108 protein-coding genes and 1 tRNA gene (2 of these 109 cut by a window edge) are annotated in these 111135 nt (G+C 68.1%); 59 read left to right on the top strand and 50 right to left on the bottom strand.

The genetic code is table 11. The features are described 5' to 3' along the window. The 7 genes in view from paaD to ACAM57_RS25330 are tightly spaced (at most 38 nt apart) and all read right to left on the bottom strand, a layout consistent with a single transcriptional unit that may run on beyond the window. On the bottom strand, window positions 1-205 hold the 5' portion of the coding sequence (gene paaD, locus ACAM57_RS25360; RefSeq protein ID WP_369659380.1) for a 1,2-phenylacetyl-CoA epoxidase subunit PaaD. Its footprint begins 323 nt before the window's first position; only the first 205 of its 528 coding nucleotides appear in the window; it begins with the start codon at window positions 203-205; its stop codon lies off the left edge, out of view. Further along, complete coding sequence (gene paaC / locus ACAM57_RS25355) at window positions 199-978, bottom strand: 1,2-phenylacetyl-CoA epoxidase subunit PaaC (RefSeq protein WP_369659379.1); 780 nt, start codon at window positions 976-978, stop codon at window positions 199-201. Before paaC ends, paaD begins: the two co-directional genes overlap by 7 nt. Window positions 979-988: 10 nt before the next feature. After that, window positions 989-1285: a 1,2-phenylacetyl-CoA epoxidase subunit PaaB gene (gene paaB / locus ACAM57_RS25350; protein ID WP_126023084.1), complete on the bottom strand. Its 297-nt coding sequence runs from the start codon at window positions 1283-1285 to the stop codon at window positions 989-991. Next, on the bottom strand, window positions 1282-2292 hold the full coding sequence (paaA, locus tag ACAM57_RS25345) for a 1,2-phenylacetyl-CoA epoxidase subunit PaaA (protein WP_369659378.1): 1011 nt from the start codon (window positions 2290-2292) through the stop codon (window positions 1282-1284). Before paaA ends, paaB begins: the two co-directional genes overlap by 4 nt. Before the next feature lie 38 nt (window positions 2293-2330). Next, window positions 2331-3641: a phenylacetate--CoA ligase PaaK gene (gene paaK, locus ACAM57_RS25340; RefSeq protein WP_184635255.1), complete on the bottom strand. Its 1311-nt coding sequence runs from the start codon at window positions 3639-3641 to the stop codon at window positions 2331-2333. Between the two features lie 13 nt (window positions 3642-3654). Continuing rightward, a complete protein-coding gene (paaI, locus tag ACAM57_RS25335; RefSeq protein ID WP_184635257.1) occupies window positions 3655-4119 on the bottom strand; it encodes a hydroxyphenylacetyl-CoA thioesterase PaaI in 465 nt (154 codons plus the stop codon). A gap of 4 nt (window positions 4120-4123) precedes the next feature. After that, window positions 4124-4927, bottom strand: a complete 804-nt coding sequence (locus ACAM57_RS25330; protein WP_369659377.1) for an enoyl-CoA hydratase-related protein — start codon at window positions 4925-4927, stop codon at window positions 4124-4126. Window positions 4928-5095: 168 nt separating this feature from the next. On the opposite strand from ACAM57_RS25330, the gene ACAM57_RS25325 reads away from it, so the two are divergent. Beyond that, window positions 5096-5698 carry a phenylacetic acid degradation protein PaaY gene (locus tag ACAM57_RS25325; RefSeq protein ID WP_369659376.1) on the top strand — a complete coding sequence of 201 codons (603 nt, stop codon included), beginning with the start codon at window positions 5096-5098 and terminating at the stop codon, window positions 5696-5698. Window positions 5699-5771: 73 nt separating this feature from the next. After that, on the top strand, window positions 5772-6410 hold the full coding sequence (locus ACAM57_RS25320; RefSeq protein WP_126023090.1) for a TetR/AcrR family transcriptional regulator: 639 nt from the start codon (window positions 5772-5774) through the stop codon (window positions 6408-6410). Here ACAM57_RS25320 and ACAM57_RS25315 read toward each other — a convergent pair. The 4 genes from ACAM57_RS25315 to ACAM57_RS25300 are packed head-to-tail and all read right to left on the bottom strand — an operon-like array spanning window position 6394 to window position 10472. Next, a complete protein-coding gene (locus ACAM57_RS25315) occupies window positions 6394-7431 on the bottom strand; it encodes a VWA domain-containing protein (RefSeq protein ID WP_126023091.1) in 1038 nt (345 codons plus the stop codon). The genes ACAM57_RS25320 and ACAM57_RS25315 overlap by 17 nt on opposite strands. Then, window positions 7428-8417, bottom strand: coding sequence for a DUF58 domain-containing protein (locus tag ACAM57_RS25310; protein ID WP_369659375.1), 990 nt, complete (start codon window positions 8415-8417; stop codon window positions 7428-7430). The genes ACAM57_RS25315 and ACAM57_RS25310 overlap by 4 nt, the downstream gene beginning before the upstream one ends. Further along, window positions 8398-9417, bottom strand: coding sequence for a MoxR family ATPase (locus ACAM57_RS25305; RefSeq protein WP_126023093.1), 1020 nt, complete (start codon window positions 9415-9417; stop codon window positions 8398-8400). Before ACAM57_RS25305 ends, ACAM57_RS25310 begins: the two co-directional genes overlap by 20 nt. A 44-nt stretch (window positions 9418-9461) precedes the next feature. Next, a complete protein-coding gene (locus tag ACAM57_RS25300) occupies window positions 9462-10472 on the bottom strand; it encodes a S1C family serine protease (protein WP_184635263.1) in 1011 nt (336 codons plus the stop codon). Between the two features lie 97 nt (window positions 10473-10569). On the opposite strand from ACAM57_RS25300, the gene ACAM57_RS25295 reads away from it, so the two are divergent. The 7 genes from ACAM57_RS25295 to ACAM57_RS25265 all read left to right on the top strand — a co-directional run bounded on the left by ACAM57_RS25295 (window position 10570) and on the right by ACAM57_RS25265 (window position 17374). Continuing rightward, window positions 10570-11430 (top strand): TatD family hydrolase, encoded by an 861-nt coding sequence (locus tag ACAM57_RS25295; protein WP_369659374.1) that lies wholly within the window; start codon window positions 10570-10572, stop codon window positions 11428-11430. A gap of 132 nt (window positions 11431-11562) precedes the next feature. Continuing rightward, window positions 11563-11982, top strand: coding sequence for a hypothetical protein (locus tag ACAM57_RS25290; RefSeq protein ID WP_126023096.1), 420 nt, complete (start codon window positions 11563-11565; stop codon window positions 11980-11982). 100 nt (window positions 11983-12082) lie between these two features. Then, the gene (locus tag ACAM57_RS25285) at window positions 12083-12616 is read left to right on the top strand and encodes a DNA-deoxyinosine glycosylase (protein WP_126023097.1); all 534 of its coding nucleotides are present in this window, start codon (window positions 12083-12085) and stop codon (window positions 12614-12616) included. Window positions 12617-12628: 12 nt separating this feature from the next. After that, window positions 12629-13405, top strand: coding sequence for a spermidine synthase (locus ACAM57_RS25280; protein ID WP_369659373.1), 777 nt, complete (start codon window positions 12629-12631; stop codon window positions 13403-13405). A 16-nt stretch (window positions 13406-13421) separates the two neighbouring features. Further along, window positions 13422-15218: a GspE/PulE family protein gene (locus tag ACAM57_RS25275; protein ID WP_126023099.1), complete on the top strand. Its 1797-nt coding sequence runs from the start codon at window positions 13422-13424 to the stop codon at window positions 15216-15218. Window positions 15219-15354: 136 nt separating this feature from the next. Then, window positions 15355-15843, top strand: coding sequence for a tripartite tricarboxylate transporter TctB family protein (locus ACAM57_RS25270; protein ID WP_019654302.1), 489 nt, complete (start codon window positions 15355-15357; stop codon window positions 15841-15843). Window positions 15844-15862: 19 nt separating this feature from the next. After that, complete coding sequence (locus tag ACAM57_RS25265) at window positions 15863-17374, top strand: tripartite tricarboxylate transporter permease (RefSeq protein WP_126023100.1); 1512 nt, start codon at window positions 15863-15865, stop codon at window positions 17372-17374. A 193-nt stretch (window positions 17375-17567) separates the two neighbouring features. Here ACAM57_RS25265 and ACAM57_RS25260 read toward each other — a convergent pair whose 3' ends face one another. Next, window positions 17568-18494 (bottom strand): LysR family transcriptional regulator, encoded by a 927-nt coding sequence (locus tag ACAM57_RS25260; RefSeq protein WP_369659372.1) that lies wholly within the window; start codon window positions 18492-18494, stop codon window positions 17568-17570. A gap of 99 nt (window positions 18495-18593) precedes the next feature. Here ACAM57_RS25260 and ACAM57_RS25255 point away from each other — a divergent pair, with 99 nt between their 5' ends. The 5 genes from ACAM57_RS25255 to ACAM57_RS25235 are packed head-to-tail and all read left to right on the top strand — an operon-like array spanning window position 18594 to window position 24812. Then, entirely contained in the window at window positions 18594-19565 is a 972-nt protein-coding gene (locus ACAM57_RS25255; protein ID WP_184635268.1) for a tripartite tricarboxylate transporter substrate binding protein, read from the top strand. A gap of 16 nt (window positions 19566-19581) precedes the next feature. Further along, complete coding sequence (locus tag ACAM57_RS25250) at window positions 19582-21195, top strand: gamma-glutamyltransferase family protein (RefSeq protein WP_369659371.1); 1614 nt, start codon at window positions 19582-19584, stop codon at window positions 21193-21195. A 40-nt stretch (window positions 21196-21235) separates the two neighbouring features. Next, window positions 21236-22192: a DMT family transporter gene (locus ACAM57_RS25245; protein WP_369659370.1), complete on the top strand. Its 957-nt coding sequence runs from the start codon at window positions 21236-21238 to the stop codon at window positions 22190-22192. Between the two features lie 41 nt (window positions 22193-22233). Continuing rightward, window positions 22234-23025, top strand: coding sequence for an SDR family oxidoreductase (locus ACAM57_RS25240; RefSeq protein WP_369659369.1), 792 nt, complete (start codon window positions 22234-22236; stop codon window positions 23023-23025). A 32-nt stretch (window positions 23026-23057) separates the two neighbouring features. Next, on the top strand, window positions 23058-24812 hold the full coding sequence (locus ACAM57_RS25235) for a DUF5672 family protein (protein ID WP_369659368.1): 1755 nt from the start codon (window positions 23058-23060) through the stop codon (window positions 24810-24812). Between the two features lie 9 nt (window positions 24813-24821). Here the strand turns inward: ACAM57_RS25235 and ACAM57_RS25230 are convergent, their stop codons facing one another. Further along, window positions 24822-25730, bottom strand: coding sequence for a DMT family transporter (locus ACAM57_RS25230; RefSeq protein ID WP_369659367.1), 909 nt, complete (start codon window positions 25728-25730; stop codon window positions 24822-24824). A gap of 118 nt (window positions 25731-25848) precedes the next feature. On the opposite strand from ACAM57_RS25230, the gene ACAM57_RS25225 reads away from it, so the two are divergent. From ACAM57_RS25225 to ACAM57_RS25215, 3 genes are all read left to right on the top strand, one after another. After that, on the top strand, window positions 25849-26835 hold the full coding sequence (locus ACAM57_RS25225; protein WP_126023107.1) for a quinone oxidoreductase: 987 nt from the start codon (window positions 25849-25851) through the stop codon (window positions 26833-26835). Window positions 26836-26951: 116 nt separating this feature from the next. Beyond that, on the top strand, window positions 26952-27353 hold the full coding sequence (locus ACAM57_RS25220; RefSeq protein ID WP_126023108.1) for a response regulator: 402 nt from the start codon (window positions 26952-26954) through the stop codon (window positions 27351-27353). A 192-nt stretch (window positions 27354-27545) separates the two neighbouring features. Beyond that, on the top strand, window positions 27546-28556 hold the full coding sequence (locus ACAM57_RS25215) for a bile acid:sodium symporter family protein (protein ID WP_184635278.1): 1011 nt from the start codon (window positions 27546-27548) through the stop codon (window positions 28554-28556). A gap of 27 nt (window positions 28557-28583) precedes the next feature. Here the strand turns inward: ACAM57_RS25215 and ACAM57_RS25210 are convergent, their stop codons facing one another. The 10 genes from ACAM57_RS25210 to ACAM57_RS25165 all read right to left on the bottom strand — a co-directional run bounded on the left by ACAM57_RS25210 (window position 28584) and on the right by ACAM57_RS25165 (window position 40662). Beyond that, window positions 28584-30245, bottom strand: a complete 1662-nt coding sequence (locus ACAM57_RS25210) for a Na/Pi cotransporter family protein (RefSeq protein ID WP_184635280.1) — start codon at window positions 30243-30245, stop codon at window positions 28584-28586. Window positions 30246-30318: 73 nt separating this feature from the next. Beyond that, window positions 30319-31173: a phosphodiesterase gene (locus tag ACAM57_RS25205; RefSeq protein WP_369659366.1), complete on the bottom strand. Its 855-nt coding sequence runs from the start codon at window positions 31171-31173 to the stop codon at window positions 30319-30321. Then, the gene (locus tag ACAM57_RS25200) at window positions 31170-32231 is read right to left on the bottom strand and encodes an ABC transporter ATP-binding protein (protein ID WP_369659365.1); all 1062 of its coding nucleotides are present in this window, start codon (window positions 32229-32231) and stop codon (window positions 31170-31172) included. The genes ACAM57_RS25205 and ACAM57_RS25200 overlap by 4 nt, the downstream gene beginning before the upstream one ends. Next, window positions 32221-33021, bottom strand: a complete 801-nt coding sequence (locus ACAM57_RS25195; protein ID WP_369659364.1) for an ABC transporter permease — start codon at window positions 33019-33021, stop codon at window positions 32221-32223. Before ACAM57_RS25195 ends, ACAM57_RS25200 begins: the two co-directional genes overlap by 11 nt. A 10-nt stretch (window positions 33022-33031) precedes the next feature. Next, on the bottom strand, window positions 33032-33871 hold the full coding sequence (locus ACAM57_RS25190) for an iron ABC transporter permease (protein WP_126023114.1): 840 nt from the start codon (window positions 33869-33871) through the stop codon (window positions 33032-33034). Between the two features lie 16 nt (window positions 33872-33887). After that, entirely contained in the window at window positions 33888-34898 is a 1011-nt protein-coding gene (locus tag ACAM57_RS25185; RefSeq protein ID WP_369659363.1) for an ABC transporter substrate-binding protein, read from the bottom strand. A gap of 50 nt (window positions 34899-34948) precedes the next feature. Then, on the bottom strand, window positions 34949-35983 hold the full coding sequence (locus ACAM57_RS25180; RefSeq protein WP_369659362.1) for a LacI family DNA-binding transcriptional regulator: 1035 nt from the start codon (window positions 35981-35983) through the stop codon (window positions 34949-34951). A gap of 145 nt (window positions 35984-36128) precedes the next feature. Continuing rightward, window positions 36129-36644 (bottom strand): signal peptidase II, encoded by a 516-nt coding sequence (gene lspA, locus ACAM57_RS25175; protein ID WP_019654284.1) that lies wholly within the window; start codon window positions 36642-36644, stop codon window positions 36129-36131. Continuing rightward, window positions 36644-39493 (bottom strand): isoleucine--tRNA ligase, encoded by a 2850-nt coding sequence (gene ileS, locus ACAM57_RS25170; RefSeq protein WP_184635292.1) that lies wholly within the window; start codon window positions 39491-39493, stop codon window positions 36644-36646. Before ileS ends, lspA begins: the two co-directional genes overlap by 1 nt. 131 nt (window positions 39494-39624) lie before the next feature. Further along, on the bottom strand, window positions 39625-40662 hold the full coding sequence (locus tag ACAM57_RS25165) for a bifunctional riboflavin kinase/FAD synthetase (protein WP_126470244.1): 1038 nt from the start codon (window positions 40660-40662) through the stop codon (window positions 39625-39627). Window positions 40663-40828: 166 nt separating this feature from the next. Here ACAM57_RS25165 and ACAM57_RS25160 point away from each other — a divergent pair, with 166 nt between their 5' ends. Next, a complete protein-coding gene (locus ACAM57_RS25160; protein ID WP_126023119.1) occupies window positions 40829-41389 on the top strand; it encodes an HNH endonuclease in 561 nt (186 codons plus the stop codon). A gap of 13 nt (window positions 41390-41402) precedes the next feature. Here ACAM57_RS25160 and ACAM57_RS25155 read toward each other — a convergent pair whose 3' ends face one another. From ACAM57_RS25155 to ACAM57_RS25140, 4 genes are all read right to left on the bottom strand, one after another. Beyond that, window positions 41403-42194 (bottom strand): enoyl-CoA hydratase, encoded by a 792-nt coding sequence (locus ACAM57_RS25155; protein ID WP_369659361.1) that lies wholly within the window; start codon window positions 42192-42194, stop codon window positions 41403-41405. 18 nt (window positions 42195-42212) lie between these two features. Further along, window positions 42213-43571: an alpha/beta fold hydrolase gene (locus ACAM57_RS25150; protein ID WP_369659360.1), complete on the bottom strand. Its 1359-nt coding sequence runs from the start codon at window positions 43569-43571 to the stop codon at window positions 42213-42215. A 92-nt stretch (window positions 43572-43663) separates the two neighbouring features. Beyond that, window positions 43664-44779, bottom strand: coding sequence for an acyl-CoA dehydrogenase family protein (locus ACAM57_RS25145; protein ID WP_369659359.1), 1116 nt, complete (start codon window positions 44777-44779; stop codon window positions 43664-43666). 13 nt (window positions 44780-44792) lie between these two features. Further along, the gene (locus ACAM57_RS25140) at window positions 44793-45974 is read right to left on the bottom strand and encodes an acyl-CoA dehydrogenase family protein (protein ID WP_184635302.1); all 1182 of its coding nucleotides are present in this window, start codon (window positions 45972-45974) and stop codon (window positions 44793-44795) included. A 132-nt stretch (window positions 45975-46106) separates the two neighbouring features. Here ACAM57_RS25140 and purN point away from each other — a divergent pair, with 132 nt between their 5' ends. Beyond that, window positions 46107-46703: a phosphoribosylglycinamide formyltransferase gene (gene purN, locus ACAM57_RS25135; protein WP_369659358.1), complete on the top strand. Its 597-nt coding sequence runs from the start codon at window positions 46107-46109 to the stop codon at window positions 46701-46703. A 37-nt stretch (window positions 46704-46740) separates the two neighbouring features. After that, window positions 46741-47061: an I78 family peptidase inhibitor gene (locus tag ACAM57_RS25130; RefSeq protein WP_184635304.1), complete on the top strand. Its 321-nt coding sequence runs from the start codon at window positions 46741-46743 to the stop codon at window positions 47059-47061. Window positions 47062-47131: 70 nt separating this feature from the next. On the opposite strand, the gene ACAM57_RS25125 is transcribed toward ACAM57_RS25130, so the two are convergent. Next, window positions 47132-47365, bottom strand: coding sequence for a DUF1653 domain-containing protein (locus ACAM57_RS25125; RefSeq protein ID WP_126023126.1), 234 nt, complete (start codon window positions 47363-47365; stop codon window positions 47132-47134). 53 nt (window positions 47366-47418) lie between these two features. On the opposite strand from ACAM57_RS25125, the gene ACAM57_RS25120 reads away from it, so the two are divergent. The 3 genes from ACAM57_RS25120 to ACAM57_RS25110 all read left to right on the top strand — a co-directional run bounded on the left by ACAM57_RS25120 (window position 47419) and on the right by ACAM57_RS25110 (window position 51935). Beyond that, a complete protein-coding gene (locus ACAM57_RS25120; protein ID WP_126023127.1) occupies window positions 47419-49272 on the top strand; it encodes a M48 family metallopeptidase in 1854 nt (617 codons plus the stop codon). Between the two features lie 40 nt (window positions 49273-49312). Next, window positions 49313-50584, top strand: a complete 1272-nt coding sequence (locus ACAM57_RS25115; protein ID WP_369659357.1) for an RsmB/NOP family class I SAM-dependent RNA methyltransferase — start codon at window positions 49313-49315, stop codon at window positions 50582-50584. Between the two features lie 136 nt (window positions 50585-50720). After that, window positions 50721-51935, top strand: a complete 1215-nt coding sequence (locus tag ACAM57_RS25110) for a fatty acid desaturase (protein WP_126023129.1) — start codon at window positions 50721-50723, stop codon at window positions 51933-51935. 182 nt (window positions 51936-52117) lie between these two features. Here the strand turns inward: ACAM57_RS25110 and rpmG are convergent, their stop codons facing one another. The 3 genes from rpmG to trxB form a co-directional block, all read right to left on the bottom strand. Further along, window positions 52118-52291, bottom strand: a complete 174-nt coding sequence (gene rpmG, locus ACAM57_RS25105; RefSeq protein WP_007830291.1) for a 50S ribosomal protein L33 — start codon at window positions 52289-52291, stop codon at window positions 52118-52120. Between the two features lie 11 nt (window positions 52292-52302). Then, on the bottom strand, window positions 52303-52536 hold the full coding sequence (gene rpmB / locus ACAM57_RS25100; protein WP_019654270.1) for a 50S ribosomal protein L28: 234 nt from the start codon (window positions 52534-52536) through the stop codon (window positions 52303-52305). 171 nt (window positions 52537-52707) lie between these two features. After that, complete coding sequence (trxB, locus tag ACAM57_RS25095) at window positions 52708-53667, bottom strand: thioredoxin-disulfide reductase (RefSeq protein ID WP_369659356.1); 960 nt, start codon at window positions 53665-53667, stop codon at window positions 52708-52710. A gap of 183 nt (window positions 53668-53850) precedes the next feature. Here trxB and ACAM57_RS25090 point away from each other — a divergent pair, with 183 nt between their 5' ends. The 8 genes from ACAM57_RS25090 (at window position 53851) to ACAM57_RS25055 (ending at window position 63165) form a co-directional block, all read left to right on the top strand. Continuing rightward, window positions 53851-54525, top strand: a complete 675-nt coding sequence (locus tag ACAM57_RS25090) for a Crp/Fnr family transcriptional regulator (protein WP_126023131.1) — start codon at window positions 53851-53853, stop codon at window positions 54523-54525. Window positions 54526-54625: 100 nt separating this feature from the next. Next, window positions 54626-57082 (top strand): DNA translocase FtsK, encoded by a 2457-nt coding sequence (locus tag ACAM57_RS25085; RefSeq protein WP_369662474.1) that lies wholly within the window; start codon window positions 54626-54628, stop codon window positions 57080-57082. Window positions 57083-57239: 157 nt separating this feature from the next. Further along, window positions 57240-57872 (top strand): outer membrane lipoprotein chaperone LolA, encoded by a 633-nt coding sequence (gene lolA, locus ACAM57_RS25080; protein WP_369659355.1) that lies wholly within the window; start codon window positions 57240-57242, stop codon window positions 57870-57872. A gap of 25 nt (window positions 57873-57897) precedes the next feature. Continuing rightward, window positions 57898-59190, top strand: a complete 1293-nt coding sequence (locus ACAM57_RS25075; RefSeq protein ID WP_369659354.1) for a replication-associated recombination protein A — start codon at window positions 57898-57900, stop codon at window positions 59188-59190. A gap of 251 nt (window positions 59191-59441) precedes the next feature. After that, the gene (locus ACAM57_RS25070) at window positions 59442-60371 is read left to right on the top strand and encodes a branched-chain amino acid ABC transporter permease (protein ID WP_019654264.1); all 930 of its coding nucleotides are present in this window, start codon (window positions 59442-59444) and stop codon (window positions 60369-60371) included. 13 nt (window positions 60372-60384) lie between these two features. Next, on the top strand, window positions 60385-61593 hold the full coding sequence (locus ACAM57_RS25065) for a branched-chain amino acid ABC transporter permease (RefSeq protein ID WP_126023134.1): 1209 nt from the start codon (window positions 60385-60387) through the stop codon (window positions 61591-61593). 20 nt (window positions 61594-61613) lie between these two features. Further along, complete coding sequence (locus ACAM57_RS25060) at window positions 61614-62387, top strand: ABC transporter ATP-binding protein (protein WP_126023135.1); 774 nt, start codon at window positions 61614-61616, stop codon at window positions 62385-62387. A gap of 16 nt (window positions 62388-62403) precedes the next feature. Then, window positions 62404-63165: an ABC transporter ATP-binding protein gene (locus ACAM57_RS25055; RefSeq protein WP_369662473.1), complete on the top strand. Its 762-nt coding sequence runs from the start codon at window positions 62404-62406 to the stop codon at window positions 63163-63165. A 23-nt stretch (window positions 63166-63188) separates the two neighbouring features. Here ACAM57_RS25055 and ACAM57_RS25050 read toward each other — a convergent pair whose 3' ends face one another. Next, a complete protein-coding gene (locus ACAM57_RS25050) occupies window positions 63189-63647 on the bottom strand; it encodes a (2Fe-2S)-binding protein (protein WP_184635311.1) in 459 nt (152 codons plus the stop codon). A gap of 11 nt (window positions 63648-63658) precedes the next feature. Beyond that, window positions 63659-65845 carry a molybdopterin cofactor-binding domain-containing protein gene (locus tag ACAM57_RS25045; protein ID WP_369659353.1) on the bottom strand — a complete coding sequence of 729 codons (2187 nt, stop codon included), beginning with the start codon at window positions 65843-65845 and terminating at the stop codon, window positions 63659-63661. 144 nt (window positions 65846-65989) lie between these two features. On the opposite strand from ACAM57_RS25045, the gene ACAM57_RS25040 reads away from it, so the two are divergent. Next, window positions 65990-66748, top strand: a complete 759-nt coding sequence (locus ACAM57_RS25040) for a Crp/Fnr family transcriptional regulator (protein WP_126023138.1) — start codon at window positions 65990-65992, stop codon at window positions 66746-66748. Here the strand turns inward: ACAM57_RS25040 and ACAM57_RS25035 are convergent. Further along, window positions 66720-67700, bottom strand: coding sequence for a Bug family tripartite tricarboxylate transporter substrate binding protein (locus ACAM57_RS25035; protein WP_369659352.1), 981 nt, complete (start codon window positions 67698-67700; stop codon window positions 66720-66722). The two genes, ACAM57_RS25040 and ACAM57_RS25035, sit on opposite strands and share 29 nt — an antisense overlap. Window positions 67701-67734: 34 nt before the next feature. Beyond that, a complete protein-coding gene (locus ACAM57_RS25030; protein WP_126023140.1) occupies window positions 67735-68799 on the bottom strand; it encodes a CDP-6-deoxy-delta-3,4-glucoseen reductase in 1065 nt (354 codons plus the stop codon). An 85-nt stretch (window positions 68800-68884) separates the two neighbouring features. Here ACAM57_RS25030 and ACAM57_RS25025 point away from each other — a divergent pair, with 85 nt between their 5' ends. Continuing rightward, window positions 68885-69826, top strand: a complete 942-nt coding sequence (locus tag ACAM57_RS25025; protein ID WP_369659351.1) for an NAD-dependent epimerase/dehydratase family protein — start codon at window positions 68885-68887, stop codon at window positions 69824-69826. 122 nt (window positions 69827-69948) lie between these two features. Here the strand turns inward: ACAM57_RS25025 and ACAM57_RS25020 are convergent. Further along, window positions 69949-70033: transfer RNA gene (locus tag ACAM57_RS25020), tRNA-Leu, on the bottom strand. A gap of 42 nt (window positions 70034-70075) precedes the next feature. On the opposite strand from ACAM57_RS25020, the gene cysM reads away from it, so the two are divergent. The 3 genes from cysM (at window position 70076) to ACAM57_RS25005 (ending at window position 71836) form a co-directional block, all read left to right on the top strand. Then, window positions 70076-70978 (top strand): cysteine synthase CysM, encoded by a 903-nt coding sequence (gene cysM, locus ACAM57_RS25015; protein WP_126023198.1) that lies wholly within the window; start codon window positions 70076-70078, stop codon window positions 70976-70978. Window positions 70979-71043: 65 nt separating this feature from the next. After that, entirely contained in the window at window positions 71044-71619 is a 576-nt protein-coding gene (locus tag ACAM57_RS25010) for an NUDIX domain-containing protein (protein ID WP_019654253.1), read from the top strand. Continuing rightward, window positions 71609-71836 carry a sulfurtransferase TusA family protein gene (locus ACAM57_RS25005; RefSeq protein ID WP_106937528.1) on the top strand — a complete coding sequence of 76 codons (228 nt, stop codon included), beginning with the start codon at window positions 71609-71611 and terminating at the stop codon, window positions 71834-71836. Before ACAM57_RS25010 ends, ACAM57_RS25005 begins: the two co-directional genes overlap by 11 nt. Before the next feature lie 68 nt (window positions 71837-71904). On the opposite strand, the gene galU is transcribed toward ACAM57_RS25005, so the two are convergent. Further along, complete coding sequence (gene galU / locus ACAM57_RS25000) at window positions 71905-72795, bottom strand: UTP--glucose-1-phosphate uridylyltransferase GalU (RefSeq protein WP_369659350.1); 891 nt, start codon at window positions 72793-72795, stop codon at window positions 71905-71907. A 99-nt stretch (window positions 72796-72894) separates the two neighbouring features. Next, window positions 72895-75774: a valine--tRNA ligase gene (locus ACAM57_RS24995; protein ID WP_369659349.1), complete on the bottom strand. Its 2880-nt coding sequence runs from the start codon at window positions 75772-75774 to the stop codon at window positions 72895-72897. 104 nt (window positions 75775-75878) lie between these two features. On the opposite strand from ACAM57_RS24995, the gene yaaA reads away from it, so the two are divergent. The 11 genes from yaaA to ACAM57_RS24940 all read left to right on the top strand — a co-directional run bounded on the left by yaaA (window position 75879) and on the right by ACAM57_RS24940 (window position 85921). Beyond that, window positions 75879-76664, top strand: a complete 786-nt coding sequence (gene yaaA / locus ACAM57_RS24990) for a peroxide stress protein YaaA (protein WP_369659348.1) — start codon at window positions 75879-75881, stop codon at window positions 76662-76664. A 157-nt stretch (window positions 76665-76821) separates the two neighbouring features. Beyond that, window positions 76822-77664: a 2OG-Fe(II) oxygenase gene (locus tag ACAM57_RS24985; protein ID WP_184635326.1), complete on the top strand. Its 843-nt coding sequence runs from the start codon at window positions 76822-76824 to the stop codon at window positions 77662-77664. A gap of 14 nt (window positions 77665-77678) precedes the next feature. After that, window positions 77679-78584 (top strand): alpha/beta fold hydrolase, encoded by a 906-nt coding sequence (locus ACAM57_RS24980; RefSeq protein WP_369659347.1) that lies wholly within the window; start codon window positions 77679-77681, stop codon window positions 78582-78584. Then, window positions 78581-79459 (top strand): NADPH-dependent 7-cyano-7-deazaguanine reductase QueF, encoded by an 879-nt coding sequence (queF, locus tag ACAM57_RS24975; protein ID WP_369659346.1) that lies wholly within the window; start codon window positions 78581-78583, stop codon window positions 79457-79459. Before ACAM57_RS24980 ends, queF begins: the two co-directional genes overlap by 4 nt. A 46-nt stretch (window positions 79460-79505) precedes the next feature. Continuing rightward, window positions 79506-79772, top strand: coding sequence for a hypothetical protein (locus ACAM57_RS24970; protein WP_369659345.1), 267 nt, complete (start codon window positions 79506-79508; stop codon window positions 79770-79772). Between the two features lie 134 nt (window positions 79773-79906). After that, window positions 79907-80812: an SDR family NAD(P)-dependent oxidoreductase gene (locus tag ACAM57_RS24965; protein ID WP_369659344.1), complete on the top strand. Its 906-nt coding sequence runs from the start codon at window positions 79907-79909 to the stop codon at window positions 80810-80812. 80 nt (window positions 80813-80892) lie between these two features. After that, a complete protein-coding gene (locus ACAM57_RS24960) occupies window positions 80893-81783 on the top strand; it encodes a LysR substrate-binding domain-containing protein (protein WP_184635335.1) in 891 nt (296 codons plus the stop codon). Between the two features lie 172 nt (window positions 81784-81955). Continuing rightward, on the top strand, window positions 81956-82843 hold the full coding sequence (locus ACAM57_RS24955; RefSeq protein ID WP_126023208.1) for a LysR family transcriptional regulator: 888 nt from the start codon (window positions 81956-81958) through the stop codon (window positions 82841-82843). A gap of 113 nt (window positions 82844-82956) precedes the next feature. Further along, on the top strand, window positions 82957-84111 hold the full coding sequence (locus ACAM57_RS24950) for a mandelate racemase/muconate lactonizing enzyme family protein (protein WP_369659343.1): 1155 nt from the start codon (window positions 82957-82959) through the stop codon (window positions 84109-84111). Window positions 84112-84182: 71 nt separating this feature from the next. Further along, window positions 84183-85196 carry a Bug family tripartite tricarboxylate transporter substrate binding protein gene (locus ACAM57_RS24945; protein WP_369659342.1) on the top strand — a complete coding sequence of 338 codons (1014 nt, stop codon included), beginning with the start codon at window positions 84183-84185 and terminating at the stop codon, window positions 85194-85196. Window positions 85197-85198: 2 nt separating this feature from the next. Next, complete coding sequence (locus tag ACAM57_RS24940; protein WP_369659341.1) at window positions 85199-85921, top strand: arylmalonate decarboxylase; 723 nt, start codon at window positions 85199-85201, stop codon at window positions 85919-85921. Window positions 85922-85927: 6 nt separating this feature from the next. Here ACAM57_RS24940 and ACAM57_RS24935 read toward each other — a convergent pair whose 3' ends face one another. The 3 genes from ACAM57_RS24935 to ACAM57_RS24925 are packed head-to-tail and all read right to left on the bottom strand — an operon-like array spanning window position 85928 to window position 89271. Next, entirely contained in the window at window positions 85928-87289 is a 1362-nt protein-coding gene (locus tag ACAM57_RS24935; protein ID WP_369659340.1) for an MmgE/PrpD family protein, read from the bottom strand. Window positions 87290-87311: 22 nt separating this feature from the next. Then, window positions 87312-88475 carry an acyl-CoA dehydrogenase family protein gene (locus ACAM57_RS24930; protein WP_369659339.1) on the bottom strand — a complete coding sequence of 388 codons (1164 nt, stop codon included), beginning with the start codon at window positions 88473-88475 and terminating at the stop codon, window positions 87312-87314. A 10-nt stretch (window positions 88476-88485) separates the two neighbouring features. Then, window positions 88486-89271, bottom strand: coding sequence for a citryl-CoA lyase (locus ACAM57_RS24925; RefSeq protein ID WP_369659338.1), 786 nt, complete (start codon window positions 89269-89271; stop codon window positions 88486-88488). Between the two features lie 106 nt (window positions 89272-89377). Here ACAM57_RS24925 and ACAM57_RS24920 point away from each other — a divergent pair, with 106 nt between their 5' ends. Genes ACAM57_RS24920 through ACAM57_RS24910 form a run of 3 tightly spaced genes read left to right on the top strand, consistent with a single transcriptional unit; the run spans window position 89378 to window position 94239 of the window. After that, entirely contained in the window at window positions 89378-91705 is a 2328-nt protein-coding gene (locus tag ACAM57_RS24920; RefSeq protein ID WP_369659337.1) for an acyl-CoA dehydrogenase, read from the top strand. A 42-nt stretch (window positions 91706-91747) separates the two neighbouring features. After that, on the top strand, window positions 91748-92734 hold the full coding sequence (locus ACAM57_RS24915) for a Bug family tripartite tricarboxylate transporter substrate binding protein (protein ID WP_369659336.1): 987 nt from the start codon (window positions 91748-91750) through the stop codon (window positions 92732-92734). A 2-nt stretch (window positions 92735-92736) separates the two neighbouring features. After that, complete coding sequence (locus ACAM57_RS24910; RefSeq protein WP_369659335.1) at window positions 92737-94239, top strand: class I adenylate-forming enzyme family protein; 1503 nt, start codon at window positions 92737-92739, stop codon at window positions 94237-94239. A gap of 5 nt (window positions 94240-94244) precedes the next feature. Here ACAM57_RS24910 and ACAM57_RS24905 read toward each other — a convergent pair whose 3' ends face one another. Further along, window positions 94245-94661: a nuclear transport factor 2 family protein gene (locus tag ACAM57_RS24905; protein WP_126023218.1), complete on the bottom strand. Its 417-nt coding sequence runs from the start codon at window positions 94659-94661 to the stop codon at window positions 94245-94247. Between the two features lie 191 nt (window positions 94662-94852). On the opposite strand from ACAM57_RS24905, the gene ACAM57_RS24900 reads away from it, so the two are divergent. Next, window positions 94853-95032: a DUF3606 domain-containing protein gene (locus ACAM57_RS24900; RefSeq protein WP_126023219.1), complete on the top strand. Its 180-nt coding sequence runs from the start codon at window positions 94853-94855 to the stop codon at window positions 95030-95032. A gap of 191 nt (window positions 95033-95223) precedes the next feature. After that, entirely contained in the window at window positions 95224-95904 is a 681-nt protein-coding gene (locus ACAM57_RS24895) for a hypothetical protein (protein ID WP_126023220.1), read from the top strand. On the opposite strand, the gene ACAM57_RS24890 is transcribed toward ACAM57_RS24895, so the two are convergent. Further along, complete coding sequence (locus tag ACAM57_RS24890; RefSeq protein WP_369659334.1) at window positions 95847-97085, bottom strand: DNA topoisomerase IB; 1239 nt, start codon at window positions 97083-97085, stop codon at window positions 95847-95849. The two genes, ACAM57_RS24895 and ACAM57_RS24890, sit on opposite strands and share 58 nt — an antisense overlap. 149 nt (window positions 97086-97234) lie before the next feature. Between ACAM57_RS24890 and ACAM57_RS24885 the strand changes: the two genes are divergently transcribed. After that, the gene (locus ACAM57_RS24885; protein ID WP_369659333.1) at window positions 97235-98293 is read left to right on the top strand and encodes a purine nucleoside permease; all 1059 of its coding nucleotides are present in this window, start codon (window positions 97235-97237) and stop codon (window positions 98291-98293) included. Between the two features lie 2 nt (window positions 98294-98295). Further along, a complete protein-coding gene (locus ACAM57_RS24880) occupies window positions 98296-98841 on the top strand; it encodes a hypothetical protein (protein WP_369659332.1) in 546 nt (181 codons plus the stop codon). A 3-nt stretch (window positions 98842-98844) separates the two neighbouring features. On the opposite strand, the gene ACAM57_RS24875 is transcribed toward ACAM57_RS24880, so the two are convergent. Further along, window positions 98845-99540, bottom strand: coding sequence for a TIGR02117 family protein (locus ACAM57_RS24875; protein ID WP_369659331.1), 696 nt, complete (start codon window positions 99538-99540; stop codon window positions 98845-98847). Between the two features lie 7 nt (window positions 99541-99547). Further along, a complete protein-coding gene (gene dinB / locus ACAM57_RS24870; protein WP_126023224.1) occupies window positions 99548-100795 on the bottom strand; it encodes a DNA polymerase IV in 1248 nt (415 codons plus the stop codon). Window positions 100796-100933: 138 nt separating this feature from the next. Here dinB and ACAM57_RS24865 point away from each other — a divergent pair, with 138 nt between their 5' ends. Continuing rightward, window positions 100934-101506, top strand: coding sequence for a putative glycolipid-binding domain-containing protein (locus ACAM57_RS24865; RefSeq protein ID WP_369659330.1), 573 nt, complete (start codon window positions 100934-100936; stop codon window positions 101504-101506). 10 nt (window positions 101507-101516) lie between these two features. On the opposite strand, the gene ACAM57_RS24860 is transcribed toward ACAM57_RS24865, so the two are convergent. After that, complete coding sequence (locus tag ACAM57_RS24860) at window positions 101517-102512, bottom strand: Bug family tripartite tricarboxylate transporter substrate binding protein (RefSeq protein WP_369659329.1); 996 nt, start codon at window positions 102510-102512, stop codon at window positions 101517-101519. Beyond that, a complete protein-coding gene (locus ACAM57_RS24855) occupies window positions 102509-103429 on the bottom strand; it encodes a LysR substrate-binding domain-containing protein (protein WP_369659328.1) in 921 nt (306 codons plus the stop codon). The genes ACAM57_RS24860 and ACAM57_RS24855 overlap by 4 nt, the downstream gene beginning before the upstream one ends. Before the next feature lie 121 nt (window positions 103430-103550). On the opposite strand from ACAM57_RS24855, the gene ACAM57_RS24850 reads away from it, so the two are divergent. The 3 genes from ACAM57_RS24850 to ACAM57_RS24840 are packed head-to-tail and all read left to right on the top strand — an operon-like array spanning window position 103551 to window position 108660. Continuing rightward, window positions 103551-106286 carry a tannase/feruloyl esterase family alpha/beta hydrolase gene (locus tag ACAM57_RS24850; protein WP_369659327.1) on the top strand — a complete coding sequence of 912 codons (2736 nt, stop codon included), beginning with the start codon at window positions 103551-103553 and terminating at the stop codon, window positions 106284-106286. Further along, window positions 106283-107650 (top strand): hypothetical protein, encoded by a 1368-nt coding sequence (locus ACAM57_RS24845; RefSeq protein ID WP_369659326.1) that lies wholly within the window; start codon window positions 106283-106285, stop codon window positions 107648-107650. Before ACAM57_RS24850 ends, ACAM57_RS24845 begins: the two co-directional genes overlap by 4 nt. A 32-nt stretch (window positions 107651-107682) precedes the next feature. Next, window positions 107683-108660: a tripartite tricarboxylate transporter substrate-binding protein gene (locus tag ACAM57_RS24840; protein ID WP_369659325.1), complete on the top strand. Its 978-nt coding sequence runs from the start codon at window positions 107683-107685 to the stop codon at window positions 108658-108660. Between the two features lie 10 nt (window positions 108661-108670). Here the strand turns inward: ACAM57_RS24840 and ACAM57_RS24835 are convergent, their stop codons facing one another. Genes ACAM57_RS24835 through ACAM57_RS24825 form a run of 3 tightly spaced genes read right to left on the bottom strand, consistent with a single transcriptional unit; the run spans window position 108671 to window position 110657 of the window. Then, window positions 108671-109093: a hypothetical protein gene (locus ACAM57_RS24835; protein ID WP_126023232.1), complete on the bottom strand. Its 423-nt coding sequence runs from the start codon at window positions 109091-109093 to the stop codon at window positions 108671-108673. 54 nt (window positions 109094-109147) lie between these two features. Beyond that, window positions 109148-109684, bottom strand: a complete 537-nt coding sequence (locus tag ACAM57_RS24830) for a GrpB family protein (protein WP_369659324.1) — start codon at window positions 109682-109684, stop codon at window positions 109148-109150. 19 nt (window positions 109685-109703) lie between these two features. Continuing rightward, window positions 109704-110657, bottom strand: a complete 954-nt coding sequence (locus ACAM57_RS24825; protein ID WP_184636701.1) for a GlxA family transcriptional regulator — start codon at window positions 110655-110657, stop codon at window positions 109704-109706. A 108-nt stretch (window positions 110658-110765) separates the two neighbouring features. On the opposite strand from ACAM57_RS24825, the gene ACAM57_RS24820 reads away from it, so the two are divergent. Beyond that, window positions 110766-111135: the 5' end (the start) of an SLAC1 anion channel family protein gene (locus tag ACAM57_RS24820; protein ID WP_369659323.1), read on the top strand. It continues 644 nt past the right edge of the window; the window shows 370 of its 1014 coding nt (coding positions 1-370); it begins with the start codon at window positions 110766-110768; the stop codon falls past the right edge of the window.

The following is a 111135-nucleotide window of genomic DNA, read 5'->3' as shown; positions in this document are numbered from 1 at the left end:
CGGCCAGCACGTCGTGCTCGATGGCCTCGGTGGCGGGGCAGCCGGAGTAGGTGGGCGTGAGCACGATCTCCAGGCCGTCGTCGTGCTCGATCACGTCGCGCACGATGCCGAGGTCGCAGACCGACACGGCCGGCACCTCGGGGTCGGGCACGGTGTGCAGCACCGCCCATGCGGCATCGACGCGCGAGGCCAGGGCGTTCACCACACGCCTCCGGGGAAGGTGCGCTGCAGGTGCTGCATCTCCGCGAGGATGTAGCCCATGTGCTCGCTGTGCACGCCGTGCTTGCCGGTGCTGCGGAAGGCGGCTTCCTTGGGCATGGCGAGGCCGGCGGCGTCCAGCACCTGCTGCATCTCGGCGAGCCAGGGCTCGCGCAGCTCGCTCCACGCCGGGCCGAGGCCGCTCGCGCTGGCGGCGGCATCCACTTCGTCGCTGAAGAACAGCTCGGGCATGTAGAGCCACAGTTGCTTCAGCGCCTTCTCGGTGCGGCGGCGCGATTCCTCGGTGCCGTCGCCCAGCCGCACCACCCAGTCGCCCGAGTGCTGCTGGTGGTAGCGCGCTTCCTTCAGCGCCTTGCCGGCGATGGCGGCCACCTCGGGGTCGTTCGATGCGGCCAGGCGCTGCCACAGCAGCTTCAGCAGCGTGGACACCATGGTGTTGCGCACCACGGCGAAGGCGAAGTCGCCGCGCGGCAGTTCGGCGATGGTGAGGTTGAAGTAGTCGCGCTCGTCGCGCAGGTAGGCGAGCTGGTCCTCGTCGTGCTCGCGGCCCTCGCCCTCGAGCTTGCCGGCGTGCGTGAGCAGCGCGCGGGCCTGGCCGACGAGGTCGAGCGCGATGTTGGCCATCGCGATGTCTTCCTCCAGCACGGGCGCGTGGCCGCACCATTCGCCCAGGCGCTGCGCGAGCACCAGGCAGGTGTCTCCGATGCGCAGCAGGTATTGCACGGCGGGCGTGCGGTTCAGTTCGATCGATGCTTGCATGGGGCGGCGCTCACATGTGGTCGACCGACTTGGGCAGCGCGTAGAAGGTCGGGTGGCGGTACACCTTGTCCTCGGCCGGATCGAAGAACATGTCCTTGTCGCCCGGGTCGCTGGCCACGATCTGGTCGGAGCGCACCACCCAGATGCTGCTGCCTTCCTGGCGGCGGGTGTACACGTCGCGCGCCATCTGGATCGCCATCTTCGGGTCGGCGGCGTGCAGGCTGCCGCAGTGCTTGTGGTCCAGGCCGGCCTTGCTGCGCACGAACACTTCCCACAGGGGCCACTCTTGCTTCTGTTCGACGGTCATGCCGCCTCCTTCATAGGTTGTTTGTTGGCGTGGGCCAGCGCGGCTTCGCGCACCCATGCGCCGTCTTCCCAGGCGTCGACGCGGGCCTGCAGGCGTTCGCGGTTGCAGGGGCCGTCGCCGCCGATCACGCGCCAGAACTCGCTCCAGTCGATGGCGCCGAAGTCGTGCGCCTGGCGCTCTTCGTTCCACTTGAGGTCGGGGTCGGGCAGGGTCACGCCGAGGATGCGGGCCTGCTCCACGGTGGCGTCGACGAACTTCTGGCGCAGCTCGTCGTTGCTGAAGCGCTTGATGCCCCAGCGCATCGACTGCGCGCTGTTGGGCGACTGGTCGTCCGGCGGGCCGAACATCATGATCGAGGGCCACCACCAGCGGTTGACCGCGTCCTGCACCATGGCCTTCTGCGCCTCGGTGCCGTGGGTCATCATGGTCAGCAGCGACTCGTAGCCCTGGCGCTGGTGGAAGCTCTCCTCGCGGCAGATGCGGATCATGGCGCGCGCATACGGCGCGTACGAGCAGCGGCAGATCGGCACCTGGTTCATGATGGCCGCGCCGTCCACCAGCCAGCCGATGGTGCCCATGTCGGCCCAGGTCAGCGTGGGGTAGTTGAAGATCGAGCTGTACTTGGCCTTGCCGCTGTGCAGCGCCTCGAACATCTGGTCGCGCGAGGTGCCCAGCGTCTCGGCCGCGGCATACAGGTAGAGGCCGTGGCCGCCCTCGTCCTGCACCTTGGCCAGCAGGATGGCCTTGCGCTTGAGCGTGGGCGCGCGGCTGATCCAGTTGCCCTCGGGCAGCATGCCGACGATTTCCGAGTGCGCGTGCTGGCTGATCTGGCGCACCAGCGTCTTGCGGTAGTGCTCGGGCATCCAGTCCTTCGCCTCGATGAAGTCGCCGGCGTCGATGTGCGCGTCGAAGCGCTCCTCGAGCTGCATCTCCTCTGCGGAGCGCACGGCCTTCTGCTTGCCGTCGCCCGCGTCCTTGCCCATGGTGTCCATTGCCTGGGTGTACATGTGCGTGTCCTTTCGGTCGGTGTTGGAAGTGGCTTGTGTCAGCGCGGGCGTGTGTCGATCACGCGGCGCGCCTTGCCGGTCTGGGTGCGTTCCATCTCGTCGGGGCCGTGCACCACCACGCGGGTGGAGATGCCGATGAGCGTCTTCACGCGGTGCTGCAGCCAGTCGCCGATGGCGGCGCGGTCGGCCGATGCGACATCCGCGGGCTTGAGCTCGCAGTGGATCTCGACCTGGTCGAGCTTGTCGGCGCGGCTCACGTGCACCTGGTAGAGGCCCGAGAGCGCCTGGTGCGCGAGCACGATCTCCTCCACCTGCGTGGGGAAGACGTTGACGCCGCGGATGATCATCATGTCGTCGCTGCGCCCGACGATCTTGCCCATGCGGCGGAACGAGCGCGAGGTGGGCGGCAACAGGCGCGTGAGGTCGCGCGTGCGGTAGCGCACGATGGGCATGGCCTCCTTGCTCAGCGAGGTGAAGACGAGCTCGCCTTCCTCGCCGTCGGCCTTCAGCTCGCCGGTCTCGGGGTCGATGATCTCGGGGTAGAAGTGGTCTTCCCAGATCACGGGGCCGTCCTTGCTCTCCACGCATTCGCTGGCCACGCCCGGGCCCATCACTTCGCTGAGGCCGTAGATGTCGACCGCGTCGATGCCGGCCCTGGCCTCGATGTCGCGGCGCATGGCTTCGGTCCACGGCTCGGCGCCGAAGATGCCTACCTTGAGCGAGCTCTCCTTCGCGTCGAGCCCCTGGCGCTCGAACTGCTCGATGATCACCTGCATGTAGCTGGGCGTGACCATGATGATGTTCGGCTTGAAGTCCTGGATGAGCTGCACCTGCTTCTCGGTCTGGCCGCCCGACATGGGGATGACGGTGCAGCCCGCGCGCTCGGCGCCGTAGTGCGCGCCCAGGCCGCCGGTGAACAGGCCGTAGCCGTACGACACGTGCACCATGTCGCCGGGACGGCCGCCCGCGGCGCGGATGGAGCGGGCGACGAGGTCGGCCCAAGTGTCGATGTCCTGCAGCGTGTAGCCCACCACGGTCGGCTTGCCGGTGGTACCGGAAGAGGCGTGGATGCGCGCGACCTTCTCGCGCGGCACGGCGAACATGCCGAAGGGGTAGTTGTCGCGCAGGTCGCTCTTCACCGTGAACGGGAACTTCGACAGGTCGGCCAGCGACTTCAGGTCGTCGGGGTGCACGCCCTTGGCGTCGAAGGCGCGGCGGTAGTGCGGCACGTTGTCGTAGGCGCGCTGCAGCGTGGTGCGCAGGCGGGCGAGCTGCAGCGCGGCGATCTCGTCGCGGCTGGCGGTTTCGATGGGCTCGAGCTCGCCGGGGGCGGGGCGTTTGACTGTCATGGGTGTTGTCTCCTCAGGCGGCTGCTGCGGCGGGCGGAACGGCCGGGCGGCCCTTGGCGGTGTAGGAGCGGCCGCGGAAGATCGCGACGCGCTCGCCGCGCTGGTTGGTGATTTCGGTGTCGTACACGCCGGTGCGCCCGGCCTTCGATACCTCGTGGCAGCGCGCGGTGAGCACGTCGCCCTCGCGCGCGGGGGCGATGAAGTCGATGGCAAAGCCCGAGGCCACGGTCAGCTCGTCGTACGAGTTGCAGGCGAAGGCGAAGGTCGAATCAGCAAGCGTGGCCATGAAGCCGCCGTGGCAGATGGCGTGGCCGTTGAGCATGTCGGGGCGCACGCGCATCTCGATGGTGGCCTGGCCGGGGCCGACCTCCACGATGCGCATGCCCAGGCCCTTGCTGGCGTTGTCGTTGGCGAACATGCCGTCGCGGACGTACTCGGCCGTCTGCTGGGGCGTGCGTTGCTGGTTGTTGTCGGTCATGGCTTCAGCGGTCCTTGAAGACGGGCGCGCGCTTGGCGCGGAAGGCTTCCACGCCTTCGCGGTAGTCATTGGCGTTGCCCATCTCGCGCTGGATGCGGGCTTCCTCGGCCAGCGCCGCGCCCAGGTCCATGTGCTGCGCGGCGGCCATGGCCTCGCGGGTGGCGACGAGGGCGCGCGTGGGCATGCCGGCGAGCTTCGATGCGAGGGCGGCCGCCGTTTCGGCGAGCGCTGCGTCGTCCACGCACTGCCAGATCAGGCCGATGCGCGCGGCTTCCTCGGCGGGCAGCTTGTCGCCGAGCATCGCGATGCCCAGCGCGCGTGCCGAGCCCACGAGGCGCGGCAGCAGCCAGGTGCCGCCGGTGTCGGGCACGAGGCCGATCTTGGTGAAGGCCTGGATGAAGCTGGCGGAACGCGCGGCCACCACGATGTCGCAGCACAGCGCCAGGTTGGCGCCCGCGCCGGCGGCCACGCCGTTGACGGCGGCGACGACCGGCACCGGCATCGAACGCAGGCGCGCGACGAGCGGGGCGTACCAGGTGGAGATGACATGGCCCAAATCCTTGGGCGCGGCGCCGGGCGTGGTGTCGGGCGCAACAGACGGGTCGGCCAGGTCCTGCCCCGCGCAGAAGGCGCGGCCTGCACCCGTGAGCACCACGCAGCGCACGCTCTCGTCGGATGCCGCGGCTTCCAGCTCGGCCATCAGCGCCTCATGCAATTGCGTCGTGAAGCTGTTGAGAGCAGCCGGCCGGTTCAGGCTCAGCGTGCGGACGGCACCGGCGTTGCTGGTGAGTACCAAAGGCTCAGTCATCGCTTGTCTCTTTCATCCTTATGGGTACGGGCCGGCGTGCAAACACTATTGACCGACCGTTCGGTTGATTTTAGGATCGACCTCGATGGCGGCACAAGGCGGCTCGATCAGGGCAAACCCTGAGAGCGCGCCGAAAGCCAGCCAAGGCAAGACAAGGAGACAGAGCGAATGCCCAGCTATTCCATCGACGGCGTGATCCCGGTCGTCGATCCAAGCGCCTACGTGCATCCCACGGCCGTGCTGATCGGCGACGTGATCGTCGGCGCCAACTGCTACGTGGGCCCGTGTGCCAGCCTGCGCGGCGACTTCGGCCGCATCGTGCTGGAGGAGGGCTCCAACGTGCAGGACCACTGCTGCATCCACGGCTTTCCCGACAACGACACGGTCGTCGAGGTCAACGGCCACATCGGGCACGGCGCGATCCTGCACAGCTGCATCGTGCGGCGCGACGCGCTGGTGGGCATGAACGCGGTGGTGATGGACGAGGCCGAGATCGGCGAGAAAGCCATCGTCGCCGCGTGCGCCTTCGTGCCGGCCGGCATGAAGGTGCCGGCGCGCACGCTGAGCGCCGGCATTCCGGCAAAGGTCAAGCGCGAGCTGAGCGAGGAAGAGATCGCCTGGAAGCTCGAAGGCACCCAGACCTACCAGGCGCTCACGGTGCGCAGCCTCGCGAGCCTGCGCGAGGTGGAGCCGCTTTCCAGCGTGGAGAAGAACCGCCCGAGCCTGCCGGCCACCGACGTGCGTTCGCTCATCGCGACGAAGCGCGGCTGAACCTCGCCGAGCTTCGGGCAAGATCGCGCGTTGCCTTCAACCCCAACACCGAAGAACCCAGGAACACGAACCGATGCCGCGTGGAAGATCCGCCACCTACGAGGACCAGCGTGAATTCATCCTCGCGCAGGCCGCCCAGCTGTTCGCGCGCAGCGGCTACCCTGCCACCTCGATGAACCAGGTGGCCGAGGCCTGCGGCCTCTCGAAGGCCACGCTCTACCACTACTACAAGGACAAGAGCAGTCTGCTCATCAGCATCGCGGAAACGCACGTGTCCAAGCTCGCGGCGCTGGTGGCCGAGGAAGAAGCCTCGACGCACACCGACGAGGAGCGCCTGCGCCGCTTCATCTACCGCATCGTCGAGGAATACGCCGGCGCCCAGGACGCGCACCGCGTGCTGACCGACGACGTGCGCTTTCTCGAAGAGGCCGACCGCGAGCGCGTGCTCGACAAGGAACGCGAGGTGGTCGCGGGCTTCGCGCGCGCGGTGTCGGCGCTGCGCCCCGGCGCGCCCAGCGACGACCTCGCCAAGCCGCTGACCATGCTGCTCTTCGGCATGATCAACTGGATGTTCACCTGGATGAAGCCCGACGGCCGGCTCGACCACGCGGCCATCGCGCCGATCGTGGCCGACCTGTTCCTCGGCGGCATCGGGGCGGTGAAGTCGCCCGAGGCGCCGGCGGCCCCCCGCGGCGCTAGAGAATCCGGTTGAACCAGAGCAGCGAGAGCCCGGCCGACAGCAGCGTAAGCACGGCCGCGCCCAGCGCGAAGAGCGCGGAAATTTCGGTTTCCTTCTTCTCCACCGTGAGCTTGGAGCTCAGCGTCTCGTAGACCTTCTTCAGGTCGTTCGCGGTGCCGGCGTAGAAGTATTCGGCGTTGGTCTTGTTGGCGATGGCCTTGAGCGTGTCCTCGTCGAGCCGCACGCGCATCGACCAGCCTTCGAAGCCGATGGTCTCGCCGTCCACCGTGCCCACGCCCACCGTGTAGATGCGCACGCCGCGGTCGGCGGCCGCCTTGGCCGCATCGAGCGGGTCGACGCCGGTGGTGCGCTGGCCGTCGGTCAGCATGATGACCGCGGCCGAGGTGAACGAGCCCGGCGCCACCGGCGTGAACTCCTTGAGCTTCTTCTCGTTCTGGTCGATGGCCGCACCGCGCTGGCGGCTGGGCGAGCTGAACTGCTCGACGTCGATGCCCGCGTCGGGGAACAGCGTGGCCAGCGACACCACGATGGCGTTGCCGGTGGCGGTGGCGCGCTGCAGCTGGAAGCTGTCGATGGCGGTCACCAGGTCTTCATGGTTGGTGGTGGGCAACTGCGCCACCTGCGCGCTGCCCGCGAAGGCGACGATGCCCACCTTCACGGTGCGCGGCAGGTCCTTGATGAAGCTCTTGGCCGCCTCCTGCGCCGCCACCAGCCGGTTGGGCTGCACGTCGGCCGCGCGCATGCTGCCCGATACGTCCATCGCCAGGATGATGGTCTGCTGGTTCGACGGCAGCACCACCACCGCCATGGGCCGCGCCGCGGCCACGAGCATCGCGGCCATGGCCAGCAGGAACAGCAGGGGCGGCAGGTGCCGCCGCACGCTCTGCCCGGCGCCCATGGCCTCGCGCACGATCGACAGGCTGGCGTAGCGCACCGCCAGCTTCTTCTTGCGCCGCAGCAGCCAGAGGTAGAGCAGGATCAGCAGCGGCAGCGCCGCCAGCAGCCAGAGGAATTGAGGCCAGAGAAAAGTCATGCTGCCACCGCCTTCAGGCCAGCCTGGCCGATGCGCGCGCGGCGCTTGCGCAAATCGGCGAAACGGACGATGGCTTCCACAAGGTCGTCATCGGTCGAGAGTTCGAGCGCGTCGACACCGGCCCGGGCCAGCGCCTCGCGCAATGTGTTCTCGCGCTCGGCCGCCAGCCGGGCGAAGCGCTTGCGGAAGCCCGCGTCGTGGGTATCGACCCACAGCTGCTCGCCGGTCTCGGCGTCGCGCAGCGGCACCAGGCCGAGGTCGGGCAACTCCAACTCGAGCGGATCGAACAGGCGCACCGCGACCACCTCGTGGCGCTGCACCAATTGGCCCAGCGGGCGTTCCCAGCCGGGTTCGCTCAGGAAGTCGGACACCACGAACACGGTGGAGCGCCGCGGCATCAGGGTGGCGGCCGACTTGAGCAGGTCGGCCAGCCGCGTCATGCCTTTCTGTGCGGGCTCGGCGCCGGCCTTTCCGGCGCGCTTTTCCATCGCGTGCAGCAGGTGCAGCACATGGCGCCGCCCGCTGCGCGGTGGGATCACCGCTTCGAGATCGCTGCCGTAGACCAGCGCGCCCACCCGGTTGCCGTGCCGCGTGAGCAGCCGCGCCAGCACGCCGACGAAGCCCGCCGAGATCTCGCGCTTGGCTTTCAGGCCCGAGCCGAAGTCGACCGAGCGGCTCAGGTCGAGCACGAACCACGCGGCCATCTCGCGGTCTTCGGTGAACACGCGCACATGCGGCGTCTGCAGCCGCGCCGTGACGTTCCAGTCGATGTGGCGCACGTCGTCGTGGTGCTGGTATTCGCGCAGGTCGGCCAGGTCGAGCCCGGTGCCGCGCATCAGCGTGCGGTAGTCGCCCTGCAGCAGGCCGTCGAGGCGGCGGATCACGGTCCACTCGAGCCGGCGCAGCGCGCGTTCCGCCCCGCCGGCTTCGATGGCGAGCCGGTCGTCGTTGGCGGCCGCGGAGGCCTTACGCCACCAGCTTTTCATGTTCGAGCGGCTTGGGAGGAGCGGGTACTGCGCGCATGATCTTCTCGACCAGGCTGTCCGGCGTCAGGCCTTCGGACAAGCCTTCGTAGGAAAGCGTCACGCGATGGCGAAGCACGTCGGGCACCAGCGCCGTCATGTCTTCCGGCAGCGCGTAGCTGCGGCCGCGCAGCAGCGCCAGGGCGCGCGCGCCCTCGGTCAGGCTGATGCTGGCGCGCGGGCTGGCGCCGAAGGTGATGAAGCGATGCAGGTCCTTCAGTCCGTGCTTCTCGGGCGTGCGCGTGGCGGACACCAGCTTCACCGCATATTGGATGAGCGACGGGTCGACATACACGCGCCGCGCCTCGGCCTGCAACGCCGCGAGCTGCTCGGTGGTGGCGACCGGCGTGGCGCTGACCGGCGGGCCGATCACGCGCTGGACGATGACGAATTCTTCCTCGTCGCTCGGGTAGTCGACCAGCACCTTCATCATGAAGCGGTCGACCTGCGCCTCGGGCAGCGGGTAGGTGCCCTCGGTCTCGATGGGGTTCTGCGTGGCCATCACCAGGAAGGGGCGCGGCACGCGGTGCGTCTCGCCGGCAATGGTGACCTGGCGCTCCTGCATCACCTCGAGCAGCGCGCTCTGCACCTTGGCCGGCGCGCGGTTGATTTCGTCTGCCAGCAGCAGGTTGGCGAACACCGGGCCCAGCGAGGTGCTGAAGTCGCCGGTCTTCTGGTTGTAGATGCGCGTGCCCACCAGGTCGGCGGGCACGAGGTCGGGCGTGAACTGGATGCGCTTGAACTGGCCGCGCACCGTGTCGGCCAGCGTCTTCACCGTGAGCGTTTTCGCCAGACCCGGCACGCCTTCGACCAGCAGGTGCCCGCCTGCGAGCATGGCGACCATCACGCGCTCCAGGAAGCGGTCCTGCCCGACGACCACGCGCTTCACCTCGTAGAGGATCTGCTCCATCAGTTCGGCCGTCCCGGCCGGCGTGGGGTTGGCGGTGGTCTCTGCTGTGCTCATGCGAAGGGCTTTCGAGAGGAAGGGAAGAGAAGAAAGAAGATCGTTCAGAACGGCGGTGAACCCGCGGCCGAGGCCGCGTTCTCGATGGGCACCGCGAAGCCGATGCCGATGAAGGTGCGCTGCTGCGTCGGATTGAGGATGGCGGTGACGATGCCGAGCACCTCGCCATCCATGTTGATCAGCGGTCCGCCCGAATTGCCGGGGTTGGCGGCCGCGTCGAACTGGATCAGGTTGCCCAGTTCCTGCTTGCCCTCGGGCGAGCGGAACGAGCGCTTCAGCCCCGACACCACGCCGGCCGACACCGAGGGCCCGATGCCGAAGGGAAAGCCCACGGCCGCCACCTGGTCGCCGGGGCGCAGGTCGGCGGTGGAGCGCATGGTGGCGGGGATCAGGTCGTCGGGAATCTTCTGCGCCTGCAGCACCGCGAGGTCGTTCTCGGGCTGCACGCCGGTGATGGTGGCGGGCGCCTCCAGGCCGTCGTAGAAGGTGACCTTGATCTTGTCGGCGCCGGCGACCACGTGCAGGTTGGTGAGGATCACGCCCTTGTCGACGATCACCACCCCCGTGCCCACGCCGCGCTCGAACTCGCCCGGCGCGCCGCCGTCGTTGGGCGCCTCGGGCGGCTTGCCCTTGGCCATGTTGCGCCCGCGCTTCTGGGTCTTGGCCTCGGGCGTGTTCTTCTCCTCGCCGTAGCTCACCACCCGCACCACCGAGGGCCGGATGATGTCGGCCGCCTTGGCCGCGGGCGAGGGCAGGGTGTTGGTCTGCAGCGTGCGCAGCACGGCCGCGTCGATGTCTTTCTGGGTGAGAACCTTGGTGCCAGGGCGCGGCGCCCAGAGCACGGCGCCGGCGACCATCGCGGCCGAGAGCATGACGAGCAGCGCGAAGCTGCGGCGTCCGGGCTGCCAGCCTGCTTTCCTGACAGGAGTTTCGGGAGGTAGGGAGCCCGCGCCGGCCGTCTCGGGCGATGCCGGCGCATCCGCCCGTTCGGCCGCCTCGTCTGCGGCCGGTGGCTGCGTGCGGGGCGAACGGCTGTAGAAAGCGGGCCTGCGCATCGGAGTACCTCCGGCTTAAAAAATCGCAATCGCGTGTAGAGGAGTTCACAGTAGCACGCTTTCCGCGCCTGCGCATCCCATCGGGCATCATCGCGCGATGGCTACCTTCATCGATACCCACTGTCATCTGGACGCGCCCGAATTCGGTGCGGAGATGCCGGTGCTGCGCGCCCATGCCGCCGAGCGGGGGGTGGCGATGTGCGTGATCCCGGCCGTGGCCGTCTTCAACTTCGCCACCGTGCGCGAGCTGGCCCACGCGCAGGGCGATGCCTATGCGCTGGGCATCCACCCGCTGTGCACCGGCGAGGCGAAGGACGAGGACCTGGAAGCGCTCGACGCCGAACTGACCGCCCGGCGCGACGACCCGAGGCTGGTGGCGGTCGGCGAGATCGGCCTGGACTACTTCGTCGAAGGGCTCGACGGCGAAAAGCAGGAGCGGTTTTTTCACACTCAGTTGCAACTGGCACGCAAGCACGGGTTACCCGTGCTCATCCACGTGCGGCGCTCGGTCGACAAGGTGCTCAAGCACCTGCGGCAGACGGCGGGCGGGCGGCCGTGGCAGGGCATCGCGCACGCTTTCAACGGCAGCGGGCAGCAGGCCGGCGCGTGCATCGAGCTCGGGCTCAAGCTCGGCTTCGGCGGCGCGGTGACCTTCGAGCGCGCCCTGCAGCTTCGGCGGCTGGCCTCCACGCTGCCGATGGAATCGATCGTGATGGAGACCGACGCGCCCGACATCCAGCCGCACTGGATCTACCGCACGCAGGCCCAGCGCGATGCCGGCGAGCCGCAGGGGCGCAACGAGCCGGCCGAGCTGCCGCGCATCGCCGAGGTGGTGGCCGATCTGCGGGGCATCGGCATCGATGCGCTGGCCGAAGCGACCACTCGCAACGCGGTCGCGGCGCTGCCGAAGCTCCAAAGTCTGCTGTCCGTGTCGGATGGCCGGAAACCCCTCGCGTAGGCCGATGCCCCGAGTTGCGTCCGGGCGTGCCAAGGGCCCGTTTTTGCTGTCATCCTTGAAGTTCGAAGTGGCGTTGGTTGTGCAGTGGCACATCCGTCACTCCCATACTTCACTCAAAAAAGGAGTTCTTTCATGACCAAGTCCTTTGTTCGTACCGTTCCCGTCGTCGTCGCCCTGGCGCTGGCATCCATCGGCCTGTCGGCCGTTGCGCAGACCGCAGCCACCACCGAGCCATCCACCACCGAGAAGGTGAAGGAAGCCGGCAAGGATGCGGTGAACGCCACCGAGCGCGGCGCGGAGAAGGCCTGGGACGCGACCAAGAGCACCACCAAGAAGGCCGTGAACGCTACCGAGCGCGGCTCCAAGAAGGCCTGGAACGCGACCAAGCGCACCACCAAGAAGGCAACCAACGCCACCAAGAACGCCGCCGCGAAGACCGGCGATGCCGTCGAGAACGCCGGCCACAAGACGGCCGACGGCATGCGTTCCACCGGCAAGGCGATCGGCGAGAAGATCCCCGGCACGGCCGAGAACGAAGCCGCCAAGAAGTAAACAGTTCCGGAACCTTCCGGATTTCGCGAAAGAACCCGCTTCGGCGGGTTTTTTCATGGGCGCACGGGGCACTCGCCCGACAGTGGCACGATTGCCGACCATGAACCCCTCCGCCGCATCCACGGCCGCCGCGAGCCCGTTGCTCACCGGGCTCGCGCCCATCGTCTCGCCGGCCACCGTCGTCCTGATCCTGGGCAGCTTTCCGGGAGTGAAGTCGCTCGAGCGGCAGCAGTACTATGCACACCCCCAAAACCAGTTCTGGAAGATCCTGCAAGCCGTGTGGCCCGACATCCCCTTGCCCTCGGGCGCCGACAGCTACGGGCCGCGCTGCCGGTGGCTGCTCGACCGCGGCCTGGGCGTGTGGGACGTGTATGCGTCCTGCGAGCGCGAGGGCAGCCTCGACTCGGCCATCCGCGCGCCCGTGGCCAACGACATCGCCGGCCTGCACCTGCCGAAGCTCGCGGCCATCGCGCACAACGGCGGCGAGAGCTTCAAGCATGCGCGCCACACGCGCGCGCTGGGCGTGCCGGTCTACCAGCTGCCTTCCACCAGCCCCGCCAATGCGTCGTGGAGCTTCGAGCGCAAGCTCGCGGCCTGGCGCGAAGTGCTGGCTGCCCACAAACTAGTCGCCTGACCCGCTGCATCGATGGCATCGAGCAAAACTCCTGTTTCCCTCCCTGAAGTCAACTTTTCCGACTGGGGCGACATCCGCTATCTGCACCTGGGCACCGAATGGGTCCAGGGCTCGATGAAGCTCGATGCGCCCTTCGAGATCGAGCTCGAGTACGTGCAGCGCATGATGGCCTGGCTGCTCTTCGCCGACCCCAAGAGCGTGGCCGGCCGCCATGCCATGCAGCTCGGCCTGGGCGCGGCCACGCTGACCAAGTTCAGCCGCAAGATCCTGCGCATGCGCACCACCGCGATCGAGCTCAATCCGCAGGTGGTGTCGGCCTGCCGCGGCTGGTTCAAGCTGCCGCCGGACGATCTGAAGCTGCGCGTGGTGATCGCCGATGCCGCGGCCGAGATCCGCAAGCCCGAGTGGCATGGCACGGTCGACGCGCTGCAGGTCGACCTGTACGACCACGAGGCCGCCGCGCCGGTGCTCGACAGCGAAGACTTCTATGCCGACTGCCGCGCGCTGCTCACGGAAGACGGCTGCATGACGGTCAATCTCTTCGGCCGCTCGTCGAGCTACGAGCGCAGCCTCGAGAAGATTTCCTCCGCCTTCGGCGCCGATGCCGTCTGGGCCTTCAAGCCGACGCGCGAAGGCAACACGGTGGTCCTCGCGCAGCGCACGCCGAGCCGCCCGAAGCGCGAGGCGCTTGCCGAGCGCGCCCAAACGATCCAGACTCGCTGGGGCTTGCCCGCACCCAAATGGCTGCGGGTCTTCAAGCCGCAGAATCCGACACTCACCCGAACCTGAACCCGACCCACGGCACATGAGCGCTGTACCCGCTGCTTCCGCCCCCGCCCCGCTGGCCGCGCGCCACGAAGGCCCGCTCGACCTGCGCCGCCTGATCGAATGGCTCGCCGCCGATGGCGTGATTTCCCCGCACGAGGCCAAGCGCACCATCGCCCGCTGCGCACAGGCCGAGAGCCGCCAGGCGCCGCTGGTGCGGCTGGCCAACGTCGCCATGACGCGCGAGAGCGACAACAAGCCGCTCGACCTCGAAATGCTCACGCAATGGCTCGCGGGCCGCGCGGGCCTCTCCTACCTGCGCATCGATCCGCTCAAGGTCGACGTGGGCAAGGTGGCCGACACCATGAGCGCCGCATATGCCGAGCGCCACAAGGTGCTGCCGGTGCAGGTGCTGCCCAACGAGGTGGTGGTGGCCACGGCCGAGCCCTTCCTCACCGACTGGATCGCCGAGGTCGAGCGGCAGGCGCGTCGCTCGGTGCGGCGCGTGGTCGCCAACCCGGCCGACATCCAGCGCTACACGGCCGAGTTCTTCGCGCTCGCGAAATCGGTGCGCGCCGCCCAGAAGGCCGGCGGCAATGCCAGCACCACGAGCTTCGAGCAGCTGGTGGAGCTCGGCAAGAGCAACAAGCAGCTCGACGCCAACGACCAGAGCGTGGTGCAGGTGGTCGACTGGCTGTGGCAGTACGCCTTCGACCAGCGCGCAAGCGACATCCACCTGGAGCCGCGCCGCGAGCAGGGCGTGATCCGTTTCCGCATCGACGGCATCCTGCATCCGGCCTACCAGATGCCCATGGGCGTGATGAACGCGATGGTCGCGCGCATCAAGCTGCTGGGCCGCATGGACGTGGTCGAGAAGCGCCGTCCGCTGGACGGCCGCATCAAGACCCGCAACATGCGCGGCGACGAGATCGAAATGCGCCTGTCGACGCTGCCGACCGCCTTCGGCGAGAAGATGGTGATGCGGATCTTCGACCCCGACACCGCGGTGAAGGACCTCGACGCGCTGGGCTTCGCGCAGCACGACGCGCAGCGCTGGGAACAGCTCGTCACGCGCCCCAACGGCATCATCCTGGTGACCGGGCCCACGGGCTCGGGCAAGACCACCACGCTGTACTCCACCCTCAAGCGCGTGGCGACGGAAGAGGTCAACGTGAGCACGGTGGAGGACCCGATCGAAATGATCGAGACCTCCTTCAACCAGACGCAGGTGCAGCCGCAGCTCGACTTCGGCTTCACCGAGGGCCTGCGCGCGCTGATGCGGCAGGACCCGGACATCATCATGGTCGGCGAGATCCGCGACCTCGCCACCGCCGAGATGGCGGTGCAGGCCGCGCTCACCGGCCACCTCGTGTTCAGCACGCTGCACACCAACGACGCGCCGAGCGCCATCACGCGGCTGATGGAACTGGGCGTGCCCTCGTACCTCATCAACGCCGTGATGCTGGGCGTGCTCGCCCAGCGCCTCGTGCGCACGCTGTGCCCCAACTGCAAGCAGCCCGACGACACCGTCACCCGCGAGAAGCTCGAGGCCATCGTCAAGCCCTGGCAGATCACCGGCTCGGTGCGCGCCTACAAGCCGGTGGGCTGCGTCGACTGCCGCATGACCGGCTACATGGGCCGCATGGGGCTGTACGAACTGCTGAGCGTCAGCGAGCCGTTCAAGAGCCAGGTCACGAAGGAGCCCAACCTCGCCGGGCTGCGCCGCCAGGCCGTGATCGACGGCATGCGGCCGCTGCGGCTGGCCGGCGCGCTGCGCGTGGCCGAGGGCGTGACCACCATCGAAGAGGTGCTGAGCGCCACGCCTCCGCTGGAATGATCCGCCCCGGTTCCAGCCCCGGGAGCGACTGATGCTCCCGGGTTATCCCTAAGACTTTGGTTAGTGGAATCCACATCGGCCTGACCGGAAGCTGACTCGACAATCCCGCATCGAAATTTGTTCGAGGAGACTGTTCGTGAAGATCAAGAGTCAGAAAGACTTTTTCTCGGGTCTGATGTTCACGGTGGTGGGCGTGGCGTTCGCATGGGGCGCCACCACCTACACCGTGGGCACCGGGGCCCGGATGGGACCGGGTTACTTCCCGTTGATGCTCGGCATCCTGATGGCCCTCATCGGCCTCGGGATCATGTTCACCGGGCTCAGCGTCGAGACCACCGACGGCGAGAAGATCGGCAAGTGGGCCTGGAAGCAGGTGGTGTTCATTCTCGGCGCCAACCTCGCCTTCGGCGTGCTGCTCGGCGGCCTGCCGAGCATCGGCGTTCCGGCCATGGGCATGATCATCGCCATCTACGCGCTGGTGATCATCTCCAGCCTCGCGGGCCACGAGTTCAAGCTGCCCAGCGTGCTGATCCTGGCCACCGTGCTGGCCGTCGGCAGCTACGTTGCCTTCATCTGGGCGCTCAAGCTCCAGATCCAGGTCTGGCCGACCTTCATCACCGGTTGAGAAGAAAGCCGACCACATCATGGAATTGTTTGAACACCTCTCGATGGGTTTTGGCGTTGCCTTTACCTTCACCAACCTGCTGTACTGCCTGATCGGCTGCATCCTGGGCACGCTGATCGGCGTGCTCCCGGGCATCGGCCCGGTCGCGACCATCGCGATGCTGCTGCCGGCCACGTACGCGCTGCCGCCCGTGTCGGCGCTGATCATGCTGGCCGGCATCTACTACGGCGCCCAGTACGGCGGCTCCACCACGGCCATTCTGGTCAACCTGCCGGGCGAATCCTCGTCGGTGGTGACCGTGATCGACGGCTACCAGATGGCGCGCAAGGGCCGTGCGGGTCCGGCGCTCGCCGCCGCCGGCCTGGGTTCGTTCTTCGCTGGCTGCGTCGGTACGCTGATCCTGGCCGCCTTCGCGCCGCCGCTGACCGAGCTGGCCTTCAAGTTCGGCCCCGCCGAATACTTCTCGCTGATGATCCTGGGCCTGATCGGCGCCGTGGTGCTGGCTTCGGGCTCGCTGCTGAAGGCCATCGCGATGATCGTGCTGGGCCTGCTGATGGGCCTGGTCGGCACCGACGTGAATTCGGGCGTCGCGCGCTACAGCTTCGACATTCCGGAGCTCACCGACGGCATCGGCTTCGTGGCCATCGCCATGGGCGTGTTCGGCTACGGCGAAATCATCGCGAACCTCTCGCGCCCGGACGACGAGCGTGAAGTGTTCACCGCCAAGGTTTCGGGCCTGTTCCCGACCAAGGACGACTTCAAGCGCATGATTCCCGCGGTGCTGCGCGGCACTGCGCTGGGCTCGGCACTGGGCATCCTGCCCGGCGGCGGTGCGCTGCTGGCTGCCTTCGCTGCCTACACGATCGAGAAGAAGACCAAGCTGAAGGCGGGCGAAGTTCCCTTCGGCAAGGGCAACATCCGCGGCGTGGCTGCTCCCGAGTCGGCCAACAACGCCGGCGCGCAGACCTCCTTCATCCCGCTGCTGACGCTTGGCATTCCGCCCAACGCGGTGATGGCGCTGATGGTGGGTGCGATGACCATCCACAACATCCAGCCCGGTCCGCAGGTGATGACCAGCAACCCCGAGCTGTTCTGGGGCCTGATCGCCTCGATGTGGCTGGGCAACGCGATGCTGATCATCCTGAACCTGCCGCTGATCGGCATGTGGATCAAGCTGCTGTCGGTGCCCTACAAGTACCTGTTCCCGGCCATCGTGCTGTTCTGCGCGATCGGGGTTTACTCGACCAACAACAACACCTTCGACATCTGGATGGTGGGCATCTTCGGCCTGGTGGGCTACACCTTCTTCAAGCTGGGTTGCGAGCCTGCTCCGCTGCTGCTGGGCTTCATCCTGGGCCCGATGATGGAAGAGAACCTGCGTCGCTCGCTGCTGCTGTCGCGCGGCGACTGGAGCGTGTTCGTCACGCGCCCGATCTCGGCGAGCCTGCTGGCTGCCGCGGCCCTGCTGCTGATCATCGTGCTGCTGCCGGCCGTGAAGTCGAAGCGCGAAGAGGCCTTCGTCGAAGACTGATCCTTTACGCTCTGCACGACGGCGCCTTCGGGCGCCGTTTTTGTTTTGGGGGAGAGGATTCGGACAGCCGAACGCAGAAGTCGCGAAAGTTTCGCAGAGGTCGCAGAAGGAAGATCGAAGAAGTTTTCATGGTTTCCTCCGCGACCTTCGCGTGATTTTTGTATTTCTTCTGCGTTCGGCTGTCCGCTCCCCTTCAGAGCTTGTCCGCGCGCGGCGGCTTCATGTGCTGGCGCGCCATGGACAGGAAGGCCATCGCCGCCGGGCTCAGCGGATGCTTGGCCAGCCGGATGGCGACCACCGGGTACTCCAGCACGGGCCGCGTCACGCCCACGGCGCGCAGGTTGCCGGGCATCAGCACTTCCACATAGCGCGGCGCCAGCGCCACGCCCGCGCCGGCCTGTATGAGGCCGAAGGCGGTGGACAGCATCGAGACGTGGTGCACCACCTGCGGATACACGTTGGCCACGCTCGCCAGCTGGCGGCTCACGGCGCGCCACACGTTGGCGTCGGGGTTCACGTGAATGAAGGGCAGCCCCTCAAGCTGTCTGGCCTCGACCGATTCGTGCTGGGCCAGCGGATGGTCGTCGCGCACGAAAAGGGCCATGCGCTCGGTGAAGAGCGGCTCGGTCGCCAGCTCGGAATGCTTCTGGCCGATGTCCGAGCCGAAGCCCAGGTCGGCCTCCTGCGAGAGCACGCGCGAAATCATCTGCTCGGCCGTGCTGTCGAGCAGCGTGGCCGCGAGCGTGGGGTGCTTCTGCGAGAAGCGGCCCAGCAGCGGCGGCAGCAGGGCGCCCGCGGTCAGGTGGCCCACGGCCAGCACGATGCGGCCTTCGCGCAGCTGCGACTGGGAGCGGCAGGCGCCGACCGAATCGTCGATCAGCCGCAGCGCGCGCACGGCGGTGTCGACCATCATCTGGCCCGCGTTGGTCATGCGGATGCGGCGGCCGCGCACCACCAGCGGCTGCGCCAGTTCTTCCTCGAGCCGCTTGATCAGGTGGCTGATGGCGGGCTGGGTGAGCTGCAGGGCCTCGGCCGCCAGCGTGAAGCTGCCGGTTTCGGCCACCGCCGCCAGCGCCCGCAGCTGCTGCAGCGAGATCTCTTCGGCTGGGGCTCGTGTCATAAACGGCATTGATAGTTGAATAAGCCGAATTATCTGGCTTGATGCGCCAGCGGTGCATAGCATGCTCGGTTCCCACTGGCACAGAATTCTTTCCCGCACATGAAACGCCTCCAGTTCATCCAGGTGCTCGCCGTCGCGCTCGGCATGGCCGCCTCGTCCGCCAGCCTGGCGCAGGGCTATCCGAACAAGCCGATCCGGCTGATCGTTCCGTTCCCGGCCGCGGGCGCCACTGATCTCTTCGCCCGCACGCTGGGGCAGAAGATGGGCGACAAGCTGGGCACCACGCTGGTGGTGGACAACAAGCCCGGCGCCGGCGGCGCCATCGGCTCCGACCAGGCCGCCAAGGCCGCGCCCGACGGCTACACCATCCTGCTGGCCACCACGAGCACGCACGCCATCGGCCCCGCGATCAGCAAGCTGCCTTACGACACGGTGCGCGACTTCACGCCGATCGCGCACGTGGGCGACGCGGCCAGCATCATGCTGGTGCCGGTCAATTCGCCCGCGAAGACGGTGCGCGAGTGGATCGACTACGCGAAGAAGAACCCCGGCAAGCTCAACTACGCATCGAGCGGCAACGGCACCATCGTGCAGCTCACGGCGGAGCTCTTCAAGGCGCAGGCCGGCGTGTTCGTCACGCACATTCCCTACAAGGGCACGGCGCTGGCCATCCCTGACCTGATCAGCGGCAAGGTCGACGTGCTGTTCGACTCGCTGCCTACCGGTATGCCGCACGTGCGCGACGGCCGCCTGCGCGCGCTGGGCGTCACCTCGCTCAAGCGCAGCCCGCTGGCGCCAGAGCTGCCCCCCATCGCCGACACGCTGCCGGGCTACGAGTCGAACACCTGGTTCGGCTTCTACGGCCCTAAGAACCTGCCGGCGGACATCGTCGCGAAGATCAACAAGGCCGCCAACGACGCGCTGGCCGACCCCGAGGTCAAGGAAAAGCTCGCGCGCCTGGGCATCGAGCCCGCAGTGCCGGGCACGCCGGACCAGTTCGCGAAGATGGTCGCGACCGATGCGGCCAAATGGAAAAAGATCGTCGTAGATCGCAAGATCACCAACGAATAAGGAAGAGCACGCCGAAATGAACTTCGATTTCAGCAACCCGTACCTCTCCACGCGCATCCCGATCTTCGCGCGCAACGTGGTCTCGACCTCGCACCCGCTGGCCTCGCAGGCAGGCCTGCGCATCCTGCAGCAGGGCGGCAACGCGGTCGACGCGGCCATTGCCACCGCCGCCGTGATGACGCTGGTCGAGCCCGTGAGCAACGGCCTGGGCAGCGATGCCTTCTGCATCCTGTGGGACGGCAAGCAACTGCACGGCCTCAACGCCTCGGGTCCCGCGCCCAAGGCCTGGACGCCCGAGTACTTCAAGAACAAGTACGGCGCCGATGCCGCCACGCCGCCGATGCGCGGCATCGACTCGGTCACGGTGCCGGGCGCGGTGCGCGGCTGGGTGGCGCTGAGCGAGCGCTTCGGCAAGCTGCCCTTTGCCGACCTGCTGGCGCCGGCCATCGACATCGCCGAGCGCGGCTACCTCGTGCCGCCGGTGGTGCAGGGCAAGTGGGCCGCGGCCACGCCGATCCTGCAGTCGCAGCCGGGCTTCGCCCAGACCTTCCTGCCCTGGGGCCGCGCGCCCGAAGTGGGCGAGATGTTCCGCTTCACGGCCGCCGCACGTGCACTGAAGGCCATCGCCCGCACCAAGGGCGAGGCCTACTACAACGGCGAGATCGCCGAGGCGCTGGCCAGGTTCTCCGCCGAGCAGGGCGGCGCGCTCACCGTGGCCGACCTCGCGGCCTACCAGCCCGAGTGGGTCAAGCCCATCTCGCGCGACTACCGCGGCCACACGCTGCACGAGATCCCGCCGAACGGCCAGGGCATCGCGGCGCTGATCGCGCTGGGCATCCTGGAGAAGTTCGACATCGCCTCGCTGCCGGTCGACTCGGTGCAGTCGCAGCACCTGCAGATCGAGGCCATGAAGCTGGCCTTCGCCGACGTGTACCGCTACGTCTCGGAGCGCAGGACCATGGAGGTGACCACCGAGCAGATGCTCGACGACGCCTACCTGGCCTCGCGCGCCCGCCTCATCGACCCGAAGAAGGCACAGGACTTCAAGGCCGGCAACCCCGTGAAGGGCGGCACCATCTACCTCACGGCCGCCGACGAGAGCGGCATGATGGTCAGCTTCATCCAGAGCAACTACATGGGCTTCGGCTCGGGCTGCGTGGAGCCCGAATACGGCATCAGCCTGCAGAACCGCGGCCACGGCTTCAGCCTCAAGGCCGAGAGCCCGAACGTGGTGGCGCCGGGCAAGCGGCCGTTCCACACCATCATCCCGGCCTTCCTCACCAAGGACGGCCAGCCGGTCATGAGCTTCGGCGTGATGGGCGGCAACATGCAGCCGCAGGGCCACATGCAGACGCTGGTGCGCATGCTCGACTACAAGCAGAACCCGCAGGCCGCCTGCGACGCGCCGCGCTGGCGCTTCAACGCGGGGCTGGAGATCAACGTCGAGGCCGCGATGAACCCGGCCACGGTGCAGGGCCTGCGCGAGCTGGGCCATCACCTGGAAGTGATCGAAGACTCGTACCAGGACTTCGGCGCCGGCCAGTTCATCTGGCGCGCGGGCGAACCCTCGGTGGAAGGCTACGTGGCCGCCAGCGACCCGCGCCGCGACGGCGTGGCGGCGGGGTACTGAGCGCAAGCCAGGGGTTTGCGCTTGCCGCGATGATCGGGGGATGAACAAGACAGCCGCGTCGGCAGGCATCTCCCCCGCACCTCCCCGCGATGCCGCCAGGAAAGGCATCGCCACCGGCCTGGTGCTGGCCACGCTGGGCGCCATCGCGTTCAGCGGCAAGGCCATCATCGTCAAGCTCGCGTACCGCTACGGCGTGGACGCGGTCACGCTCATCATGCTGCGCATGCTGTTCGCGCTACCGCTCTTCGCGCTGATGGCTTGGTGGGCGGGGCGCGGCAAGCCAGCGCTCACGGGGCGCGACTGGATCGGCGTGATCGGCCTGGGCTTCTCGGGCTACTACCTCGCGAGCTTCCTCGACTTTGCCGGGCTGGCCTACATCTCGGCCAGCTTCGAGCGGCTGATCCTCTACCTCAACCCCACGCTGGTGCTGTTCTTCGGCTGGCTGCTCTATCGTCGCCACCCGACGCGCCCCCAGGTGCTGGGCATGGTCGTGAGCTATGCCGGCGTGCTGCTGGTGTTCGGCCACGAACTCTGGACCGGTGGCGGCGGCAAGGGCGGCGGCGCGGCGGCCTGGGGCGCCTTCCTGGTGTTCCTGAGCGCGGTGAGCTACGCGGGCTACCTCGTCTACAGCGGCGAGTTCGTCAAGCGACTGGGTTCGCTCAGGCTCGTGGGCCTGGCCACCACGGTGGCCTGCGTGCTGTGCATATTGCAATTCGTGCTGACGCGGCCGATGAGCGCGGCGATGGCGGTGGCGCCCGAGGTGATCTGGCTCTCGGTACTCAACGCCACGCTGTGCACGGCGGTGCCGGTGCTGATGGTGATGATGGCCATCGAGCGCATCGGCCCCGCGATGGCGGCCCAGACCGGCATGATCGGGCCGCTGTCGACCATCCTCATGGGGGTGGTCATACTCGGCGAGCCGTTCACGCCGTGGATCGCGGCGGGCACCGTGCTCGTGATCGCGGGCATTTTCGTTTTCACGCGCAAGGGGCGCTGAAGCCCCGGGCGCTTCTGCTTCTGTTTCACTGGAGAAAGAACATGGATCTGGGTATTGCAGGCAAGACCGCGCTGGTGTGCGGCGCGAGCAAGGGGTTGGGCTACGGCTGCGCCGAGGCGCTGGTGCGCGAGGGCGTGAACGTGGTGATCGTGGCGCGCGGCGCCGAGGCGCTGGGAGCCGCCGCGAAGAAGCTGGCCGAGGCGGCTGGTGCCTCGGGTCCCTTCGTCAAACACGTGGCCGCCGACATCACCACCGAGGCCGGCCGCGCCGCGGTGTTCGCGCTGGGCCATGACTTCGACATCGTCGTCACCAACGCCGGCGGCCCCCCGCCCGGCGACTTCCGCAACTGGGACCGCGAGGCCTGGATCAAGGCGGTCGACGCCAACATGCTCACGCCCATCGAGCTCATCAAGGCCACGGTGGACGGCATGGCGAAGCGCGGCTACGGCCGCATCGTGAACATCACGTCGAGCTCGGTGAAGTCGCCCATCGACATCCTGGGCCTGTCGAACGGCGCGCGCAGCGGCCTCACCGGCTTCGTGGCCGGCGTGGCGCGCACGGCGGTGGCGGCGCAGGGCGTGACCATCAACAACCTGCTGCCGGGTTCCTTCGACACCGACCGCCTCAAGGGCACGATGGCCGGCGCCGCGCAGAAGTCGGGCCAGGACTTCGACACCGTGTGGGAAGCCCGAAAGAAGAACATCCCGGCCAAGCGCTTCGGCACGCCCGCCGAGTTCGGTGCCATCTGCGCGTTCCTGTGCAGCATGCAGGCCGGCTACATGACCGGCCAGAACATCCTGGCCGACGGCGGCGCCTACCCCGGCACCTACTGAGCGCGGTTCACGAGAGCGGCGGGAGGCGCATCGTGAGCAGGGAGTCATTCGAAGAAATAACGCTGGTCTCGGTCACCGGCCTGCCCGACGCGCGCGGCGCGGCGCTGGCGCTGCGGCACAGCCAGGCGCAGATGCCCGGCGCCCGCGCGCTGCTGTGCAGCCCGAAGGCGCCCGACGACCTGCCGCCCGGCATCGAGCATCTGCCGATCGAACCGCTGAACTACCACGAGTACAGCTGGTTCATGATGTTCGCGCTCTGGCGCGTGGTGCAGACCGAGTTCGCGCTCGTGGTGCAGGAAGACGGCTGGGTCGTCAACGCCGCCAACTGGAGCGACGAGTTCCTGGACTGCGACTACATCGGCGCGCCCATCCACCTCGCGAAGATCGACGCCCCCCAAGGCCCCTACTGGCGCAACCGTTTCGAGTGGGCCGACGAGCTCGGCAAGCCCGGCCACGTCGTCACGCCGATACAGAACGGCGGCTTCAGCCTGCGCAGCCGGCGCTTCATGCGCGCGCTGGTGGACCATCCGCACATCCGCGTGGAGATCCCGCCGCCCGACGTGGTCGGCGGCGAGCCGCTGGGGATGCACTGGAACCACAACGCGCTGCTGGAGGACGTGCAACTCAGCGGCGTGCTGCGTCCCGCGCTCGAAGCCGCAGGCATGCGCTTCGCGCCGCTGGAACTGGCGCGCGGCTTCGCCATCGAGCACGCGGGGCCGCAGCTGCACCATGGCTACAACGCGATGCTGCTCTTCGGGCATCACGCGAAAGTGCGGCAGCTCGCGAGCCTGTCGCCGCTCACGCTGCGCTCGCTGATTCCGCTGTCGCAGCTCGACGGCTGGTATGGCGAGCGCGACATCCTTCAGATGTTCGAGCGCAACGGCTACCGCATCGAGTTCGCGCAGGAGCCCGAGGCGACGGTGGCAGCAGTGCCCGCTCGCAGGGTCTACGACTGCATCACCTACAACGGCGAGGCCGACATCCTCGCGGCGCGGCTGCACGAGCTGTCGGAGGTGGTCGATTGCTTCGTGATCGTCGAGGCCGACCGCACCTTCAGCGGCGAGCCGAAGGCCCTGCGCTTCGACGCCGCCGACCCGCGCATCGCGGCCTTGCTGCCGCGCATCCGCTACATCGCGGTGCACGACATGCCGGTGGTCGACGAGGCAGCCGATGCCGCGGCGGTGGTGGGCGACTGGCATTCCGACACGCCGAAGTCCGGCTTCTGGATACGCGAGAAATTCCAGCGCAATCAGGTCATGCGAGGCCTGCACGATGCGGCGGCGCACGACCTCGTGATGGTTTCTGACGCGGACGAGATCCCGCGCGCCGAGATCGTCCGCGCGATGCGCGACGACCGGCGGCACGATGTGTTCGGCCTGTGCCTGGCCTTCTACTATTTCTACGCGAACTACCGCAACGTCGAGGGGCCCGAGGCGTCTTCGGTGTGGACGGTGGCGGCCACGCGCGCAACGCTGGACAGGCTCACGCCCGACCAGCTTCGCATGCGCGTGCGCAGCGGCGCGCAGCCGGCGCTGATCCTGGCGGATGCCGGCTGGCACTTCTCGTACCTTGCGATGAGCGAGGACGCGGTGCGCGCCAAGATCCGGGGCTTCGCGCACCAGGAATACAACTCCCAGGCCTTTCTCGACGCCATCGACATTCCCGCGCTGCTGGCCTCGGGGCGCGATCTCTACGACCGCCCGGGCTATGCCTGGCGCGTGGTGGACAAGGCCCAGGCGCCGCGCTGGATGCGCGAGCAGGCCGACCTGGCGCGGCTCTTCGCCTGAGGGCTGCGCTCAGCGCCGCGACGCGACCACGATCCCGCCCACGATCAGCAGGAACGCCGCGCCGTGATACCAGTGCGGCGGCTCCCGCAGGAAGGCCGCCGACAGCACCGCCGCGAACAGCGGCGTGAGGTTCATGAAGATGCTCGCCGCCTGCGGCCCCGCGCGCTGCACGCCGGTGCCCCAGCAGCGGTACGCCACCACGGCCGGGCCGACGCCGATGAACAGCATCGCCGCGACCAGCGGCCAGCCGAGCTCGATGTGCGCGGGCGTCAGCGTCCATTCGCCGGCGGCCAGCGCGCCCGACCACGCGAGGCCGAACACCAGCTGCGCCATCAGGAACGCGGCCCAGTCCTTGCGCACGGCCGCGGGCTCGTGCGTGCGCGCCAGCAGCCAGCTGTAGAAGGCCCACGAGATGGTGCCCAGGATCATGTACAGATCGCCCGGCACCAGCCGCAGCCCGAGCAGTTGTTGCCATTCGCCGCGGCTGAGCACCAGCAGCACGCCCGCCATCGACAACAGGGCGCCGCCGATCTCGCGGCCGCTGATGCGCGCGCGGAAGAAGAGGGCGCCCACCGCCAGCATCCACAGCGGCAGGCTCGAGCCGACCAGAGTCACGTTGATGGGCGTGGAGGTCTGCAGCGCCAGGTACTGGAAGGCGTTGTACAGGCCGATGCCAAGCAGCCCGAGCACGGCGTAGCGCTTCCAGTGCGCCCACAGCGGGCTGTCGCGGCGCAGCACCTGCGCGGCCAGCGGCAGCAGGAGCACGAAGGCGATGACCCAGCGCACGAAGTTCAGCGTGAGCGGCGAGACCAGCTCCCGCACCAGCCGGCCGACCACGGCATTGCCGGCCCAGAGCAGCGGAGGAACGACGAGAAGGAAGACGGTGAGGGGAGCGAGGCGCTGCGGCTGTGTCTGCATGGCCGCCGACTCTACCGGGCAATGATTCCCCGCGCCGTCGCCGGAAGCTCAAACATGGCAGGATGCCTTCCCCTTCTCTTTCCCCTTCTTTCCTTTCCAGAGCGTGGAGACCGCAACGATGAAGAGCAAAGCCGTCCGTATCGACCGCCATGGCGGTCCCGAAGAACTCAAGATCGTCGAGGTGGATGTCGGCGAGCCCGGCCCGGGCGAGATCCGCATCCGCCACAAGGCCGTGGGCCTGAACTTCATCGACACCTACCAGCGCAGCGGGCTCTACCCCTTCCAGATGCCGCTGCAGCTCGGCATGGAGGCCTCGGGTGTGGTCGAGGCGGTGGGCGAGGGCGTCACGCACCTGAAGGCGGGCGACCGCGCCGCCTATGCCAGCCAGCCGCCCGGCGCCTACAGCGAGCTGCGCGTGATGCCGGCGAAGAACGTCTGCAAGCTGCCCGACGACATTTCCTTCGAGACCGGCGCGGCCATGATGCTCAAGGGCCTGACCACGCAGTACCTGCTGAAGAAGACGCTGCCGGCCGAAGGCCTGCAGGCCGGCGACTTCATCGTGTTCCACGCGGCTGCGGGCGGGGTCGGGCTGATCGCCTGCCAGTGGGCCAAGGCGCTGGGCCTGCAGCTGATCGGCACGGCCGGCAGCGACGCCAAGTGCAAGCTCGCGCTGGAGCACGGCGCGGCCCACGCCATCAACTACAGCACCGAGAACTTCGCGGCGCGCGTGAAGGAGATCACCGGCGGCAAGGGCGTGAAGGTGGTGTACGACTCGGTGGGCAAGGACACCTTCGAGGGTTCCATCGACTGCCTGCGCCCGTTCGGCCTGCTGGCCATCTTCGGTAACGGCTCGGGCCCGGTGCCGCCGGTCAATCTCGGCGTGCTGGCCTCCAAGGGCTCGCTCTACATCACCCGGCCCACGCTCTTCACCCACATGGCTACGCGCGAGAGCACGCAGGCGATGGCCGACGACCTGTTCGCGGTGGTGCGCAGCGGTGCGGTGAAGATTCCGATCGACCAGCGCTACCCGCTGGCCGACGTGCAGCAGGCGCACCGCGACCTGGAAGCGCGCAAGACCACGGGCTGCACGATCCTCACGCTCTGACTCCGGGGCAGCAGGGCGCGCCGGTCTTGTCCTACCGGCGCAGGGGTGTCATGCCTTCGACTTGTGCCACGAGCAATTTGTAGCCTGTGGATACAGCACAGAGGCAAGCACTCCCAATGACCACCGTTCGCACCTTCATCGTCGAGGACAACCCCACCATCCGCCGCAACCTCGCGGGCACGCTGCGGGAGGTGGCGAGGGTCGAGCCGGTGGGCGAGGCGGAAACCGAGGCCGAGGGTTCGCGATGGCTCTCGGGCAACCTTTCGCAATGGGACCTGGCCATCGTCGACCTGTTCCTGAAGGACGGTACCGGCTTTCGCGTGCTGGAAGCCTGCCGCAACCGCAGCCCCGCGCAGAAGATCGTGGTGCTCAGCAACTACGCTACGCCCGACATGCGGCGCAAGTGCGTCCACCTGGGCGCCGACGCGGTGTTCGACAAGGCCACCGAGATCGACGACCTGATCGACTACTGCCAGCGCCGCCGTCAGGCGCAGTTCAGTTCGAGCGCGGCACACTGAAGTGCCGTGGTGGGGCATTCCCGGGCTTCCCGGCAGCGATGCCGGAACTGACCGAAAATCACCCCTTGAAGGTGCGAGGAGCACGCGCCGGGCTCCGCAAAGTGGCGACCAGATTCATGCGCGGAAATCACAAATTCCCCTGCTGAGTCGGCCTGCGCGCCTGCAACGCGCGGCGTTCGTCCAGGTTGCAACATGTCCCGCCCCCGTTTTCTTCCCGACAACTTCACCCTCGCGCTTCTCTCGGTCGTGACCCTCGCCAGCCTGCTGCCGGCCAGCGGGCAGCTCGCGCACTTCTTCGAGGGGCTGACCACCGTGGCCATCGGCCTGCTGTTCTTCCTGCACGGGGCCAAGCTGTCGCGCGAGGCGATCGTCAACGGGCTCATGCACTGGCGGCTGCACCTGCTGGTGTTCGGCAGCACCTTCGTGCTGTTCCCGGTGCTCGGGCTGGTGCTCAAGCCCTTCCTGCTGCCGCTGGTGACGCCGGAGCTCTACACCGGCGTGCTGTACCTGTGCGTGCTGCCGGCCACCGTGCAGTCGGCCATAGCCTTCACCGCGATGGCCCGGGGCAACATGCCCGCGGCCATCTGCAGCGCATCGGCCTCCACCCTGCTGGGCGTTTTCATCACGCCGGTGCTGGTCAACCTGGTGGTGGTCCCCAGCGGCGGCCATGCGGCTTCTTCCTCGCTGGATTCCATCGGCCGCATCCTGCTGCAACTGATGGTGCCCTTCGCGGCGGGCCACCTGCTGCGCCCGCTGATCGGCAAGTGGATCCAGCGCCGCGCTGCGGTGCTGAAGTTCGTCGACCAGGGCTCGATCCTGCTGGTGGTCTACACCGCCTTCAGCGCGGCCGTCATCGAGGGGCTGTGGAAGCAGGTGCCGGCGCATGCGCTGGTCGGCCTGCTGGTGGTGTGCGCGGTGGTGCTGGGCCTGGCGCTGAGCCTCACGACCCTGCTGGCGCGCAAGCTGGGCTTCGACACGGAAGACGAGATCACCATCGTCTTCTGCGGCTCCAAGAAGAGCCTGGCCAGCGGCATCCCGATGGCGAAGGTGCTCTTCGCCTCGCACGCGGTGGGCGCGATCGTGCTGCCGCTGATGCTGTTCCACCAGATGCAGCTGATGGTCTGCGCGGTGCTGGCGCAGCGCTATGCGCGGCGCGGGCGTGACGAGACCGCGGTGCTGAAGACGGCCGAGCAGGCCAAGTAAGAAAGCAGCCGGGAGTCGGGAGGGCGCTCAGCCCTCGATCTTCCCCAGCCGCGATTCCCTCAGCCGGCTGGGTGCCAGCGCCCCGGCCGACTCCAGGATCGGATACGCGATCGAGCAGATGTGCGAGTTGATGCGCTTCAGGTCGCTGATCAGGTCGATGTGCAGCGAGCTGGTCTCGATGCTCAGCGTGGTGCGGTCCGACAGCCGGTCGAGGTGCGTGGTGGCGTAGGCCCGTTCCAGGTCGCGAAAGCGCGCCTTTTCTTCCAGCAGCTTCTGCGCGTCGCGCACGTTGCCGTTGAGGAACACGCTCATGCTCAGCCGCAGGTTGGCCACCAGCCGCCCGTGCAGCTCCACGATCTCGGCCATGCCGGCCTCGGAGAAGTTGCGCTGCGGTTTGATCTTCTTGTCTTCCACGTCGATGATCACGCGCTCGATGATGTCGCCGATCTGCTCCATGTTGATCGTGAAGCTGATGATGTCGGTCCAGCGGCGGCTTTCCTCCTCGCCCAGCGCCTCGCGCGAGATGCGTGTCATGTAGTACTTGATCGCCGAGTAGAGCTGGTCCACCGTATCGTCGAGCTGGCGCAGTTCCTGCGCCAGCCGCAGGTCGTTGTGGCGGATCACGTCCAGGATGCCGATCAGCATGGTCTCCACCACGTCGGCCTGGTGCAGTGCCTCGCGCGCGGCGTTCGAAATGGCGAGCGAGGGCGTCGACAGCGCCGAGGGGTCCAGGTGATGTGGCCGCGTGGAGCCCGCCGGTTGCTGCGGCTGGGGCAGCATGTGCGTCACCAGTCTTGCGACCAGCTGGGTGAGGCCGATGAAGCCCACGCTGATCACGATGTTGAATGCCAGGTGGAACAGCACTACGCCGTGCGTCTGGTTCGGCAACTCGGGCTGCACGTAGCGGATCCACAGGCCGACGAAGGGCGCCACGATGGCCACGCCCAGCGCTTTGAAGAGCAGGTTGCCGATGGTCACCTGCCGCACCGATACCGCCGACTTGGCCGTGGTCAGCACCGCCAGCAGGCCGCTGCCCAGGTTGGCGCCGAGCACCAGCCCGAGCGCCACGTCCAGCGGCACCACGTTCGAGGTGGCCATGGCCGCTACCAGCAGCACCACCGCCAGGCTCGAATAGGCCACGATGGCCAGCACCGAGCCGATGGTGATCTCCAGCAGCACGTCGCTGTTGATCGACGCGAGCAACGCGCGGATGGCCGGCGAGGAGAAGAGCGGTTCGGTGGCTTCCACCACCAGTTGCAGCGCCAGCAGCATCAGGCCCAGCCCGATCAGCACCCGGCCGACGCGCCCCGCCACGGTGGCCGAGCGCGTGATGAAAAGCACCACCCCCACGAAGATGAACATCGGCGAGAGCCACGAAAGGTCTGCCGAGAACAGCACCGAGATCAGCGCCGTGCCCACGTCTGCGCCCCGCATCACCGCCAGCGCGGCCGGCAGCGTGACCAGGCCCTGTCCGACGAAGGACGAGGTCATGAGCGAGGTGGCGGTGCTCGACTGCACCAGCGCCGTCACGCCAATGCCCGAGAGGGCGGCCGTGAAGCGGTTGCGCATGCTCTGCACGAGGATCTTGCGCAGGTTGGCGCCGAACACGCGAAGAACACCGGTTCGGACCAGGTGCGTGCCCCAGACCAGCAGGGCCACCGCCGCCAGCAGATTCAGGAGGTGCTTCATGGAGGTCGGGTTCTATCCTTTCTTTTCGTTTTGGTTCGTTTCGACCCCATTTTCCACAAGTGAGCGCTCAGGGCTAGTCGATGAGTGCTCCGTTGTCGTGGAACGGGTAGGGCCCCTCGAAACTTCCGGAGGCGGCCAGATGGGTAACGAGTCTGCGCCCGCGCGCGGACCAGGCGTGCACCCGGAACGAGGGCGGCTCCAGCGTCCAGGCCGAGTCGGCGTCGGGCGCCAGGTCGAGGCAGACCTGATGGGCCTGTGCCGGAGAGGTCGAGGCGATGGTGCCGCCGAAACGCACGTCGATGGCCCGGTGCAGGTGGCCACAGATGATGCGCTCGACGTTCGGATAGCGCGAGACCAGGGTTTCGAGCGCTTCGGCGCCTTCCAGCAGGCCGATCTCGTCCATGTGGCCGATCAGCGTCTCGAAGGGCGGATGGTGCATGGCGATGACGACCGGCTCGCCGCGGCAGGCGTCGAGCTGCGCCTCCAGCCAGGCCAGGCGTTTCTCGCACAGCGCGCCGTGGCTGGCGTGGGGCACGCAGGTGTCGAGCGTGAGCAGCCGCAGCGCGCCGATGCGCACCGAATACTGGATGAAGCCGCCGTCTTCCGCGCCCAGGTAGGTGTGGCCAGGAAAGCTGCGGCGCAGCTGGTCGCGGTCGTCGTGGTTGCCGGGCATCAGGTAGACCGGCATGGCCAGCGGAGCCAGCAGGCGGGCGAGGTGCTCGTACTCGGCGGCGCGGCCGAAGTCGGTGAGGTCGCCGGTGACGACCACCGCGTCGGGCTGCTGGCGCAGCGCGAGCACCGACTGCACCGCGCGCTCCAGATACGGGGCCGTGTCGATGCGGCCGTAGGCCAGCCGGCCCGGCTCGCGGATGTGCAGGTCGGTGAGCTGGACCAGGATGGTGTTGTTGCGGGTTTCTGCTGTCGTCATGCGCTGGCTTCCTGCGACGTCATCAGGCGTTCCGGCTGGATGCGAAGCCCCACCGTGTCGCCTGGTCCGAAAGGATTGTCGCGCCCCACGTCGGCCACCAGCACGGGCTGGTCCTGCGCGCGCAGATGGAGCTGCACGCGGTCGCCGAGGAAGGTGCGGCGCTCGACAACGGCGGCGCCCCAGTCCAGCTGGGGCATGCCGACCTCGATGTCCTCGGGCCGCACCAGCAGGGTCGCATGGCTGCGCCACGCCTGCGGGCAGGGCAGGGTCGTTCCTCCGAGTCGGACAACGCCCTGCGCGATGGCGTCCTGCCCGCGCTCCAGCCGGTTGACCCGGCCCAGGAACTCGGCCACGAAGGGATGCGAGGGCGCGCGGTACAGGTCTTCTCCACGGCCCACCTGCACGATGCGGCCGGCGCGCATCACCGCGAGCCGGTCGGCGATGGCGAGCGCCTCCTGCTGGTCGTGCGTGACGTGGATGGCCGTGATGTGCAGGCGGCGCAGCAGCTCGGCGAGTTCGTCGCGCAGCGATTCCTTGAGCTTGGCGTCGAGCGCGGCCAGCGGTTCGTCGAGCAGCAGCACGCGTGGGCGCACCGCCACGGCGCGCGCCAGGGCCACGCGCTGGCGCTGGCCGCCGGAGAGCTCGGCGGGGCGCTTGTTCTCCAGGCCGCCCAGGCGCACCAGGTCGACCAGCTCGCCGACGCTGCGCTTCTCTTCATCGGGCGACACGCCCCGGATGCGCAGGCCGTAGCCGATGTTGGCCGCCACGGTCATCTGCGGAAAGAGCGCATAGCTCTGGAACACCATGCCCACGCCGCGATGCTCCACGGGGCGCTGCGTCACGTCCTGGTCGCCGAACACGATGCGGCTGCCCGCGTCGGGCGATTCCAGCCCGGCGATCAGCCGCAGCAGCGTGGTCTTGCCGCAGCCCGAGGGGCCGAGCAGCGCCAGCACCTCGCCGGCCTCCACGCGCAGGCTGGTGGGCTGCAGGCCGCGCGTGCCGTCGGCATAGGTCTTCGCGCAGTTGGCGATGTCGATGGGGATTCGTTCAAGTTCCATGGCGCTTCTGAATCAGGTTGGCAAGGTACTGCAGGCCCCACAGCACCGGGAGGATGACGGCGAAGAAGACCAGCGTGTAGGCCGATCCGATCTCGATGCGCATCGAGGCGTAACTGTCGGCCAGGCCCACGGGCAGCGTGCGGGTGAGCGGCGTGTGCAGCATCCAGGTGAGGTTGAATTCGCCCACCGAGAGCGTGAACACCATCAGGCTGCCGGCCACGATGGCCGGGAACACGGCGGGCACCAGGATGCCCATGAAGCGCTGGCGGAAGTTCGCGCCCAGCGAGCGCGCGGCTTCTTCGAGCGCGAGCAGCTCGTCGCGCTGGAAGGCCGAGCTCACGGTGCGCACCATGAAGGGCAGCGTGAAGACGATGTGGCCCACGAGGATGAAGGCGAAGCTCTGGCGGAAGGCCGTGAGCTGGCCGTAAGCGAGGATCAGCGCGAGCGCCGTGGCCAGCCCCGGCACCGCGACCGGCAGCGTCAGCAGTTCCTCGAAGATGCGCGCCGCGCGCGAGCGGCTGCGCGCCAGCGCGTAGGCGCAGGGCACGCCCAGCAGCACCGTGCCGGCGACGCAGGCAGCGGCCAGCGCGAGCGACCACCCCACGGTGCCGCCGTAGTTCTCCCATACCTCGGACAGCCAGCGCAGCGTGAGGCCGCTCTTGAGGCCAGCGCTGTAGTTGTTGACCAGCCCGGCCATCACCGACAGCAGCATCGGCGCGATCATGAAGAGGCTCACGATCAGCGTCACCGCGAACAGGAACGGAGCCTTCGGTTGAGTGTTCTTGCGCATGGTGCGGGCCTCAGCGTGCGACGGGGTTCGCACCGAAGCGGCGCGCCACGAACAGCACCAGCCAGGTCACGACGCCCAGCGCGATCGACAGCGACGCGGCCAGCGCGAAGTTGGCGTAGTTGGTGAACTCGTTGTAGATGGTGATCGGGATCACCTCGAACTTGCTCGCCAGCGTGAAAGCGGTGCCGAAGGCGCCCATCGAGGTGGCGAACAGGATCGCGCCACAGGCCAGCGTGGTGGGCGCCAGCTCGGGCATCCACACGTCGCGTGCCACGCGCAGCCGCGAGGCGCCCAGCGAACGCGCGGCCTCTTCCAGCTGCGTGTTCATCGATTCGGCCGCCGCCGCGTAGGTGGCGATGGCGCGCGGCAGCGAGAAATACAGGTACGCCAGGAACAGCCCGAGCAGGCCGTAGGCGAAGGTGATGCGCTCGCCGAAGAGGCTGTCGCTGATGCTGGCGACCACGCCCTGTCGCCCGCCGAGCAGGATCACGAAGAAACCGATGATCACGCCCGGGAACGACAGCGGCAGCGTGAGCAGCGACAGCAGCACGCGCTTGCCCACGAAGGCGCGGCGCGCGAGGTAGATGCCCACGGCCGCGCCCAGCACCAGCGTGGCCAGCGTCACGGCGACCGAGAGCACGACGGTGTTGACCATGCTCGCGAGGTAGCGCGCGTCGGTCAGCACCGCGAAGTAGGTGGCCCAGCCCTTGCCGGCGGGCAATGCCATCAGGCGCACCACCGGCAGCAGCCAGAAGGCCGCGAAGAAGGCGGCCGCGGGCGCGACGCAGGCCAGCAGGCGCCAGCGCGGGTTCCAGGCGCTGGATGCGTTGGAGAGAGTGGCTTGCGTCATCGCACGCGGCGTCCGCTCAGCGGACTTCCTTCAGGTACTCGTCGGAGAAGGCCTTCTGCGCGGCGGCCATGCGGCCGTAGTCCACGCTCTTGGCGCGGGCGTACTCGCTGGCGGGCAGGAACTGGGCCTCGATGTCCTTGGGCATGGCGCTGGCGCGCACCGGGCGCAGGTAGGCCTTGGCCCAGATCGCCTGGCCTTCGTCGGACAGGGTGAAGTCGAGCACCTTCTTCGCGTCGGCCGCGTGCGGGGCCTTGGCGACCAGGCTCATCACGTAGGGCACGGCCAGCGTGCCTTCGCTCGGAATGACGAAGGCGACGTTGGCCTTGTCCTTGTACTTGGCGCGGTAGGCATTGAAGTCGTAGTCGAGCAGGATCGCGATCTCGCCCGAGAGCACGCGCGCATAGGAGGTCTGCTTCGGCACGATGGGCTCGTTCTTCTGCAGCGCCTTGAAGTAGTCGATGGCCGGCTTGAAGTTGTCGAGCGTGCCGCCGCGCGCTTCGTTCACCGCGACCGCGCCGACGTAGCCGACGAAGGCCGAGGCCGGGTCGAGATAGCCGATCAGGCCCTTGTACTCGGGCTTGAGCAGGTCGGCCCACGACTTCGGCACCGGCTTGCCCTTGAGCGCGTCGACGTTGACCATGAAGCCCAGGGTGCCCGAGTGGATGGTGAACCAGTTGCCGGCCGGGTCCTTCAGGCCGTCGGGAATGTCTTTCCATGCGGCGGGCTTGTAGGGCTCGACCAGGCCGTCCTTGGCGGCCTGCACGGCGAAGGTCACGCCGAGGTAGGTGACGTCGGCCACGGGGCTGGCCTTCTCGGCTGCCAGCTGCGCGAGCGACTGGCCCGAGTTCTTGTTGTCGGGCGGCACGGTGACGCCGGTCTTGGCCTTGATGGCCTTGAGCTGCGTGCCCCAGTCGGCCCATTCGGTCGGGCAGTTGTAGCAGATGGCGGTCTGCGCCATGGCGCTGCCGGCGACGAGCGTGGCGGCGAGCAGGCCGAGGCGGGCCAGGCGGTGGATGCGTAGGGACATGATCGGAAGCTCCTTGGATGGATGTAGGTGCAGGCAGGGAACGGGGAAGGTCAGGAAATCGCGGCGTTGTTGTCGTCGTTGTTTTCGTTCTCGTGCACCGAGGCGCACGACTCGCCGTCTCGGAATGAATGGGCAAGCAGCAGGCTCGCGTCGGCCTGCAGCGCGGCGCCGCTGGCCATGGCCTGGATCAGCAGCTCGACGCTGTGGCGGCCGATGTCGCTGTTGGGCTGGGCAATGGTGGTGAGCGCGGGCGTGAGGTCCTCGCCGAGCGCGATGCCGTCGAAGCCGACCACGCTGAGGTCGCCCGGTACCGACAGGCCGCTGAGGTGCGCGGCGCGGATGCTGCGGATGGCCAGCAGGTCGTTGGAGCAGATCAGCGCGGTGGGCCGGTTGCGTGCCTGCAGCTGCTTCGAGAGCGCATCGACGGCCGTTTCGACGAACGGCACCTCGACGAGCGCGGGCGCCGGCAGGCCGGCTTCGGCCATGCCCCTGCGGTAGCCGCGATAGCGCTGCTGCGCGCGGTCGGAGGCGGCGAGCGTGCCGCTGACCATCGCGATGCGGCGGTGGCCCAGCAGCACGAGCCGCGCCACCGCGTCGGCCACGGCGCTTTCGCTGTCGACCGACACGCAGGGGTGCTCGGGATGACGGTTGTAGGCCAGCACGTAGGGCACGCCGGCCGCCTGCAGGCGGGGCAGGGCGGCCGAGGTCGAGGGGTTCGACACCACGAGGATCAGGCCGTCGACGCTGCCGGCCAGCAGCAGGTGCACGGCGCGCTCTTCCTCGTCGAGCTGGTAGCCGGTGGTGACCGGGATGATCGCGTAGCCCCCTGCGATGGCCGCGCGCGCGATGCCCTGCAGGCACTCGGCGAAGGTCGGGTTCAGCAGGGTGGGAAGCACCACGCCGAGCACGCGGCTGCGCTGGGTGCGCAGGGTGCGAGCGCTGGCGTTGGGCACGTAGTTGAGCTCGCGCGCCACGCGTTCCACCAGCTCGCGCGTGGCGGGCGTCACCTTCTTCGGAAAGTTGAAGGCGCGCGAGACGGTGGCCACCGAGACCCCGGCTTTGGCTGCAACGGCTTGGATGCTCATCGTGCGGTGTTCATGTAATCGATTACATTGAACCGCGGCAGTATGACTTTGTTATGACATCGGGAGAAAGCGGGAAAAACCCTCGGCCTTGGCGCGAGCGAAGGCCCAAATAAGAAGGGGCCCGGCGGGCCCCTTCGAGAGAACGTTACTTGCCCCTGCGGACCCGCCGGATCTCGTCCACGATCAGGCAGATCGCCCCGAGCGTGATGGCGCTGTCCGCCGCGTTGAAGGCCGGGAAGTACCAGTTGCCTGCGTGGAAGCTCAGGAAGTCGACCACGTAGCCGTGCATCATCCGGTCGACCACGTTGCCGATGGCGCCGCCCAGGATGCAGGCCATGGAGAACGAAAACAGTTTCTGCCCCGCGTGCGACTTCAGCATCCACACGATGAACACCGCCGCGCCCACGCCGATGGCGGTGAACAGCCAGCGCTGCCAGCCCGAGTGGTCGGCGAGGAACGAGAAGGCCGCGCCCGTGTTGTGCGCGCGCACGACGTTGAAGAAGCTGGTGACGTAGGTCGCGTCGCCCAGCTTGTAGTAGCCCAGGATCAGCGTCTTGGTGAACTGGTCGATGATCACGATGATCACCGCCAGCCCCAGCCACGGCCAGATGCTGCCGCCGCGCGAACGCGAGGCCGAGGACATGGAACGGGCGGCGGCCATCAGGCAACGCTCCGCGATTCGCCGGCGCCGAACAGGTTGCTGGTGCAGCGTCCGCACAGCGTCGGGTGGGCCGCATCGTGGCCCACGTCGTCGCGGTAGTGCCAGCAGCGCTCGCACTTCTGCGCGGTGCTCGGCGTCACCACCGTGGAAAGCGTCTCGCCGGCGGCCAGCGCGATCGCCGAGGTGATGAAGACGAACTTCAGGTCGTCGCCCAGCGAGCCCAGCAGCGCGAAGTCGTCGGCCGGTGCCGTCAGCTGCAGGTCGGCCTGCAGCGAGGAGCCGACCTTGCCTTCGGCGCGCACGGCCTCGATGTCCTTGTTGACCACGTCGCGAATCTCGCGGATGCGGTTCCACTTGGCCAGCAGGGCCTCGTCGGGCGCGTCGAACTTGCTGTAGGTCTGCGTGAAGATCGAATCGCCCGGCTTGCCGGTACCCACGATCTTCCAGGCTTCCTCGGCGGTGAAGCTCAGGAAGGGCGCCATCCAGCGCAGCATCGCCTGCGAGATGTGCCACAGCGCCGTCTGCGCGCTGCGGCGAGCCAGCGAACCCGGGGCCGTCGTGTAGAGGCGGTCCTTCAGGATGTCGAGGTAGAAGCCGCCCAGGTCTTCCGAGCAGTAGATCTGCAGCTTGGCCACCACCGGGTGGAACTCGTACACCTTGTAGTGCGCGAGGATCTCGGCCTGGAACTGCGCGGCGCGCGACAGCGCGTAGCGGTCGATCTCGAACAGCTGGTCGAGCGGCACGCCATCTTTCTCGATGTCGAAGTCGCTGGTGTTCGCCAGCAGGAAGCGCAGCGTGTTGCGGATGCGGCGGTAGGCGTCGACCACGCGCGCCAGGATCTTGTCGTCGCCCGCGATGTCACCCGAGTAGTCGCTCGCGGCCACCCACAGGCGGATGATTTCCGAGCCCAGCTTGTTGCTGATTTCCTGCGGGTCGATGCCGTTCTTGAGCGACTTGCTCATCTTGATGCCCTTGGCATCGACCGTGAAGCCGTGCGTCAGCAGGCCGCGGTACGGTGCGCGGTCTTCCAGCATGCAGGCGATCAGCAGCGACGAGTGGAACCAGCCGCGATGCTGGTCATGCCCCTCGAGGTACAGATCGGCTTCCGGCCCCGTGTCGTGGTGCACCGTGGGGTGCGTGCCGCGCAGCACGTGCGAGAAGGTCGAGCCCGAGTCGAACCACACCTCGAGGATGTCGGTGCTCTTCGTGTAGTGCGGCGCGTCCTCGGCGCCCAGGATTTCCTCGACGGTGACGCGGCTCCAGGCCTCGATGCCACCCTTCTCGACGATGTCGGCGGCCTGGTCGAGGATTTCCATGGTGCGCGGGTGCAGCTCGCCCGAGTCCTTGTGCAGGAAGAACGGGATCGGCACGCCCCAGCTGCGCTGGCGGCTGATGCACCAGTCAGGCCGGCCGGCGATCATGTCGTGCAGTCGCGCCTTGCCGTTCTCGGGGTAGAAGCTGGTCTGCTCGATGGCGTCGAGCGCGGTCTGGCGCAGCGTCTTGGGCGCCTTGTCCTTGGTGAATACGCCTTCGCCCTCGTCCATGCGCACGAACCACTGCGCCGCGGCGCGGTAGATCACCGGCGTCTTGTGCCGCCAGCAGTGCGGGTAGCTGTGCGTGATGGTCTCGGTGGTCAGCAGGCGGTTGGCGTCGCGCAGCGCGGCGATGATTTCCGGCACGGCCTTCCAGATGTTCTGCCCGCCGAAGAGCGGGAAGTCGGGCGCGTAGCTGCCGTTGCCCTGCACCGGGTTCAGGATGTCGTCGTAAGCGACGCCATGAGCGATGCAGGAGTTGAAGTCGTCCAGGCCGTAGGCGGGCGAGGAGTGCACCAGGCCCGTGCCGTCGGTGGCGGTGGCGTAGTCGGCCAGGTACACGGGCGACAGGCGCCGGTAGCCGGCGTCCGCGTCGTACAGCGGATGCTCGAATTCCAGGCCGCCGAGCTTCTCGCCCTTGACCGTGGCCAGCACCTTGCCGTCGAGCGCATAGCGCGTCATGCACATCTCGACCAACGAGTTGGCCAGGATCAGCAGGCCGCGCTCGGTGTCGACCAGCGAGTACTCGAGCTCGGGGTTGAGATTGATCGCCTGGTTGGCGGGAATGGTCCAGGCGGTGGTGGTCCAGATCACGGCGAAGATGTCGCCGAGGATCGTGTGGTCGGTGCCGAAGGCCTTGAGCACCTTCTCGCGCTCATGCGCCTTGAAGGCCACGTCGATGGTCTGGCTCTTCTTGTCGGCGTACTCGATCTCGAACTCGGCTAGCGACGAGCCGCAGTCGAAGCACCAGTACACGGGCTTCAGGCCGCGGTAGACGAAGCCGCGCTCGATCACGCGCTTGAACGCGCGCAGCTCGCCGGCTTCGTTGGCGAAGTCCATGGTCTTGTAGGGATGGTCCCATTCGCCCAGCACGCCCAAGCGCTGGAAGTCGGCCATCTGCTGGGCGATCTGGCCGGTGGCGAAGGCGCGGCTCTTGGCCTGCATCTCGTCGCGGCTCAGGTTGCGGCCGTACTGCTTTTCGATGGCGTTCTCGATCGGCAGGCCGTGGCAGTCCCAGCCGGGCACGTACAGGGCGTCGTAGCCCTCGAGCTGGCGCGCCTTGGTGATCATGTCCTTCAGGATCTTGTTCACCGCATGGCCCATGTGGATCTGGCCGTTGGCGTAGGGCGGGCCGTCGTGCAGGATGAACTTGGGCGCGCCGTGGCGGGCGTCGCGCAGGCGGTGGTAGCGGCCTTCGTCGTTCCATTCCTTCACCCAGCCCGGTTCGCGCTTGGGCAGGTCGCCGCGCATCGGGAAGGGGGTGTCGGGCAGGTTCAGCGTGGAACGGTAGTCTTTGGGAGAAGCGGCGTCAGACATGTTGGGGTACGAAACAGGGGGCTTCGACAGGCTCGGCCCGAACTGCCCGGGAAAAAAGGAGCGCGTCGGTGCGGAAGGTAAAGCCGTTCGCCCTGAGCTTGTCGAAGGGCGGCAGCACGGTGCGTGCAGGGCTAAATTCGATCGCGCGTGGTCTGGCGATGGGTTTCTGCGTGGGTCGAGGCAAAGAACGCGCGGGCGTCGCGGCCATCCTTCGCGATGCCCGCGGTGAGGGCTTCGAGGCTGGTGTAGCGCAATTCGTCGTGCAGTTTGTGCAGGAGTTCCACGCGGACGATTTTACCGTAGGCCCCTTCGGCGCCCAGATGGGAGGGCCACTCCAGGCAATGGGTTTCGAGCAGCACCCGCCCGGCGTTGACGTCGTTGGCGTCCAGCGAGGGGCGAACGCCCAGGTTGGCCACGCCCGGCAGCGGCTGTTCGGACAGGCCGTGCACCAGCACCGCGAAGATGCCGCTGGCCGCCGGCTTCCAGTGCTTGAAGCGCAGGTTGAGGGTGCGGAAGCCATCGTCCTTGCCCGGCGCCGAGGCGCCCAGCGCCCGGCCCAGCTTGCGGCCATGGACCACGTGGCCCGAGATGGTGTACGGGCGCCCCAGCAGGGTGTGGGCATCGGCCATGCGGCCTTCGGCCAAGGCCTCGCGCACGGCGGAGCTGGACACCCGCAGGCCGTGCACCTCGTAGCTGTTCATGCGGGCCACGTCGAAGCCGTGGGCGTCGCCGGCCGCGTCGAGCATGGCGTAGTCGCCGGCCCGCTTGGCGCCGAAGCGGAAGTCGTCGCCCACCAGCACGTAGCGCGCGCCCAGGCCGTCGATCAGCACGTTCTGGATGAATTCCTCGGGCGACTGCGAGGCCAGCCGGGCGTCGAAGGGCAGCACGATGGTCTGCGCCACGCCGCAGGCGGCCAGCTCGCTGAGCTTGTCGCGCAGGGTGCCGATGCGCGCCGGCGCCAGGTCGGGTTTCTTGGTGACGGCGGCGAAATAGTCGCGCGGATGGGGCTCGAAGGTGAGCACGCAGCTCGGCAGCCCGCGCTGGCGGGCCTCGGTCTGCAAAAGCGCGAGCATGGCCTGGTGGCCACGGTGCACGCCGTCGAAATTGCCAATGGTCAGGGCGCAGGCGGGGGCTACGCCAGGATGCCGGAAGCCACGAAAAACCTGCATCGGTGAGTATCTTTTTGATAGCGCCTTCCGCCCGTCTAATGGGCGAATCAGGCCGATTTGTCACAAAGCCGGTATATTGTGACGCAGCGCGTCGATCGGCGTGGGCCCGCAACGCGCTCCGTGTCCCTGGTCTTTCCGTGTTCTCTCCCTTTTCGAGGAGGCGTGTGTGAAGGTCTTGAAGCTGTCGGCCCAAGGGCTGCCCCAGTCATGGATTTCGCTGGAACAGGCGGTGATCCACTACGCCGCGGACGAAGTCCGCTGGGAAGTGGGCGCGCAGGTGGCGGTGTTCCGTGGCGGCCACAATGCGATCACCGGCGAGCAGTCGCAGATCGCGATCAACAGCATCATCGGCACCAAGGGCGTGCCCCGAATCAACCCCTTCGCGCTGCGCCCCGGACTCACCAACAGCAAGCTCTTCGCGCGCGATCGCAACGTCTGCGCTTACTGCGGCGGCCACTTCCACGAAGACGAGCTCACGCGCGAGCACATCATCCCGTTCGCCCAGAAGGGCATCGACACCTGGATGAACGTGGTCACGGCCTGCAGGCCCTGCAACCACCGCAAGAGCAGCCGCACGCCCGAGCAGGCCGGCATGCCGCTGCTGTATGCCCCCTACGTGCCCAGCCTCTGGGAAGACTTCATCCTGCGAAACAGGCGCATCCTGGCCGACCAGATGGAGTTCCTGATGGCGCACCTGCCGCAGAGCTCGCGGCTGCACGATTCCTAGCCGACCGGCGCTCTCAGCGTTTCCAGGCCGGCGGGCGCTTCTCGATGAAGGCCTGCACGCCCTCCAGCGCGCTCTCGTCCATCATGTTGCAGGCCATGGTCTGGCTGGCGTCGGCCAGTGCGGCCTCGATGCCGGTTTCGAGCTGGCGGTAGAACAGGGCCTTGCCCAGCGCGAGGGCCGTGCGGGGCTTGGCGACGATGCTGGCGACCAGCGATTCGACCGCCGCATCCAGCTCTTCCGGCGGCGCCACGCGGTTGATCAGGCCCTTCTCGCGCGCCTCCTGCGCGCTGATGAATTCACCCGTCACCAGCATCTCGAAAGCTTCCTTGCGCCCGAGGTTGCGCGAGAGCGTGACGCTCGGCGTGGCGCAGAAGAGGCCTACGTTCACCCCGCTGACCGCGAAGCGCGCGTCGCTCGAAGCCACCGCCAGGTCGCAGACCGCGACCAGCTGGCAGCCCGCCGCCGTCGCGATGCCGTGCACGCGCGCGATCACCGGCACGGGCAGCTTCTGGATCGACAGCATCATCGCGCCGCAGCGCTCGAACAGCTGTTCGTAATAGTCGAGCGAAGGGGCTGCGCGCATTTCCTTCAGGTCGTGGCCGGCGCAGAAGGCCTTGCCGGCCCCGGCGATGACCACCGCGCGCACGCTGCCGTCGGCCGCGACCCCGCCCAGCGCCTGCTCGAGCGCGCCGAGCATGCCTTCGGAGAGCGCGTTGAACGCGGCCGGCCGGTTCAGCGTCAGCGTGACCACGCCGCGCTCGTCGCGCGACTGCAGGATGAAAGGGGAGTCGGTGCTGTCGGTCATGACCTGCCCTTGCCTCGCTCAGTAAGTCAGTTCGAGCACCGTGACGTGCTCCTTCGCCGCCGGCCAGGTCAGGCCGGTGAGGCGCTCGCCGTTGAACTCGCCCGTCACCGGGCGCTGCGGCTCGGCGGCCGCGACGCGCAGCCGCGAACTCGACACGCCCGAGCCTTTGGGCGGCACGCCCGCCGGCGGGCTCTGGCCGTCGAAGCGCATGGTGTCGCGCTGCGCGTCGAAGTAGCCGCGCGGCCGCGTGAAGACGACGACCGCGCCGGCGCTGCCGTCGGCCGGCGTGACGCGCTCGGGCCTCAGGTTCACCACGCCGCTGCTGCGCGGGAAGGGGCTGCGGTAGATGTGGGTGGTGCCGTAGCTGGGCGTGGCCAGCACGAATTCGTAGGCCGCGTCGCCGCGTGCCTTGAAGGGGCCCCAGCGGCCGTCGGCGCCGATCGACTTGGTGAAGACCGCCTCGCCGAGCCGTGCGCCGGTGGCGGGGTCGACCGCGTACACGGTCACCGTCGCGCCGTTCAACGCGAGGTTCTCGGCGCCGAGCGCGCGGCCGTTGAGCACGACATTCGCCTCCGGAGCCACCTCGGTGGTGCGCGGCGCCTGTCCGGTCAGGAACTGCCAGGTCGCGGCGAAGGCGGCGCGCGAGAACGAAGTCTCGCGGTGGTCGACGCGCGGCAGCACGATGTTGGTCGCGCCCTTGAGCGCCGGTCCGTCGAAGCCGATGTTGGTCGGCTTGCCGGGCGCGCCGATCCACACGCCGTCGGGCTGGGCGTACTTGTCGTTGTTGTCGGAGCGCAGCGTCAGCCATTTCACGCCGGGCGTGACCTCCTCGCCATTCGGGCCCTTCGGCGCATTGAGCTGCTGCATGAAGCCCGAGAGTCCCGAGAACTCGTTGTTCTCGCGCAAGCCCTTCACCGCCCAGATGCCGTGCGCGGGGTTGCCGCCCAGCACCACGTGGCTCACGACCGCAGCGCCGCCGCCGTTCTGCACATAGTTGCGGATGGTGTTGCCGCCGCGCGAGTTGCCGATTAGCACCACCTTGCTCGCGCCGGTGGCCTTCAGCACCTTGTCGACCTCGGCCTTGAGGAACACGGCCGATTCGCCGGTCGAGCTGCGCCCGGGTTGCGCCACGGCGTCGTCGTCGCGCGCGACCGGGTTGGGCTGATCGACCGCGAACAGCCGCTCGCGCGGCCAGCCGTTCGATTCGAAGCGCCAGATCGTCGTCTGCCAGAGCGCGGCCGAGTCGCCGTTGCCGTGCATGAACACGATGGGCGGGCGCTCGGTGTAGGAAGGCGTGGGGGATGTGGCGCAGGCGGTCAGCATCGCGGTGGTGGTTCCTGCGGCCATGGCGACCAGAAGAGAGCGGCGGGTCTGCATGTTTCGTTCCTGGGGTCCTGGAGTGAGGGGCCAAGTGAAAACGCCCGCCAGCGTGAAGCAGGCGGGCGTTGGATGCTAGGTGAAAACCGCGGTCAGGCGAAGACGCCGGCGGTGTCCTGCATGCGGGCGGAGACCTCGCCCAGGTGGTGCAGCGTGTCGCCGAAGGTCATTTCCATCTGCGTGAGCTTGCGGAAGTAGTGGCTGCCGATGTATTCGTCGGTCACGCCGATGCCGCCGTGCAGCTGCACCGAGTTGGCGGCGATGTAGCGCATCGACACGCCGAGCTGGTACTTGGCGCGGGCCAGCGCCTGGCGGCGCTCGTCGGCCGGGGCGTTGAGCTTGAGCGTGGCGTAGTAGCTCATCGAGCGGGCCAGCTCGAGCTGCATCTTCATGTCGGCGACGCGGTGGCGCAGCGCCTGGAAGCTGGAGATGACCACGCCGAACTGCTTGCGCTGGTTCAGGTACTCGACGGTGAGGTCCACGGTCTTGTCCATCACGCCCACGCCTTCGGCGCAGGTGGCGGCGATGCCGACGTCCACCGCGTATTCGAGGGCGGCAAGGCCGTCGAGCGCCACCAGCGTGGCGTCTGCCTTGTCGAACACGACCTCGGCGGCGCGGGAGCCGTCCTGCGTGCCGTAGCCGCGCGCTTCCACGCCGCTGGCGCTGCGCTCGACCAGGAAGAGGGCGATCTTGCCGTCGACCTTGGCCGGCACCAGGAAGGCATCGGCTTCGTCGCCCACGGGCACCACGCTCTTGGCGCCGGTCAGCGACCAGCCGCTGCCAGCCTTGGCAGCATGGGCCTCGCACACGTCGAGGCGATAGCGCGCCTTTCGTTCCTGGTAGGCCAGCACCACGATGGCCTGGCCGCCCGCGATGCGCGGCAGCCAGCTTTCCTTGGTGTCGGCGCCCGCGTAGCCGCTGAGCACCGCCCCGGCGATCAGCGTCTGCGCGAAGGGCTCCAGCACGATGCCGCGGCCCAGTTCTTCCATGACGACCATGCCCGCGACCGGGCCCATGCCCAGGCCACCGTCGTCCTCGCTGATGTAGAGGCCGCCCAGGCCGAGCTCGGCCAGTTCGTCCCAGGCCTCGCGCGAGAAGCCGCCCTTGGCCTCGATGCCGCGGCGGCGCTCGAAGTCGTAGCCCTTGTCGACCCACTTGCGCACTGCGTCGCGCAGCTGTTCCTGGTCGTCGGTGAAATTGAAGTCCATGCTCGTTGTCTCCTCAGCCCAGAACCGTCTGCGCGACGATGTTGCGTTGCACTTCGTTGCTGCCACCGTAGATGGTGGTCTTGCGCATGTTGAAGAAGGTCGACGCCAGCGGCGCGAGCGCCGGGTTGCCGCCCGGGAAGTTGCCTTGCCAGCCGGCTTCCATCGCCTCGCGGATCAGCGGCAGCGAGTAGGCGCCGCCGGCCAGCATCATCAGTTCGCTGTAGCGCTGCTGGATCTCGCTGCCGCGGATCTTGAGCAGGCCCGCCACGTCCAGCGAGTTCTTGCCCGAGGTGGCGGCCGAGAGCACGCGCAGCACCATCATCTCGAGGGCGACGATGTCGACTTCGAGCTTGGCGATCTCGTCGCGGAAGCGCTGGTCTTCGTAGACGCCTTCCGATTTCGCGATGCGCTTGAGGCGCTCGAGTTCGCGCTTGGCGCGGTTCACGTCGGCGATGTTGGTGCGCTCGTGCGAGAGCAGGTGCTTGGCGTAGGTCCAGCCCTTGTTCTCCTCGCCGATCAGGTTCTCGGCGGGCACTTCGACGTTGTCGAAGAACACTTCGTTGACTTCATGGCCGCCGTCGAGCAGCTTGATCGGGCGCACGGTGACGCCGGGCGACTTCATGTCCAGCAGCAGGAAGCTGATGCCGGTCTGGGGCTTGCCCTCGCTGCTGGTGCGCACGAGGTTGAACATCCAGTCGCCGTACTGGCCGAGGGTGGTCCAGGTCTTCTGGCCGTTGACGATGTACTTGTCGCCCTTTCGCTCGGCCTTGGTCTTCAGCGATGCCAGGTCGGAGCCCGAACCCGGTTCGCTGTAGCCCTGGCTCCACCACACTTCGCCGCTGGCGATGCCGGGCAGGAAGCGCTTCTGCTGCTCGGCGTTGCCGAAGGCCATGATGACCGGGGCCACCATCACCGGGCCGAACGGCACGATGCGCGGCGCGCCGGCCAGTGCGGTTTCTTCCTCGAACAGGTGGCGCTGGACGGCGGTCCAGCCTGGGCCGCCGAATTCCTTCGGCCAGCCGTAGCCCAGCCAGCCCTTCTTGCCGAGGATCTTGGCCCAGCCTTGCAGATCGTCGCGCGTCAGCTCGAGCGCGTTGTGCACCTTGTGCGAAATCTCCTTGGGGAGGTTGTCCTTGACCCATGCGCGAACTTCTTCGCGGAACTTCTGTTCTTCGGGTGTGAAGCTCAAATCCATGCGTGCCTCGCTGTGTTGATCGGTCCACCGCAGACGCGGTGTGTCTCCGGAACCACGAGTTTTAGCACGGTCGTGCTGTGATGCGGTGTCCGCGCGGCGACAAGTGGCGCGCCACGGATAATCCCGCCTCCAATGAAGAACATCGTGATCCTGATCTCCGGCGGCGGCTCCAACATGGAGGCCATCGTGCGCGCCGCCGGGCGCGACCGCTGGGCCGAGCGCTACGGCGCGCGCATTGCCGCCGTCGTGAGCAACAAGGCAGAGGCCGGCGGCCTGGCCATCGCCAGGGCCCAGGGCATCGACACCGCGGTGGTCCAGCACAAGGATTTCGCCACCCGCGAGGCCTTCGACGAGGCGCTGGCGAAGGTGGTCGACGGTTACGCACCGGCGCTGGTGGTGCTGGCGGGCTTCATGCGCATCCTGACGCCGGGCTTCGTCGGCCGCTATGCGGGCCGTCTGGTGAACATCCATCCCTCGCTGCTGCCGGCGTTTCCGGGCCTGAATACGCACCAGCGCGCCATCGAGGCGGGCTGCAAGGTGGCCGGCGTGACGGTGCACCAGGTTACAAATGAACTCGATCACGGGCCGATCCTGGCCCAGGCCGCGGTGCCGGTGCTGCCGGACGACACGGCCGCCACGCTGGCCGCACGGGTGCTCGCGCAGGAGCATCTGTTGTATCCGCGAGCCATCGCCGGCTGGCTGTCGGATACATCGCGTCACAATGAGTAAAGTTGTTTATATTCGCGGGTTTTCGGGAGTCCAGAAAGTGAAGAACCAATCGTTGCTGCTGGCGCTTGCCGGCGCCGCCCTGATGGCGGGCTGTGCAGCTCCGGCGCCCGCGCCAGCCCCCGCCGCACCTCCGGCTCCGCCGCCGGAGCCGGTGTACCAGTGCAATGCGGACGGCGCCCGCTTTGCCATCGGACAGCCGGTGACGCCCCAGCTCGAGGCCGCAGCACGCGTGCGTTCGGGCGCCGGCACCGTGAGAGTGCTGAAGCCGGGCGAAGTGACCACGATGGAACTCAACGGCGGGCGGCTCAATCTGGACGTCGATGCCCGCAACCGCGTGACGGACGTCCGCTGCGGCTGACCCTCATCCGGGTTGCTGCGAAAAAGGTAGCAACCCGTCCAGGCAGGATGGGCTTGCGCGGCCTGACTGGTTAGATCGGTGTGAATCTTCTGCGGGCGACGCCGTCTATCTCGATGGTTTCGCCGAACATTGCGGCCGGCCGGACCCAGAGGCCGTGCGCGCCGTACAGGGCCCGGTAGAGCGTCATCGGCTCCAGCGTCTCGCTGTGGCGCACGGTGCCGATCACTTCGTATTCGCCGCCCTTGTAGTGGCGGTAGCGGCCGGGAGGCGTTTCGATCAGGGGAGGGAGGTCTTCGTCGTTCAACGGCGGCTTGCCTTTCTTCAAAAAACTGGCGGGCTTGATTTGACTGGAGTCGGATGGATCGCGCTGATTTTGTTCACCTGGTTCGACTGAGCGAGCATGCCAGTGCGGACGACAGCGCGCGCTACCGGCGCAGCGTCGCGGCCTTTGCCGCGCTCGGCTACCTCTGGGTGCTGGGCTGCCTCGGGCTGTCGGTGGGCATCATCGCCTGGGTGCTTGCCTCCATCGGGGAGGTGCGCTTCAACTTCACGCGAGGCTGGCTGTTGCTGTTTGCGCTGGGACTTCTGTGGGCGACGCTGCGCGCGCTCTGGGTGCGCTTCGACGAGCCGGAAGGCATCGAACTCCATCGCGAAGATGCCCCGGCGCTCTTCGAGGCACTTGACCGCATCCGCGCCCGGATCAAGGGGCCGCCGGTCCATCACGTCTACCTCGACGACGACTTCAACGCCAGCATCCGGCAGGTGCCGCGCTTCGGACTCTTCGGTGGCGCTGTCAATTCGCTGAGCATCGGACTGCCGCTGCTGATGATGCTCGATCGGCGGCGGCTGCTGTCGGTACTGGCCCACGAGTACGGCCACCTGCGCGGCAACCACGGGCGGCTGAGCGCCTGGATCTACCGCACGCGGCTGTCTTGGCTCAAGCTGGACGCCAGCCTGCAGCGCAACGAGGGCGTGATGGCGCTGTTCTCTCAGGCGTTCTTCCGCTGGTACTTTCCACGCTTCGCGGCCAAGACCTTCGCACTGGCCCGCCAGGACGAATACGAGGCCGACCGCATCTCGGGCCGCCTGCTGGGGGCGCCGGTGGCGGGAGCTGCGCTGACCGAGATCGCCATCAAGGCCAACTGGTACGCCAACGAGTTCTGGCCCTGGCACTGGGCCCGTGCCGAGCACGAGCCGATGCCGCCGGGGCCCTTCGAAGCACTGCGCAAGCGCGTGCGCACGCCGCCCGACGACGACTTCGCCCGCCAGGCGCTGCGCGAGGCGATGCGCCGTGTAAGCGACCTGGAGGACACCCATCCGGTCTTGCGCGACCGGCTGGAGGCGCTGGGGCAGAAGGCGGCCATGCCCGAGTGGTCGATGCGCCCGGCGCTCGAAATGCTGGTCGACCGCAAGAAATGGATCGCGCATTTCGACAGCCAGTGGCGTCGCGCACACGCTGCCGACTGGAAGCAGCATCACGCGCACCGCTCGCGCATCCGCGAGCGCATCGCGGTGCTGGCCGCGCGCGGCGAGCGAAACACGCCGGACGAAATGGTCGAATGGGCCGATTCCGAGCGGCGGCTCGACCCGTCCGCCCCCGTGCGCGTGCGTTACGAAAGCGCGCTGCGGATCGCCCCCGAGCACCCCGGCGCGCTGCGAGGACTGGCCCAGATGCTGCCGGCCAGCGACCGCGAGGCGCGGCTCGCGGTGCTCGAGCGGCTGCACGGCTCCGGCGCGGCCAGCCGCTGGTGGGCCGCCAAGAGCGCCGTGGCCTCTCTCGAAGACCCGGACGCGGGTCCGCACGACGAAGAAGCGCTGAAGCTGTGGCGCGGCCGCCTCAAGGAGGCGGAGGAGGCCGAGACGCGCGCATGGGAGGAGATCACCGGTACGCCGTTCTTCAGCCAGATCTCGCGGCACGACCTCAACGACTATGAACTGGGCGAACTGCGTGCCGACCTGGTGCGCTGCCTGCCCGCCTCCCGTGCCTGGCTGGTGCGCAAGAACCTTCGCGAATTTCCGTGGCGCCGCGCCTACATCGTGTTCGTCGAGCTGCCGGGGCTCGATGACGAGGACCGCTGGAACCTCTGCCGCCAGCTGGAGCAGACGCTCACGCTGCCGGGCGCCGCGCTGGTGCTGTGGGCTGGCCATTCGCCGAAGCTGGAAGACATCGAGCGCGAGGCTTTCGGGGCGGTCTGGGTGCGCGACGCCTAGGCTTTCGGGCCGGGTTCCCCGCGGCTGAGACAATCGGGGGATGCATCCCAAAGCCCTGTTGGAGGCCGCCGCCGATCTGGTCGGCCTCGTCCTGAAGTTCGATCACCCCGCCGACCAGGTCGTGTCCCGGTTCTTCCGCGACCACCGCGAGTTCGGCCCGCGCGAGCGCGCGACGCTCGCCGAAACCGTCTACACCGTGCTTCGCAAGAAGCTGCTTTTCGATCACCTCTCGCCCTCGGGCAGCGGCTCGAAGGAGCGCCGGATGGCGATCCTGGGCTTCCACGGCCCGCGCGACTTCCTGAAGAGCGCGCTCAACGACACCGAGAAGCGCTGGCTCGACAACTGCGACGCCGTCAGGCCCGACGACCTGCTGGAGCGTCATCGCCACAACCTCCCCGAATGGCTGGTGGCGCCGCTGAAGGCGCAGCTCGGCGACGGCTTCTGGCCGCTGGTCGAGGCCCTGCAGCAGCCCGCCCCGCTCGATCTGCGCGTCAATGCGTTGACCGACAAGCGCGCGGATGTAAAGGCGGAGCTTGCGCTGGCTGCTATCAAATCGGAAGCGACACCTTTTTCGCCATGGGGTCTGCGCATCGATGGCAAGCCGGCGCTGACCAAGCTGGACGCCTTTGCCCGGGGCGCCGTCGAAGTGCAGGACGAGGGCTCCCAGCTGCTGGCCCTGCTGCTGGACGCCAAGCGCGGCGAGATGGTGGTCGATTTCTGCGCCGGCGCCGGCGGCAAGACGCTGGCCATCGGCGCGACGATGCGCAACACCGGCCGGCTGTACGCCTTCGACGTCTCTGCGCACCGGCTGGACGCGCTCAAGCCGCGGCTGGCGCGCAGCAAGCTGTCGAACGTGCATCCGGCCGCCATCGCCCACGAGCGCGACGACCGGATCAAGCGGCTGGCGGGCAAGATCGACCGCGTGCTGGTCGACGCGCCCTGTTCGGGGCTGGGAACGCTGCGGCGCAATCCGGACCTGAAATGGCGACAGTCGCCCAAGTCGGTAGAGGAGTTGACGGTCAAGCAGGCTGCCATCCTGCAGAGCGCCGCGCGGCTGGTGAAGTCGGGCGGGCGTCTCGTTTACGCCACCTGCAGCGTGCTGCCGGAGGAAAACGAAGCCATCGCCGAGGCTTTCAGCGCCGCCAATCCCGACTTCGCGCCCGTGGATGTGGCGGAATTGCTGCAGGGGCTCAAGGTCGAGGGTTTCGAGGCGCTGTGCGCAGGCGGGGAGGGCGCCAGGCGCTATCTGCGGCTCTGGCCGCACCTGCATTCGACCGACGGTTTCTTCGCCGCGGCCTGGAACCGCAAATAGAGGGCAGACTCCAAACTAGGGTTAATCTGCGCTTTTCGTGAAGGTTTAAAGGGCTTGTTCTAGGCCCTCGGACCTTAAAATCGTGGGTTATCTGAAGGCTGCACCTTCGTGCGGCCATGATGGAGTACCTGACTCAATGTTGCTTCCTGACTCCGCCGTCCTCAACGCGGCCATCGAATGGCTCGGACACGGCCTTTGGGATCTCACCTGGTGGCAGATCGTGCTTTACACGCTCGCCACCACGCACATCACGATCGCCGCGGTCACGATCTTCCTGCACCGCACGCAAACGCACCGGGCCATGGATCTGGGCCCGATCCCGTCGCATTTCTTCCGCTTCTGGCTCTGGATCGGCACCGGCATGGTGACGAAGGAGTGGGTCGCGATCCACCGCAAGCACCACGCCAAGTGCGAAACCCAGGACGACCCGCACAGCCCGCAGGTCAAGGGTATCGAAGAGGTGCTGTGGCGTGGCGCCGAGCTGTATCGCGCCGAGTCGAAGAACAAGGAAACGATGGAGCGCTACGGTCACGGCACGCCCGATGACTGGATCGAACGCAACCTGTATTCCCGCTACAGCTGGCAGGGCGTGGGCCTGATGCTGGTCCTGAACCTCGCGCTGTTCGGCGCGCTCGGCATGGCGGTGTGGGCTGTGCAGATGCTCTGGATCCCGATCACCGCCGCCGGCGTGATCAACGGCATCGGCCACTACTGGGGCTACCGCAACTTCGAGGCGCCCGACGCCAGCCGCAACATCATGCCCTGGGGGCTGATCATCGGCGGCGAAGAGCTGCACAACAACCACCACACATACCCCACCTCGGCCAAGTTCTCGGTCAAGAAGTACGAGTTCGACATCGGCTGGATCTACATCCAGGCTCTGCAGAAGCTGGGCTGGGCCAAGGTCAAGAAGGTGCCGCCGAAGATGCTCATGGGCGACATCCAGCCCGTGGCCAACGAGAAGACGCTCGAGGCCGTCATCGCCAACCGCTACGAAGTCATGGCCGGCTATGCGCGCGAAATGCGCCGCGCCACCAGCCAGGAACTGGCTGCCCTGAAGAACAAGGGCGCCGACCTGTCGGTGCTCAAGGCCGCCAAGCGCTGGCTGCATCGCGACGACGACAAGGTGCCTGCATCGGCTCGCACCCATGTCTCGCAGGCTCGCGCCGCCCACCCGGTGCTCGACAAGATGGTCACGATGCGCGAAGAGCTGCGTCAGCTGTGGCTCAACACTTCGCAGTCGCGCGAGCAGCTGGCGGCTGATCTGGCTGCCTGGTGCCATCGTGCGGAAGCCAGCGGCATCGCCGGTCTGCGCGACTTCTCGACCCGTCTGCGCGCTGCTCGCGCCTGACGCGAACTGGAGCTTTCCCCGAACAAAAGCCGGCCTGAGGGCCGGCTTTTTCATGTCCGTCGAATTCTTGAGGATGCCAAATCCCCAATGAAAAAGAAGGCAAGGCGAAATACGAAATAGACGGGCAATAAAAAACCCGCTGTGTTTGCAGCGGGTTTTCTATTTGGAGAAACCGGGCCGAATTACTTCAGCTTGATTTCCTTGTATTCGACGTGCTTGCGCGCCTTGGGGTCGAACTTCATGATCGACATCTTTTCAGGCATCGTCTTCTTGTTCTTGCTGGTCGTGTAGAAGTGGCCGGTACCCGCGGTGGATTCCAGCTTGATCTTTTCGCGTCCGCCTTTGCTCGTTGCCATGATTCAGCTCCTTAGGCTTGGCCGCGTGCGCGCAGGTCTGCGAGCACGGAGTCGATACCGTTCTTGTCGATCAGGCGCAGCGCGGCGCTCGAAACACGCAGGCGAACCCAGCGGTTTTCACTTTCGACCCAGAAACGGCGGTATTGCAGGTTCGGCAGGAACCGGCGCTTGGTTTTGTTGTTGGCGTGGGAAACGTTGTTTCCGACCATCGGGCCCTTGCCCGTTACGTCGCATACGCGTGCCATGAGGACACTCTTTCTTGAACAGCTGGCACCGGTGCAATCAGGGCGATCGCAGGTGTTTTGCAGCTTGACCTCGCCAGAAAACGGGTGGCGGTACCCCGACTTTGCCGCGGCTCGTGGAAGAGCCCTGTTTCGGCAAAGCCTTGGATTATAGCCCTTTTGGAGGCTCGGTGGTTACAGCGTGCCGTCCTGTTCCAGGAAGCGCTGTGCGTCGAGCGCGGCCATGCAGCCGGTGCCGGCGCTGGTGATGGCCTGGCGGTAGACGTTGTCCTGCACGTCGCCGGCGGCGAAAACGCCCGGAATGCTGGTCATCGTGGCGAAGCCCTGCAGGCCGGAGCGGGTCAGGATGTAGTTGTCCTTCATTTCCAACTGGCCCTGGAAGATGTCGGTATTGGGGTGGTGCCCGATGGCGATGAAGCAGCCCTTGAGGTCGATCTGCTCGGTGGCGCCGGTCTGCGTGTTCTTGATGCGGATGCCCGTCACGCCCGTGTCGTCGCCCAGCACCTGGTCGAGCTCGTTGTGCAGCTTCAGCTCGATCTTGCCCTCGGCGACCTTCTCCATGACCTTGTCGATCAGGATCGGCTCGGCGCGGAATTTGTCGCGGCGGTGCACCAGGGTGACCTTGTTCGCGATGTTGGCGAGGTAGAGCGCTTCCTCGACGGCCGTGTTGCCACCTCCGATCACGCAGACCTCCTGTTCGCGGTAGAAGAAACCATCGCACGTCGCGCACGCGGAAACGCCGCGGCCCATGAACTTCTGTTCGGAGTCGAGGCCCAGGTACTTCGCGGAAGCGCCGGTGGCGATGATCAGCGCGTCGCAGGTGTAGGTGCCGCTGTCGCCCGTGAGGGTGAAGGGGCGCTTGCTCAGGTCGACCTTGTTGATGTGGTCGAAAACGATCTGCGTCTTGAAGCGCTCCGCATGCTCCAGGAAGCGCTGCATCAGGTCGGGGCCCTGCACGCCGTGGACGTCGGCCGGCCAGTTGTCGACCTCGGTGGTGGTCATCAGCTGTCCGCCCTGGGCGATGCCGGTGATGAGCAGTGGCTGCAGATTTGCGCGTGCCGCATAGACGGCGGCGGTATAGCCGGCAGGGCCGGAGCCCAGAATCAAAACCTTGGCGTGTTTGGGAGCGGACATGAGTAGAAAACCTAGGATGGACGCTGCTTCAGCGTGTACATTTTCAGGGTGGTAGCGATATATATGGAGTATCACTGCCCGGTTCAACACCGGGTAAACGGTGTTTTCAATGCGCGCGATTGTAGTAATCCATCGGCTTGCTGCTTTCTGGATTGCTCCGCCCGCTGTCTCAGGGATTGATAAATGTCGATGCTGTCCAACCTCGAATTGCTTCGGCGCGTTCCATTGTTCGCGTCGTTGACGGCCACGCAGTCCGCTAGCATCGCGGACGCGATCATCAAGAAGCGCTTCAAGCGCGCGGAAGTCGTTGTGGAGCAGGGCAAGAAGTCCGATGCGCTCTACATCATCCTGACCGGACGTGCGCGCGTCACCAGTGCCGACAGCCGCGGGCGCGAGGTCATCCTCGCCACGCTGCACCCCGGCGACTATCTTGGCGAGATGAGCCTGATCGACGACGAGCCGCATTCGGCCACCGTGCGCACCGAAATCCAGTGCGACGTGCTCATGCTGGGCCGCGACGCCTTTGCGCGCTGCCTGCCCGAGAACTCCTCCATGGCGTACAACATCATGCGCGGCCTCGTGCAGCGCCTGCGCCATGCCGACCGCAAGATCGAATCGCTGGCGCTGATGGACGTCTACGGGCGCGTGGCCCGCTCGCTGCTCGAATTCGCCATCGAGGACGGCGCCGGAAATCTCAAGGTGCGCGACAAGATCTCCCGCCAGGACCTGGCCAAGATGGTCGGCGCCTCGCGCGAAATGGTGAGCCGCGTGATGAAGGATCTCGAAGAGCGCGGTTTCGTCCAGACGCAGGACGACGGATCGATGATCGTCAAGGAACGGCTCCTGTCTCTGGCCTGAGCCTCCAGGGCCGGGGCCGCTGGTAACGGCGGCCCCGGCCTTTTGTTGTAGTGTTCGTGCATCCGGCCCCGTTTCACAGGGACCGGGCGCCGTGTTTTTCATGACCTATTCGCTGAATACGCTTCAATCTTCTTCTGCCGCCGAGGGGCAACCCGTGCGCGTGCGCGCCATGCGCTTCGCCCACGAGATCACGCTGATCGCAGGATTCGCAGCGCTGCTGTTCTGGCTGCTCTCGATGCTGAGCTTCACGCCCTCCGATGCCGCCTGGTCTACCTCGGGCACGGGGGGCGAAATCAAGAACTGGGGCGGCCGCATCGGTGCCTGGCTGGCCGATGGCAGCTACTACGCCGCCGGTTATTCCGTCTGGTGGTGCCTTTTCGCCGGGCTGCGCGCCTGGCTGTCTTCGCTGGCCAACTGGCTGCGCGGCGGCGAACCCTCGGCGGCCGAACAGGCAACCCCGCGCGGGCGCTTCAACCGCAGCCGCCTTGCCTTCTGGCTCGGCCTGATCCTGCTGCTTTGCGCGAGTACCGTGCTCGAGTGGTCGCGGCTGTACCGGCTCGAAGCGCACTTGCCAGGCTCTGGCGGCGGTGCGCTGGGATATCTGGTCGGTCCCGCCAGCGTGCGCTGGATGGGCTTCACCGGATCGGCGCTGGTGGCCATCGCCGGCGGCGTGATCGGCTCCGCGCTGGTGTTCCGTTTCTCCTGGAGCCTGATCGCCGAGCGCATCGGCGCGCGCTTCTATTCGCTCTTCGAATCGCGCCGCGAAAAGCGCGAACTCGCAGCCGACATCGCCATGGGCAAGCAGGCCGCGCGCGAGCGCGCCGAGGCCGACGACCACGGCTTCACGCGCGGCGACGCCGACTCCGGCCGTTCCGAGCCCTCGCTGTCGCCTTCGTCCGGCGCCCATGCCGGTGGTGGCAGTGGCGGCGGCGATGACGAAATCCTCATCGAGCCGCGCCCCAAGCGCCGCCCGCCATCGCCGCCTGTGCAGATCGAGCCCGCGATGACCGAAGTGCCCCGCAGCGACCGCGTCGTCAAGGAGCGCCAGAAGCCGCTTTTCAACGAACTGCCCGACAGCAAGCTGCCGCAGGTCGACCTGCTCGACCCCGCGCAGGCTCGCCAGGAAACCGTCTCCGCCGACACGCTCGAGATGACCTCGCGCATGATTGAGAAGAAGCTCAAGGACTTCGGCGTCGAGGTGCGCGTGGTGCTGGCCTCGCCGGGCCCCGTCATCACGCGCTACGAGATCGAGCCCGCCACCGGCGTCAAGGGCTCGCAGATCGTCAACCTCGCGAAAGACCTTGCGCGCTCGCTCTCGCTGGTGTCGATCCGCGTGGTCGAGACCATCCCCGGCAAGAACTACATGGCGCTCGAACTGCCGAACGCCAAGCGCCAGTCGATCAAGCTCAGCGAGATCCTGGGCTCGCAGGTCTACAACGAAGGCAAGTCGATGCTCACCATGGGCCTCGGCAAGGACATCATCGGCAACCCCGTGGTGGCCGACCTCGCGAAGATGCCGCACGTGCTGGTGGCCGGTACCACCGGCTCGGGCAAGTCGGTGGGTATCAACGCGATGATCCTGTCGCTGCTCTACAAGGCCGAGGCGCGCGACGTGCGCCTGCTCATGATCGACCCGAAGATGCTCGAAATGTCGGTCTACGAAGGCATCCCGCACCTGCTGGCGCCTGTGGTCACCGACATGCGCCAGGCCGCGCACGGCCTGAACTGGTGCGTGGCCGAGATGGAGCGCCGCTACAAGCTCATGAGCAAGCTGGGCGTGCGCAACCTGGCCGGCTACAACACCAAGATCGATGAGGCCAAGGCACGCGAGGAGTTCATCTACAACCCCTTCAGCCTCACGCCGGACGATCCCGAGCCGCTCAAGCGCGAGCCGCACATCGTCGTGGTCATCGACGAGCTGGCCGACCTGATGATGGTGGTCGGCAAGAAGATCGAGGAGCTGATCGCCCGTCTCGCGCAGAAGGCGCGCGCGGCCGGCATCCACCTCATCCTCGCCACCCAGCGCCCCAGCGTGGACGTGATCACCGGCCTGATCAAGGCCAACATCCCGACCCGCATCGCCTTCCAGGTGTCGAGCAAGATCGACAGCCGCACCATCCTCGACCAGATGGGCGCCGAGGCGCTGCTGGGCATGGGTGACATGCTCTACATGCCCAGCGGCACCGGTCTGCCGATCCGCGTGCACGGCGCCTTCGTCAGCGACGACGAAGTGCACCGCGTGGTGGCCTACCTCAAGAGCCAGGGCGAGCCCGACTACATCGAAGGCGTGCTCGAAGGCGGCACGGTCGACGGCGACGGTGACGGCGACCTGCTCGGCGGCGGTGGCGACGGCGAGAAGGACCCGATGTACGACCAGGCGGTCGAAGTGGTGCTCAAGAACCGCAAGGCCAGCATCTCGCTGGTGCAGCGCCACCTGAAGATCGGCTACAACCGCGCCGCCCGCCTCGTCGAGGACATGGAGAAGGCAGGCCTCGTCAGCGCCATGAGCGGCAGCGGCCAGCGAGAGATCCTGGTGCCCGCGCGCGCGGCCGAATGACGGCCGCAAAGCCTCGGATCACGCAGGTTACGTGCTGAAAGGCAATTTGCAAAAGCGCCTTTCGGCATTGCAAATCTTCATCAAGGCCTACATCTGCCGCAATTCGCGGCGGGTAGGGTCGAAAGCCTGGTGCCACAGCCATTCAGAGGAATCCAAATTGAAATTGCGTCACTGGCTACTGATCGGCCTGCTGAGTTCCGTCAATGCCTGGGCGGGCGGGCTCGACAGCCTCGAAACCTTCGTGAAGACGGTGAAGTCCGGCCGCGCCGACTTCACCCAGACCGTCACCGCGCCCGCGCGTGAAGGCCAGCCGGCCCGTACCAAGACCTCGGCCGGCACCTTCGAATTCCAGCGCCCCGGCAAGTTCAAGTTCGACTACCAGAAGCCCTTCGCGCAGAGCATCGTGGCCGATGGCAAGACGCTGTGGCTCTACGACGCCGACCTGAACCAGGTCACGCAGCGCGCGCAGGCGCAGGCATTGGGCTCCACGCCCGCGGCGCTGATCGCCGCGGCGCCCGACCTGAAGGCGCTGCAGGCCGACTTCACGCTGGAGTCCGCGCCCGACCGCGACGGCCTGCAGTGGGTCAAGGCCACGCCGAAGAACAAGGACGGCCAGCTGCAGAGCGTGCAGGTCGGCTTCCAGGGCGATGCGCTGGCGGCGCTCGAGATCCTCGACAGCTTCGGCCAGCGCTCGGTGCTGAAGTTCAGCAAGGTCGAAGTGAATCCCTCGCTGCCCGCCAGCGTGTTCGACTTCAAGCCGCCGGCCGGCGCGGACGTCGTCAAGCAGTAATCCATAAACAGGCAAGCCCACCGGATTGGCCACTTCAGCCCACCAGCCCCTTGCCGAACGCCTGCGTCCCAAGACCCTGGGCGAGGTGATCGGCCAGCAGCACCTGCTCGGCCCGGGCATGCCGCTGCGCATCGCCTTCGAGTCGGGCCAGCCGCATTCCTGCATCCTGTGGGGCCCGCCGGGCACGGGCAAGACCACCATCGCGCGATTGATGGCCGATGCCTTCGACGCTCAGTTCCTGAGCATCAGCGCGGTGCTCGGCGGCGTGAAGGACATCCGCGAGGCGGTCGAGCGCGCTACTGCCGCGCGCGACGGGCTCACGCAGCAGCGCACCATCGTCTTCGTCGACGAGGTGCACCGCTTCAACAAGAGCCAGCAGGACGCCTTCCTGCCGCACGTGGAGTCGGGCCTCTTCACCTTCATCGGCGCGACCACCGAGAACCCCTCGTTCGAGGTCAATTCGGCGCTGCTGTCGCGCGCGGCCGTCTACGTGCTGCAGTCGCTCGACGAAGGCAACCTCAAGCAGATTGTTGCGCGCGCGCAGGCCATACAGGCCGTGCCCGCCATCGACGACGCCGCGGTCGACCGCCTCGTGGCCTATGCCGACGGCGATGCCCGCCGGCTGCTCAACACGCTCGAAACCCTTGCGGTCGCCGCGCGCGCCGAGAAGCTCGACCACATCACCGACGAATGGCTGCTTCGCGTGCTCGGCGAACGCATGCGCCGTTACGACAAGGGCGGCGAACAGTTCTACGACACCATCAGTGCGCTGCACAAGTCGGTGCGCGGCAGCGACCCCGATGCCGCGCTCTACTGGTTCGTGCGCATGCTCGACGGAGGCGCCGATCCGCGCTACATGGCGCGCCGCCTGGTGCGCATGGCCAGCGAAGACATCGGCCTGGCCGATCCGCGCGCGCTGCGCCTGGCGCTCGACGCCGCCGAGGTGTACGAGCGGCTGGGTACCCCGGAAGGCGAACTGGCGCTGGCCGAGTGCGTGGTCTACCTCGCGATCGCGCCCAAGTCGAACGCCGTCTATAAGGCCTACAACGCGGTACGCGCCCTCGTGAAGACCGACACCACGCGCCCGGTGCCCATGCACCTGCGCAATGCGCCGACCAAGCTCATGAAGCAGCTCGACTACGGCAAGGGCTACCGCTATGCGCACGACGAGGAGGGCGGTTTCGCCGCCGGCGAGCGCTACCTTCCCGACGGCCTGGAAGGCCAGGTCTTCTACGAACCGGTGGAGCGTGGACTCGAAATCCGCATCGCGGAAAAGCTGCGCGACCTTCGCCGCCGGAACGACGAAGCCAAGGGCTGATACAGCCGTCTATACCCTGTTGCACCATGTGCGCGAAGCGTGCATGACCCCACGCGCATACAGCATGACGTGAGCGGGTAAACCCCGGTCCGCGCGCACCGAATCGGCGCTGGTGCGTGACTACAATCCCGCCCACAAATCCGCCGGCGACACATGTTGGCTGGTTTTTTGCTTGTCAAGCCAGGGGCGCCAAACCGGTGACCCGGTGGGTGAATGGCACCCCAACGGTGCAACACATAGGAAATCGCGTTATGGACATTTTGCTGCAGCAGATCATCAACGGTCTGGTTCTCGGCAGCATGTACGCCTTGATAGCCCTGGGCTACACAATGGTGTACGGCATCATCAATCTGATCAACTTTGCGCACGGTGAAGTGCTGATGGTGGGGGCGCTCACGAGCTGGACCATCATCGGACTCATGAAGGACGGCATGCCCAACACACCGGGATGGCTGATCCTCTTCATCGCGCTGATCATTGCCTGCGTCGTCGCGGCAACCCTGAACTTCGTGATCGAGAAAGTGGCCTACCGGCCGCTGCGCAACAGCCCCAAGCTCGCGCCGCTCATCACCGCCATCGGCATGTCGATCCTGCTGCAGACGCTGGCGATGATCATCTGGAAGCCGACCAACAAGGCTTATCCCACGCTCCTGCCTTCCGATCCCATCCACCTCGGCGGCGCGGTCATCTCGCCCACCCAGGTCATGATCCTCAGCGTCACGGCGTTCTCGCTCGTGGTACTCATGTGGCTGGTCAACTACACCAAGCTCGGCCGCGCGATGCGCGCCACCGCCGAGAACCCGCGCGTCGCCGCGCTCATGGGCATCCGCCCCGACATGGTCATCTCGGCCACCTTCATCATCGGCGCGGTGCTCGCGGCGATCGCTGGCGTGATGTACGCCTCCAACTACGGCATCGCGCAGCACGCCATGGGCTTCCTGCCCGGCCTCAAGGCCTTCACGGCGGCCGTGTTCGGCGGCATCGGCAACCTGGCCGGCGCGGTGGTCGGCGGCATCCTGCTGGGCCTCATCGAGGCCATCGGCTCGGGCTACATCGGAACGCTGACCGGCGGGGTGCTGGGCAGCAACTACAGCGACATCTTCGCGTTCATCGTGCTGATCGCCATGCTCACGCTGCGTCCTTCGGGCCTGCTGGGCGAACGCGTGGCCGACCGCGCCTGAGGAGCTTGCCATCATGAAGAACAGCAAGAACCTCGCCCTCTACGTCATCGGCGCCATCGCCGTGCTCGCGCTGCCGCTGCTGCTGCAGATGCAAGGCAACGCCTGGGTACGCATCGCCGACATCGCACTGCTCTACGTGCTGCTGGCCCTGGGCCTGAACATCGTGGTCGGCTATGCCGGCCTGCTCGACCTGGGCTACGTGGCCTTCTTCGCGGTGGGGGCCTACCTCTTCGCGCTGATGGGGTCGTCGCACCTGTCCGAGACCTTCGAGTGGTTCAAGATCACCTTCCCGAACGGCATGCACACCTCGCTGCTGATCGTGATACCGCTGGCCTTCGTGCTGGCGGCGGTGCTCGGCGTGCTGCTGGGGGCGCCCACGCTCAAGCTGCGCGGCGACTACCTCGCCATCGTCACGCTCGGCTTCGGCGAAATCATCCGCGTGTTCCTGAACAACCTCGACCAGCCGGTGAACATCACCAACGGTCCGAAGGGCATCACCTCGATCGACTCGATCAAGTTCTGGGGGCTCGACCTGGGCAAGGCGCTGAAGTTCGACGGCTTCACCATCTCCTCGGTCACGCTCTACTACTACCTGTTCCTGGCGCTGGTGCTGGTCACCATCCTCATCTCGCACCGCCTGCAGCTCTCGCGCATCGGCCGCGCCTGGATGGCCATCCGCGAGGACGAGATCGCCGCCAAGGCCATGGGCATCAACACCCGCAACATGAAGCTGCTGGCCTTCGGCATGGGCGCGAGCTTCGGCGGCGTCTCCGGCGCGATGTTCGCTGCCTTCCAGGGCTTCGTGTCGCCCGAGTCCTTCAGCCTGATGGAGTCGGTGATGATCGTGGCCATGGTCGTGCTCGGCGGCATCGGCCACCTGCCCGGCGTGATCCTGGGCGCCATCCTGCTGGCCGCGCTGCCCGAAGTGCTGCGCTACGTGGCCGGCCCGCTGCAGTCGCTGACCGACGGCCGCCTCGACGCTTCCATCCTGCGCCAGCTGTTCATCGCGCTGGCCATGATCGTCATCATGCTGGTGCGCCCGCGCGGCCTGTGGCCCTCGCCGGAGCACGGCAAGTCGCTGACGAAGAAGGGCGGCGTGCCCGTCGACCCGACCCACGCCGCGGTCGCCCCCGGCTCGCTGCAGACCCACGCGCCGGGCGTCGACACGCCCGCAGACGAACTGCCGGGCGCGGCTTCCCGTCCCATGTCGATCAATCCCTGAACGCGCGAGGAAGAATCAACATGACGACTGACACCATCCTCGACGTCCGGGGCATCTCCAAGCGCTTCGGCGGGCTGCAGGCCCTGTCCGACGTGGGCATCACCATCAAGCGCGGCCAGGTCTACGGACTGATCGGCCCCAACGGTGCCGGCAAGACCACGTTCTTCAACGTGATCACCGGCCTGTACACGCCCGACAGCGGCACCTTCGAGCTCGCGGGCAAGCCCTACCAGCCGACGGCCGTGCACGAAGTGGCCAAGGCCGGCATCGCGCGCACCTTCCAGAACATCCGACTCTTCGCCGAAATGACGGCGCTGGAGAACGTGATGGTCGGGCGCCACATCCGCACCCATTCGGGCGTGCTGGGCGCGATGTTCCGCACCGGCGGCTTCAAGGCCGAGGAAAAGGCCATTGCGGACCGCGCGCACGAACTGCTCGACTACGTGGGCATCGGCAAGTTCGCCGACTACAAGGCGCGCACGCTGTCGTACGGCGACCAGCGCCGCCTCGAAATCGCACGCGCGCTGGCCACCGACCCGCAGCTCATCGCGCTCGACGAGCCGGCCGCCGGCATGAACTCCACCGAGAAGGTGGCGCTGCGCGAGCTGATCGACCGCATCCGCCGCGACAACCGCACCATCCTGATCATCGAGCATGACGTCAAGCTCATCATGGGCCTGTGCGACCGCGTGACCGTGCTGGACTACGGCAAGCAGATCGCCGAGGGCACTCCGATGGAGGTGCAGAAGAACGAGAAGGTGATCGAGGCCTACCTCGGTACCGGAGGACACTGAGATGACGACAGCAACGATGAGCGAACAAGACACCGCCGCCGGCACCGCGCAAGCCAGGACCGCCGGCAAGACCCTGCTGAAAGTCAGTGGCCTGAAGGTCGGCTACGGCGGCATCCAGGCCGTCAAGGGCGTGGACTTCGAGGTGCGCGAGGGCGAGCTGGTCTCGCTGATCGGCTCCAACGGCGCCGGCAAGACCACCACCATGAAGGCCATCACCGGCACGCTGCCCTCGGGCGCCGGCCACATCGAGTTCCTGGGCCGCAGCATCAAGGGCCGCGGCGCATGGGACCTGGTGGAAGAAGGCCTTGTGATGGTGCCGGAAGGCCGCGGCGTGTTCACGCGCATGACCATCACCGAGAACCTGCAGATCGGCGCCTACATCCGCAAGGACAAGGCCGGCATCGCGAGCGACATGGAGCGCGTGTTCGTCACCTTCCCGCGCCTGCGCGAGCGCAAGGACCAGCTGGCCGGCACCATGTCGGGCGGCGAGCAGCAGATGCTGGCCATGGGCCGCGCGCTCATGGCGCGCCCCAAGGTGCTGCTGCTGGACGAGCCCACCATGGGCCTGTCGCCCATCATGTGCGACAAGATCTTCGAGGTGGTGCAGACCGTGGCCTCGCAGGGCGTGACCATCCTGCTGGTCGAGCAGAACGCCAACCGCGCGCTGCAGCTGGCCGACCGTGGCTACGTGATGGAGTCGGGGCTCATCACCATGAGCGGCGATGCCAAGGAACTGCTGAGCGACCCGCGCGTGCGGGCCGCCTACCTCGGCGAATAAGGTCCGTTCTCTTTTTTTCCTGCCTATCCCATCGCCGCAGCCGCAGCCTTGATGGCCTCGCGGATGCGGCCGTAGGTGCCGCAGCGGCACACGTTCTCGATGGCGTCGATGTCGGCGTCCGTCGGGTTGCGCGTGCGGCGCAGCAGGTCCACCGCGGCCATGATCTGCCCTGGCTGGCAGAAGCCGCACTGCGGCACGTCGAGGTTCAGCCAGGCCTGCTGCACCGGATGCAGCGTGTTGCCGTTGGCCAGCCCCTCGATGGTCGTCACCTGGCGGCCGCGCACGTCGGACACCCGCGTCGAGCAGGTGGTGACCGCCTTGCCATCCACGTGGCAGGTGCAAGCCTTGCACACGTTGATGCCGCAGCCGTACTTCGGCCCGGTGATGCCGAGCTTGTCGCGAAGCACCCAGAGCAGGGCCATGTCGTCGGGCGCCTCGACGTCGACGTTCTGGCCATTCACCTTGAAAGATTGCACTGGCATGGGAGGCCTCCTCAGGTCGGGATCGGAACGTTGACGGGCGTGGGCAGCTTGCCCGGCGGGATCGGCGTGAAGTCGACCGGGAAGTTCAGCGGAAAGCTGCGCGGCTTGATGCCGGTGGCACGCGCGTAGGCGTTGGCGATGGCGCCCGAGCTCGCCGACAGGCCGACCTCGCCCAGGCCGCCGATGGCCTCGTTGCTGGGCGGCATGATGATGACCTTCACGTCCTTCGGGTAGTTCTTCATGCGCGAGAAGTGGTACTGCGAATAGCTGCCTTCCAGTGGCAGCCCGTTCTGGATGTGCAGCCCGGCGCTGAGCACCAGCGCGATCGATTCGCACAGGCCCCCCTGCAGCTGCGCCTCGATGCCCGAGGGGTTGATGGGCGTGCCCACGTCGATCGCGATCGTCGCGCGCACCACCTTCGCAGCCGAAGGCACCCGCGCGTCGATCTCGACGATGCAGGCCGTGAACGACTTCGTTTCCTGGTGCACGCCCACGCCCTGCGCGAAGCCCGCGGGCATCGCCTTGCCCCACTGCGCCGCCTCGGCCACCGCCTTGAGCACCGCGCGGGCGCGCGGCAGGCGCAGGTATTCGAGCCGGAAGGCGACCGGGTCCTTGCCCGCCGCCCTGGCCATCTCGTCGACCAGGATCTCCTCCACAAGCCGCGAGGGCTGGATGTGCACCGAGCGGTACGAGCAGGTGTTCATGTCGATCGGCACCGGCGTCAGCAGCTTGGTCGTCACGCCGAAGTTGTAGGGCGAGGAGACCATGGTCTTGAACATGATCTGCTCGATCGCGAAGTTGCCCACCGTCTGCGGAAAGGCGTTGGGCAGCGCGATGGCCGCGGCCTCCAGCATGTTGCCGAAGCCGTGGCGCGTGTCGAGCCGCACGCCGGCGATGCGCTGCTCGAAGGCGATCACCTGGCCCAGCAGCATCGTCGCGCGCGCCTTGTGGAACATCGGCGGGCGCATGCGCGTGTGGCGCATGTCGTCGGTGCGGTGGTACATCAGGCGGCAGGGCTGCCCGAGCGCCTTCGATACCTGGATCGCCTGCAGCACCGGGTCCCAGAAGAGGCGCCGTCCGAAGGAGCCGCCCGAAGGCACCACATGCACGGTCACCTTGTTCAATGGCAGGCCGAGTTCGGCCGCCACCGCCTGCTGGGTGACGATGGGGCTCTGCAGCCCGGCCCAGATTTCGGCCCGGTCCGGGCGCACGTCGGCAATTGCGCATTCCACTTCCATCGGGCAGTGCGAGACCGGCGCGAACTCGAATTCGCCCTCCACGGTCAGCGCACCCAGCGGCGGCAGCGCGAACGGAAGCAGCGCCGACTTCAGCTTGCGCATGAGGGTGGCGTTCGACTCGCCGTCGATCGGGCCGGCGGCCCAGGTCACGTCGAGCGCATTCACCGCGGCCCATGCCTGCCCGAAGGTCTCGGCCATCACGGCCACGCCGGGCGGCGTCGGCGTGATGCCGTTGGTCGATGGAATCGGCACCACGCCGATCACCCCCGGCATGGCCATCACCGTGTTCATGTTGTTGATGCTCACGAACTTGCCGTTGATGGTCGGCGGGCGCCGCACCATCGTCGGCATGGCGCCGGGCACGGCCTGGTCGAGCGTGAACTTCTTGCGCCCGGTGACGATGTCGAGCGCGTCGAGCCGCGTGACGCGCTGCCCGACCACCGATGGCGTGGAGCCCGAGAGCACGCCGCCCAGGCCGCCCAGAAGCGGCATCCCGGCATGCAGCGAGCGCACGCTCGACGAACCGCCGGTGAGCTGGTTCCAGATCAGCTCGGGGCTGGCGTCTGCCGAGGTCACCTCGATCGCGCTCAGCGGCAGGCGCAGCTTGTCGGCCAGCATCATCGCGGTGGCCGTGGCGATGCCCTGGCCCACCTCCAGCCGCGGCAGCGCGAGCCGCACGCGGCCGTTCTCGGCGTTCGTCACCTTCACGAGGGGCATGGTCGGCAGCGAAGTCACGGTCACCGCATCGCCGATGTCGATCAGGTCGGTGGTGTCGGGCGGCGTCATCGGCAGCAGCGCTGCGACTGCCCGGGAGGATGCGGTGAGGCTGCCCAGGCCGGCGGTCGCCGACAGCAGCGGCGCAGCCGTCGCATAGCCCAGCACCTCGCGCCGTCGCAGGCCCGGCGAATCGTCGTCGTCCGGCCGGCGCGAGGGGCGCGGCCTCTCGTTCGATCGCTTCATCGTTGTCTCCTTGTTGTGGTGGCGAACGCGAGCGACTGTGGCATCATGGCCGCGCCGAGGATGTCGTCGGAACGACATTTCTTACGGCCCGCGATGGACCGGCTCGCGCGACGGGCCGGCCGTGTCCTGGGAGGAGACCCGACGATGTCGACGAGCGCGCTGGAGAACATGCTCCGCGAGAGCCTGTGGGCGCGAGCCCTCACGAGCGAGGAGCTCGACCGGGTCGTGCAGGAATCCCACGAGCGCACCGTTCCTGCCGGAGGTTTCGTCGTGCGGCGCGGCGAGCCCGCCGATCACTGGGTCGGCGTGATGGACGGCCTGCTGAAGATGTCCGTGTCGCTGCCTGACGGCCGCGTTTCCACCTTCACCGGCGTCACTGCCGGAGGCTGGAGCGGCGAGGGTTCCCTGCTCACACCCGGCCCCTGGCGCTACGACGGCGTGGCGCTGCGGCCCACCCGCGTCGCCTGCATCCCGAAGCACAGCTTCGAGCGCCTCTTGGCCTCGAACATCGAATTCAATCGGTTTCTGTTGTTACACATCAATGCGCGGCTGAGCCTGTTCATCGGGCTCATGGAGTTCGACCGCCTGCTGGGCCCGGACGCGCGCGTGGCGCGCTGCCTTGCGAGCCTGTTCGATCCGATCCTGTATCCGCGTGCCGATCGCTTCGTGCGGCTGAGCCAGGACGAGATCGGCCTGCTGTCGGCGGTGTCGCGACAGCGCGCCAACCGTGCGCTGCACGCCCTGCAGCGCGACGGCCTGCTGCGCGTGGAGCATGGCGGTGTCGAGGTGCTCGACCTCGCGGGGCTGCGCAGCTATTCGGGCGATGCCTCCTCGGTGGCGTTGCGCCGCGAGGAGGCCTTGCCCGAGGACCTCGTCAGTCCACCTTCGCGCCGGTGGCCTTGACGACCTTCTCGTACTTGGCGAGCTCGCTCTTCATGAAGGCGCCGAATTGCTCGGGCGAACTGCCCACCGGCTCGGCCAGCAGCGAGGCGAAGCGGGTCTTCGTTTCGGGCGCATTCAGTGCCGCCACGAAGGCCTGGTTGAGCTTCACGACCACGTCGTGCGGCGTGCCGGCCGGTGCGACCAGGCCCCACCATGTGTCGATGGAGAAGCCCTTGAGCGTGTCGGCCACGGGCGGCACCTCGGGCAGCGAACTGCTGCGCTGCAGCGTCGTCACCGCGAGCGCCTTGAGCTTGCCCGAGCGGATGTTCGGCGCGGCGGTGGCGAGGTTGTCGAAGTTGAAGTCGACCTGGCCCGAGATCAGCGCCAGCTGCGCCGGGTTGCCGCCGTTGTACGGAATGTGCAGCGCGAAGATACCGGCCTCTTTCTTGAACAGCTCGCCCGCGAGGTGCCCTGCGCTGCCGTTGCCGCCGCTGCCGTAGTTGAGCTTGGCGGGGTTGGCCTTGGCGTAGCGGATCAGGTCGGCCACGCTGTTGATGTTCAGGCGCTTGGCGGTGTCGGCGTTCATCACCAGCACGTTGGGCACGCGGACCATCTGCGTGACCGGCGCGAAGTCGGTCGCGGCGTTGAAGGGCATCTTGCTGTAGAGCCACGGGTTCACCGCGTTGGTGGCGGTGGCCGCGATGCCGATCGTCAGTCCGTCGGCCGGCGCCTTCGCCACCGCGTCGGCGCCGATGTTGCCGCCCGCGCCGGGCTTGTTGTCGATGATGACCGTGCCCAGCGTGTCCTTCACGCGCTCGGCCAGGATGCGCGCCGTGTTGTCGATCGGCCCGCCCGCCGCGTAGGGAACGATCAGGCGGATGGGGCGCTGCGGTTGCTGCGCCAGGGCCTGGCCGGTGCCCATGAGGGCGGTGGCGCTTGCGAGGAGGGTGAGAAGGAAGTGTCTCGTCTTCATCTTGTTCTTGAGGTATCGCAGTGGATCGGAAAAATCAGGGGAGCGCCTTGTCCGCCTCGGTGGTGAACGCGTCGGCGTAGAACTCTTCTTCGGGCAGCCCCGCCAGCGCAACGTAGTCGCGCTTGGCCGAGTCGACCACGATGGGCGCGCCGCAGGCATACACCTGATGGCCCGACAGGTCGGCGAAGTCTTCGAGCACGGCCTTGTGGACGAAGCCGGTGCGGCCGGTCCAGTTGTCCTCGGGTGTGGCGTTGGAGACCACCGGCACGTAGCGCAGGTTCGGCATCTGCGCCATCTGCTCGCGCAGCCAGCCGTCCATGTACAGGTCTTCGGGCCGGCGGCCGCCCCAGTACAGCGTGGCGGCGCGGTCGATGCCCTTGAACTGCATGTGCTCCAGCAGCGCCTTGATGGGCGCGAAGCCCGTGCCGGAGGCCAGCAGGATCATCGGCTTGTCGGAGTCCTCGCGCAGGAAGAAGCTGCCGAAGGGGCCTTCGATGCGCAGGATCTCCTTTTCCTTCATTGCGCCGAACACATGGTCGGTGAACTTGCCGCCGGGCAGGTGCCGCAGGTGCAGCTCGATGCCCGTGCCCGGCTGGGCCAGCGTGTGCGGCGCGTTGGCCATCGAGTAGCTGCGGCGCGCGCCGTCGCGCAGGATGAATTCGACGTACTGGCCCGCGTAGAACTGCAGCGGCTCGCCGGCCGGCAGCTGCAGGCGCACCAGCATCACGTCGTGCGACTGGCGCGTGAGGGCCATCACCCGCACCGGCATCTTGCGGATCGGCAGCGCGCCGGCCTCGGTGACCTGGCGCGATTCGAGCACCACGTCGCTCGTGGGATGGGCGCAGCAGGTGAGCACGTAGCCGGCCAACTGCTCCTCGGCGCTCAGCGCCTTGCTCTGGTGCGGGCCCAGCGTGACTTCGCCCGAGAGCTTCTTGCACTTGCACGAGCCGCAGGCGCCGTCCTTGCAGCCGTAGGGCAGGCCGATTCCCTGGCGGATGCCCGCGGCCAGGATGGTTTCGTCGCCCTGGACCGTGAAATGGCGCCCGCTGGGCTCGACGGTGATGGAAAAGCCCGCTTCGTGCGGCGCTGTGGCTGTCATCGGTATTCTTCGAGGGGTAACGCTCCCTCCGGGCCGTTGGCGGCCGGGGGAGCTGGAACTGAATTGGGAAGACGGGAACAGGATTTTGCCTTCAATCAATAGCCCCTCCGGCGCGCTGCCAGCGCGGTTCCGGCGAGAACGCCTGCTGATCGTCGGTTGCGGCGACGTCGGCCAGCGCGTGGCGCGCGACCTGCGCGGGCGCATGCAGCTGGTGGCGCTCACTTCATCGGCCGACCGCGTGGGCGTCCTGCGCACCGCCGGAATACGCCCCCTGGTGGGCAACCTGGACGATCCGGCCACCCTGCGCCGGCTCGCCGGCATCGCCACCCGCGTGCTGCACCTGGCGCCCCCCGCGCGCGACGGCGGCCCCGCCTGGTGGCGCGACCAGCGCACCACCATGCTGGCGCGGGCCCTGCGGCTGCGGTCCTTGCCCTCGGCCTTCGTCTACGGCTCCACCAGCGGCGTCTACGGCGACTGCGGCGGCGCCCGCATCGACGAAACCCGCGCCGTGCGGCCCGACACCCCACGTTCCCACCGCCGCGTCGACGCCGAACGCGCCGTGCGCTGGCTCGGCCGCAGCGCCGGCGTGCGCGCCAGCATCCTGCGCATCCCGGGCATCTATGCTCCCGACCGCGAGAACGGCACCCCCCGCGCCCGCCTGCAGCGCGGCACGCCCGTGCTGCGGCAGGAGGACGACGTCTACACCAGCCACATCCACGCCGACGACCTCGCCCGCGCCTGCATCGCCGCGCTCTACCGTGGCAAGCCGCAGCGCGTGGTGCACGCCGCGGACGACACCGAACTGCGCATGGGCGACTACATCGACCTCGCCGCCGACATCTACGGCATGCCCCGCCCGCCCCGAGTGGCCCGAGGCGAAGCCGAACGGCAACTGCCGCTGCAGCTGCTGAGCTTCATGGGTGAATCGCGACGGCTGGACAACTCCAGGCTGAAGCGTGAACTGAGGGTGCGCCTGTCGCACCCGACGGTGCACACCGGCCTGCAAGAAAAGACCGAATCGAGTTAGGGCAGGGGAGGGCCCAATTCCAGGGACACCGTGGAACCGGCTTCGCCGGGCCGCCGGTGTCGCCCCCGGAAGGGGGTTGGCGTAGCGACACGAAGTGCGCGAAGCCTGGGGGAGAGCCAAGCTGGTGCCCGGGGCCGGAATCGAACCGGCACGCCTTGCGGCGGGGGATTTTGAGTCCCCTGCGTCTACCAATTTCACCACCCGGGCAGGGTTCTGAACGAAGCCCAAAATTATGGCACAGTGGCTGGCATGAACTATCCGACGATCGAAGACGCCATCGGCAAGACCCCTCTGGTCGCGCTGCAACGCATCAATGCAGCAGAAAACGCCAGGCGCGGCAACGTGATTCTCGGCAAGCTCGAAGGCAACAACCCCGCTGGTTCGGTGAAAGACCGGCCGGCCCTCTCGATGATCCGGCGTGCCGAGGAGCGCGGCGAGATCAAGCCCGGCGACACGCTCATCGAAGCCACCTCCGGCAACACCGGTATCGCGCTCGCGATGGCCGCGGCCATCAAGGGCTACCGCATGGTGCTCATCATGCCGGAGGACCTTTCGGTCGAACGTGCGCAGACCATGAAGGCCTTCGGCGCCGAGCTCGTGCTCACGCCCAAGAGCGGCGGCATGGAATACGCCCGCGACCTCGCCGAGCAGATGGTGGCCCAGGGCAAGGGCCGCGTGCTCGACCAGTTCGCCAACCCCGACAACCCGCGCATCCACTACGAGACCACCGGCCCCGAGATCTGGGCCGACACCAAGGGAAAGGTCACGCACTTCGTGAGCGCGATGGGCACCACCGGCACCATCACCGGCGTCTCGCGCTTCCTGAAAGAGAAGAACCCTGCCATCCGCATCATCGGCGCGCAGCCGGCCGAAGGCTCGCGCATTCCGGGCATCCGCAAGTGGCCCGCCGAGTACTTGCCGAAGATCTTCGATCCCAGCCGTGTCGACGAGGAAATCAGCGTGAGCCAGAGCGATGCCGAAGAGATGTGCCGCCGCCTCGCGCGCGAGGAGGGCATCTTCGGCGGCATCTCTGCCGCGGGCGCGCTGTGGGCCGCGCTCGAAGTGTCGAAGACGGTGGAGAACGCCACCATCGTCTTCGTGGTCTGCGACCGCGGCGACCGATACCTCTCCACCGGCGTCTTCCCGGCTTAGGCTGCGACCGAACCGGCGTCTGCCCAACGCGAGCAGGCGCCAAAGAAGAAAGAAAAGAGACCCCCATGCCCCACCCCAAGTTCTGCCAGGTCTGCGCCACGCCGCTCGAGTGGATCGCACTGATGGAAGACGGCGGCCCCAAGGAGCGGCTGCGCTGCCCCAACTGCGGCCACACGCACTGGAACAATCCGACGCCCGTGCTCGCGGCCATCGTCGAATACCGTGGCCAGGTGCTGCTGGCGCGAAATGCCGCGTGGCCCGGCAAGATGTTCGCGCTCATCACCGGCTTCATGGAGGCCGGCGAGACGCCCGAGGAGGGCATCGCGCGCGAGGTGAAGGAAGAGACCAACCTCGACGTGAGCGCAACGAAGATCGTGGGCGCCTACGACTTCCAGCGCATGAACCAGGTCATCATCGCCTATCACGTGGTGGCCGATGGCGAGGTGAAGCTCTCGCCCGAGCTGGTCGACTACCGGCTCTACGATCTGCCCGATCTCAAGTGCTGGCCCGCCGGCACCGGGTATGCGCTGGCCGACTGGCTGCGCACGCGCGGGCACGAGCCGGTGTTCTTCACCGCCGCCGAGAACGAGGAGCGCCGCCGCGGCCTCAACCTGCCGCCGGAGCCAGGCAATGCAAGCTGATCGCGAGCTCGATACGCGCGGGCTGAACTGTCCGCTGCCCATCCTCAAGGCGAAGAAGTCCCTCAACGAGATGACGAGCGGCCAGCTGCTGAAGGTGGTGTCGACCGACCCCGGATCGATCCGCGACTTCCAGGCTTTCGCGCGCCAGACGGGCAATGAGCTGATGGAGCAGGAAACCGTGGGCACCGACTTCATCCATGTGCTCAAGCGCCGCTGAGCGCGACGAGCCGAGAAGAAAAAAGGGCCGCTGCTGCGGCCCTTTCTGCGTGTGCTCGAAGCTGCGGATTACAGCTTCAGGCTCTTGAGGTACTCGCGGAAATCCGCGCCCACTTCGGGGTGTGCCAGCGCCAGTTCCACCGACGCCTGCAGGAAGCCTTCCTTGCTGCCGCAGTCGTAGCGGATGCCCTTGTACGAGTAGGCGTAGACCGACTCCTTCTTCATCAGCGCCGCGATGCCGTCGGTCAGCTGGATCTCGCCGCCCGCGCCCTTGGGCTGGTTGCGGATCTCGTCGAACACGCCCGGCGTGAGGATGTAGCGGCCGGCCACGCCCAGGCGCGAGGGCGCCTCTTCGGGCTTCGGCTTCTCGACCATGCGGCTGACCTTCACCAGGCCTTCCTCGATCGCGTCGCCGGCCACGATGCCGTAGCGCTTGACGTGTTCGAGCGGAACTTCTTGCACCGCCAGCAGCGAGCCGCCGAGGCGGCCGAAGGCTTCGGTCATCTGCGCCAGCACGGGCTGGCCGCCGTCGGGGCCGACCATCAGGTCGTCCGCCAGCAGCACGGCGAAGGGTTCGTTGCCGACCAGGTGCTCGGCGCACAGCACCGCGTGGCCCAGGCCCAGCATGCGCGGCTGGCGCACATACGAGCAGGTCATGTCGTCGGGCATGACCGAGCGCGCGATGTTGAGCAGCGCGGTCTTGCCGCTGGCCTCAAGCTGGCTCTCGAGTTCGTAGGCGGTGTCGTAGTGGTCTTCGATCGCGCGCTTGTTGCGGCCGGTCACGAAGATCATGTCGCGGATGCCGGCTGCGTACGCTTCCTCGACGGCGTACTGGATCAGCGGCTTGTCGACCACGGGCAGCATTTCCTTGGGTTGCGCCTTCGTGGCCGGCAGGAAGCGGGTGCCGAAGCCTGCAACGGGAAATACGGCCTTGCGGATGCGGGTCGCGGATGTGGACATGGGCGGTTCAGCGTCTTTCGTCAAAGAGGGGGATGGCAGGATGCGAAACGGCGCGCAGCCGCTCCAAGCATCCTAAACGCCTTCGAAACCCGGAGTCTGTCAGCCGAGGCGTACAAGCTGGTCGCGCAGGCGCTCCAGAGTGGCCGTGAAGTCAGTCAGACGTTTACGTTCCTGCTCGATCACGGCCGGCGGGGCCTTCGCGACGAACGCTTCGTTACCCAATTTCGAGTGCACCTTGGCGATCTCGCCTTCGACGCGCGCCACTTCCTTGCCGATGCGAAGCTTCTCCGCGGCCTTGTCGATTTCCATGTGCAGGCACAGGCGCGCCGCGCCAACCACGGCCACGGGCGCGGCCTCGGCTGCGGCCGACCACGAGGCCTCGTCGTCGAAGACCTTCACTTCCTTGAGCTTGGCGAGCGCCTGCAGCACCGGCGCCGATTCGCGCAGGAAGGCCGCGCCCTCGGCATCGTCGGCCACCGCGTACAGCGGCAGGCGCGTGGCGGGCGACACGTTCATCTCGCCGCGCAGCGTGCGGCACGCATCCACCAGCGCCTTCAACCGCGCCACATATGCTTCGGCCGCCTCGTCGATCTTCTCGGGCTGGCTCTTCGGATACGCGGCGATCATGATCGACTCGCCCTCACGTCCTGCAACCTTCGAAACCTTCTGCCACAGCTCTTCGGTGATGAAAGGAATCACTGGATGCGCCAGGCGCAGCAGCGTCTCGAGCACGCGGATGAGCGTGCGGCGCGTGGCGCGCTTCTGCGCGTCGTCGCCGGTCTGGATCTGCACCTTGGCGATCTCGAGGTACCAGTCGCAGAACTCGTCCCAGGCGAACTGGTAGATCGCGGTGGCCACGTTGTCGAGGCGATATTCCTCGAAGCCCTGGGCCACCTCGGCCTCCACGCGCTGCAGCTTGGACACGATCCAGTAGTCGGCGCGGCTGAACTTCAGGTAGCCGTGGGCCTTGCCGCCGACCTTGCAGTCTTCCTTGCTGTGCTCCAGCAGGCCGCAGTCCTGGCCCTCGCAGTTCATCAGCACGAAGCGCGTGGCGTTCCACAGCTTGTTGCAGAAGTTGCGATAGCCCTCGCAGCGCTTCGAGTCGAAGTTGATGCTTCGGCCCAGCGAGGCCAGCGAAGCGAAGGTGAAGCGCAGCGCGTCGGCGCCGAAGGCCGGAATGCCGTCCGGAAACTCTTTTTGCGTGTTCTTGCGAACGGCCGGCGCCGTCTCGGGCTTGCGCAGGCCCTGCGTGCGCTTGTCCAGGAGCGCGGGCAGCTCGATGCCGTCGATCAGGTCCACCGGGTCGAGCACGTTGCCTTCGGACTTGCTCATCTTCTTGCCCTGCGCGTCGCGCACCAGGCCGTGGATGTAGACGTGCTTGAACGGCACCTTGCCGATGAAGTGCTTGGTCATCATGATCATCCGGGCGACCCAGAAGAAGATGATGTCGTAGCCGGTCACCAGCACGGTGGAGGGCAGGTACAGGTCGAGGTCCTGCGTCTTCCCGGGCCAGCCCAGCGACGAGAAGGGCACCAGCGCCGACGAATACCAGGTGTCGAGCACGTCCTCGTCGCGCGTCAGCGTCTTGCCGGGCGCCTTGGCCTGCGCGGCGGCTTCGTCTTCCGCCACGTACACGTTGCCTTCCTCGTCGTACCAGGCGGGAATCTGGTGGCCCCACCAGAGCTGGCGCGAGATGGTCCAGTCCTGGATGTTCTCCATCCAGTGGTTGTAGGTGTTGACCCAGTTCTCGGGCACGAAGCGCACCTCGCCCGACTTGACCACGTCGATGGCCTTCTGCGCGATCGACTGGCCGTCCGCGCCGGGGCGCGTCATGGCCACGTACCACTGGTCGGTGAGCATCGGCTCGACGATGGCGCCCGAGCGCGCGCAGCGCGGCACCATCAGCTTGTGCTTCTTTACCTCGACCAGCAGGCCCAGCGCGTCGAGGTCGGCCACGATGGCCTTGCGCGCCACGAAGCGGTCGAGGCCGCGGTACTTCTCGGGGGCGTTGTCGTTGATGGTGGCGTCGAGCGTGAGCACGCCGATCATGTCCAGCTTGTGGCGCTGGCCGACGGCGTAGTCGTTGTAGTCGTGCGCGGGCGTGACCTTCACGACGCCGGTGCCGAACTCCTTGTCGACGTAGTCGTCGGCAATGATCGGGATCAGCCGGTCCACCAGCGGCAGCTTCACGCGCTGGCCGATGAGATGCTTGTAGCGCTCGTCCTCGGGGTGGACCATCACGGCCGTGTCGCCGAGCATGGTTTCGGGCCGGGTGGTCGCCACGGTCAGCGTGCCGCTGCCGTCTTCCAGCGGGTAGGCGATGTGCCAGAGCGAGCCGTCTTCCTCCTCGCTCTCGACCTCAAGGTCGCTCACCGAGGTCTTGAGCACCGGGTCCCAGTTGCCCAGGCGCTTGCCGCGGTAGATCAGGCCTTCTTCGTACAGCTTCACGAAGGTGTGGGTCACGACCTTGGAGAGGTCGTCGTCCATGGTGAAGTACTCGCGGCTCCAGTCCACCGTGTCGCCCATGCGGCGCATCTGCTGGGTGATGGTGTTGCCCGACTTCTCCTTCCACTCCCACACGCGCGCCACGAAGTTCTTGCGGCCCAAGTCGTGGCGGCTGACCTTCTGATCCTGCAGCTGGCGCTCCACCACGATCTGCGTCGCGATGCCGGCGTGGTCGGTGCCGGGCACCCACAGCGTGTTGTCGCCCTTCATGCGGTGATACCGCGCGAGGCTGTCCATGATCGTCTGGTTGAACGCATGGCCCATGTGCAGCGTGCCCGTCACGTTGGGCGGCGGCAGCTGGATCGCGAACGACTCGGCGCCTTCCTTGGGTTGCTGCGTGCCGCGGAAGCCGGCCTTAGCGTAGCCGCGCTTCTCCCATTCGGGGCCCCAGTGCGCCTCGATGGCGGCGGGCTCGAACGATTTGGAAAGGCTGTCCAGACCAGGCTGGGCGGGAGGGGTGATGGGTTCGCTCATGGGAAATGCAGGAACGGCCCTTCGGGGGCCGTCGGGGACACAGGGAGGTAGCCGGCGATTTTACCGGGGCCGCCCCTGTCATGGCCGCCACTGATAATTCCGGCATGCTGTTCCTGCTTTCCCCTGCGAAGTCGCTCGACTACGAAACCCCCGTCCCCTCCGAAATCCCTGCCACCCAGCCCCATTTCGAATCGCCCCGCGGCCCTTCGGTCGAACTCATCAAGCTGCTGCGCGAGAAGTCGCCCCAGCAGATCTCCGAGCTCATGAGCCTGTCGGACAAGCTCTCGGCCCTGAACGTGGCCCGCTACGAGGCCTGGTCCAGCAAGAGCAGCCCGAAGAACGCCCGCCAGGCCGCCTTCGCCTTCGACGGCGACGTCTACGGTGGCCTCGACGCCCGCACCCTCACCAAGGCCCAGCTGGCCTGGGCGCAGGACCACGTCTGCATCCTCAGCGGCCTCTACGGCCTGCTTCGCCCGCTCGACCTGCTGCAGCCCTATCGCCTCGAGATGGGCACCCAGCTGGCCAACCGCCACGGCAAGGATCTCTACGCCTTCTGGGGCTCGCGCATCGCCGAGCACCTGAACCAGCGCCTCGCGGCCGACAGCTCGCCGGTGGTGATCAACGTCGCATCGAACGAGTACTTCAAGTCGGTGGACCGGAAAGTGCTCAAGGCCCGTGTGGTCGAATGCGTGTTCGAGGAGTGGAAGGGCGATCGCTACAAGATCGTGAGCTTCTTCGCCAAGCGCGCCCGCGGCCTGATGGCGCGATGGGCCGCGCAGCACAAGGCGGCCACGCCCAAGGCACTGGAAAAGTTCGATCTCGAGGGTTATGGTTTCGACGCTGAAGTGTCCAAACCAGACAGATTGGTGTTCAGGAGAAGGTTGGACTGACCCCCAGTCTTCGCGCACTTCGTGTCGCTGCGCCAACCCCCTTGCAGGGGGCAACACCGGCGGCCCGGCAAAGCCGGTTCCGCGGTGTTCCTGGCATTGGGGGCGTGGCGGTTTTTTCATGCGTTGCGGGGGTGCCGCAACGTGCAGGAGTATTGAGATGTCCCAAGCGATCAGTCCGGAACTGCGCGAGTGGCTGGTAGCCCAGCTCGCAGCCGGGCATTCGGTGCCGGCGCTGCGCGCTTCCATGCGCGCGGCGGGCTGGCACGACGCCGCCGCCGACGTGGCGCTGGCCCAGCTCGAAGCCGGCTTCCCGAACGTGGAAGTCGCGCTGCCCTCCGTGCAGGCGAAGATGCCCGGGCCCGACCTCGACGGCGCGCCGCTGTACATCGATGCGGGCGACCGCCGCGTGCAGGTGCTGCAGACCATGCGGCACCCGCGCGTGGTGGTCTTCGGCAACCTGCTGTCGACGGAGGAGTGCGAAGGGCTGATCGCCGCCGCGCGCGTGCGGCTTGCGCGCTCGCTCACGGTCGAGACGCGTACCGGCGGCGAGGTGCTCAACGTCGACCGCACCAGCGACGGCATGTTCTTCGAACGCGGCGAGAACGAGATCGTCGCCCGCGTCGAGCAGCGCATCGCAGCGCTGCTGCGCTGGCCGCTCGAATTCGGCGAGGGCCTGCAGATACTGCGCTACGCGCCCGGCGCGCAGTACCGCCCGCACTACGACTACTTCGACCCCAACGAGCCCGGCACGCCCACCATCCTCAAGCGCGGCGGCCAGCGCGTCGCCACGCTGGTGATGTACCTGCAGGAGCCCGAGGGCGGCGGCGCCACCACCTTCCCCGACGTGGGCCTCGAAGTGGCCCCGGCGCGCGGCTGCGGCGTGTTCTTCAGCTACGACCGGCCCGACCCCGTCACCCGAACCCTGCACGGCGGCGCGCCGGTGCTGGCGGGCGAGAAGTGGGTCGCCACCAAGTGGCTTCGCGAGCGCGAATTCAAGTAGCAGGCAGCTCCCGGATGAAAGTCACCGCCAACGGGCTGCAGATCGAAGTCGACGACACCGGGGGCGAGGGCCGCCCCGTCATCCTGCTCATCATGGGCCTGGGCATGCAGCTCGTCGCGTGGCCGACGGCCTTCGTGCAGCAGCTGGTGGACGCGGGCTTTCGCGTGGTGCGCCACGACAACCGCGACATCGGCCTGAGCCAGGGCTTCGACCACGCGGGCGTGGGCAACATCGTGTGGGAGACGATCCGCCACCGCCTCGGCCTGAAGGTGCGCTCGGCCTACACGCTGCAGGACATGGCCCTCGATTCGCTCGGCGTGCTCGAGGCCCTGGGCATCGGCAAGGCCCACATCGTCGGCGCCTCCATGGGCGGCATGATCGCCCAGCGCATCGCGGCCTTCGCACCACAGCGCACCGCCAGCCTCGTGAGCATCATGAGCTCCAGCGGGGCGCGCGGCCTGCCCGGCCCGCGCCGCGAGGTCGCCGCCATGCTCATGCGCCGGCCGATGGGCCGCGACGAAGCCGCGCTGGTCGCGCACAGCATCCGGCTGCTGCGGCTCATCCAGAGCCCGGCCTATCCGCAGACCGACGAAGAGCTCTCCGAGCGGCTCGTCTTCAGCATGCGCCGCTCCTATCACCCGGCCGGCCTGATGCGGCAGATGCTCGCCATCGGCGCCGACGACGAGCGCCCCGCGCTGCTGCCGCGCATCCAGTCGCCCACGCTGGTGTTGCACGGCGAGGCCGACGCGCTCGTGCCCATCGCCTGCGGCGAAGACACGGCCCGGCGCATCCCGGGCTCGAAGTTCGTTTCCGTTCCCGGCATGGGCCACGACCTGCCGCCCGAGGTGTGCGACATCCTCGCCCGCCACATCGCACCGTTCGCGCACGCGGCCGATGCCCGAGACACAGCAAGACCATGAGCCACGATCCGCACACCCCACACAGCCCGAACACGCCCGAGCAGTCGCAGCTGGGCCGCGCCTCGGCCTACGCCGACCATTACGACCCCACGCTGCTCTTTCCCATCGCGCGCGCCACGCAGCGCGAGGCCATGGGCATCAAGACCGGTGCGCTGCCCTTCTTCGGCGCCGACCTCTGGAGCGCCTTCGAAGTGAGCTGGCTCAACCTGCGCGGCAAGCCGCAGCTGGCCATCGCGCACTTCACCATTCCCTGCGAGACGCCCAACATCATCGAGAGCAAGAGCTTCAAGCTCTACCTCAACAGCTTCAACAACAGCCAGTTCGCGAGCGTCGACGCGGTGCGCGAGCGCCTGCGCGCCGACCTGTCGGAGGCGGCATGGCGCGGCAGCGACCAGCAGGCCACCATTGGCGTGACGCTGCTCGCACCCGACATGTTCGACCGCGAGCCGGTGCACGAGCTCGACGGGCTCGACCTCGACCGCCTCGACATCGAGTGCAGCCACTACCAGCCCACGCCCGAGCTGCTGAGCAGCGACGCCACGCAGGCGCCCGTCAACGAAACGCTCACCAGCCGGCTGCTCAAGAGCAACTGCCTCGTCACCGGCCAGCCCGACTGGGGCAGCGTGCAGATCCGCTACAGCGGCCCGCCCATCGACCAGGCCGGCCTGCTCGCGTACATCGTCAGCTTCCGCAACCACAACGAGTTCCACGAACCCTGCGCCGAGCGCATGTTCACGGACATCTGGACCCGCTGCAAGCCGAACAAGCTCGCGGTGTACGCGCGCTACACGCGCCGCGGCGGGCTCGACATCAACCCCTTCCGCACGAGCTGGCCGCAGGCGCTGCCGTCGAACATCCGCACGGCAAGGCAGTAAGGGCATAGCGAGCCACCCCCCAATGTTGTATCCCGGGCAGGAGATCGTGAAGGAAGGCGTCTTTCTTTACGACGGCGAGGTTGAGTGTGATATCCGGATCATTCGTTCGTCCGTTCGCTTCGGAACGGGAGACCATGAAGACGAGCCGGATGTCAGGGACGACGTCGAGCAGATCGTTTTCTATGTGCTGTACGGTTCGACGACCGAGCGTGGAGTGTTTAGTTCAGGCAGCGGAGCTTATGAGTCTCTGCAAGAGGCCATGACGCAGCTCGCTGTGACAGCTATCGGGCCTACCTTGCGTTGGACGACGTAGGCCGCCAGGCGATTCGACGCGTGGTCTCCTGAAGCCCCTCTTCGGAAACCCCAAACCCGCTGTCGCCCTCCGTGTGGCATTCTGGATTTCGCCCGCGATCCGCGGGCGAACGAACATCCACAGCAGAGGCAAGCATGGTTGAAGGAAAAGTGGTCGTCGTCACCGGCGCGGGCGGCGGCATCGGGCGCGACATCGCGCTGGCGATGGCGGCGCATGGTGCGAAGGTGGTGGTCAACGACATCGGCGCGGCGCTCGACGGAGCAGGGGGCAGCGCCGGCCCCGCGCAGCAGGTGGTCGACGAGATCCGCGCGGCCGGCGGGCAGGCCGTGCCCAGCACCGACAGCGTGGCCGACGCCGCGAGCGCGGCGCGCATCGTGCAGTGCGCCATCGACAGCTTCGGGCGCATCGACGCGGTGGTGAACAACGCCGGCATCCTGCGCGACCGCTTCTTCCACAAGATGTCGGTCGACGAGTGGGACTCGGTGCTCAAGGTGCACCTGTACGGCGCGTACTACGTGAGCCGCGCGGCCGCCACGCACTTCAAGGAGCAGGAGTCGGGCGCGCTGGTGCACATGACTTCCACCTCGGGCCTCATCGGCAACTTCGGGCAGGCCAACTACGCGGCGGCGAAGCTGGGCATCGTGGCGCTGTCGAAGTCGATCGCGCTGGACATGCAGAAATTCAACGTGCGCTCCAACTGCATCGCGCCCTTCGCCTGGAGCCGCATGATCGGCGCGATTCCCACCGACACCGACGAGCAGCGCGCCCGCGTCGACAAGATCAGGCAGATGACGCCCGCCAAGGTCGCGCCGCTGGCGGTCTACCTCGCGAGCGATGCCGCGGCTGCGGTCAACGGCCAGATCTTCTCGGTGCGCAACAACGAGATCTCGCTCATCAGCCAGCCGCGTCCGGTGCGCTCCATCCACCGTTCCGAGGGCTGGACGCCGCAGAGCATCGCCGAGCACGCCATGCCCGCGATGCGCGCCAGCTTCTTCGATCTCGACCGCTCGGCGGACGTTTTCAGCTGGGACCCGGTCTGAGGACAAACCCGCACAGGGCGGCGAGCGGCATCATTCGCCGGACAATGCGCGTTTCGCCTTCTCCTTGATACCGGCGCCCGGTGAACCTGCACTTCGACCTGTTCGACCTGAAACTGTTCGTCTACGTGGCGGACGCGCACAGCCTCACGCGCGGCGCGGAGAAGGCCTGCATCTCGCTGGCCGCCGCCTCCACGCGCATCAAGCAGATGGAAGAGGCCGTGGGCGGCAAGCTGCTGCACCGCAGCGCGCAGGGCGTGAGCCTCACGGCGGCGGGGCAGGCCGTGCTCTATCACGCCAAGCGCGTGATGCAGCAGATGGAGCACCTGCGCTGCGACATGCAGGACTTCGGCAAGGGCATCAAGGGCCACGTGCGGGTGTTCGCCAACACCACCTCCATCACCGAATACCTGCCCCAGAAGCTGGCGGGCTTCCTCACGCAGCATCCGGCCGTGCAGGTCGACCTGCGCGAATACCTCAGCGAGGAGATCGTGCGCGCGGTGGCTGACGGCGAGGCCGACATCGGCATCCTCGCGGGCGACGTGCACACGGGCGACTTCGATGCGCAGCCCTTCGGCAGCAACCAGCTCGTGCTGGTGGTGCCGACCAAGCACCGCCTCGCGGGCGTGCCATCGGTGGCCTTTGCCGACACGCTCGACGAGCAGCACGTGGGCCTGCACCACGGCAGCGCCATCCATCGCTTCCTGCAGCGCAGGGCCGAGCTCGCGGGGCGCGGCTTCAACCCGCGCATCCAGGTCAGCAGCTTCGAGGCCATCTGCCTGATGATCGAGGCGGGCGTGGGCGTCGGAGTGCTGCCGGCGTCGTCGGCGCAGCGGCTTTCGATGGCGATGCGCATCTCGACCGTGGCGCTCAGCGACGCCTGGGCCGAGCGCGAGCTGAAGCTGATCGCGCGCAGCCGCGAGCAGCTGCCGGCCTCCGCGCGCGAGCTCTTCGACCACCTCGTTGCGTCATGACGCTCACCCCCAGGCTTCGCGCACTTCGTGTCGCTTCGCCAACCCCCTTGCAGGGGGCAACACCTGCGGCCCGGCAAAGCCGGTTCCGCGGTGTTCCTGACCTCGGCCGTGGCGAGCGAGCGCATCGTGGGCGATACATCGGCTCCTCGAAAAACCTGAACGACGGGGGCGCATGTCGGCCGACCTGAAGTCGCTGCGCCTGTTCGTCGCCGTTGCTGACCACGGCAGCATCAGCGAAGGCGCCAAGCGCTGCCACATCGCGCTGGCGGCGGCCAGCAAGCGCATCTCCGACCTCGAGGCCCGCGCGCGGCTGCCGCTGCTGGTGCGCCATGCGCGCGGCGTCACGCTCACCTCGGCGGGCCACGGGCTGCTGCTGCATGCGCGCGCCGTGCTCTCGGCCATGGACCGGCTGGGCGCCGAGCTCGACGACTTCCAGAACGGCGTGGCCGGCGTGGTCAGCATCACGGCCAATGCGTCGACCATCGCGCAGTTCCTGCCGGCGCAGATCGGCTCCTTCCTGCGGCTGCACCCGGTGCTGAAGATCGACCTGCAGGAGCGGGCCAGCACCGAGGTGGTGAAGGCGGTGCAGGCGGGCCTCGCCGACATCGGCGTGATCGAGGGCAACACGCCCGCCGAGGGCCTCGAATGCCTGCCCTACCGCACCGACGAGCTGGCCGTGGTGGTGGCGCGCGACCATCCGCTCGCGCGGCGCAGGCGCATCGGCGTCGACGAGGTGCTGAGCCACGACCACATCGTGGTGCGCGAAGGCACGGCGCTGCACCGGGTGCTGCTGTCGGCGGCGCTGGAGGCCGGCGTGCCGCTGAAGGTGCGCATGCAGGTGGGCAGCTTCGACATGGTCTGCCGCATGGTGGAGCAGGGCGCGGGCATCGGCGTGCTGCCCTATGCGGCCATCCTGCCGCAGCTGCAGATACTGAAGCTGCGCTGCCTGAAGCTCGACGCGCCCTGGGCCAACAGGCGCCACCTGCTGTGCGTGCGCAGGCAGCAGGAGCTGACGGTGGCCGCGCGCTCGGTGCTGGAGCATCTCGGCCTGCCCGACTGAGGCACCGCATCCGTCGAGGCTTCGCGCCGCGCGAAGCCTCGCTCCCGCCAAAAACGAATTGTTCTCCGGCGGCGCGCGCGCAAAGATGCGCGCTCCAACAAAGGAGACAAGACTTGAAGATCGTTCGCGTCAGCGCCACGCCGCTGAACATTCCCGTCACCATCGACGTGGTCGGCCTGAACAAGCAGACCTCGCTGTCGCTGTGCCTCACCGAGATCGAGACCGACACGGGCCTCGTCGGCCACGGCATGACGGCCATCACCGAGGAAGAAATCATCGCCGCCGCCGTGCGCGAGGTGGCGGGCCCCGCGCTGATCGGTGAAGACCCGATGGCCACCGAGCGCCTGTGGGAAAAGCTCTACTGGCTGCTCTCGCCGCGCGGCCAGACCGGCTACGCCAGCCACACGATTGCCGCGCTCGACATCGCGCTGTGGGACATCAAGGCCCGCGCGCTCGGCCAGCCGCTGTGGCGCCTGCTGGGCGGCGCGCGTGCGAAGGTGCCGGTGTACGCCACCTTCGGCTTCGGCTTCTTCGAGCGCGACCAGCTCGCCGCCGCCGCGAAGCTGTGGGTCTCGCAGGGCTTCCAGCGGCTGAAGATGACCGTGGGCAACCACGCGCTCGCGCGCCGCGACGAGCCGCGCCCGCTCGATGAAGTCATCGCGGAAGACGTGCGCCGCGTCGCCGCCGTGCGCGAGGCCGTGGGCCCCGACGTCAAGCTCTACGTCGACGCCAACTGCGGCCTCGACCTGTTCCACGCCACCGAACTGGCGCACCGCATCGAGCCCTACGGCATCAGCTTCTTCGAGGAGCCGCTCACGCAGAACGATGTGCGCCAGATGGCCCAGCTGCGCTCGCGCACCCGCATCCCGCTGGCGTGCGGCCAGAACGAGGGCCTGGCCTTCCGCTTCCGCGACCTGCTGGTGAACCAGGCGGCCGACGTGCTGCAGCCCAACGTGACCATCTCGGGCGGCTACTCGCAGGTGCTGAAGATCGCGGGCATGGCGCAGGCCTTCAACGTGCCCATCGACAACGGCGGTGCCTGGCCCTTCCACAACATGCACCTGCACGCGGGCGTGTCGAACGGCGGCCTCGTCGAGTACCACTACGTGGCGGTGCAGATGCTCAAGCAGATCTTCGATGGCCTGCCCGTGCCCGACCAGGGCTGGCTCACACTGCCCGAGACGCCGGGCCTGGGCTTCGCGCCCAACGCCGAGCGCGTGCGCGAGCTGGCGAAGCTGCCGACCTCGCACGGCAAGGGCAAGGCCTGAGCCACACTTTCTTCCCAAACGACCGGGCCGCGACAGACGGCCGGCGTCCGACCAAAGACAACGGAGACATGATGAAAGCCAGACAAGCGATTCGACCACCCGCGCGCCGCCATGCATTGCGCGCGATGGCCGCCCTCGGACTCATCGGTGCCCTCGTGGCGCCCGCCGCCTGGGCCCAGGCCCAGAAGTACCCCGACAAGCCCATCCGCCTCATCGTCGGCTATTCGGCCGGCGGTGGTGTCGACGCGGTGGCGCGCCTGCTCGGCACGCGGCTGTCGAACGTGCTGGGCCAGCAGGTGCTGGTGGAGAACCGCACCGGCGCCACCGGCCTCATCGCCGCCGACTTCGTCGCCAAGGCGCCGCCCGACGGCTACACGCTGATGATGGGCGACAGCGCCTTGCTCGCCGCCAAGCTGCTGCAGCCGAAGATCGCGCTGGACCCGCTCACCAGCTTCAAGCCGGTGGCCGGGGCCTTCATTTCGCCGCTGATGATCGTGGCCGGCAACGACTTTCCCGCGAAGACGCCGGCCGAGCTGGTGAAGGAGCTCAAGGCCAACGCCTCGCGCTACTCGTACGCCACCTCGGGCGTGGGCACGGTGCAGCACCTGGGCTTCGAGATGCTCAAGCAGGCCACCGGCAGCCCCGTGGTGCACGTGCCGTACCGCGGCGCCGCGCAGATCGTGCCCGACGTGATCGGTGGCCAGATTCCGATCGGCGTGGTGAGCGCCACCGCCGGCATGGCGCAGGCCAAGGCGGGCAAGCTGCGCGCGCTGGCGATGATGAACACCGCAAAGCTCGAGGGCGCCGAGAGCGTGCCGCCGCTGGCCGATGCCCTGCCGGGCTTCGACGTGGCGCCGCGCATCTTCGTGCTGGCGCCGGCCGGTACGCCCAACGACATCGTCGACAAGCTCTCGGCCGCGGTGAAGTCGGTGCTCGACACGCCCGAGGCCGGCGCCGCGGCCGCCGCGCAGGGCACGCTGCGCGCGTACGCCACGCCGGCCCAGCTCGGCAAGGACATGGCGGCGGAGACCTCGCGGTGGAAGAAGATCATCGCCGAGCAGCACATCGTGGCCGAGGGGAGCTGAGCATGGCGCAGCCTCATCTGGGCCTGATCGTGCCGCCGGCGGCAGGCGCCGTGCCGGTGGACGGGCCGCTGCTCTACGGCGAGCGCATCCGCTTCAGCGCGCGCGGGCTGGGCCTGGGAGAAATCTCCACGCGCGGCTATCTGGACGTCATCGACTCCGTGGTCGCGAAGGCCGTTGCGCTCAAGGAAGAGGGCGTTTCCGCGATCTCGCTCATGGGCACTTCGCTGAGCTTCTTCCGCGGCGCGGCCTTCAACCGCCAGCTCGAGATCGAGATGGCGCGCGCCACCGGCCTGCCCTGTACGACCATGAGCAATGCCATCGTCAACGGGCTGCGTCACCTGAAGGTGCGGCGCGTTGCGGTGGCCACGGCCTACATCGACGAGGTCAACGCGCAGCTGCGCGGCTATCTGCAGCAAAGCGACTTCGAGCCGCTGGCGCTCGAGGGCCTTTCCATCTCCGACGTGCAGGCCGTGGGCAAGGTGCCCACCAGGGCGCTGGTGGACCTGTGCGTGAAGGTGTTCGAGGCGCAGCCGGGCGCCGACGGCATCCTGATCTCCTGCGGCGGGCTGGTCACGCTCGACGCGGTGCGCGAGGTGGAGGAGCGCCTTCAGGTGCCCGTGGTGTCCAGCTCGCCCGCCGGCTTCTGGGACCTGGCGCGCACCGCGGGGCTCGATGCGCGCTCGCCAGGCTGCGGCCGGCTCTTCGCCTGGACTGCACCGGCCTGAAGGCCTTCAGGCCAGCCAGCGCCCCACGCGCGGCGTGTCGGCCAGCTGCCAGACGCGCTGGCACAGCGCCCTGGCTTCCTCGGCCGTGGCGCCTTCGCCGTAGTGCGCGAGGCGCTGCATCTTGTCCTCGATCTCGGCGCGGCTCAGGCTGTTGCCGGGGTCGCCCTTGGGCTCGTCGACGCGGCCCTGCAGCGTGCGTCCGTCGGCGGTCCGCACGCTGACCTTGCCGATCCAGCGTGCGGGGTAGGCGGTGTCCACCTCCTCGTCGAGCTGCATCGTTACCTTCTCGCGGAAGGCCGAGACCTCGGGCGCGAGGAAGTCGCGGTCGAACTCGCCCAGGCCCGCTCGGCCGTGCACCGCGATCAGACCCAGCACCGTGCCCATCGAGAACTTGCCCTGGTGCACCGTGGCGGGCACGTCCACGCGGCCCAGCACGTCGATGGCGCCCTGGTGCACGTGCGTGGTCACGCCCGACACGTCGGCGGGCTTCAGCTTGTTCTGTGTCATCACCTGCAGTAGCGCGTCGGCGGCCGGGTGGGTGTGGCGGCAGGAGGCGTGGTACTTGAAGGAGGTCTCGGCCAGCGTCCAGCGCGTGCCCAGGCCGTCGGTGAGCCTCGCCGGGTCGGCGTCGCTGGACATGCCCACGCCCAGCCCCTGCGCGCCTTCGAGGATCTTCGCGGCGCCGGTGAAACCGTCCTGCGCGAGGTAGGCCGACATCAGGCCGCTGGCGGCGGCGTGCGCGCAGTGCAGCTGCTTCGAGTCGGCCGCGTCGCGCAAAAATTCCCACACACCGGCCGACTGAGTGCCGGCCGAGCCGAAGGCGTGCAGCATCTGCTGCGGCGTGAGTTCCAGCAGCCGGCCCACGGCTGCTGCGGCCGCGAGCGTGCCCGCCGTCGCGGTCGTGTGGAAGGTCTTGTAGTGCGAGCGGCCGAGGAATTCGCCGACCCGGATTCCGACTTCATAGCCCGCGACCACCGCAGTGAGCAGCTGCGCGCCGCTCGCGCCGATGCTCTGCGCCACGGCCAGCGCGGGCGCGATGACGACTGCGGCCGGGTGGAAGACGGAGCCGTTGTGCACGTCGTCCTGCTCCACGAAATGCGAGGCCGCCGCGTTGACCAGCGCCGCGAAAACCGGCGAAGTCGTGCGGCGCGAGGTCAGCAGCTCGCTGGGCCCCTCGGCGGGGCCCATCATCTGCGCGAAGCGCTCGATGTTGCGCACCGGCCGCGCCGTGCGCGCGGCGAGCACCGAGCCCAGCCAGTCGAGCATCAGGTCCTCGGTGCGGCGCAGCACGGGGGCGGGGATGGCGTCGAACTTCAGTTCGGCGGCGAAGGTGGCGAGCACCTTGCTCGGATGGTCCACAGGGTTCATGGCAATCGCGTCCTTCATTCGTTCAGAACGAGCGTGGAAGGCCGAGCATGTGCTCCGCCACGTAGCTCAGGATCAGGTTCGTCGAGATCGGCGCCACCTGGTAGAGCCGTGTCTCCCTGAACTTGCGCTCGATGTCGTATTCGCAGGCGAAGCCGAAGCCGCCATGGAACTGCAGGCATGCGTTGGCGGCCTCCCAGCTCGCCTTGGCCGCGAGGTACTTCGCCATGTTGGCCTGCGCGCCGCAAGGCTGGTGTGCGTCGAAGAGGCGGCAGGCTTCGTAGCGCATGAGGTTCGCGGCCTCCACCTCGATGAACGATTCGGCGATGGGAAACTGCACGCCCTGGTTCTGGCCGATGGGCCGGCCGAACACCACGCGCTCCTTCGTGTACTTCGTGACCCGGTCGATGAACCAGTAGCCGTCGCCGATGCACTCGGCCGCGATCAGCGTGCGCTCTGCGTTCAGTCCGTCGAGGATGTACTTGAAGCCCTGGCCTTCCTCGCCGATCAGGTTCTCGGCCGGGATCTCCAGGTTCTCGAAGAACAGCTCGTTGGTCTCGTGGTTGACCATGTTCAGGATGGGCCGCACCTCCAGCCCCTTGCCGATGGCCTCGCGCAGGTCAACGATGAAGATCGACATGCCCTCCGACTTCTTCTTCACATCCGCCAGCGGCGTGGTGCGCGCCAGCAGGATCATCAGGTCGGAGTGCTGGATGCGGGAGATCCATACCTTCTGCCCGTTGACGACGTAGCGGTCGCCCTTCTTCACGGCGGTGGTCTTGATCTTCGTCGTGTCGGTGCCGGTGGTGGGCTCGGTTACGCCCATGGACTGCAGGCGCAGTTCGCCGTTGGCGATCTTCGGCAGGTAGGCGCGCTTCTGCGCCTCGCTGCCGTGGCGCAGCAGCGTGCCCATGTTGTACATCTGGCCGTGGCAGGCGCCGGAGTTGCCGCCGCAGCGGTTGATTTCTTCCATGATCACCGAGGCCTCGGTCAGGCCCAGGCCCGAGCCGCCGTACTCCTGCGGAATCAGCGCGGCCATCCAGCCGGCCCTGGTGAGCGCGTCGACGAATTCGGCGGGGTAGCCGCGCTCCTCGTCGACCTTGCGGAAGTAGGCGTCGGGAAACTGCGCGCACAGGTCGCGCACCGCATCGCGGATGTCGGGAAAGTTCTTGTCGTTGGCGTTGTTCATCTGTCTTCGCTCAATCCTGGCGGGGGCCGCCCGCCTCTTTTTCCACGCGCTGCCAGATCTCGATGGCCATCGGGTCGTCGATCTCCTCCAGGATGTGGCCCACCAGCCCGATAGCGCGCGCCATCACGCCGAACCCGCGGATGATCTTCCAGGGAAAGCCAAACTCGGCCGCGATGGCGCCGATGGCACCGGTCGCGTTGATCGGCAGCGACTTGCCCGAGACGCGCTCGGCTTCCTCCTGCACGGCCTGCATCAGCGCGACGTAGTGCGTGGAAAGCCCGTTCTCCGCCGCGATCTGGAAGAGCCGCGGCGTGCGCGGGTCGACGGGCTTGTGCAGCGGGTGGCCCAGCCCCGGCACGATCAGCTTGCGCGCGCGGTGGTCGGCCACGATGTCCTTCGCCATGTGGGCCAGCGGGCGGGTCGGCTTCTCGCCAAAGGGGATGGCCTCGTAGAGCATCTTCGCGGCGCCCTCGGTGCTGCCGACGAACACCGTGCCCAGCCCGCACAGGCCCGCCGCCACGGCCGCCTGCAGCGCCTCGGGCGCGCCTGCGTAGGTGAGGCGCGCGGCCAGCGCGCTGGGCGTGACGCCGTGCTCCACCAGCGTGACGACGATGGCGTTGAAGGTCACCGACTCCTGCGGCGTGGGAATGCGCCCGGTCAATTCGAGGAAGGCCATGTCGCCCAGGTTGAGGTGGCCGAGGATCTCCGAGGGCAGGTCGCGTCCGCGCACGGTGATCCTGTCGGGTGTGCTGTGGCCCAGTTCCGTGTGCAGGGATTTCTTGATCTTGGTGGTCATGGAGCGAATCTAGCCCGCGTACGCGCGAGGCGGCTCTCTGATTGCGAAACCCTCCCTTCGGCAAATGCAAATGCCGCCTGGCGAAGTCTTGGGGCACGCTGCGGCGATGGACCTTGAATCACTTTCGGCGGTGCGCGAATCGGCGCTCGACTACTTCAACCGCAGCCGCGCCCTCCAGCGGCGGCGCGGGCGCATCGAGCACCCGGACGGCGACGAGGCCGAGGGCTGGCAGGACGTTGCCGCGCTCGGGTGGCCCGGCATGCTGGCGCCCGAATCGGCCGGGGGCCTCGCGCTGGGGCTCGACGGCGCGGCCGAGATTTTCCGCGCGGCGGGCGAGCATGCCGCGCCCGAGCCATTGCTGGCCGTGGCCGGCCTCGGCGCGCTGCTTCTGGCCCGGCTGGGCACGCCTGCCGCGGATGCGCTGCTCGCCGAGCTGGTCGCGGGCCGCAGCCTGCCCGCGCTGGCCTGGCAGGAGAGCGCGGGCGACCTCAGCGCCGTGCCGCTGGCCTGCGGCTGCGAAGCCCGGCCCGGCCCCGAAGGCGGCGTGCTGCTGCAGGGCGAGAAGCTCATGGTGCTGCCCGGCGCGGCCGCCAGCGGCTGGCTGGTGTCCGCGCGTGGCGAGGACGACGCCGTGCTGCTGTGGGTGCCGCGCGGAACCGCCGGCGTCAGCGAAACACCCGTGCCGCTGATCGACGGCAGCCAGGCCTCGAACCTGCGCTTCGAGCAGGTCGCGCTGCCGGCCGGTGCGGTGCTGGCCGAGGGGCCGGCCGCGCAGGAGGCGCTGCGCCATGCGCTTGCGGCGGGCCAGATATTGCAGTCGGCCGAGCTGCTGGGCGCGGGGCAGGCCATGCTCGCGCAGACTCTGGCCTACCTGCGCGCGCGCTCGCAGTTCGGCAAGCCCATCGGCAGCTTCCAGGCGCTGCAGCATCGCTGCGTCGACATGTTCATCCACCTCGAAGTGGCGAAGGCCACGCTGGACGAGGTGCTCGGGCTGGCCGCGCAGGGCCTGCCGGCGCAGCGGCTGGAGGCCGAGGCCAGCCGTGCCAACGCGCGCTGCATCGCCGCCGCGCTGCAGGCTTCGCGCGCCTCGGTGCAGCTGCATGGCGCCATCGGCTACACGCAGGAGTGCGACCTGAGCCTGTTCTACAAGCGCGTGCTGTGCCTCTCGGCATGGCTGGGCAACGCGAGCGCGCATCAGCGCCGGCATGCCGTGCTGTCGGGCGATGCAGAGGTCGCGCCGGGCGTGGCCGAGTGGAGCGGCGAGTTCCCGCGCACCGCCGACTGGTCTTCGATGCCCGAGACCGACTTCCGCCGCATGGTGCGCGCCTTCCTGCAGCAGCGCTATCCGCAGCAGCTGCGCTACCTCTCGCACCGCGCACGCTGGAGCGAGATGCGCGAGTGGTATCTCACGCTCTCGGCCCAGGGATGGATCGCGCCCGCATGGCCTCGGTCGCACGGCGGCATGGGCCTGCCTGCGGACAAGCTCATCGCGTGGATCGAGGAACTGGAGCAGTACGGCGTCGCGCGCGCGCCCGACCAGGGCATCGTGATGATCGGGCCTCTGCTGATCCAGCACGGCACGCCTGAACAGCAGCAGCGCTTCCTGCCGCGCATCCTCAGCGGCGAGCATGTGTGGTGCCAGGGCTATTCGGAGCCCAACGCCGGCTCCGACCTCGCGGGACTGCGCACCGAGGCCATGCCGGCGCGCGACGCGCAGGGCGAGCATTTCGTGGTCAACGGCCAGAAGATCTGGACCACGCTCGCGCAGGACGCCAACCACATCTTCATGCTGGTGCGCACCGACAAGGACGCGCGCAAGCAGGAAGGCATCAGCTTCCTGCTGTGCGACCTGCGTACGCCGGGCATCACCATCCGTCCGATCCACACGCTGGCGGGCGAGCCGGAGTTCTGCGAGGTGTTCTTCGACAACGTGCGCGTGCCGGCCGAAAACCTCGTGGGCAAGCTGCATGGCGGATGGACGATCGCGAAGGCGCTGCTGGGTTTCGAGCGCATCTTTCTCGGCAGCCCCAAGCAGTCGCAGTACGCGCTGGGGCAGCTTGCGCGGCTGGCGCAGGCGCGGCGGCTGTTCGCCGACCCGGTGTTCGCGCAGCGCTTTGCGGCATTGCGGCTCGACGTGCTCGATCTCTCGGCCGCCTACACAGGCTTCGCGAACATCGTGCGTGCGGGCAGGCCGCTGCCGGCTTCGGTGTCGCTGCTGAAGATCTGGGCGAGCGAGACCTACCACCGCATCGGTGCCTTGCTGGTCGAGGCCGCGGAGGAGCAAGGCGCCGTGGCCGGCGACCAGGTGCTCGACGGCCAGACCTTCAACGTGCTCTCGCCGCTCATCGGCTCCACCGCCGCAATGATCTACGGCGGCACCAACGAGATACAGCGCAACATCCTCGCGCGGCAGGTGCTCGACCTGCCCGCCTGAGCGACGCGGCGCCGAAGAAATACACAAAAGGAGACAACGCTCATGACTTCCATCGACCTCTCGCGCCGCCACATCGTGTCAGCGCTGGCGGGCAGCGCGGCGCTGGCCGCATTGCCTTCGCGCGTGTTCGCGCAGCAGCCATTGCCATCGCTCGTCAAGCTGGTGGTCGGCTATTCGGCCGGCGGCCCGGTGGACGGCGCGGCACGCCTGCTGGCGCCCGCGCTGAGCCAAGAGCTGGGCACGCAGGTGATCGTGGACAACCGCCCCGGCGCCAGCGGCTCGCTGGGCGGCGACGCGGTGGCCAAGGCCGCGCCCGATGGCGCCACGCTCTTCTTCGGCGCGAGTCCGACCATCACCATTAACCCCAACGTGCAGCGCCACATGGCCTTCGACCCGATGAAGGACCTCGCGCCCATCGCACCGCTGGTGGACTACACCAACGTGCTGGTCATCAACAACGATGTGCCGGTGCGCAGCGTGGCCGAGCTGCTGGCCTATGCGAAGGCGCGGCCGGGCAAGGTGTTCTACGGTTCGGCGGGCGTGGGCGCCTCCAATCACCTGAGCGGCGCGCTGCTGGAGAAGATGGCCGGCGTACAGCTCACGCACGTGCCCTACAAGGGCAGCGCACCGGCACTCGCCGATGTGATGGCAGGCACCGTGACCATGATGTTCGACATCATCGCGACCTCCAAGCCCTTCATCCAGTCGGGCAAGGTGCGCGCGCTGGCCGTCACCTCGCGCCAGCGCAACCGCATGCTGCCGGAGGTGCCGACGATGGTCGAGTCGGGCGTGGCCGGCTACGACGTGGGCGGCTGGTTCGGCTTGTACGGGCCGGCGCGCATGGAGCCGGCGCTGGTCGTGCGCATGAACGCCGCCGCGCGCAGGATGCTGGCGCGCGAGGACATCGCGAACCGTCTGCGCGAGCAGGGCTACGACGTCTGGTCGGGCGCGCCCGAGGTGCTGGCGACCAAGGGCAAGGCCGACCGGCAGCTGTGGGCGACGGCGTCCAAGGGCATCGAGGCCGAGTGAGCATGCAGAGAATCCACCATCTGCTCGAAGAGCGCGCGGCGCGCACGCCCGACGCAGTGTTTCTCCATGAGCCCGGCGGCACGACGACCTATGCGCAGCTGCAGTCCATGGCCGACGCCGCCACGCAGGAGCTGCTGGACGCCGGCGTGCGGTCGACCGACCGCGTGCTGCTGGTGGCGGAGAACTGCGCCGCGCACATCGCGCTCATCATGGCCTGCAGCCGCGTGGGCGCGTGGTCGTGCGGCGTGAATGCGCGCATGTCGCCGGGCGAGATCGCGGCCATCGCCGAGCGTGCCGATGCGCGGCTGTGCTGCTACACGACCGTCGCATCCGAAGCCGCCGCAAGGCACGCGCACGGCGCCGGTGCGAGGCAGACTTCGCTGGAGGGCGTGATGCGCTCGGCCACCCGCGAAGACGCGCGCACCGAACCCGACCCGGCGCTGGCCGACACGGCCGCCATCATCTTCACCTCCGGCACCTCGGGCACGCCCAAGGGCGTGATGGTGTCGCACCGCGGCCTGCTGCACTTCGGGCGCGTGTCGGCGCGGATTCGCGCGCTGGACGGGCGCGACCGCGTCTACGCCTTCCTGCCGATGACGCACATCTTCGGCATCGGCACGGTGCTGATGGCCGCGCTCACCGGGGGCGCGTCGCTGGTGCTGCGCGGCAGCTTCTCGCCGGCCGACGTGCTGCAGGCGCTGGCGCAGGAGCAGGTGTCGAACCTGCTCGGCCCGCCGACGATGTATGCGCGGCTGCTCGCGCACATCGAGGCCGAGCATGCGGTGCCGCGCTTTCCACACCTGCGCTATGTCTACACAGGCTCGGCGCCGCTCGATCCTGCGCTCAAGCAGCGCGTGGAGCGGCTCTTCGGGCAGCCGCTGCACTACGGCTACGGGCTGTCGGAGTACGCGGGCTCGGTGTTTCTCACGCGCACCGAGGCTCCGCGCAGCGATACCTCCGCCGGGCATGCGGTGGAAGGCGGCGAGGCGCGCATCGTCGGCCCCGAAGGCAACGACGTGGCCCAGGGCGACACCGGCGAGATCTGGCTGCGCGGCCCGGGCCTGATGCTCGGCTACTTCCGCGACGCGGCCGCCACCGCGCAGGTGATGCGCCCCGGCGGCTGGTACGCCACCGGCGACCTGGGGCGCTTCGGCGAGGACGGCGCGCTCTTCGTGGTCGGGCGGCTGAAGGAAATGATCATCCGATCGGGCTTCAACGTGTACCCGGCGGAGATCGAGGCGGTCATCGGCCGCTTCGAGGGCGTGCACCTGTGCGCGGTGATCGGCGTGCCCGAGGCCGACGGCAACGAGCAGGTGGTCGCCTTCATCGAGCCGAAGCCGGGCGCGGCGCTCGACGAGGCGGCGCTGCGCGCGCACCTGGCCGAAAACCTCTCGCCCTACAAGCGGCCGGCGCGCATCGAGCTGATCGACGCGATGCCGACCACGGCCAACGGCAAGCTGCTCAAGCGAGAGCTGCGGGCGCGCTGCGTGCCGGCCGCCGGCTGACCCGCTCAGCCGAAGATCGCCGCGTGCCCCTTGCGCGTGTCCATGTACTCGCGCATGCGGGCGATGCGGCCTTCGCGCAGCTCGAAGACGAAGCAGTAGTCGTTGTCGTAGGGCTTGCCGCCGGCCAGCGTGGCCTGCATGCGCTCCTCGAGGATCACGGTGTCGCCATCGCACCAGAGGTGCGAGAAGCTCACGGCCACGTCGGCGACGAAGAGCCTCGGAAAGTCCTCGGCCAGGAAGCGCGCGATGGCGGCGGGTCCGATCATGTGGTCGGGCACGCCGAGCGCCACCGCGGTCGCGTTGCCCCGGGGCGCGAGCCATTCGGCGTCTTCGGTGAAGACGGCCTCGATGCGCTGCCGGTCGCGGCTCGCGAAGGCTTTCCATGCGTCGGCGACAGCTTGCTTGTTCTGTTCGGGTGTCATTTCGTGCGCAGCGGCAGTTGGTGTGGCCCGAAGCTAAGGGCAGGCACGGGCGGCGGCGCGCCGCTTCCGGACATCTCCAACCGGGCCGCCTCGGATTTTTCCTGCAAGCGGGTGCGCCGCCGTCCGCCAGAAGGAGCCGCGCGGGCGTCTCAAGGTGAAGCCTTCTGCAAAGCAAACACAGGAAACACACCATGGCCGATGACCTGACCAAGCGCGGACCGCAGGATGCCGCCCGCATCAACGTGAACGAGGCGCACGAGGTGCGCTACTGGACCCAGACGCTGGGCGTGACCGAGGCACAGCTGCGCTCGGCCATCGCGGCGGCGGGCGTCGAGGTGAAGGACGTGCGCGCCTACCTCGGCAAGCCCTGAGCCCGAGCCCTGAACTCCGCGAAAAGGCGCGGCTGCAGCCAATGGCCGCCCTGTGAGGGGCGCAATCACGGTAGGCACCCTCCTACACCTGTGGGCGGGCGTGTACTTCATACTTGTTACCAGATCGTTTCTGGAGGCAAGCTGCTCTTGATCCTGCCGATGTTGAACCCGAATCCCGTGGCGGCTGCGCGATGAAATCCTCACCAAGTGCGCGCAGCTGGATTGCCGCCGGCGTGCGCCACGAACTTCTCACCCGCGCACTGCCGGCCCTGCGGCACGACATGGCAGCCCCGGTCTCGGTGATCCGCATGGCGCTGCTGATGCTCAAGCGGCAGATCGGCGCCCCCACCGTCGACGCCGCGGCCTGCGAGGAGCGGGTGGGGCTGATCGACAACCAGGTCTCCGAACTGGTGGAGGCGATCCGCTCGCTGCGCGACTGGGAGCTGGCCACCGTCGACGACGGCATCACCCGCAGCGCGCTGGTGTCCCAGTGCGTGACGCTGATGCGCTCGGCCTTCGACCTGCACGGCGTGGCGCTCGAAACCGACGAGTCGCTGACCCCTTCGGACGACGAGCACCGCTGGCCCGCCGCGGCGGCCCTGCGCTACCTGTTCCTTGGCGCGATGGGCTACCTGCATGACGGCGCGGACGAGGCGGGCACCATCCGCATCGAGGCCGATGGCGCCAATGCGCTGCGGCTCACGGCGCTGCCGCGCGAGCCGGGTGCCACAGAGGCCGTGCTCGACGCGCACCGCGCGCCGCGCGCGCTGGCCATCGATGCCGTGGCGCTGCAGAACCTCGCGGAAGACCTGGGCTATGCGGTGGCGCTCGATGCCGCCAGCGTGCGCCTGGTGCTCGCCACGCGGACCTGAGTTTTCCCGCTCTTTCTTCCGGCGGCTGCGGCGGTGCGCCGTTGCTCGCGCCGGTGCGCCTTCAGGAACGACAACAGCCGGCGCTCCGCCACGTAGAGCCCGCGCGAGGGCCTCGCCTTGTTGCTACCGCCGATCTTCTCGAACAGCGCGGCGGTGGCCTCGTCGCCGTCCGACAGGGCACTGCCCAGGGCCAGCACCGCCGGGTGCACGTAGGCCTTCTTGCACACGGCGGGCGTGTTGCCCAGCTGCTTGGCCACGGCGCCCAGGATGTCCCTGGCGCTGTAGCGGCTGCCGTCGGCGGCGGTACGGCCGGGCTCGCAGGCCAGTCGGGTGAGTTCCAGTGCCTGCACCGTGCCGTGCCAGGTGCGGAAGTCCTTCGCGGTGAAGCGCTCGCCGCCGGCGGCCTCGGCCAGGTAGTCGTTCACGTCGGTGGAGGAGACGCCGCGCAGTTCTCCTTCTTCGCCGTTGCCTTCGTCGCCGGCGTCGACGTACTGGAAGAGCGCCTGCCCAGGCAGTTGCTGGCATTGCCGCACCACCTTCGCCACGCGCGGATCGTCCAGCTGGGCCTCATGCATCATGCCGCTCTTGCCGCGAAAGCGCAGCCTGAGAGCCTGCCCCTTCACCGCCGCGTGCCGGGTGCGCAGCGTGGTGAGTCCGAAGGAGCCGTTGCTGCTCGCGTATTCCTCGTTGCCCACGCGCAGCAGCGTGGTGTCGAGCAGGCGCACCAGCGCCGCGAGCACCTGCGCGCGGCCGGGCGCCTTGCGGCCCGGGGGCAGCCGCAGGTCGCGCGCCACGCGGGCGCGGATGCCCGGCAGCGCGAGCGCGAAGGCTTCGAGCCGTTCGAACTTGGTCTCGTCCTGCATCGAACGCCAGTCGGCGTGGTAGCGGTACTGTTTGCGTCCCCGCGCGTCGATGCCGGTGGCCTGCAGGTGGCCGTTGGGCAGGGGGCAGATCCACACCTGGGTGTAGGCCGGCGGAATGGCCAGCATCCGGATGCGCGAGAGTTCGTCCGTATCGCGCACCCACCTGCCGCGGGCGTCGCGGTAGCGGAAGCGGTCGCCGTGCTTCAGGCGGCGGATGCCGGGCATGTCGGGGTTCACGTAGACCAGGCCGTTGGCGATGGGCGTCGGCTTCGACGCAGGCTTGGGATTCGATGGCGAAGAAGAGGATGAGGCCGGCATGGGGCTTGCGTGGTGGCGGTACACCGAGCTTTTGCCAGCACCGACAATCGCCGGGTGTAGGACGCCGCAGGCGCCGGCGGTGCGCCGGGCGCTTGCGGCTCCAGTCCTTCCGTCTTGTCCGCAGTTTTCCTCTCTCACCGGGGTTCAGAATGAGTTCGTCCAAGTCTTCTCTTTTCGCCGCCCGCTGGCTGGCCGTGCCCGCCGCGGCGCTGCTCTTCACGGCCTGTGCTTCCACGCCCAGCACTTCCACCACGACCGCCGCGGCGCAGGCTCCGGCCGCGCCAGTGAAGGTCAAGGTCTTCGTCGCCGCCATGTTCGAGATCGGCAAGAACACCGGCGACCGCGCCGGCGAGTTCCAGCACTGGTACGAGCGCTACTGGAAGGACGCCAAACCCATCGCCGTGCCCGGCGCGCTGCAGCCCGTGTACTGCAACGCCGACGGCGTGTGCGGCTCGGTGCTGGGCATGGGCAAGGTGAATTCGTCTTCGTCGATGCAGGCCATCCTGCTGAACCCGCAGTTCGACTTCTCGCAGAGCTACTACGTCATCTCCGGCGTGGCCGGCACGCCGCCCTCGCGCGGCACCATCGGCGAGGTGAGCTGGGCCACCTGGCTGGTCGACTACGACCTCGGCCACCGCTGGGCACCCGAGGAGAACAAGCCCGGCGAGCCCACCTTCATGCCGCGCAAGGGCTATGAGGAATACCGCCGCTTCAGGCTCAACCCCGACCTCGTGGGCTGGGCCATGAAGCTCTCGGCCGACACGCCCCTGAAGGACTCCGAATCGGCCCGCAAGTACCGCCTGCGCTACCCCGACGCGGCCGCGCGCCGCGCCCCCTTCGTCGGCACCGGCACCCACATGACCGGCGACACCTTCTTCCACGGCCCCGGCATGTCGAAGCAGGCGCAGTACATCGCCAAGCTCTACGGCGCCGACGACTACGTCATCACCGAGATGGAAGCCGCAGCCATCACCCTCGTCATCAAGCGCACCCACGGCACCGACCGCGTGATGAGCCTGCGCGGCGCCGTCAACTTCGACCAGGGCAACCCGAAGGAAACCACGCTGCAGCACCTCGACCCGGCTCCGGGCGAGACGGCAGGCGGCTTCGCCGAGACGGTGGAGAACATCGAGCTGGTGGGCTCGCGCGTGGTCGACCACATCGTCGCAAACTGGACGAAGTGGTCGGGCGGGGTGCCGAAGCCCTGAGCGTGACGGGCGATCCCGCCATGTGGCTGGCCGTGCAGAGCATCCGCTGCCTCTGGACGAAGGCTGGGCGCGATGCGGAGCACGGCAGGCGGCGCGGACAGGCGCCGATGCGCCTGCCTCTCACCGGGCTCGAGGCGCAGCTGCTGCAGCTACCCGTTGCGGGCGGCATGCTGTGGCAGGAGATCTCGTTGCGTTCCGACGGCGGGGCGTTCGAGAACCAGCCCGTCGCGCCGGCCGCCTGGAAGTCATGGAACGCGCAGCAGCTGCGCGAGCAGGGGTATGAATGGCACGCGCAGCCGGGCGGCATGGCCATCGGCTGGTGGCACGCCGGCGGGGTGCGGCACACAGGTCAGCCGCAACCGCTGGGTGTACTGCGGCCCGGCCAGTGGCTGCGCGTGGTGACGCACCGGCGCACCAACGGATGGGATCACTGGGCCTGGGAGAAGCGCGTGACCAACCTCATGTGCGTGGACCGCACGCATGCGCTCGACGTCTTCGCGAGCACGCCGCCGGTGCGCGTGATCGACGAGGAGCCACACCTCTACTGACTTCTACCGGATCGCGCCGGGCGGCGCCGGCTTCAGGTGCCACGTCACCGTGAAGTCGAACGGCGTCCAGCGGCTCACGGTGACGCCTGAGCCTCGCAGGCCGCGGCCGGTCCAGGTGTTGCAGGTCTCGAAGAGGTTGTAGCCGCCTTCGGCCTCGTAGAAGGCGTCCTGGTCGTCGTAGTGCGCGCCTGCGATGGGCGCGGCCTTGCCCGATGGCAGGGCGCCGCGCACGTAGGCGGCGAGCTGCGCGTACTGGGCCTGCGTGAGCGGCAGCGCGAAGGCGCCTTGCCCGAGCTGGCTGCGCCGCAGGTAGCTCACATGAAGCAGTGCGCGGTTGCCTCCGGCCAGGGCGCCGAGCGCGCGCGATGCGGTCAGGTCGGCCCAGGTGGGCGTGTTCAGGTAGAACTCGCGGTCGCCCCAGCCGATGGCGATGAACTCCGCGTCGAGCGGTGGCGCCTTGAAGTCCGAAAGCGGAAACAGCTGAGGCCAGTCGATGGTGGCGGAACGCACAGGGAACACGTAGTCGGTATGCACGCCGTTGCTCAGCACCCAGGCCTGCACTTCGGCGCTGGCGCTCTCCGGCGGACCGGGGTTGGCGGGCCAGAATACCAGCGCGCAGGCCGTCGCCACGTACAGGCCCACCAACGCAATGAAGCCCAGCAGCGTGAAGGCGATGCGGCGCAGCCAGCGTCGGACCATCGCGTACTCAGAAAAGCGAAGCGGTGGTCGCCACCGGTTCGGCCGCCGCGCGGTGCGCGCCGGAGCCGGCGGGCGCCAGCGCCTCGGGGCTGCCGGCCTTTGCCAGCGCGCCCACGCGCACGCCCAGCAGCCGCAGCGGGCGCTCCAGCGGCACGCGTTTCAGGCACAGGCCGCCGGTCTGGCGAATGGTCTTCGCGTCGTCGGTGAAGCGGTCGATGGTCTGGTCGCGCGTGGCGATCCTGAAGTCGTCGTAGCGCAGCTTGATGCCGATGGTCTTGCCCACGTAGCCCTTGCGCTGCAGGTCGGCGGCCAGTTGCTCGCACAGCTGCGTGAAGATCGCGCCCAGCTCGGCGCGGTCGCGCACCGCGTGCAGGTCGCGGTCGAAGGTGGTCTCGCGGCTCATCGACACGGGCTCGCTCTCGGTCACCACCGGGCGGCTGTCGCGGCCCCATGACACCTCGTGCATCCACGCGCCGGTGGCCTTGCCGAAGTTGGCGACGAGCCAGTCGCGGTCGCGCGCCGCGAGCTGGCCCACGGTCTCGATACCGAAGCGCTTGAGCTTCTCGTCGGCCTTGGGGCCGATGCCGTTCACCTTGCGGCAGGGCAGGGGCCAGATGAGCTTTTCCAGGTCGTCCTCGTAGACGACAGAGATGCCGTTGGGCTTGTTGAACTCGCTCGCCATCTTGGCGATGAGCTTGTTGGGCGCCACGCCGATGGAGCAGGTGAGCCCGGTGGCGTCGAAGATGGCCTTCTGCAGCAGCCGCGCCAGCGAGCGCCCGCCCTCGCGCTGGCCGCCGGGCACGTCGGTGAAGTCGATGTAGACCTCGTCCACGCCCCGGTCTTCCATGAGCGGCGCGACCTCCAGGATGATCTTCTTGAAGGTGCGCGAATAGCGGCGGTATTCGTCGAAGTCCACCGGCAGGATGATCGCCTGCGGGCACAGCTTGGCCGCCTTCATGAGCCCCATCGCCGAGCCCACGCCGAACTGCCGCGCCGGGTAGGTGGCGGTGGTGATCACGCCGCGGCCGGTGTAGTCCTTCAGCAGCGGAAAGGCCTCCACCGGAATGTCGGCCAGCGTGCCGCCTTCGGGCAGGTTGCGGATGGCCTCGTCCACGCGCCTGCGGCCGCCGCCGATCACCACCGCCTTGCCCTTGAGCTGCGGATAGCGCAGCAGCTCGACGGACGCGTAGAAAGCGTCCATGTCGAGGTGCGCGATGCGGCGGATCTTCGGTGCCGAGGGGGTCTGGGAGCTCACGGAAACAATTGTCTCGCGGCTGGGCGCTGCTTGCGTGTGCGGGGCGATTCGCCGACGCGCACGCCCAGCAGCGTGCCAGGCCGACTTTTTTCGGGGCGGCGGGTCATTGCTTGCGCGCTGCCGCATGCCGGTGCCATCATGCGCGCCATGCAAACGGTCGCCTCCATCCTCTGGCGCAGGCTCGACGTACCGGGTCACGATGCCTGCCGCCTCGAACGCAATGCCTCGGCCTGGCAACTCGACGGTGCGGCGGTGTTCCGCCTGGAAGACGGCCGCATCGGCCAGCTGCACTACCGTGTGCGCTGCGACCTGCTGTGGCACACCCAGTGGGGCACGGTGCGCGGATGGCTCGGCGACTCGGCGGTCGACCTCTCCATCGCCCGCGACCCGCGCGGCCACTGGAAGCTCAACGACGAGGCCGTGCCCGACCTGTCGCACTGCATCGACCTCGACCTGGGTTTCACGCCCGCCACCAACCTGCTGCAGCTGCGCCGCCTGGGCCTTGTGAAGGGCGAGGGCGCGGATGCGCCTGCCGCATGGCTCGATATCGATGGCGGTGGCGGGCTCAGTGAGCTGATGCAGCGTTACGAGCGTCGCGGCGAGACCGAGTATGCGTACGAGGCGAAGCGCTTCGATTACGCGGCCACGCTGAGCGTGACGGCCGACAGCTTCGTCAGCGACTACCCCCGGCTCTGGGTGGCCGAGGGCTGAGTCGGAAGACTCAGTCGAATTGCGCCCGATCCCCCGTCACAAGCTCCCGATTGCGCCGCCGGTCCAGCGCGATCTCGTGCGCGAAAACCTCGCTGCCGCCACCCGCCGGCAGGTTGTAGGCCACTCGCAGCCGTGCGCGCACCGCGTCGCTTTCGAGTACGCGGTTGATCTCCGCATTGAGCATCTGCACCACAGCTGGTGGTGTGCGCGCGGGCGCGAAGATGCCGAAGAGCGAGTCGCGGTTGGCCTTCCCGAAGCCCAGCTCCGCGAGCGTGGGCACCGTGGGCAGTGCCTCGATGCGCGCAGGCGCGCCCACGGCCAGCGCCTGGAATCGGCCACCTTCGATGTACTGCAGCTGCTGCGCGGCGACGTTGGTGGAGAGCACCTCGAACTGGCCGCTGAGCGCATCGTTGAGCTGCGGACCGCCGCCCTGGTAGGGAATGTGCGTGATGTCGGCACCGCTTTGCGCGCGCACCTGCGCCAGCACCAGGTGGCCGATGGTGGCCACGCCCGACGTCGCCCATCGCACTTCGCCCGGCTGCCTGCGCGCCTGCGCGATCAGCTCGCCGAAACCGCGGCCGGTGAAGGCGGGCGTGCCCACCACCAGCACCGGTGTGCGCATGACGCTGGCCACGGGCACGAAGGCGCGCATCGGGTCGTAGGGAACGCGCGCGAGCAGAGGGTGCAGCGTGAGCGGGCTGATGGCCGAGAAGGCCAGCGTGCTGCCGTCGGGCGTGGAGCGGGCGAGTGCGTCCATGCCGAGGCTGCCGCCCGCGCCGGGGCGGTTCTCGATGAGCACCGGCACGCCGAGCGAACGTGCGAGCGGCTCGGCCAGCGCGCGCGCCATTCCGTCGCTCACGCCGCCGGGCGGATAGACCACGATCAGGCGCACCGGACGGTTCGGCCACTGTGCCGGCGCCGCGTGCGGCACGCGCGGCAATGCGCACGCCGCCGCGAGCAGGGCGCTGGCGTGCTGCAGCAGGTGGCGACGGCGAAGCCGGATCATGAGCCGGGGTTCTCCTGCGCCAGCCTGCGCAGCAGCGCCGCGAAATTCAGCGCGGGCAGATTGTCTTCCTCGGCGCGCGAGACCAGCGTGAGCGGCGCGTCGAGCTGCCCGCCGTCGGCGAGGCGCGTGTAGGCGATGGCGTGCGCGTGCACGCCATGCATCGACGCCGGCACCACCGAGAGGCCGACACCCGCGGCCACGAGATTGAGGTTGGTCATCATTCGATCGACTTCGGCCACCACGCGCGGGCGCAGCCCCTTGGCGTGGCACAGCGCGAGCAGGTCGGCGTACAGGCCGGGCGCGCCCGGGCGCCGCACGAGGATGATGCCTTCCTCGCAGAGCTTCGCGAGCGGCAGCGGGCGCGAGTCCTTGTCGCGGCCGAGGGCAAGGCGATGGTCGCTGGGCATGGCCACCAGCACCGGCTCGCGCAGCAGCGTCTCGAACATCAGCCCCTCGGGCCGCGCGACCGGCACGCGCAGCAGGCCGCAGTGCAGGCGGCCGGCGGCCAGCGCCTCGGTGAGCTCGGCGGCGTTGTCCTCGCGCAGCTGCAGCTCCACGTCGGGGTAGGCGCGGCGGAACTCGCGCAGCGCCTCGGGCATGAAACGGTGCGCCGCCGCCGAGCTGGTGAAGCCCACCGCGAGCGTGCCGGCCTGGCCCTTGGCCACGCGGGTCATGCGCTGCTTCATCGATTCCATGTCCTGAAGCATGCGCAGCGCCTCGGCCTGGAACAGCCGGCCCGCGTCGGTGAGCGCCACGCCGCGCGGATGGCGCCGGAACAGCAGCACGCCCAGCTCGCGTTCGAGCGCCTTGATCTGCAGGCTCAAAGGCGGCTGCTGGATGCCCAGCTGCTCGGCCGCGCGCGTCATGTGGCCGGTCTCGGCAACGGCGGCGAAGTAGCGCAGTGCCCGTATGTCCATATGTTTTTTGTATGAAAAGTGCCTTGTTATTTTATTTGACCCTAAGTCACCCCGAATCTATCTTCCGGCCGCCCATTCAAGAACAAGCGGTCCAACGAGACCGCATGCCGGAGACAAGTCCATGCGCAAAGAGCGCCCTGCATCGAAGTTCCTCGCCGTCGCCAGCGCGATCGGCATCTCATTGGCCCTGGCCGCCTGCGGCGGCGGAGGCGGGGGAGGAGGCGGCGGCTTCGCCTTCCTGCCCCCGACCAGCACGCCGCCCGCCAGCGGCGGCGACAACCCACCGGCAGGCGACCCACCCGACAACCCGCCGCCTCCGCCCGTGCAGCCGGTCGTCTCCTGCGCCGACCTCGCAGGTCGGAGCCTGCCGGCCTCGCTGATCAGCCTGCCCACGCAGGGCGCCACCGTCACCAGCGCCACGCCGGTCGCCGCGAGCGACGCCGGCAACACGCTGGGCGATTACTGCCGCGTGCGCGGCACCATCCAGCCGGTGGACCCCAATTCGCAGTCCATCAACTTCGCGGTCAACCTGCCCGAGAAGTGGAACCAGAAGACCATCCACTTCGGCGGCGGCGGCTTCGACGGCGTGCTCATCGACGGCACCGAGGTCATCCGCTTCGGTCCCGCCGGCAAGCCCGCGCCGCTTGCGCTGGGCTACGCCACCTACGGCGACGACTCGGGCCACCAGTCGGGCAGCATCACCGACGGCAAGTTCGCGGCCAACGACGAGCAGCTCGCCAACTACGGCGGCAACTCGCTCAAGAAGACGCGCGACGTGGCGCAGGCGCTGGTGCTCGCGCGTTACGGCATGGCGCCGAAGCACGCCTACTTCCTGGGCACCTCCACCGGCGGGCGCGACGCGCTGAGCTACATCCAGCGCTGGCCGCTGGACTACGACGGCGTGATCGCCAACGAGCCCGCGCTCAACTACACCGGCACGCGCCTGTCGAACGTGGCCGTGGGCCGCGCGCTCTACAACAACGGCGGCGCCGGCTGGATGAACGTGGCGAAGACGCTGCTGGTGCAGAAGGCCGCGATGCAGGCCTGCGACAAGCTCGACGGCGCGGCCGACAGCATCGTGAGCAATGTCGAAAGCTGCCGCCTGCTGAACAGCCAGATCCTGGCCTCGCTGCGCTGCAGCGGCGGCGCGGACACGGGCGACACCTGCCTTTCGGACGCGCAGCTCGACACCGTGCGCGCCATCGAATCGCCGCTGGACTTCACGACCTACGCGCTGGCCAATGGCGTGAAGCGCGCAGGGGGCTACAACCTGCTCGAGGGCGCGCTGGTGGCCGGCCCCTTCACCACGCGCGACCTCGGCACGCGCAAGGTGCCGGCCAACCCCGCCACCTCGGCCGACGCCAACATGTACGTCACCGGCGACCAGTGGGTGAAGTTCTTCGTCACCCGCATCGCCAACTTCGACACGCTGACCTTCGACCCGCTGGACCCGGGCAGCTATGCGGCGCGCGTGACCGAGGTGTCGAATCTCACCGACGCCACCGACCCGAACCTCGCGCCCTTCTTCGCGCACGGCGGCCGGCTCATCATGCTGCACGGCCTGGCCGACGAGGTGATCAGCCCCAACTCGACCATCGACTACTACAGGCAGCTCGTCGCCACGGTGGGCCAGGCCTCGGTCGACCAGAGCGTGCGCTTCTACACCGTGCCCGGCATGGGCCACGGCACCGGCAGCTTCATTCCCAACTGGGATTCGCTCGCCGCGCTCGAAGGCTGGGTGGAGAACGGCCTCGCGCCCGCCACCGGCGTCGCGGTCGATGCGGTGGCCGGGACCTACGGCCGCACCCGCCCGCTGTGCCTGTTCCCGGCCTGGCCCAAGTACCGCGGCAGCGGCAGCCTGGACGCGGCCGTCAATTACAGCTGCGTGACCGAGGTCGGCGACCCGCTGGCCTGCCCGAACCTGCCCGCGGCCGTCACCACCTACAAGGGCGGCGACAGCTTCGGCGAGGAGCTGCGCGTGCAGATCGACCCGGCCACCATGGCCTACACCGTGACCATCGATGCCAGCCTGCAGCGCACGGCGGGCACGGTGCGCAGCGGCACGCTGGTGTCGGAAGGCAACTGCAGCTATGCCAGCGCGGAGAGCGGGGCGGTGTTCAGCTTCGGCGCGGGCGGCGTGCTCTCGGGCGGCGTGAATGCGCCGAGCGGTGGCGGCTTTGCTCCGCTGCTGGCGTTCCAGAACGCCTTCCAGAACGCGGCGACGCCGACGGTGTTCAACCCGGTGGCGAACATCTTCAACGCCGTGGGCGTGCAGCAGGGGACCGGCGGCACGGCGGCGCATGCGTCGTCGGTGCGGCTGCGCAACGCGGGCACCTTCCAGTACTGCCGCGATCCGGTCAGCGGCGCCTTCATGACCTACGACGCGAGCTGCACGCAGACCGAGAAGGGCTACATCACCTACAACGGCACGCGCGGCGCCTTCGACCTGTACACCACTTCGCCGACCGGCAGCGCCGTGACCACCGGCGGCACGCTCACCGGCTCGATGGTCATCGGCCTGGTCAACGGCGTCGCCGTGCCGGTGCACCTGGTACGCGAATCGGCGGCCAACATGGGCATGCGCGTGTACGGCCTGCAGCAGAGCCTGGTCAGCGGCACGGCGGACGGCAGCTACGCGCTGGTCAGCGTCAAGGGCGAGAACCACGATGCCACGGTGGCCGGCACCGGCCTCAACCTCGGCGGCGCGGCGGCCGCGCTGAACTACGACACTCCCGTGCTCGGCGTGGCGCAGGCCGATGCCGGCCGGCCGGGCAATTTCATCTTCAACAGCGGCGTCCTCGCATTCGTCTCCACCGACACGGCGAAGGCGGCGCTCGAATTCGGAGTACGCCATTGAAAAAGCGACTTTCCAGCCTCGCGGCTTCCACCGCCTTCGCGCTGCTCGGTGCGGTATCGGGTGCGCAAGCCCACGCCGCTCCTGCCGGCCCGAAAGCGGCAGCCTGCCCCTCGCCGGTGCCCGAGTCTGCGCGCTGCTACACCGGTGAGGACGGCGCGGGCTCGTTCTACTGGATCGCCATCCCGAAGGACTGGGCGAAGGACGCCGGCCGCGTGCTCGTGATGCACGCCCACGGCGGCCCCGAGACCGGACCGCCCAAGCTGGAGCGCAGCGAGGAAGACCTCAAGCGCTGGGCCATCACCGTGAAGGCCGGCTATGCGTGGGCCGCTTCCACCTACAGGCGCGGCGGCTACGGCGTGACCATGGCGGCCGAAGACACCGAGCGCCTGCGCCGGATCTTCGTGCGCCATTTCGGCCAGCCGCACCGCACGCTGCTGCACGGTCAGAGCTACGGCGCGGGCGTGGCGGCGAAGGCGGCGGAGCTCTATGCGCCGGCCGGCGGCGCGAAGTCGCCCTACGACGGCCTGCTGCTCACCAGCGGCGTGCTCGGCGGCGGCAACAGCGCCTACGACTTCCGGCTCGACCTGCGCGTGGTCTACCAGTACGTCTGCCGCAACCATCCGCGCCCCGACGAGCCGCAGTACCCGCTGTGGATGGGCCTGCCGCTCGATTCGAAGCTCACGCGCGCCGACCTCGCCGCGCGCGTGAAGGAGTGCACCGGCGTCGGCCTGCCCGCCGCGCAGCGCACGCCGGAGCAGGCGGCGCGGCTGAAGACCATTCTTTCGGTCGTGAAGATCCAGGAGCGCTCGCTGGTGAGCCACCTGAGCTGGGCGACGTGGCTCTTCCAGGACCTGGTGCAGAAGCGCCTGGAAGGCCGCAACCCCTTCGGCAACATCGGCGTGGTCTACAGCGGCTCGGCCGACGACGCGGCGCTCAATGCCGGCGTGCTGCGCTATGCGGCCGATCCGCAGGCCAAGGGCGCGCTGGCAGCCGACAGCCAGCCCACCGGCCGCACCGCGCTGCCCACCGTGGGCCTGCATGCCATCGACGATCCCACGGCTTTCGTCGAACTCGAAAACTCCTACCGCCGCATCCGCGACGCGGCCGGCACCGGCGACCTGCTGGTGCAGAGCTTCAGCAGCGAGCGCGAGCACAGCTACCTGAGCGACTCGGAGTACCCCGCGCTCTTCGCCGCGCTGCTCGACTGGATCGACAAGGGCGAGAAGCCCACGCCCGAGGGCCTCGCCCAACGCTGCAAGACGCTGATGCCGCGCTACGACACCGACGGCAGGAACGGCTGCCACTTCCGGCCCGCATGGCAGCCGCCCGCGCTGGAGAGCCGCGTGCCGCCGCGCGCGCCCTGAACCATTTTTCAATCCAACCTCACGGAGACTCCATGAAGAAACTGTTCGCCCTCGCGGCGATCGCTGTTGCCGCCGTCGCTGCCCATGCGCAGGACTTCCCGGGCGGCAAGCCCGTCACCATCGTCGTGCCCTTCGCGGCCGGCGGCCCGACCGACCGCGTCGCGCGCGACCTCGCCGAGGCGCTGCGCAAGCCGCTGGGCGGCAGCACCGTCATCATCGACAACGTGCCCGGCGCAGGCAGCTCCATCGGCGCGGCCAAGGTGGCGCGCGCCACGCCCGACGGCTACACGCTGCTGCTCAACCACATCGCGATGGCCACCGTGCCCAGCCTGGTGCGCAACGTGCCGTTCAAGGTCGAGACCGACTTCGAGTACCTGGGCATCGTCAACGACGTGCCGATGACGCTCATCTCCAAACCCAGCATTCCGGCCGCCAACTACAAGGAGCTCAGCGGCTGGATCGCCGCCAACAAGGGCAAGATCAACCTCGGCAACGCCGGCGTGGGCTCGGCCTCGCACCTGTGCGGCCTGCTCTTCCAGAGTGCCACCAAAACCGAGATGACGCCGGTGCCCTACAAGGGCACCGCGCCCGCCATCACCGACCTGATCGGCGGCCAGATCGACCTGCTGTGCGACCAGACCACCAACACCACGCCGCACATCCAGGGCGGCAAGGTGAAGGCCTTCGCCGTCACCACGTCGAAGCGGCTCGCGCTGCCGCTGTTGAAGGACCTGCCCACGCTCGACGAGGCCGGCCTGAAGAACTTCCAGGTCACGATCTGGCACGGCCTGTACGCGCCCAAGGGCACGCCCGCGCCGGTGCTCAAGAAGCTCAACGACGCACTCAAGGTCGCGCTGAAAGATCCGGACTTCATCCACCGCGAGGAACAGCTCGGCGCCGTGGTGGCCACCGACGGCCGCGTCGAGCCGGCGGGCCACAAGAAGTTCGTGATCGACGAGATCGCGAAATGGACGCCCGTGATCAAGGCGGCGGGCGTCTACGCCGACTGAGAGCCGCAAGCTACCGCCCCACGGCGATCAGCGTCCAGACGATCGCCACCAGCTGGGCGATGTTGATCAGGATCGCGACCACGTGGGTTCTGCGGAACCCCGGGATCGCGTCCATGTAGTTCGACTGGATCTGCGTGCCCAGCGCGTCCATCTTCGGAATCACTTTCTTGCGCAGCACGACGGCGATCGCGGCCAGCGCCGCGGCGCCGGCCGCGATGCCCAGCCGACCCGCGGAGGCAAAGCTCACCGCCGTCGCGCTCGCGGTGATGAAGGCGGCGACGTAGTAGATGTTGAAGAAGCCGCGCACGAAGCGCGCGTCCAGCGGCGTGTCGTGCTTGAGCACCAGCAGCGGGATGGAGCCCATGATGAAGTAGGCCGTCGTGACGAGCAGCGCCACCGTGAAGAACAGGGCGGCGAACATGGCAGCGGACATCTGGACTCACCTCCGTGCACAGGCCTCTTCGGGCCTCCTGCGGCGCTGGAACGGCTACTCCCTGGGAATCTGGGCCTCGATTTCCTTGATTACAGCCTCTTTCTGGCGGTTGTATATCTGGGGATTGGCCGGATCGACCGCGTGGGCGCGGTCCTTGGCCTGCTCGTACTTCAGGCGCAGGTCGGGGCGGCGTTCGAGGATGCCGATGAAGGCCAGCGAATCCCTGTGGACCGGATCGCCGCGGTGGCAGACGTGGATGTTGATATTGAAGCGCCGTCCTGCGTGCAGCACCGAGCCGCAGACATACGGCTTCTCGTCGCGGTCGACCCAGACCGGGCGGCGGTGGAAGCCGATGCGCTCGAACTGCGCCTGCTCCTCGCGCAGGTTCTCGCGGGTGGTGATGGCGGCCGTGTCGATCATGGGCTTGCCGCGCAGGCCGGCGATGGCCGTGCTGCCGATGTGCACCAGCTCCACGCCGGGCAGCCGTGCCTGAACGTACTCGCGCGCGGCGGCGAAGACTTCGGCGTACGCCGGGTCGTAGGCGACGATGTTGCGCTGGTCCAGTCCCTCGTCGAATGGCTCGATCTTCATGGGTCGCTCCGGTGTGTCGTCAGCTGGCGAAGCGCCTGCGGTACTCCACGAGGCTCACGCCCAGGCGGCGGCCGAATGCACGCCTGAAGCCGTCAACGTTCGCGTAGCCCACCGCGTCGGCCAGCCGCTTGGCCGGCAGGTCCGACTCCTCGGCCATGCGGCGGGCGGCGTCGATCCTCGCATTCTCGACAAACTCGGCCGGCGTGGTGCCGGTCTCGCTGCGGAAGATGCGCGCGAAGTTGCGCTCGCTCATGCCGGCGCGCTGGGCGAGGGCGGGCACGGAGAGGTCGTCCTTGAGGTTCGCGAGCACGTGGTCCTGCACCTCGCGCATGCTGGAGCGCTCGGAGGTCTGGGCCGCCAGGTGGGCGCTGAACTGGCTCTGGCCGCCGGGGCGCTTGAGGAACATCACCAGTTGCCGCGCCACGCTCAGCGCGAGGTCGCGGCCGTGGTCTTCCTCCACCATGGCCAGCGCGAGGTCCATGCCGGCCGTGACGCCGGCGGAGGTGAAGAGCTGGCCGTCGCGCACGTAGATGGCGTCCGACTCGACGCTGGCGAGCGGGTAGTCGGAGGCGAGCTGGCCCGCGAGCTTCCAGTGCGTGGCCACGCGCTTGCCGTCGAGCAGCCCGCTGGCGGCAAGCACGAAGGCGCCGCTGCACACCGAGCCGTAGCGCCGCACGGTGCGCGCCTGGCGCCTGAGCCACTCTTGCAACTGCGTGTCGGCCGCCATGTCTTCCACGCGGGGGCTGCCGGCGACCAGCAGGGTGTCGATGGCGCCGCGATGCGTGGCCACCGTGGAATCGACGCCCAGCCGCAGCCCGCCGCTGCTCTTGAGCATGCTTTCGCCGCTGGAGATCACCTGGACGCGATAGGCGCGCGGGTCGCCCAGCTGCTGCGATGCCTCGGCGAAGACGTCGGCGGGGCCGGCCACGTCGAGCAGCTGGAAACGGGGAAAGGCGAGGATGGCGACACGCATGGCAGACAAGGTCCGGGGATTGGCTGAAAACGCCGTGAGTTGGCGGAAATGGCTTCGGTAGTCTGGCGGAAAATACACACTAATGCAAATCCAGCCAAGGACGACAACATGCAAAACCAGGCTCTGAACCCTTCCTCCCCGGTGATTTCATCGGTCGCCGCGGTTGCGCCGCGCGCGCAAGCCTCCGTGCGCAACCTCCCGGTCAACCTCTTCGCCTCCGTGATGGGCTTTTCCGGGCTGGCCCTCGCATGGCGGCTCGCGCATGAGAGCCTGGGCGCGCCGGCCATCGTCGGCGAAGCCATCGGGGCCTTCGCGCTGGGCGTGTTCGTGCTGATCGCGGCGGGCTACCTGACGAAGCTGGTGAGGCATCCGCAGGCGGTGCACGCGGAGTTCCATCATCCGGTGGCGGGCAACTTCTTCGGCACCATCGCGATCTCCATCCTGCTGCTGTCGGCCGTCATCGCGCCGTACAGCGCAC

Origin of the sequence: Variovorax sp. V15 (assembly GCF_041154425.1) — a bacterium.
GTDB lineage: Bacteria > Pseudomonadota > Gammaproteobacteria > Burkholderiales > Burkholderiaceae_C > Variovorax > Variovorax guangxiensis.
This window is presented reverse-complemented; position numbering and strand designations above follow the sequence as displayed.

Bases quoted from the DNA above. Each gene is read 5' to 3' on its own strand.
- ACAM57_RS25280 (WP_369659373.1), top strand. From the start codon at position 12,629: ATGGCATCGAGCAAAACTCCTGTTTCCCTCCCTGAAGTCAACTTTTCC.
- paaB (WP_126023084.1), bottom strand. From the start codon at position 1,285: ATGACCGTCGAACAGAAGCAAGAGTGGCCCCTGTGGGAAGTGTTCGTG.
- ACAM57_RS25285 (WP_126023097.1), top strand. From the start codon at position 12,083: ATGAACCCCTCCGCCGCATCCACGGCCGCCGCGAGCCCGTTGCTCACC.
- ACAM57_RS25180 (WP_369659362.1), bottom strand. From the start codon at position 35,983: ATGAGCATCCAAGCCGTTGCAGCCAAAGCCGGGGTCTCGGTGGCCACC.
- ACAM57_RS25255 (WP_184635268.1), top strand. From the start codon at position 18,594: ATGAAACGCCTCCAGTTCATCCAGGTGCTCGCCGTCGCGCTCGGCATG.
- ACAM57_RS25120 (WP_126023127.1), top strand. From the start codon at position 47,419: ATGGATCGCGCTGATTTTGTTCACCTGGTTCGACTGAGCGAGCATGCC.
- ACAM57_RS25220 (WP_126023108.1), top strand. From the start codon at position 26,952: ATGACCACCGTTCGCACCTTCATCGTCGAGGACAACCCCACCATCCGC.
- ACAM57_RS24895 (WP_126023220.1), top strand. From the start codon at position 95,224: ATGAAATCCTCACCAAGTGCGCGCAGCTGGATTGCCGCCGGCGTGCGC.
- ACAM57_RS25165 (WP_126470244.1), bottom strand. From the start codon at position 40,662: ATGCAGGTTTTTCGTGGCTTCCGGCATCCTGGCGTAGCCCCCGCCTGC.
- ACAM57_RS25300 (WP_184635263.1), bottom strand. From the start codon at position 10,472: ATGCGCAGGCCCGCTTTCTACAGCCGTTCGCCCCGCACGCAGCCACCG.
- ACAM57_RS24915 (WP_369659336.1), top strand. From the start codon at position 91,748: ATGACTTCCATCGACCTCTCGCGCCGCCACATCGTGTCAGCGCTGGCG.
- ACAM57_RS25320 (WP_126023090.1), top strand. From the start codon at position 5,772: ATGCCGCGTGGAAGATCCGCCACCTACGAGGACCAGCGTGAATTCATC.
- ACAM57_RS25155 (WP_369659361.1), bottom strand. From the start codon at position 42,194: ATGACCGACAGCACCGACTCCCCTTTCATCCTGCAGTCGCGCGACGAG.
- ACAM57_RS25290 (WP_126023096.1), top strand. From the start codon at position 11,563: ATGACCAAGTCCTTTGTTCGTACCGTTCCCGTCGTCGTCGCCCTGGCG.
- ACAM57_RS24995 (WP_369659349.1), bottom strand. From the start codon at position 75,774: ATGAGCGAACCCATCACCCCTCCCGCCCAGCCTGGTCTGGACAGCCTT.
- ACAM57_RS24940 (WP_369659341.1), top strand. From the start codon at position 85,199: ATGGCGCAGCCTCATCTGGGCCTGATCGTGCCGCCGGCGGCAGGCGCC.
- ACAM57_RS25215 (WP_184635278.1), top strand. From the start codon at position 27,546: ATGTCCCGCCCCCGTTTTCTTCCCGACAACTTCACCCTCGCGCTTCTC.
- rpmB (WP_019654270.1), bottom strand. From the start codon at position 52,536: ATGGCACGCGTATGCGACGTAACGGGCAAGGGCCCGATGGTCGGAAAC.
- paaI (WP_184635257.1), bottom strand. From the start codon at position 4,119: ATGACCGACAACAACCAGCAACGCACGCCCCAGCAGACGGCCGAGTAC.
- lspA (WP_019654284.1), bottom strand. From the start codon at position 36,644: ATGGCCGCCGCCCGTTCCATGTCCTCGGCCTCGCGTTCGCGCGGCGGC.
- trxB (WP_369659356.1), bottom strand. From the start codon at position 53,667: ATGTCCGCTCCCAAACACGCCAAGGTTTTGATTCTGGGCTCCGGCCCT.
- ACAM57_RS25085 (WP_369662474.1), top strand. From the start codon at position 54,626: ATGACCTATTCGCTGAATACGCTTCAATCTTCTTCTGCCGCCGAGGGG.
- ACAM57_RS25030 (WP_126023140.1), bottom strand. From the start codon at position 68,799: ATGACAGCCACAGCGCCGCACGAAGCGGGCTTTTCCATCACCGTCGAG.
- ACAM57_RS25190 (WP_126023114.1), bottom strand. From the start codon at position 33,871: ATGACGCAAGCCACTCTCTCCAACGCATCCAGCGCCTGGAACCCGCGC.
- ACAM57_RS25225 (WP_126023107.1), top strand. From the start codon at position 25,849: ATGAAGAGCAAAGCCGTCCGTATCGACCGCCATGGCGGTCCCGAAGAA.
- ACAM57_RS25230 (WP_369659367.1), bottom strand. From the start codon at position 25,730: ATGCAGACACAGCCGCAGCGCCTCGCTCCCCTCACCGTCTTCCTTCTC.
- ACAM57_RS24935 (WP_369659340.1), bottom strand. From the start codon at position 87,289: ATGAACCCTGTGGACCATCCGAGCAAGGTGCTCGCCACCTTCGCCGCC.
- paaC (WP_369659379.1), bottom strand. From the start codon at position 978: ATGCAAGCATCGATCGAACTGAACCGCACGCCCGCCGTGCAATACCTG.
- ACAM57_RS24840 (WP_369659325.1), top strand. From the start codon at position 107,683: ATGAAGAAACTGTTCGCCCTCGCGGCGATCGCTGTTGCCGCCGTCGCT.
- ACAM57_RS24885 (WP_369659333.1), top strand. From the start codon at position 97,235: ATGAGTTCGTCCAAGTCTTCTCTTTTCGCCGCCCGCTGGCTGGCCGTG.
- ACAM57_RS25250 (WP_369659371.1), top strand. From the start codon at position 19,582: ATGAACTTCGATTTCAGCAACCCGTACCTCTCCACGCGCATCCCGATC.
- ACAM57_RS25260 (WP_369659372.1), bottom strand. From the start codon at position 18,494: ATGACACGAGCCCCAGCCGAAGAGATCTCGCTGCAGCAGCTGCGGGCG.
- ACAM57_RS25330 (WP_369659377.1), bottom strand. From the start codon at position 4,927: ATGACTGAGCCTTTGGTACTCACCAGCAACGCCGGTGCCGTCCGCACG.
- ACAM57_RS24900 (WP_126023219.1), top strand. From the start codon at position 94,853: ATGGCCGATGACCTGACCAAGCGCGGACCGCAGGATGCCGCCCGCATC.
- ACAM57_RS24945 (WP_369659342.1), top strand. From the start codon at position 84,183: ATGAAAGCCAGACAAGCGATTCGACCACCCGCGCGCCGCCATGCATTG.
- ACAM57_RS24985 (WP_184635326.1), top strand. From the start codon at position 76,822: ATGTCCCAAGCGATCAGTCCGGAACTGCGCGAGTGGCTGGTAGCCCAG.
- paaK (WP_184635255.1), bottom strand. From the start codon at position 3,641: ATGACAGTCAAACGCCCCGCCCCCGGCGAGCTCGAGCCCATCGAAACC.
- ACAM57_RS24905 (WP_126023218.1), bottom strand. From the start codon at position 94,661: ATGACACCCGAACAGAACAAGCAAGCTGTCGCCGACGCATGGAAAGCC.
- queF (WP_369659346.1), top strand. From the start codon at position 78,581: ATGAGCCACGATCCGCACACCCCACACAGCCCGAACACGCCCGAGCAG.
- ACAM57_RS25310 (WP_369659375.1), bottom strand. From the start codon at position 8,417: ATGAAAAGCTGGTGGCGTAAGGCCTCCGCGGCCGCCAACGACGACCGG.
- ACAM57_RS25325 (WP_369659376.1), top strand. From the start codon at position 5,096: ATGCCCAGCTATTCCATCGACGGCGTGATCCCGGTCGTCGATCCAAGC.
- ileS (WP_184635292.1), bottom strand. From the start codon at position 39,493: ATGTCTGACGCCGCTTCTCCCAAAGACTACCGTTCCACGCTGAACCTG.
- ACAM57_RS24925 (WP_369659338.1), bottom strand. From the start codon at position 89,271: ATGACCACCAAGATCAAGAAATCCCTGCACACGGAACTGGGCCACAGC.
- ACAM57_RS24955 (WP_126023208.1), top strand. From the start codon at position 81,956: ATGTCGGCCGACCTGAAGTCGCTGCGCCTGTTCGTCGCCGTTGCTGAC.
- ACAM57_RS25245 (WP_369659370.1), top strand. From the start codon at position 21,236: ATGAACAAGACAGCCGCGTCGGCAGGCATCTCCCCCGCACCTCCCCGC.
- ACAM57_RS25065 (WP_126023134.1), top strand. From the start codon at position 60,385: ATGAAGAACAGCAAGAACCTCGCCCTCTACGTCATCGGCGCCATCGCC.
- cysM (WP_126023198.1), top strand. From the start codon at position 70,076: ATGAACTATCCGACGATCGAAGACGCCATCGGCAAGACCCCTCTGGTC.
- ACAM57_RS25200 (WP_369659365.1), bottom strand. From the start codon at position 32,231: ATGGAACTTGAACGAATCCCCATCGACATCGCCAACTGCGCGAAGACC.
- ACAM57_RS25275 (WP_126023099.1), top strand. From the start codon at position 13,422: ATGAGCGCTGTACCCGCTGCTTCCGCCCCCGCCCCGCTGGCCGCGCGC.
- ACAM57_RS25210 (WP_184635280.1), bottom strand. From the start codon at position 30,245: ATGAAGCACCTCCTGAATCTGCTGGCGGCGGTGGCCCTGCTGGTCTGG.
- ACAM57_RS24930 (WP_369659339.1), bottom strand. From the start codon at position 88,475: ATGAACAACGCCAACGACAAGAACTTTCCCGACATCCGCGATGCGGTG.
- ACAM57_RS24830 (WP_369659324.1), bottom strand. From the start codon at position 109,684: ATGAAGATCGAGCCATTCGACGAGGGACTGGACCAGCGCAACATCGTC.
- ACAM57_RS24910 (WP_369659335.1), top strand. From the start codon at position 92,737: ATGCAGAGAATCCACCATCTGCTCGAAGAGCGCGCGGCGCGCACGCCC.
- ACAM57_RS25070 (WP_019654264.1), top strand. From the start codon at position 59,442: ATGGACATTTTGCTGCAGCAGATCATCAACGGTCTGGTTCTCGGCAGC.
- ACAM57_RS25150 (WP_369659360.1), bottom strand. From the start codon at position 43,571: ATGCAGACCCGCCGCTCTCTTCTGGTCGCCATGGCCGCAGGAACCACC.
- ACAM57_RS25205 (WP_369659366.1), bottom strand. From the start codon at position 31,173: ATGACGACAGCAGAAACCCGCAACAACACCATCCTGGTCCAGCTCACC.
- ACAM57_RS24865 (WP_369659330.1), top strand. From the start codon at position 100,934: ATGCGCGCCATGCAAACGGTCGCCTCCATCCTCTGGCGCAGGCTCGAC.
- ACAM57_RS25265 (WP_126023100.1), top strand. From the start codon at position 15,863: ATGGAATTGTTTGAACACCTCTCGATGGGTTTTGGCGTTGCCTTTACC.
- ACAM57_RS24825 (WP_184636701.1), bottom strand. From the start codon at position 110,657: ATGCGTGTCGCCATCCTCGCCTTTCCCCGTTTCCAGCTGCTCGACGTG.
- ACAM57_RS25045 (WP_369659353.1), bottom strand. From the start codon at position 65,845: ATGAAGCGATCGAACGAGAGGCCGCGCCCCTCGCGCCGGCCGGACGAC.
- ACAM57_RS25185 (WP_369659363.1), bottom strand. From the start codon at position 34,898: ATGTCCCTACGCATCCACCGCCTGGCCCGCCTCGGCCTGCTCGCCGCC.
- ACAM57_RS25055 (WP_369662473.1), top strand. From the start codon at position 62,404: ATGAGCGAACAAGACACCGCCGCCGGCACCGCGCAAGCCAGGACCGCC.
- ACAM57_RS25090 (WP_126023131.1), top strand. From the start codon at position 53,851: ATGTCGATGCTGTCCAACCTCGAATTGCTTCGGCGCGTTCCATTGTTC.
- rpmG (WP_007830291.1), bottom strand. From the start codon at position 52,291: ATGGCAACGAGCAAAGGCGGACGCGAAAAGATCAAGCTGGAATCCACC.
- ACAM57_RS24965 (WP_369659344.1), top strand. From the start codon at position 79,907: ATGGTTGAAGGAAAAGTGGTCGTCGTCACCGGCGCGGGCGGCGGCATC.
- purN (WP_369659358.1), top strand. From the start codon at position 46,107: ATGAAGAACATCGTGATCCTGATCTCCGGCGGCGGCTCCAACATGGAG.
- ACAM57_RS24850 (WP_369659327.1), top strand. From the start codon at position 103,551: ATGCGCAAAGAGCGCCCTGCATCGAAGTTCCTCGCCGTCGCCAGCGCG.
- galU (WP_369659350.1), bottom strand. From the start codon at position 72,795: ATGTCCACATCCGCGACCCGCATCCGCAAGGCCGTATTTCCCGTTGCA.
- ACAM57_RS25035 (WP_369659352.1), bottom strand. From the start codon at position 67,700: ATGAAGACGAGACACTTCCTTCTCACCCTCCTCGCAAGCGCCACCGCC.
- yaaA (WP_369659348.1), top strand. From the start codon at position 75,879: ATGCTGTTCCTGCTTTCCCCTGCGAAGTCGCTCGACTACGAAACCCCC.
- ACAM57_RS25140 (WP_184635302.1), bottom strand. From the start codon at position 45,974: ATGGATTTGAGCTTCACACCCGAAGAACAGAAGTTCCGCGAAGAAGTT.
- ACAM57_RS25060 (WP_126023135.1), top strand. From the start codon at position 61,614: ATGACGACTGACACCATCCTCGACGTCCGGGGCATCTCCAAGCGCTTC.
- ACAM57_RS24920 (WP_369659337.1), top strand. From the start codon at position 89,378: ATGGACCTTGAATCACTTTCGGCGGTGCGCGAATCGGCGCTCGACTAC.
- ACAM57_RS24860 (WP_369659329.1), bottom strand. From the start codon at position 102,512: ATGATCCGGCTTCGCCGTCGCCACCTGCTGCAGCACGCCAGCGCCCTG.
- ACAM57_RS24875 (WP_369659331.1), bottom strand. From the start codon at position 99,540: ATGGTCCGACGCTGGCTGCGCCGCATCGCCTTCACGCTGCTGGGCTTC.
- ACAM57_RS25315 (WP_126023091.1), bottom strand. From the start codon at position 7,431: ATGACTTTTCTCTGGCCTCAATTCCTCTGGCTGCTGGCGGCGCTGCCG.
- ACAM57_RS24980 (WP_369659347.1), top strand. From the start codon at position 77,679: ATGAAAGTCACCGCCAACGGGCTGCAGATCGAAGTCGACGACACCGGG.
- ACAM57_RS24855 (WP_369659328.1), bottom strand. From the start codon at position 103,429: ATGGACATACGGGCACTGCGCTACTTCGCCGCCGTTGCCGAGACCGGC.
- ACAM57_RS24890 (WP_369659334.1), bottom strand. From the start codon at position 97,085: ATGCCGGCCTCATCCTCTTCTTCGCCATCGAATCCCAAGCCTGCGTCG.
- paaA (WP_369659378.1), bottom strand. From the start codon at position 2,292: ATGTACACCCAGGCAATGGACACCATGGGCAAGGACGCGGGCGACGGC.
- ACAM57_RS25110 (WP_126023129.1), top strand. From the start codon at position 50,721: ATGTTGCTTCCTGACTCCGCCGTCCTCAACGCGGCCATCGAATGGCTC.
- ACAM57_RS25010 (WP_019654253.1), top strand. From the start codon at position 71,044: ATGCCCCACCCCAAGTTCTGCCAGGTCTGCGCCACGCCGCTCGAGTGG.
- ACAM57_RS25195 (WP_369659364.1), bottom strand. From the start codon at position 33,021: ATGCGCAAGAACACTCAACCGAAGGCTCCGTTCCTGTTCGCGGTGACG.
- ACAM57_RS25145 (WP_369659359.1), bottom strand. From the start codon at position 44,779: ATGGACTTCAATTTCACCGACGACCAGGAACAGCTGCGCGACGCAGTG.
- ACAM57_RS25115 (WP_369659357.1), top strand. From the start codon at position 49,313: ATGCATCCCAAAGCCCTGTTGGAGGCCGCCGCCGATCTGGTCGGCCTC.
- ACAM57_RS25305 (WP_126023093.1), bottom strand. From the start codon at position 9,417: ATGAGCACAGCAGAGACCACCGCCAACCCCACGCCGGCCGGGACGGCC.
- ACAM57_RS25240 (WP_369659369.1), top strand. From the start codon at position 22,234: ATGGATCTGGGTATTGCAGGCAAGACCGCGCTGGTGTGCGGCGCGAGC.
- ACAM57_RS25050 (WP_184635311.1), bottom strand. From the start codon at position 63,647: ATGCCAGTGCAATCTTTCAAGGTGAATGGCCAGAACGTCGACGTCGAG.
- ACAM57_RS25040 (WP_126023138.1), top strand. From the start codon at position 65,990: ATGTCGACGAGCGCGCTGGAGAACATGCTCCGCGAGAGCCTGTGGGCG.
- ACAM57_RS25005 (WP_106937528.1), top strand. From the start codon at position 71,609: ATGCAAGCTGATCGCGAGCTCGATACGCGCGGGCTGAACTGTCCGCTG.
- ACAM57_RS24835 (WP_126023232.1), bottom strand. From the start codon at position 109,093: ATGTCCGCTGCCATGTTCGCCGCCCTGTTCTTCACGGTGGCGCTGCTC.
- ACAM57_RS25295 (WP_369659374.1), top strand. From the start codon at position 10,570: ATGGCTACCTTCATCGATACCCACTGTCATCTGGACGCGCCCGAATTC.